We start from the raw sequence: 115,343 nt of genomic DNA, 5'->3' as shown, positions 1-115,343 counted from the left end.
AGGCCCCGGCGGGGATCGCGAGGGTGAGGCCGTAGACCGCGACCTTCGGCCCGAAGGCCTTGGCGAGCCCGGCCAGGTGGAGGGCCGGGGGCGGGCCGGGTGGGAACGGTAGCCCACCGGGGTACGGCGGGCGCGCCGGCTCGGAGCCGGGAGGAGGGAGCGTAGTCATCGCTCCCCACGCTAGCCGCACCACCGTCCGGGCAGGATCGGCCACCCCGCGGGTGGGCAGATGTCCCCACCCGCGGCAGCACCCCGGGACGGTCAGCGGGCGGCTCCGGTGGGGCCGGTGGGGCCGGTGAACTCGGCGAGGTCGAGGGTGGTGGTGGCGCCGTCGGGCCACGCGATGCGCGCCTCGGCGTCGCCGAGGTCGAGGCGGGGGTCCGCGGCCAGTGACGCCCGGGTGAGCGCGAGGGCGAGGGCGTACCAGCCGGGCCGGGCCGGCGCGCCGAGCACGCCGACGGCGGCATGGGCGCCGAGCGGAGAGGCCTCGTCGGGGTGTTCGGTTCGTTGCTCCGTGAAGCCGCTCAGGGTGAGGAGCCGGGCCCGCAGGCCCGCGCTCGTCTCGAGGTCGATCCGTCCGGACCCCTCGGCCACGGTCACGCCGGCATCGTCGGCCAGCGGCCACCCGCCGGCCTCGATCGTCGTCTCCGCCGCAGCCTCGTGCAGGTGGATGAGCCGCACCTCCCACGCTCCGCGCAGCACCGAGATCACCGTCGTGGTGCCGGCCCGGCTCGCCGGTCCCTGGACCCCGCCGTTGCTGCCGCGGAACTGGTCGGCGGGCGCCTCCATCCAGTGGTCCCGCGCACGGGAGGCCGCCAGGGCGACGCATCCGCCCGGGCCGGCGGCGTCGTCCGCGATCTCGCGGCGCAGGAGCCGCATGCCGCAGCGGTGGCTGCGCGCCCCCGCCCCATCGACGATCGCGACGGCCTGGTCGAGCGGGGCGATCCGCGCCTCGGGGTGGCCCAGCGGGGCGGTCGCGGTCGAATAGCCGAGTCGGGCGTAGAGCGGGTCGTCCCCCTCCGCCAGGCCCTCGGCGGCGTAGTCGGTGCCGTGATTCGCGATGCGCACGATGCCGTCGGCGCCCGTCGCGGAGACGGCCCACCCGGGCGCGACGATCGCGCGCACCGTGTCGCCGTCCTCGTGCGGAAGCGGCTCGGCCGGGCTCGACCAGAGCGCGTGATCGGCGGGGAGCAGGAGCCCGGCCAGGCCCTTGCTCGCCCAGTACGGCGAGCCCGGGCCGGAGTACCACTGCGCCATCGGCCGCCACTGCCGATACCACCCGAGGTCGAGCAGGCCGCGCGCATTCGGTACGCCGTGGGCGCGGAAGTGGTTGACGATTCCGAAGGCCGCGCGCCGGAGCCGGCCGAGCGAGACGGACTCTGCGCCGGCGATCGCGCCCGCCCAGAACGGGGCGGCGGCACCGAACCGGTACACGAGGCTGCGCCCCTGCACGAGCGGGGAGCCGTCGGCGCCGACGAGCCCGACCGCGTCGGTCAGGTACTCCTCCAGCCGAGAGCGGTCGCGCGCGCGTCGGGACGGCGCCAGGTCGCCCGCCCCGGCCATGCGCGCCCAGAGCGCGGGGTACAGGTGCATCGCCCACCCGGCGTAGTGGTCGTAGGCGCGCATCTCGCCGTCGCGGTACCAGCCGCCGGCCTCGTAGTAGGAGTCGTGGCGGGCGAGGTCGGCCTCGATGTCGGCAAGGTCGTGCGGTCCGCCGACGCCGCGCAGGAACGTCTCGGTGACGACCCGGAACCACAGCCAGTTGTTCCGCGGGAAGCCGTCGTCGCCGACGACCTCCCCGAGATAGTCCACGAGCCGCTCCCGGGTCACCGCGTCGAGCGCGTCCCAGATCCACGGGCGGGTCAGGTCGAGCACGAGGGCGATCGAGGCCGCCTCGACCTTCGCCTGCGGCGCCTCGCTCGGACGGGGCCAGCGGTCGGCCGCCGAGGGGTCGACCCCGGCCGCGAGCCCGCGGGCGTACCACTCGGCGAACCCGTGCGGATCCGCGCCGGACTCGCCCGCGAGCCGGAAGCCCGCGAGCAGGAAGGTGCGCGCGAAGCCCTCGAGGCCGTCGACCCACGTGCCGGACCCGCCCGGGCGGCCCGGCAGCGTGATGAGCCCGTGCCCGTCGGAGGCGTGCGGCCGCACCGCGGTGAGGAGGCCGTCGGCGTAGCCCGCCAGATCGGCCCGGGTGGCAAGGAGCGGTGCGGCGGCGGTACCCATGCCGTGGAGGCTACCGGTCCGCGCGCGCCGACTCGCCGATCCCGACCACCGGCGGACGATGCGCGACGCTCAGAGGGGCTCGGTGTTCTCGGTGCTCTCGCTCGGGCGCCGACCGAGTTGCTCGTCGATCTTGAGCAGCCCGGCGCCGTCGTCGCCGGCGAGCTCGATGCGGCTGATGATCTCGCGCACCGTGGACTCCTCCTCGATCTGCTCGGAGAAGAACCAGTTGAGGATCGGTCGGGAGTCCAGATCGCCCGCGTCCTCCGCCGAGAGCGCGAGCTTGCGGATCGCCGCCGAGACCTTCTCCTCGTGCGCGAGCGCGGCCTGGAAGATCTCGAGCATGGAGGCCCCGCGCACGTCGGGCGGCTGGGCGATGTCGCCGATCCGGGGGTAGTTCCCGCGGTCGTCGAGGTGATCGATGAACTTGTTCGCGTGCACGATCTCCTCGTCCGCCTGGTGGCGGAGCCAGGCGGATGCACCGCTCAGGTCCATCTCGGACACCCGGATCGCGAGCTGGCGGTACACCATCGATGCCTCGAACTCCAGCGTGATCTGCGCGTTGAACAGTGTTTCCAACTCCGCTGACATCTTCATCGCCTCAGCCTAGTCCTCCGCCCCGGATGCGCACAGGCCTCCGGCACCGCTGCCCTCGCCGCACAGGCCGGATGCGCCACTGCGCGTGCCGGGCGGCCCTGGACGGCCCTGGATGGCCCGGTGAGCGTACGGGTGCGGTCGCGGTGAGGTCACGACCGCACCCGTGCCCAGGGTGCGCACCGGGTGGTCGGAGCGGCGGGGCGGTTCGGGCCCCGAGGCTCGCTACGCCCGCCGGCGCCGCCCGATCAGCACCGCGCCGCAGCACGCGAGCAGCACGGCGATCGCAGTCGCGATGCCGATCGGCGCGCCGGTGCTGGGGAGCGTCTCGGCGGGAACGTCGCCATCCGTCGGCGCGGGATCACCGGTCGGCACTCCCGTGGGCTCACCGGTCGGTTCGCCCGTCGGCTCGCCGGTCGGCTCGCCGGTCGGTTCGTCGGTCGGTTCGCCGGTCGGTTCGCCGGTCGGTTCGTCGGTCGGTTCGTCGGTGGGCTCCTCCGTCGGTTCGTCGGTCGGCTCGTCGGTGGGCTCCTCCGTCGGTTCGTCCGTGGGCTCGTCCGTCGGTTCGTCGGTCGGCTCCTCGGCGTCGCTGAACTCGTGGGTCCACGTGCTCGTGGCCCCGTCCGCGAGCACGTACCCGTCCAGGGCCCGGGCGGTCACCGTGACGGCGCCCGATGCCGGATGCGTGCCGGGGGTGAGCACCTCGCCGTCGACGAGGTAGGCCACGCCCTCGGTGTCGGGGACGGTCATCGTGTCCTCGCCACTGCCCGGTTCGTCGGTGAAGACCACGTCGGCGGGGGTCACCTCGATGAGCTCCACCACCGGCCGCCCATCGTGCGCGAGCGCGAAGATGTGCAACCGATCCGCGTCCGGAAGGGTGATCGAGGTGAGTTCCGACTCCGTGGGAAGGTCGATCGGGGCGGTGGCCCAGAGACCGCAGGAGACGGTGTCGGTGCCGTCGCCGGCGCCCCGGTAGGCGGTCCGCACGGCGAGCGTGTTGTCGCCGGCGGGCTCACCCGAGCACCAGTCGGTCAGCAGCAGGTCGACCGTCCGGGTGCTGCCGTCGTCGAAGCCGAGGACCGCCGAGCCCTGCTGATCCCCGTGCGCACCGGCGCCCACGAACGAGAGCCGGGAGGCGCCCTCGAGGATGCCTGCGACGTCGAGCGTCTGGCCCGTCGCGGCGATGTTGTCGGGCTCCCCGGCGGCCGCGAGCCCGAGGGCGTACGACAGCCCGGTGCCCGGGAGCTCGTGTGTCGCGCCCTGGACGATGCCGGCGTCCGCGAGGGCCTGGCGGGAGTAGTACCAGCCCGAACCGTCGAAGTCCGCGTTCGCCTCGCCGTCGTCACCGATGCCCACGTGGTTGAAGTAGGGCTCCAACCCCGTCGGGGCCACGACGTCGATCCGTACCTCACCGGTCGCGACCAGGCCGCGACCGTCGGTCACCGTGACCGCGACGGGATACCGGCCCGGGGCCGCGTCGGCGGGAACCGTGATGGGCACCGTGACCTCGCTGGTCATGGGCAGGTGATTCGAGACCGCGGACCAGGCCACGGGCTCCGCCGGACCGGTGAGCGCCTCGTCGAGTTCGACCTCGACCGTGCCCTCGATCGTGCCCGCTCCGGTGGCGACCACCGAGACGGTCAGGTCGATCGTCGTCTCCTCGTTCTGAGCGACGGCGCTGCTCGCGGGTGAGACCCCCGCGGTGAGGTGATCGCCCACCGGGGCCGCCTCATCGACGGCGGGCGGCGGGTTGGTCACCGCCCAGTCGGACGGCTCGGAGCCGACCGTGAAGTCGATCGTGGCGCCGGCGCGGATGTCCTCGCCCGTGATGTAGGCGCGGTCCAAGGTCGAGCCGGACAGGTCGACGTCCTGGATGTAGCGATTCGCCGGATCGGTGCCATCGGCCGTGATCCGCAGGTCCCCGCCCGGGTAGTACGTCTCGTCCAGATCGATGCTCACCTCCTCGAACACCGGCGAGGTGAGCCCCCAGTAGTCGGTTCCGGGCATGATCGGGAAGAGCCCCATGGCCGAGAGCACGTGCCAGGACGACATCGTGCCCATGTCGTCGTTCCCGGTGACGCCGTTGGGCGCGTCGGTGTAGAGGGTGAGCGCGGCGTGCACGACATCGGTCGTCTTCCACGGCTGGCCGCTCCACAGGTAGATGTAGGGGGCGTGGAAGTTGGGCTCGTTCTGCGGGTTGTACTTGTCCTGGTTGTAGTAGTCGTACGGCCCGTTGACCCACACGTCGCGGGCGGTCGTCGCCGGATCCTCGAGCACCTGGTCGTACGCGAAGAAGCCGTCGAGACGCTCGTTGGTCGCCGCCGCCCCTCCGAGCAGGTCGATCAGGCCCGGCACGTCCTGCTGCACGAGCCAGGTGTACTGGGAGGCGGTGCCCTCGTGGAACCCGGGCGACTTCGCCGGGTCGGGGTCGCCGATGAACATCCCGTCGGTGCCGCGGGCCCGGAAGGAGCCGGTGCGCGGATCGAAGATGTTGCGGTAGTTCTGGCCGCGCGCGGCATACCGCGCGGCGTCGGCGTCGTGACCGAGGTCGGTCGCCATCGTCGCGAGCATCGCATCCGCGAGGGCGTATTCGAGCGAGGCGGAGCCGCCGTGGTGCAGGTCGAAGTCGCCGGGCTTCTTCGCCGCGGTCGGGTCGTGCGGGACGTACCCGTGCTCGAGGTAGAACTCGTTCGCGGCGCGGCCGTTGAAGGGCGAGTCCGCGGGCGGAACGTTGTCGGCGTTGTTCACCAGCGCCGCGTAGGCCTCCTCCTCGTGCCCGGCGAGCAGGCCCTGGTGGAAGGCGCTCACGAGGAACGGGGTGACCGGGTCGCCCGTCATGATGTTCGTCTCGACGGTCGCGTAGCCCCATCGCGGCAGCCAGCCGCCCTGCTCGGCCACGCGAAGGATCGACAGCGCCATGTCGGCGGACTCCTCGGGCTCGAGGAGCGCGAGCAGCTGCTGCTGGGTGCGGTAGGTGTCCCACAGCGACCAGGTCTGGTAGTAGGTGAAGGCCTCGGCGGTGTGGATCTGCTGATCCCAGCCGGTGTAGCGGCCGTCGACGTCCGAGCCCGTGTTGGGCGACATGAGGGCCCGGTAGAGCGAGGAGTAGAACGTGCGCTGGTCCTCGTCGGAGCCGCCGCGGATCGCGACCTGCGAGAGTCGTTCGTTCCACGTCTCGAAGGCGGCCGCGCGGGTCTCGTCGAAGGTCGGCCCGCCCTCCGCGGCGAGGTTGGCTCGGGCGCCGTCCATGTCGACCCAGGAGATGGCGGTCGTCACCTCGACCGTGTCGTCCGCGCTCGTGTCGAAGGTGAAGAACGCCCCGTTCCTGCCCTCGGTCACGGACTCCGTGCTCCCGTCGCTGAACGAGTCGCCCGCCCACGTGCCGCTCGCCTGGGCGGGGCGGTCGAAGGAGGTCACGGTGTAGAGGGTGTACGGCTCGGTGTCCTGGCAGAACCCCTGACCCACGATGGTCGCCTCGATGGTGGAGTCGTCGACGATCCTCACCTCGGAGGAGAGGACCTGGTGGAGCGCCTGGCCCGCGTTGACGAGCACATGGCCCTCGTCGCCGTCGTAGGTGTAGCGCTGCGTGCCGGTGCGAACCGTCGCCGTCACCTCCGCGGTGACGTCGTAGTCGTCGAGGCGCACGCTGTAATAGCCGGGCTCGGCCGACTCGGAGTCGTGGCTGAAGGACGAGGCGTAGTCCCGATTGTCCGTCGAGTCCAGCGCGCCCGTGGTGCCGAGGATCGGCAGATCACCTCCGAGTCCGCAGCCCACCCCCTGCGGGTGGGTGAGCGAGAAGCCGCGGATCTCGCTCTGGTCCCAGTTGTATCCGACGTAGTGACCCGTGTCGGGGGAGAGCTGCACCATCCCATGGGGCAGGGACGCTCCCGGGAACGTGTTCCCGTCGTCCTTGCTCCCGATGAACGTGTTGACGAGCGAGGCGGGATCGGCCACGTAGTCCCCGGCCGCGGGATCCGCGGCCGGCGCGGCGCTCGCCGCGCCGATCGGGACGGCCACCATGGCGGCGGCGATCAGCCCGGCCCAGACTCCACGCGGACCGGCAGTGGTTCGGCGTCTCATGCGTTCTCTTCTCTCCTCGGCGGCTCTGCCTGCTCGTCGTTCACACCATCGAATCGACAACGTTGTCAGGAACACTAGCACTGCTCACCGCCTCGTCCCGCGCACCACGCCCGAGACTCCCCTCCGGACGACGAAGGCCTCGGTGCCGTCGATCTCTCGACGGCACCGAGGCCCTTCGCCGGCGGTAGCGGTGGGATTTGAACCCACGGTGGCTTGCACCACACGGCATTTCGAGTGCCGCACCTTCGGCCGCTCGGACACGCTACCTTCGCCTTCCGGCCGGGACAGCGTACCGAGACCTGGCCCGTGGAACCAAACCGGGCGGAGTGGCCTCCGCCACGCCCGGCACCGACCTACATTGATTCAGTGACCTCCTCGACCGCCGTCATCGACCTGCTCCGCGGCACCCCCTTCACGGTGCTCACGGGTGCCGGGCTCTCGACGGACTCCGGGATCCCGGACTACCGCGGGCCGTCCGCGCGCCCGCGAACCCCCATGACCTATCAACAGTTCGTCTCCGACGAGGCGTTCCGGCGGCACTACTGGGCGCGCAACCACGTGGGCTACCGGCACATGCGGTCCGTCGAACCGAACGAGGGCCATCGCGTGCTCGCCCGGCTCGAGGCCCGCGGCCTGGCGACCGGGGTCATCACGCAGAACGTCGACCTGCTGCACGAGCGGGCCGGGTCGAACCGCGTGATCGACCTGCACGGCCGGTCCGACACGGTCATCTGCCTCGACTGCGGCACCCGCATCTCCCGCGCGCACATGCAGGTGCGCCTCGACCTCGCCAACCCGGGCTTCGACGTCGCCGTGTCCGATGTCGAGATCGCCCCCGACGCCGACGCCGTGCTCACCCAGACCGAGGACTTCGTGGTGCCGCCGTGCGCGGTGTGCGGCGGCATGCTCAAGCCCGACGTCGTCTACTTCGGCGAGAACGTGCCCAAGCAGCGGGTGGCGGACGCGTATGCGCTCGTCGACCGGGGCGGCGCGTTCCTGGCGCTCGGCACGTCGCTGGCGGTGATGAGCGGCCTGCGGTTCGTGCGCCACGCCGTCCGGCACGGGATTGCGGTGGCCATCGTCAACCGGGGTGAGACCCGGGGCGACGAGCTCGCCACGGTCAAGCTCGAGGCCGGCACGACGCCCACCCTGCTCGAACTCGAGGCCGCCCTGGCCGGCTGAGCCGCCGGCCCCGGCGCGCCTCAGGCGCCGGCGCTGCTGCGCGAGCGGCGCCGGGCGGCGAAGAACTCCCGCAGCATCGCCCCGGTCTCCTCCCCCCGCACCCCGCCGGTCACGGCCACCCGGTGGTTGAGCAGCCCGTCGCCGGTCACGTCCCGCATCGATCCGGCCGCGCCCGTCTTCGGATCCCATGCGCCGAAGACCACCCGGTCGAGCCGGGCGAGCACCATCGCCCCGGCGCACATCGTGCACGGCTCGAGGGTGACCACGAGCGTGCACCCGCCCAGGTGCCACCGGCCGCGCCGCATCCCGGCCGCCCGCAGCGCGAGCAGTTCGGCGTGCGCCGTCGGGTCGCCGTCGAGCTCGCGCCGGTTGTGCCCGGTGGCGATCACCTGCCCGGCCTCGTCGAGCACGACCGCGCCGATCGGCACGTCTCCCCCGGCGGCGGCGAGTCGCGCCTGGGAGATGGCCAGAACCATGGCCGCGTCGTCGTCCATACGCCCAGTGTGCCGCCTCTCGCCCCGGAGCGAGTCCACGATAGGTTGAGCACATGCGCCTGCACGTCGCCGACCACCCGCTCATCGCCCACAAGCTCTCCGTGCTCCGGGACGAGACCACCCCCTCGCCCGTGTTCCGCAACCTCACCGACGAGCTCGTGACCCTGCTCGCCTACGAGGCCACCCGCGGAATCCGCACCGAGACGATCGACGTGCGCACCCCCGTGACCATGACCACCGGCACGAAGCTCGCCGAGCCGCGCCCGATCGTCGTGCCGATCCTGCGCGCCGGCCTCGGGATGCTCGACGGCATGACCCGCCTCCTGCCCACGGCCGAGGTCGGCTTCCTCGGGCTGCAGCGCGACGAGGACACGCTCGAGGCGATCACCTACGCCAACCGGCTCCCCGACGATCTCGCGGGCCGGCAGTGCTTCGTGCTCGACCCGATGCTCGCCACCGGCGGAACGCTCGCCGCCGCGATCGCCTACCTGCTCGAGCGCGGCGCCCGCGACGTCACGTGCGTCACCCTGCTGTGCGCGCCCGAGGGGCTGGCCGCGCTCGAGTCCGCCGTGACCGCCGACGCCGACGTCACGATCGTCACCGCCTCGGTCGACGAGGGTCTCGACGAGAACGCGTACATCGTGCCGGGCCTGGGGGACGCGGGCGACCGGCTGTACGGCATCGTCGATTAGGGACGGCGCAGCTCGCCTCGGGCCTGCACGCCCGCCTCGGGCGGGCGGCTTGCCCGGGCTCAGCCGCGCGCGGGCGGGCGGATCGAGAGGTAGTCGATCTCGCCCGGCTGGGTGAGCACGTGGACGATCGCGGCGGCCACGTCGCTCGCGGAGAGGTAGCTCGCGGCGTCGTAGGTCTCCCCGAGACCGGCGACGAGCTCGTGCTGCATGTCGGTGTCGACCCGGCCGGGCGCGACGGTGGAGACGATGATCCCATGCGGGCGGAACTCGTGCCGCAATGACTCGGCCAGGCCGTTGAGCGCGAATTTCGTGGCCACGTAGATCGGGGTGTTCGGCCCGTTGGCGCGCTTGCCCGAACCGGAGTTGAGCATGACCACCCGCCCGCGGGCCGCCTTGAGCGCGGGCAGGAGTTCGCGGGTGAGCGAGGCGACGGCGGTGACGTTCACGTCGAAGGCCAGCCGGAACTCCTCGGTGGTGGTCCGGGGCAGTTGGCCGGTGTGAACGATCCCGGCGGCGTGCACGAGGGCGTCGACGCGGTCGAGGCCGAGGCCCGCCACGGCCGCCACGAGCGCCCGGTCGTCGGCCAGGTCGACCGCCGCGTGGCGCACCGTGACGCCGCTCGTGGCCAGGTATGCGGCGGACTCGGCGAGCCGGGCCTCGTCGCGGGAGAGCAGCACGAGGTCGTACCCGGCATGCGCGAGTCGCTCACCCGTGGCCCGGCCGATGCCGCGGCTGCCTCCGGTGATGACGGCCGTGGGTCGCTCGCTCGACATGGCCCCACCGTAGCCGCAGCGACCCCCGTTCGGGGCGGCCTCAGTCCTGCAGGCCGGCGGCGGTGAGCGCCTGGTCCAGGTCGGCGATCAGGTCGGCCGGCGCCTCGAGTCCGACCGAGAATCGGATCGTCGTCGCCCCGATGCCGTTCGCGGCGCGGACCTCGGGCCCGAGCTTGCGGTGGGTCGTCGTACTCGGGTGGGTGACGATCGACTTGACGTCGCCGAGGTTGTTGGAGATGTCGATCACCTGCAGTGCGTCCATGAAGGCGAAGGTGCGTTCCGTGGCCACGGCGGGGTCGTCGTCGTCGATACCCAGGTCGAAGGTGACGACCGTGCCCCCGCCGCTCATGAGCCGGCGCGCGAGGTCGTGCTGTGGATGGGAGGGCAGGAACGGGTAGTGCACGGCCCGCACCCCCGGCCGGCCCTCGAGCCACTCGGCGAGTTCGAGCGCCGCATCGGCCATCGCGCGCACGCGCAGCGGCAGCGTCTCCAGCCCCTTGAGGAGCACCCAGCCGTTGAACGCGCTCAGGGTCGGGCCGGTCGTGTGGATGAAGTCCTCGACCGGGCCGTTGATGAAGTCCGCGGTGCCGAGGATCGCGCCGCCGATGACCCGGCCCTGCCCGTCGATGTGCTTGGTGGTGGAGTAGACCACGACGTCGGCGCCGAGCTCGAGGGGGCGCTGCAGGATCGGCGTGGCCATGACGTTGTCGACCACGACCGTCGCCCCGGCCGCGTGGGCGAGTTCCGCCACGGCCGGCAGGTCGACGATCGTGTTCATCGGATTCGAGGGGGTCTCGAGGATGACGACGTCCGCCGGCTCGGCGAGTGCGGTCCGCCATTCGTCGAGGTCGGCGCCGGTGACGTAGTCGGTGCGCACGCCCCAGTCCGCGAAGAGTCCCTCGAGCATCGCGAAGGTGGTGCCGAAGAGCTCCTGGGCGGCGACCACGCGGGATCCGGGCCGCAGGAGCGCGTTGAGGCAGGCGTGGATCGCGCTCATCCCGCTCGCGGTGGCGGTGCACGCGCCGGCCCCCTCGATGAGGCGCAGCCGTTCCTCGAAGGCGGCGACCGTGGGGTTCGCATCGCGGGAGTAGATATAGCGCGGCAGGTCACCGGCGAAGGCCGCGGCCGCGTCGGCCGCACGGTCGTACACGAAGCCCTGGGTCAGGAAGATGGGCTCGGACATCTCGGCGAATCCGGTGCGCTCGAGGCCGCCCCGGGCGGCGTAGGTGGCCGGGTCGAGCCCGCCTGGCAGGGAACATCGGGGGCGTGGTTCGCTCATCTCTCCTCCATCGGTCCTGGCGGTAGCACCTTCGCGCACTCGGGTCGGTGGCGCGGTTGCTGCAGCGTCGACGAGCCAGATCTCTCGGCTGCTCTGGATGGTTCTCCGAAGCGTACGGACTCCCGCGCCCGCGCCCGCCACCCGGCGGCGGCATTCCGCCATCTGAGACGCGGGCAATGGGGGCGAATGCCCGGGCGAGCGCGGTGCGCGTGCCAGGATGAGGCATGGCAGCTGTGCAGGAGGCCCGGCCGGACGTCCTGGGCGAGGACTGGGCGAGGCGCACGATCCGGCTCGCGCCCGACGGCGCCGACGAGCCGCCGGTCGCCACCCTCGTGCACCGGGCCGAACACCGGGCGGGCGACCGGGCCGGTCGGCCGCGGGCATCGTGCGCGGTGCTGTACGTGCACGGGTTCGTCGACTACTTCTTCCAGGTTCATCACGCCCGCACGTGGGAGCGGGCGGGCTATGACTTCTTCGCGCTCGACCTGCGTGACTACGGCCGCTCGATCCGGCCCGGGCGGCGACCGAATTGGATCACCGACCTGGGCGCCTACGACGAGGAGCTCGACGCCGCGCTCGGGTGGATCCGGAGCGCCGGCTACGCCCACGTGCTCCTCGCGGGGCATTCCACCGGTGGCCTCGTCGCGAGCCTGTACGCCCACGATCATCCCCGCGGGGTCGACGGCCTGGTCCTCAACAGCCCGTGGCTCGACCTGAACGAGCCGTGGCCGGTTCGGCACGTGGCCAGTCCGCTCATCTGTGCGATCGCCCCGGTCGCACCGCTCCTGCCGCTGCGCCCGCTCGGCCGGGCCTATGGGGAATCACTCCATATCTCGACCGGCGGCGAATGGGATTACAACCTGAATTGGAAACCCCTCGAGGGTTTCGGGGTGGCGGCCGGCTGGTTCCGGGCGATCCGGCGCGGGCACGCCCGAATCCGGCGGGGTCTGTCGATCGACGTGCCGGTGCTCGTGGCCACCTCGGGTGCGCGGGGCAGCAACACCGATCCGACCCCGGCCGACCTCGACGGCACCGACACCGTGCTCTCGCCGCCGCAGATGTGGCGGCGCGCCCGCGGGCTGGGACGGGACGTGACCGTCGTTCGGATCGCGGGCGGCCGGCACGATCTGACCCTGTCGAGACCCCGCGCCCGGAACAGGTTCGATCGGCAACTCACGGGCTGGCTCGCCGGTCGATTCGCGATCGCGCACGGTCGCCCGCCATTCGTGCCAGAATAGGGCCTCCCCGTCTCAGCGTTATCGGAGCTCTTCTTGGCGACCGTAGAATCCATCACCCTGATCGACGATATCGACGGCAGTGCCGCCGAGCGTACGGTCCACTTCGCCCTCGACGGCATGGAATACGCCATCGATCTCTCGCGCGCGAATCGCAATGCGCTCGTGCGGGACCTGGCACGGTTCATCACGGTCGCCAGGCGCGTGGACGGAGCGGGCCCGCAGCTGCGGGTGGCCGAGACCGACGCCGACCCGCGCGCCGTGCGTGAATGGGCCCGCTCACACGGCATCGCCGTCCCGGAGGGTAGGCGGCTGCCGCGCAGCGTGATCGACCAGTTCGTGGCCGCGGGCAACTGACCCCGCCGACCGTGCCAGCCGCTGCGCCAGCCCGGACGCCCGGCTCGTGTGGTGGGTGATGGCCCGCACGAGCACCTCCTGCTCGCCGACGATCGCGACCGAGCGGCGCGCCCGGGTGAGGGCGGTGTAGAGCAGTTCCCGGGTGAGGATCGCCGAGTCGATCGCGGGTAGGAGCACGCTCACGTCCTGGAACTGCGAACCCTGGGAGCGGTGCACGGTCATGGCGTGGGCGGTGACGACGTCGTTGAGCCGGGCGAGGGCGACGAGCCGCCCCTGCGGGTGGCTGCCGTCGGCGATGACGGCCGCGAGCCCGCCCGCGCCGGTGTCGACCACCACGCCGATGTCGCCGTTGTACAGCCGCAGGCCGTAGTCGTTCGAGGTGACGAGCAGCGGCTGGCCGGGGTACCAGCGCCCGAGCCGGTGCCCGAGCGAGGCCGCGAGCCATTCCTCGAGCCGTCGGTTCCAATGGGCCGCGCCGGTCGGCCCGTCCCGGTGGGCGCATAGCATCCGGTGCTCCTCGAGCACCGTGAGCGCCCCGGCCCGGTCCCCCGCGGCGGCGAGCTCGTGCAGTCGCAGGGCCGCGGGCGTGACGATGCCCTCCAGGTCGTCGATTCCGATGAACCGCCGGCTCGGGTTCCCGCTCGTGAGGGCGGCGAGCGCCGCGTCAGAATCCCCGTCCCGCACGGCCCCCGCGAGGGCGCCGATCCCCTCTCCGAAGCGCCGGTTGCGGGTCAGTTCCGCCACGGGCGCCCCGGGCCGGCTCCGCAGGCCCGCGACGAGGTCGCCCAGCACCGCACCCGCCTCGACCGAGGCCAGCTGGTCGGCATCGCCCACGAGCACGAGCCGTGCCCCCGGCCGCAGCGCCTCGAGGATGCGGGCCATCATCGTGAGGGAGACCATCGAGGTCTCGTCCAGGACGACCATGTCGACCGGGAGCCGGTTCCCGCGATGGTGCCGGAACCGTGTGCCCTGATCGGGGATGGTCCCGAGCAGCCGGTGGATCGTGGTGGCGGGCAGGGCCGCGATCCGGTCGGCGTGCCGGGTCGGGAAGGTGGGATCGGCGGCCGCGGCGCGGATCGCCTCGGCCATCCGCGCGGCCGCCTTCCCGGTCGGCGCCGCGAGGGCGATCCGGGCGTACGGGTCCTGGTCGAGGAGGCTGCCCAGGAGCCGCGCGACGGTCGTGGTCTTGCCGGTGCCGGGACCGCCGGTGATGACGCTCGTGAGGGAGCGGGCCGCCACCTCCGCCGCCGCGCGCTGGTCGGCGAAGCCCTCGCCCGGGAAGTACTCGGCGAGGGAGGCCGCGAGCGCCGCCTCGTCGACCGGCACGCTCCTCGCCCCGCGGGTCTCCAGGTGCGTGAGCACCGCGGTCTCCTCCTGCCAGTAGCGGTCGAGGTAGAGGCGGTCGCCGTCGAGCCGCAGGGGGTGCACGCCGGCCTCACCCGACCCGCCGATCAGGGCGGAGCCGGCCAATTCCGCGACCCACCCGTCCTCGTGCACACGGGGCCAGTCTTCCGGCGGCACCGCGGGCCACAGCTGCGTGCGCTCGTCGTCGGGTCCCACCGGCACCCCACCGAGGTCGAGGCACACCGATCCGCCCCGCACGGCCCGCACGGTCAGTGCCACCGCGAGCGCGTGGGTCTCCCGCTCCTCCCCGGTCAGCCGGGTCAGTCCGCGGGCGATGTGGACGTCGGCGGCGGTGATCTCGCCCGTCTCGTTCAAGGCGGCGAGCAGCCCGCTCAGGCCTCGGACCCGTGCCGGGTCCCACTCCCCCAGCCGGTCGACGCCGGTCGCCTCGAGTGCAAGCGCGCTGCTCATGCGGCTCCTCCGTCCAGCACGTTCGACAGGTCGGTCACGAGCCCGGCGGGCGGCGCCCACGAGAACACCCCGGCCGGATGCCCGGACGTGATCGGGGTGGCCGGGCCGGCCATGCCCCGCACGTACAGGTAGAGGACACCGCCGAGGTGCTCCGCGGGATCGTAGCCCGGCAGCCGCCACCGCAGGTACCGGTGCAGTGCGACCGAGTACAGCAGGGCCTGCAGCGGGTAGGACGAACCGCGCATCGCCGCGTCGAGCTGGGCGGGGCCGTAGTGCGCGCTCGTGAGCGGCTCGTCGAGCGGGCCGAGCCAGTTGGTCTTGTAGTCGGCCACGAAGAACCGCCCGCCGCGCCGGAACACGACGTCGATCGAGCCGGTGAGATAACCGCGCAGGGACGTCGCCCGGTAGCCAGGTCCGTCGAGTTCGCCGGCGTAGGCGGCCAGCGGGTCCTCGGCGCCGAGGTGGCGGCGCAGCGCCGGCGCGAGGTCGCCCAGCGTCACGGGGCCGGCCGCCCCCGCGGTGTCACCGGTGCGCGCGCGTGCCCGGTCGCCGCCGTCGAGGGGGAGCTCGAAGTCGAGCTCGTGGAGCCGCTCCGACCGGGGCACATCGGCGAGCGTGGCCGCCGGATCCACGAGCGGGCCGAGCGGCGTGCGCACGACCGCCTCGAGAGCCGTGACGAGCACCTCCCGGTCGACCTGCTCGGGCCAGTACGTGAGCTGTTCGCCCACGAGTTCGCCGATCCGGCCGCGCAGATCGTCGCCGGCGGCGACCGGATCGAGGTGTTCGAGCACCCCGTGCACGAGCGACCCGAAGCGGGCACCACGGGGCAGGGACGCCATGGGCGAGGGGAGGACGTCGCCCGGTCCGGCCGGATCCGCGACCGCTGTGCCGTCCATGCCGTCGGGGCCGTCGGGGCCGTGGCCGCCGGTTCCCGGCTCGATCTGGATCTCCTGCTCGTCGGCGCGCAGGTCGTACCCCGGTTCACCGCCCGGCTCCGACCAGTCGCGGTCCTCGGCGGCGGCGCTCAGTGCCGTGTAGGAGGTGCGTCGCCATTGCAGGTCGATCCGGCGGTTCCACGAGCGGGCGCCGGTGAGTGCCTGCTCGCTCGGGGTTCCCGGTCTCGGCAGGTCCGCGATCCGGGCCTCCTCGAGGTGCACCTGGGCGCCCCAGCGCTCGGCGGCCTCGGCGAGCGGGTCGGCGGGCAGCGGCGCGGTCGCCGCGATCGGGCCGTCGCCGCTCCCCCGGGCGAAGAGGAGCCGGTGCAGGGGCGAGGCCGGGGTGCGTTCGAGCGAGGGCATCCACCAGGCCACGAGGTGTGAGCGGGCGCGGGTGGCGGCCACATAGAGCAGCCGGAGCGCCTGCCCGGCGTCCTCGGCCCGGGCGAGGTCGCGGTGCTCCGGGCTCGGGGTGCCGCCGACGTCGAGGCAGCGCCGGCCGGTCGCGTCGTGGAAGAGGAGGAGGTCGTTCTCCGCCCCGAACGTCTCCGCGAGCGTGGGCAGGTAGACGAACGGGAACTCCAGGCCCTTGGAACCGTGGACGGTGAGGATGTGCACCGCACTGTCGTCGGTGTCGAGGCGGCGCAGGTCCTCCCCCTCCGGGGCCGCCATGCGCTCGCGCAGCCAGTGCACGAGCGCGATCACCCCGGCCTCGGGCACCCGGCGGGTGCGATCGTGCAGCAGTTCGGCCAGGTGCCGCAGGTCGGTCAGGAGCCGCTGCCCTCCGCTGCGGCGCAGCACCCGGTCGCTCACCCCGCCGCGACCCCATCCCTGGGCGGTCTCGAACACGGCGGCGACGCCGTGGCGTCGGAGGAGGTCGCCCCAGTCCCGCAGCCGTTCGGCGACCTCGTCGGTCAGGTCCTCGCCCCGCCGGTCGAGCTCGGCGGCCGTGTGGCCGAAGAAGGGGGTGAGGGCCACGGCCCGGACCCGCCGCGAACTCGAGGGCAGCTCGATCGACTCGAGGAGGGTGAGCCAGTCGCGGGCGGCGGCGGTGGCGAAGACGGAGCCGGCGGAGGCGATGACCGAATGCACCCCGCCGGCCGCGAGCGCCTCCTGCACCCGCTCGGCCTGGAAGTTCGTGGTGCACAGCACCGCGACGTCGCCGGCGCGCACGGGCCGCTCGATCTCCCGGTCCCGATCCGGATCACGCTCCCGCACCTGGGCGGAGGAGGTGAGCAGCCGCGCGATGTCCGCGGTGAGGTCCTGGTAGATCCGGGCGCGCAGCCCGGAGAGGTAGACTCCGCGCCGGGCGCTGCCGGGCAGGCCGCTCGGGTCGACTATACGCAGCCGCACGGGCGCGGGCGCGGGCACGCCCGAGGTGCGCCCACCCGTGCGGCCGGCGTCGACGGGGGTGACCCGGATCCGGGGATCGCCCAGCTCGGCGCCCCCGAAGAGGCCCTGGAGGGCCTCGTGCAGGTGCTGGTCGCCGCGGTGGTTCCGGGAGAGGGTGAGGCGGCGGTCGGCGTGACCGGCGGCCTCGAGGTAGGTGGCCACGTCGCCGCCGCGGAAGGCGTAGATCGCCTGCTTCGGGTCGCCGATGAGGATCATGTCGGAGGAGCCGTGGAACGCCTCGCGCAGGATGTGCCACTGCAGCGGGTCGGTGTCCTGGAACTCGTCGACGAGCACGACCTTCCACCGGTCCGAGAGCCTCGCCCGCGCCGCGGGTGAGGCGAGCGATCGGGCGGCGTGGGCGAGCATGTCGTCGTAGGTGAGCACGCCCGTACGTTCCTTGCGGCGGGCGAGTTCGGTTCGCACGTGCTCGGCGAACCGCACCCGTTGCCCCGCGGCGGAGCGCGGGTCGCAATCCTGCGGCTCGAGGTGGGCGATGGGGTCCCTCACCACGGCTCGGGCGATCTCCTGGGCCTCGGAGAGGGTGAGCTGGGGTGGATGCGGGAAGTGCGCGTAGGCCGAGACGTACAGGTCGCTGACGGTCTCGGCCAGCAGGTCGTCGACCGATTCGACCGCCGTGAGTCCCGCGGTGGCGTCGCCGGCGACGCCGAGGCCGTCGCGCACGACGAGGGAGAACTGGTGGATCGTGGCGATCGTGGCCGCGTCGATCTCCGACAGGGCGTGACGCAGCCGCCGGTGCCGGAGGCGGAGCTCGGCTCCGGGGAGTCCCGGACCGGCCAGGAGGTGGTCGACCTCGTCCCACGGCCCCTCCGCGCCGGGCGCACTGGCCGCCGCGCCCGCGTCACCCGCCGTGCCGGCGACCGCGGCGGCGAGGAGCCGTTCGGTGCGCACGAGCCGCTCGCGCACCCGGGAGCGGAGTTCCTGGCTGGCCGCGCGGCCGAAGGTGACCACGAGCAGGTCGGCGAGCCGGTGGGTCCCCTCCGTCACGAACCGGGCGACGAGGGCGGCGATCGTCCAGGTCTTCCCAGTCCCCGCGCTCGCCTCGAGCACGGTAGTCCCGCGCGGGATCGGGGCGGTGATCTCGAATCGCTCAGGCATGTCAGCCTCTCCTCTCGGCCAGCAGGAGCGCCTGCCACAGCCGCAGCGCGTATTGGCCCAGCCGGCTGGGCACACCCGAGAACCAGGTCTCGCCCAGGTCGGTTCGCACCTGCTGCTCGAGGAGCGCGCCGGTGGACAGCTCGCCCCAGACGAGCCGGTGATAGGGGTCCTCGTTCTCGCCTGGGACCGGGGACTTGAAGCCGCGTTCCCACTGCTTCTTGGCCGCCTCGCGTTGCCGGTGGCCGTTGCCCCCGGGATCGGCGTGCGCGAGGGCCCAGGCGTGGCTCGTCCTGATCGGCAGCGGGAGCGGCTCGGTCAGGCCGCGGTCGCGGATGTCGACGAGGACGGCGAGTTCCCGGGCCGCGTCCCGCGCGGGCAGGGGGCCGAGGACGACGTGGCGGGCGCCGCGCCCGTAGCGCGCGATGACGTGCGCGCGCCAGGCGCGCTCCGGGTGGGAGACCTGCACCGCGAGGAGGTCGATCCAGGCCGCGAGCCGGTGCTTCGGCCCGAGGGACGAGTAGTGGATGCGCACCAGGTCGCTGCCACGCACGCCCTGCACCTGGCCGATGAGGCGGCGCGCGCCCGGGGTGGCCGGGTCGAGGGGAACGTCGCAGTCGACGGGCTCGGCACCCGCGGCGCGCAGCTGCTCACTCACGCCGAGCAGGCGGCCGACGCGGGCGGCGATCACCTCGAGCTCACGGCGGCCGAGCTCCGCCGGGGGCAGCTCCCCGCGGACCGCTCGGCCGCGAGCAGCACGTCCGGGTCGGCGCCGGCGAGCGCCCGCTGCAGGAGCCGGTCCCCGATCTGCCAGCCCACGAGGCCCCGCGCGTCCAGGGGGATGTCGTCGGCGATCGGCTCGTGGTCGGCCGAGACGCCCACGTCGAGCCGGTCGCGCACGAAGCCGCGCACCGGGTGCACGAAGTAGCCCTGGAGGTCGGCGAGGAGGACGTCGGCCGGTGGCGGCGGCGGGAGCGGATGAGCGAGGAAGGACTCGGCGGTGATGAGGTCGCCCGAGCGGGCGGCGGCGGCAGCGGCGGCCGCCCGGTCGAAGCTGACCAGGGCGGTCCCCGGCGTGAAATAGCGGGCATCGAAGGGTTGCAACGGCTCCTCGACGTGGACGCGCCGGCGGCCCTCTCCCGGCGCCGTCGCCTCGAGCACGTCGAGGAGTTCGGCGACGGGTACCGCCGGTTGCAGCCGCGCACCGCGGTACTGGTCGGCCCCCGAGTAGGTGATCACGAGGGTGTCGGTGGCGGCCATGATGGCGTCGAGGAAGAGTTGGCGGTCCTCGGCGCGGACGTCGCGTTCGCCGATGCGGGGACGCGGGGCGAGCAGGTCGTCGCCGTCGAGGCGGCCGGCGCGCGGGAAGGTGCCGTCGTCCATGCCCAGGAGGCAGACGACGCGGTGGGGTACGCCGCGCAGGGGGCCGAGGGGGGCGACCGTGAGGGATCCGGTGCGGACCCCGCCCGGGCCACCGCGGCTGCGCTGCGGATCCGTCAGGCCGCGCAGGATGCCGCGGACGTCCGCGATTCCGGCCGGGGCATCGGCGAGCCCGTCGCTCCCGGCCAGCCGGGTCAGGTCGGCGTCGGCCTGGGCCGCGAGCCATTCCTCGTCGGGGCCGACCGAACCGAGGCCGTGCGTGGCCTCGAGCAGCGCCGCCGACCAGTCCGCCAGGGTCGTGGCCGCGCGGAGGGCCGCGACCGCGGACCGGAGTCGATGGGTCGCCTCGGCGAACCGGCCCGCGAGGTCGATGGCGCCGCTGGGCACGTTGTCGACCGGGAGCACGTTGCCCAGGGACCGGCCGTCCTCGGCCATGGCGGCACCGAGGAGGAGCGAGCGCAGGCCCATCGTCAGGGTGTTGTGAGGCAGGTCGACGCCGAAGTCGGCGCGGTCGGCGCGATCGAGTCCCCAGCGGATGCCGGCCTCGCCCACCCACGTGGTGAGGGTGGCCAGGTCGTCGTCGGTGAGGCGGAAGCGGCGGCGCACCACATCCCGGCCGAGCAGGTCGAGCAGGTCGCTCGCGCGGATGCGCCCGGCGGTGAGCTCCACGAGGGTCAGCGCGAGCTGCACGAGCGGGTTGACCCGCCCGCGGGTGGCGATGCCGACCCGGAAGCCGTGGGCCGGATGGACCGGGCCGGTCGCCTCGGTCATCCCGAACGCCGCCTGGATGGCCGGGCCGTAGGTGTCGAGGTCGGGGCACATGATCACCACGTCCCGCGGTTCCAGGGTGGGGTCGTCGGCGAACAGGCCCGTGAGGATCTCGCGCAGTGCCTCGACCTGCCGGGTCGGACCGTGGCAGGCGTGCACCTGCACGGACCGGTCGCCGGGCTCGAGCCTGCGGCCGGTGGGCGCGGGCGGGCGGTCGGCGGCCAGGTCGGCCTGGAGCCGGCCGAGCAGGTTCGCCGGGCGGGCCACCGGTGGGGCCACGTCGGTCGCCGCGGGCTCGAGGAGGGGGGCGAGGGTGAGTTGGAGCTCGCGCAGTTCGCGACCCAGGCTCACGAGCAGCGGGTGCCGGGCGATCGTGTCGGAGTCGTCGTCTGCTCGGGCGGGGCGCAGGGCCGGGTCGGCGGCGGGGTCGGCGGGAGCGGCCGCGAGCTCGTTCCACAGCCGCGGCGAGGGGTGGCACAGCCACAGGTGCACCTCGCTCACGTCGGCGACGGCGGCCAGGACCTCGACGTCGGCGGGGCTCAGCCGGGCGGGCCCGACGATATTCAGGCGGCGCGGAATCGCGACGCCCGCGCCCTCGAGGAGGTCCGCTCGGCCGCCGGTGCGCGGATCCGCACCGAGGCGAGCGGTGAGGCGGCGGTACAGCTCGGCCTGCCAGCGTTCGTGGCCTCGGTGTGCGGGCCCCGCGCCCCGCGCCGCCGCCGGCGTGGCCCGCGAGCCACCCCCGGACGAGTTCGGGGCGCTCGTCCGCGTACGACCACAGGAGCCCGGCCACGCGCCGGGCCACCGAATAGCGCCGGTCGCGCCGCGCCGCGGGCGTGAGCACGGGAACTCCCAGCCCACCCAGCCCAGCAATCCCATCGAGCCCAGCCTCGTCGCCGGGATCGGGCCGCCCCGTGGCGGTCCACGGTGTGGGTGGTTCCGCCCGGGCACCGATGTGCCAGGCGACGGGCGCGGCCCAGTCCTCCTCGGCGGCGGCGTCGATCTCCGCGAGCACGTGCCAGGCGAGCCGGTCGGGCCGCCACGGGTCCTCGTCGTCGCGGCCGGTGACCAGCCGGGTGAGCGACCGGGGCGAGGTGAACTCGAGACCCGCGCAGACGCCGTCCCCACGCCGTGACGGGCCCGGGGCGCCCGCCCCCAGCCGGTGCGAGAGCCGCTGCGCCAGCCATCGACCCAGGGCGGGGCTGGGCACCACGACCGGTTCGAGTTCGAACACGTCGCCGGGATCGGCCGCGAGCAGCTCGCCGAGGCCGTCGGCGAGGGCGTCGAGGCGGTCGGCGCGATGAACGGAGATACTCACGTCCACGAATGTATCTGCCGGGGCCGACACCCGAGCCTCCACCCGGGCCGACAGGCCGACATCCGAGCCGACATCCGAGCCGACATCCGGGCGGGCTCCACCGGGCCCCGCGCCGACGCGCCGCCTCAGGAACCGCTGGGTACGTGCTCCCGGGCGGGTGCGGCCATCGGGGTGCGCACCATGAGCACCGTGTTCACGGCCATGCTCAGCCGCCAGATCCCGCCGGCGTTGTCCCCGCCCGCCAGATCGAATCGGCCCGGCTGCTCCGTGAGCACGCGCACGTCGGTGAAGCCGTACCGGCGCCCGATCTGGGCCACCAGGTCCCCCACGCTGCGCCACGCAGGCGGCGGATACGTGCCCTCGAACTGCCGACTCACGAGCCCGACGGCCTCGCGGCCCGATGCGTCGTAGCTGCAGGTCTCGCGGGAGTCGGCGCAGTCGTGCCATTCCTGCGGGCCGAACTGCCGGTCGAGCGCGGCGATCATCTCCGCGCGCATCCGCCGGCAGTGCGCGAGCGCCTCGGGCAGGGTGGGCGTCGACGGGTCCATGGTTGCCCTCACATTCCCAGCGGCACAGCCGGCCGCGGCGCCTGAACATCACCCACGTGGCACTCCTTCGCTGTGACGAGCACCCTAGGCTGGGTGAGGCGGGGCGACCAGAGGCAGAACTACCCATCGACACCCGAGCGCCCGCGGGGGAACGGCCGGAGACCATGACCGAGATCATCGCCCATCGCGGCAATTCGCAGGTGGCGCCGCCGAACACGCTCGCGGCGCTCGAGGCCGCCTGGCGGGTCGGCGCCGACGCCGTCGAGATCGACCTCCAGCAGCTCGCCGACGGCACCGCGGTGGTCATGCACGACGAGACCGTCGACGCGACGACCGACGGCACCGGTCCCCTCGCCGCATTCGATGTCGCGGGCCTGGCCGCCCTCGACGCAGGTTCCTGGTTCGCCCCGGCGTTCGCCGGGCAACGCGTGCCGCTGTTCACCGACGTGCTCGACTTCCTCACCGCGCGGCCCGGCATCGGCCTGCTGCTCGAGATCAAGGGCGACTGGGAGGCGGAGGCGCTGAGCGTCGTCCTCACGGGGATACGGGAGGCGGGCCTGGCGGGCCGGGTGCGGGTGCAGAGCTTCTCGGTGCCTACCCTCACGCGGTGCCGCGAGCTCGCCCCGGACCTGCGGCGCGAGCTGCTCGTGCACGAGCTGCCGGCGGACCTGGGCACGGCCCGGGAGCTCGCGGCCGGTGGGATCAACCCACGCGGCTCGGCGCTCGCGGGCGACCCGGCCTTCGTGGCGCGGGCGCACGCGGCGGGGCTGCGGGTGAGCGTGTGGACCCTCGACGAGCCCGAGCAGTGGCGACGCGCGCTCGCGGCCGGGGTGGACGCGATCATCACGAATCGCCCCGAGCTGCTCGCGGGCCTCCTCGCCGGTCGAGCAGGCTGAGTGGGACGAGTGGGCCGAGTGGGTCGAACAAGCTGAGCCTGGCAACGAACCGCAACCGTTCGCTTCCGGGCGCGGCCTCGGGGGAGGATGACCGCGCCCAGGTCCGGGCCCGATCCCGGGCGGCGCGGCCGGGCTTCACGAGTTCGAGGGAGCAGCGGTGACGGTTCGATCCGGTCCCGGTACGGGAGCGACGAGCACAGGGTCGACGGGGGCGACGGGGCCGAGGCCCGGCGGCGAGTCGCGGACGCGTGGTGTGACGCACGCGATGGGGCCCGGGATCGCGACGGCCGTGGCGATCGTCGCGGTGGGCATGTCGCTGCGCTCGCCGATCACCTCGATCGCCGCGGTGCTGCCGGAGTTGCGGGCCGATATCCAGTTGACGGCCACGATGGCCGGCCTGCTGGCCTCGCTGCCGGTCGTCTGCTTCGGCCTGGCGGCGACATTCGCGGCCGGGGCGGCGCGCCGGTTCGGGATCAACCGGGTGCTCGTGACGAGCCTGCTGCTGTTGGCGGTGCTCGTGGCCGTGCGGCCGTTCGGTCCGGCCTGGTGGGTGCTCGCGACCTCCGCCGGCATCGGGGTCGCGATCACCGCCGGGAACGTGCTCAACCCCACCGTGGTGCGGCGGGACTTCCCGAGGCGGCAGGGACCGATGATCGCCGTGTCCACGGCGGCCCTCACGGCGAGCGCGGCCGTGGCGGCGGCGCTCACCGTGCCGCTGGCGATGTGGATCGGCTGGCGGTGGGCGCTGGCCGTCTGGGCCCTGCCCATCCTCGCCGCCGCCTGCTTCTACCTCCTCAAGGCCGGCCCGGAGGAGGTACTGCCCGATGGCCCACCGCCGCGAGCACATGCATGGCGCATGCCCGCGGCCTGGGTGCTCGCGGTGTTCTTCGGCCTGCACTCGGGGCTGTTCTATGCGAATACCGCCTGGATGCCCACCTATCTTCCGGCCCTCGCCGGCCTGAGCGAGGCCCAGGCCGGGGTGGCGGCCTCGATCTTCCAACTCGTGGGCATCGGCGGCGCACTGAGTCTGCCGGTGCTCACCGCTCGGCTCACGGGAGGTCGACGATTCCTCGCACTCGGGTGCACGCTCACCTGGGTCGTGTTCACGCTCGGGCTGCTGCTCGCGCCCGGCGCGTACATCGCGTGGATGATCATCGGCGGCTTCGGTCAGGGCGGAGTCATGGCGATGCTGCTCGCGCTCATCACGCTCCGTTCCCCCGACGTGAACACCGTGCGGGAGGTCTCCGGGATGACCCAGACCGTGGGCTACCTCATCTCGGCCCTCGCGCCCACGGTCGCCGGGTCGCTCGTCGAGCTCACCGGCGGCTGGACCGCCTCGCTCGTGCTCTTCCTCGGCATGGGCACCGCGATCACGCTGCTCTCGCCGATCGTGGCCTCGCGCCACCGACTCGAGGTGCGCCGGGAGCCGGCCGACCGTGGGGTCCTCCGCGGTAGCTGATCGCCGAAGCTCACGGGGCGCGTCATAGCAGATCCCGGAGTCACGGACGCGCGCGGGCCGATTCGTCTCACGGGCAGGCCGTCGTCTCACCCCGTGATCGTTCCCGATCGCCCCGTCGACGGCCGCGGTGGCCGGCCGTAGCGTCGAATCCGCGACGAGCCGGGCCCCCGCCGATGACCAACGGGAGGACCTCGGCGACGCGAGCTGCGCCGTCCGCACGCTTGTTCCCCCCGACCACGAAAGGCCTCTCGCCATGCCCACCCCGGCCAGCACCGCCAGCCCGACCAATACGGTCCCACCCAAGCGGCGCCTCAGACTGCCCTCCTTCGGCACGCAGATCCTCCTCGGCCTGGCGTTCGGGCTGCTGCTCGGCTGGGCGGCCCTGGCGATCGGCCCGACGGTCGACGCGGCGGGCGAGGCGGCCGACAACTGGCTCCTCGTTGCGCTCAGCACCATCGGTTCGACGTTCGTGACGCTGCTCAAGGCCCTCGTGCCGCCGCTGATCTTCACGGCGATCGTGGCCTCGATCGCGAACCTGGGCAAGCTCACGAACGCCGCCCGACTCGCGGGGCAGACCCTGCTGTGGTTCGGGATCACGGCGGCGGCGTCGGTGGCGATCGGCATCGGGCTCGGCCTCGTGTTCCAGCCGGGTCATCACACGTCGGTGACCGAGGCCGCGGCCGAGGACCCGGGCCGCTCCGGCTCGTGGCTCGACTTCCTGAACGGGCTCGTCCCCTCGAACTTCCTCGGCCTGAGCGTCAACGGCGACCGGGTGAACTTCGCGGCGCTGCAGATCGTGGTCATCGCGCTCGTCGTGGGCATCGCCGCCCTGCGCACGGGGAAGAAGGCCAAGCCGTTCCTCGACTTCAACGCCTCCGCGCTGGCCGTCGTGCAGACCGTGCTGTGGTGGATCATCCGGCTCGCCCCGCTCGGCACGCTCGGCCTCATCGGCAACGCGATCGCCCGCTACGGCTGGGAGCTGCTGCCGCAGCTGGGCACGTTCGCCATCGCGATCTACGTCGGCCTCGCGCTCGTGGTGTTCGTGGTCTACCCGATCGTGCTGCGGGCCAACGGCCTCTCGATCCGTCAGTACTTCAAGGGCGCCTGGCCCGCGATCCAGCTCGGGTTCGTCTCGCGCTCCTCGCTCGGCACCATGCCCGTGACCCAGCGGGTGATCGAGCGGAACTTCGGCGTGCCGCGCGCCTACGCCTCCTTCGCCTCCCCGTTCGGCGCCACGACCAAGATGGACGGCTGCGCCGCCATCTACCCGGCGATCGCGGCGATCTTCGTGGCGCAGTTCTACGGGATCGACCTCGGCGTGACCGACTTCGTGCTCATCGCGTTCGTCTCGGTCGTCGGTTCGGCCGCGACCGCGGGCCTGACCGGCGCGCTCGTCATGCTCACCCTGACGCTCTCGACCCTCGGGCTGCCGCTCGCCGGCGTCGGGCTGCTGCTCGCGATCGACCCGATCCTCGACATGGGCCGCACGGCCGTGAACGTGGCCGGGCAGGCGCTCGTACCCGCCGTCGTGGCCAAGCGCGAGGGCATCCTCGACCAGGCGGTCTACGACAGCCCATCCCAGGCGATCCTCCTGGCCGACGTCACCGCCGAGGAGGAGGCCGAGCTCGAGGCCGCCGAGGCCGACGCGGCCGACGAGCGGGAACTGCAGCAGGTCTGACCCCGCGCCGGTGGCGGCTGCCCGCTCGAGTGGGCAGCCGCTACCGGCGGCGCGCGCGCCGCGCCAGCAGGCCGGCGACCGCGACCGCCCCGGCCCCCGCTGCGACCGCGCGGCGGTTCATCGTCAGCCACAGCCACGGGTCGCGGGCATGCGCGGTGGCATCGAATGCGCCGTGGGAGCCGCGGTCGACCTCGTCGTCCTCGGGCTCGAACACGTTCGATCCCCACCGCGGCAACTCCTCATCGGCCTGCTGGGAGGCGATCCCGGTCCGGCCGAGGTAGCGGTCGAGCAGGCCGGGGATGAGCCGCTCGGCGAGGATCGTGTAGGCGGTGGAGAACCCCACCCACAGGTTGCGGCGCGGATGCCCGGCCAGGAACACGATTCCCCGGCCGGCGAGCTCGGGTTGGAACACCGGCGCCACGGGCATCGGGTGGCCGGCCATCCGGTTGAGGTTCCAGTTGAACTGCGACGTGTTGAGCCCCGGCAACTGCACCATGCACAGCTGCACGCCGCTGCCCTCGGCGAGGAGCTCGGTGCGCACGGACTGCGTGTAGCCCACCACGGCGTGCTTCGCCCCGCAGTAGGCCGATTGCAGCGGGATCGAGCGGTAGGCGAGGGCCGAGCCCACGTTGATGACGACCCCGCGGTCCCGCGGCCGCATGTGCTCGAGCGCCGCCTGGGTGCCGTACACCTGGCCGAAGTAGCTCACCTCGGTCATCCGCCGGAACTCCTCGGGGGAGGTGTCCCACGAGCGTGCGAGCGACCCGGCGAACGCGACGTTGACCCACACGTCGATCTCCCCGAGCTCGTCCTCGACCCGGCGGGCCGCGGACTCGACCGCCCCGTGGTCGGACACGTCGGTGGGCAGGCCGAGCGCCCGCCCGCCCCGGGCCTCGACGTCGGCGACCGCCCCCGCCAGCCCCGCCCGACCGCGGGCGAGCACGGCGACGTCGTAGCCCGCCGCCGCGAACTCCCGGACGGCGGCCCGCCCGACCCCCGCGGTCCCGCCGGTCACCACCGCGATCCTTCGTGCGTCCATGTCATCCTCCTGCTCTGCTGCTCTACCGGTTCGGTCTCCCGTGCCCTGAGGGTCGCTCACCCGGTCCGGAACCGTTCGGCGTCGGCGGATCGCAGCTCCAGCCCGTTGCCCGCCCGCCCCTGGTCGGGCACCAACGCGCCTCCCCGGGGCTCGAGCACGCCGTCGAAGAGCAGGGCCTCGATGCGCACGTGGTCGTGGAAATACTCGAGGTGTCGCAGGTTCACCGCGGCCGCCGCCACGTGCGCGTGCAACTGCGGTGCGCAGTGGCCGGACACCTGCAGGTTGTGCGCCGCCGCGAGCGCCGCGATCCGCAGCCATTCGGTGATCCCGCCGCACCGGGTGACGTCGATCTGCACGCAGTCGACCACGTCCACCAGGGGGCGGAAATACGCCAGGTCGTACCCGTACTCCCCGGCGGCGACGTCCACGTCGACCCGGTCGCGCACGAGCGCCAGGCCCGCGTGGTCGTCGGAGGAGACGGGCTCCTCGAACCAGGTCGCGCGCTCACCCGCGAGGGCCCGGCCGACCCGGATCGCCTGCTTACGCCCGTAGGCGCCGTTCGCGTCGACGTACAACTCCGCCGTCTCCCCGATCGCCGCGCGCGCGAGAGCCACCCGGTGCAGGTCCCGCGCCACGCGCTCCCCGCGCGACTCGCCGATCTTGATCTTCACCCGCGGGATGCCCAGGGCGTGCACCCAGTGGTCGAGCTGGGCACGCGTGCGGTGATCGTCGTAGGTGGTGAAGCCGCCGCTGCCGTAGATCGGCACCGCCTCGTGCGCGCGCCCGAGCAACCGGCTGAGCGAGACCCCGAGGAGCCGGGCCTTGAGGTCCCACAGGGCGGTGTCCACGGCGCTGATCGCACACGAGGCCAGGCCCGGCCGGCCGAGGTTGCGGATCGCCCGCACCATCGCCTCCCAGCTTCCCGGCACGTCGAACGCGTCCCGCCCCGCCAGCGCGGCGGCGAGCGGGCCGTCGACGATTCCCGCGCACGCCCCGGCGGCGTAGGTGTAGCCGGTGCCGACCTGCCCGCCGGCGCTCACCTGCACGAGCACGAGGGTCGTCGAGGACCACGCGAGCGTGCCGTCGGCCTCGGGCCCGTCGGTGGGGATCTCGTAGACCGAGGTCGCGACCTGCCCGATCCGCGGCGCGGCGCGGCCGGTCACGATCCGACCCCGGCGTGTGGACGACGCAGCTCGCCCCGGCGAGCGCCTCGCCGCCCGCTCGCGCCGGGCCGGGTGCCCGTGAGCCGCTCGGCGAGCCGGGAGGCGAGCGCCATGATGGTCAGCGCCGGGTTGGCGGCGCCCTGGGTCGGCATGACCGACCCGTCGCAGACGAACACGTTCGGCACCCCCCAGATCCGGTGGTCGGAATCGATGACGCTCGCCGCCGGCGCCGCGCCCATGCGCGCCCCGCCGACGAGGTGGGCGAAGCGGTGCACCGTGAGCACGTCCTGGGCGCCGGCGGCCTGGAGGATCTCGGTGATGACCCGGGTGGAGTAGGCGTTGTTGCGCCGGTCGTTCTCACCGAGGGAGTGGTCGAATCGGGCCACGGGCAGGCCGCGCCGATCCACCTCCTCGGCCAGGGTGACCCGGTTGTCCGGATGCGGCAGCAGCTCGTTCAACACCCCGATGGTCGCCCAGTGGTTGTAGTCGCGCATGTACTCCCGCAGCGCCCGGCCCCAGTGCCCGTCGGCGAGCACGTGCTCGGCCCAGCCGATCGGCAGCGGGCCCACGGTCTGGATGGAGAAGCCGCGGGCGAAGTCCCGGGCCGGGTCGGTCTCGTAGAACTGCTCGGAGGAGACCTCCGGCGGCGGCGCCTTGTACTGGCGGATCTCGTGGTCGAATCGGCCCGCGGTCTGGGCCGCCCCCTGGACCATGACGTAGCGGCCCACCTGGTCCTCGTTGTTGCCGAGCCCGTTCGGATGACGGCGGGACGTCGAGGCGAGCAGCAGCCGCGGGGTCTCGATCGAGTAGCCGGCCACGGCGACCGTGGCCGCGCGCTGCAGGTGCACGGTGTCGTCGTCGCCCGAGAAGTAGGCGACCCCGATCGCGGCGCCGGTCGAATCGTCGATCTCCACCCGGGCGGCCATCGAGTCGGCGCGGATCTCCACGCCGTGGTCGAGCGCGTCCGGCAGGTGGGTGACGTACGGGCTGGCCTTGGCGTTCACCTTGCAGCCCTGCAGGCAATAGCCGCGGTAGATGCAGTGGGGCCGGTTGCCGAACGTGCCGTTGACGATCCCGACGGGGCCGACCCGCATCTCGATCCCGAGCTTCTCCGCGCCGCGCCAGAGCACGGCGGCCTGCTCGGAGATCGGGTGCGGGGAGGAGGGGTAGGTGTGCGGCTCGCCCCAGGGCCAGTTCTGGCCGGCGACGGGCAGCTCCCGTTCGAGCAGCTCGTAGTGGGCCCGCAGGTCGCCGTAGCCGAGCGGCCAGTCGGCGCCCACACCGTCGGTCGAGTGGGTGCGGAAGTCGGAGGGGTGGAACCGGGGGGTGTAGCCGGCGTAGTGCACCATCGAGCCGCCGACCCCGCGCCCGGAGTTGTTCTTGCCGAGCGCGACGGGATCGGTGCCGCCGATCACGCGCGGCTCGTTCCAGTACAGGTGGTGGGAGCCGGCCTCGTCGGAGACCCAGTCCTCGTCCGGATGCCAGAACGGCCCGGCCTCGAGGACGACCACGCGCCAGCCCGCCCGCGCGAGCCGCTGGGCAAGCACGGAGCCGCCCGCCCCGGCGCCGACGACCACGAGGTCGACCTCGTCCTCGTCGCGGTAGCGGGCCATCGTGTCCTCGCCCGGAAGCCTGCGGGAGTGCACGTCGAGCAGGAAGCGCGAGTCGTTCTCCGCGGGTCCGACCGACCCCTTGAGCAGCGTCACAGCCCCTCCTCCTCACTCGTGCGCACCGGGTCCTCGGCGGTGGCGGCCACCGCCTCGTCGGGCTCGCGCACGCTCATCGGCCCGAGCCGCATGTAGCCGCGCGGGTAGGCCGGCCCGCCGAAGCCGATCTCGTTCCACGCCCAGGGGTGCCCGTAGAAGAGGCCGAGCACGGCGCTCATGCACAGGGTCCACACGTGCGGCACGTCGAGCCTGCCCCAGGGGCCGCCCGTGAGGATCTCGTCCGGGTCGCCGGCCGCGAGCGCGTCGAGCAGCTCTCGCCGGGAGGGCCAGTCGGCGCGGGCGTACTCGCTCACGCCGAACCGCTGCCGGGCGGTGTGGTCGAGGCCGCCGAGCAGGAGCCGCCACGCGAGCCGGTCGCCCGGCATGCCGGCGTAGCGGTAGCCCTCGGTCGTGCCCGCGGCGAGGCGGGCGTCGATCCCCTCGGCCACCGGCACGCGGGGCTCGGTGTCCTGCGCGAGCACGTCGTCGCAGAACCGGCGGAGCGTGCGCTCCTCCGCCTCGTTGAACACCCGCAGCGGACCCGGGTCGGCGAGCCGCGCGAGCACGACCGCGCGCGTGGCCGCATCCCACGTGTCGGCCGACTCGAGCACGTCGTAGTCCGGGTAGCGCCCGATCATCTGCGGAGTGGTGCCGCGGCGCTGCCTGGGCAACCAGTCCGGGTGCGGCGGCTGGCGGCGCGGGCGCAGATTCGGAAGGTGGCCCGGATCGGAGAAGTCGAGCATCTCAGCGTTCCCGCCGGAGCAGGGCCGCGAGCACGCCGAGTCCCCCGACCATGGCCATGAGGCCCGGCGCGGAGATGGGCGGCCCCGTGGGCACGTTGAAGGAGGCGAGCCGCCACCCCCCGGGTTTGCGGGCGACACCGCGGGCGTGGAAGTACTCCCCGAGGAGCCCGTCGATCGCGAAGACCGCGGACGCCACGGGCAGGGCGGTCTTGGCCCAGCGGCGGCTGAACACCCCGGCGATCCCGGCGATCACCACGGGCGGGGTCACGAGGATCGGGCTCCACATCCACTTGTTGCCGAAGCTCGCCTTGTAGTGCTCGAGGTAGATCTCCACGGCCGTGACCACGGCGGCCGCGGCCGTGAGGCCCGCGAGCGAGCGTTCGAACCGGCCGTGTTCGATGTTGACGACCATCCGGTCGAGGAGGTGTTCCACCTCGGGCACCGCGGCCTCGGCGCGGCGCCCGACGGCGCTGCGCCCTACGCCGCTCCCACCCGCGCCCGCCCGGGCGGGCCGCGTCGTCCATACGCTCATCCGACTCACCTCATCGCCTCGGCAGGATGCCCTCGGCGAACTCCCGGGCGGCGTTGACCGCGCCGGCCACGCCCTCCTTCGGGTCGGCGAGCACCGACGTGGTGAGCGCCTCGAACTGCGCGAAGGTGATGTGCGGCGGGATCGGCGGCTCCTCCGGATCGGTCATGACGTCGACGATCACCGGCCGGTCGGCGGCGAAGGCCTCCTCGAACGCGCCCGCGAGCTGGGCGGAGCGGTCGACCGTGATCCCCCGCAGCCCGATGAGCTCGGCGAATGCGGCGTAGGGCACGTACGGCAGGTCCTGGGAGGCGTCGAACTTCGGGTCCCCGGCCATCGCGCGCTGCTCCCACGTGACCTGGTTGAGATCCTCGTTGTTGAGCACCACGACGACCATCCGCGGATCGTCCCAGTCGCGGTAGTACTTCGCGGCCGTGATGAGCTCGGCCATGCCGCCCATCTGCATGGCGCCGTCGCCGATCGTGCCCACGGCGACCCGGTCCGGATAGGCGAACTTGGCGGCGATCGTGTAGGCCATGCCGGGCACCATCGTGGCCAGGCTGCCGGACAGGGTGCCCTTCATCCCGGTCCGCATCCGGATGTGGCGGGCGTACCAGTTCGCGGCCGAGCCGGAGTCGGAGGAGAGCACGGCCCGGTCGGGCAGCTGCCGCGACAGTTCCGCGAAGACCGCCTGCGGGCGCACTCGGGGGCGGTCCCCGTCGCGGTCGACGTCGGCGGGCTCCGCGCGGGAGTCCATCACCTTCCACCAGTCCTCGACGGCGGCGACGATCTTCTCCTGCCAGGACCGATCCTCCTTGCGTTCGAGCAGGGGAAGGAGCTCGGCGAGGGTCTGCTTCGAATCGCCGAGGAGGGCCAGCTCCATCGGGTAGCGGATGGAGAGCATGCGCCCGGAGACGTCGATCTGGATGCCGCGCGCCTGGCCGATCGGCGGGAGGAACTCCGAGTACGGGAAGCCGGAGCCGACCATGAGGAGCGTGTCCGCACCCTGCATGAGATCCCAACTCGGCTTCGTGCCGAGCAGCCCGATCGAGCCGGTGACGTAGGGGACGTCATCGGGCACGACCGCCTTGCCGAGCAGCGCCTTGGCCACCCCCGCGCCGAGGGTGTCGGCGACCTGCATGACCTCCTCGGTTGCGTCGAGGGCCCCGGCGCCGACGAGCATGGCCACCCTGCTGCCGGAGTTGAGGATGTCCGCGGCCGCCTGCAGGTCCTGTTGCCGCGGAATCCGGCGGCCCGGCCAGAACCCGATGCCCGTGTGCACCGTGTGGGTCGCCTGCGGCTGCTCCTCGACGGCGTCCATGTCCTGCACGTCGGCGGGGACGATCATCGCCGTCACGCTCCGCTCCGACTGCGCGGTCCGCATCGCCCGGTCGAGGATGTGCCGGACGCTGGACGGCACCGGTACCTGCTCGCAGTACGCGGAGGCGACGTCGGAGTAGAGCTGGAGCAGCTTGACCTCCTGCTGGAAGCTGCCGCCCATGGCGCGGGCGAACGTCTGCCCCATGATCGCCACGACCGGCTGATGGTCGAGCTTGGCGTCGTAGAGGCCGTTGAGCAGATGGATCGCGCCCGGGCCGGAGGTGGCCATGCAGACCCCGACCTCGCCGGTGTACTTCGCGTGCGCGCAGGCCATGAACGCCGCCTGCTCCTCGTGCCGGACCTGGATGAATCGGAGCTTGTCGGTATGGCGGCCCAGCGCGCCCATGATCCCGTTGATGCCGTCGCCGGGATACCCGTAGATGCGGGTCACGCCCCACTCGATCAGCCGGTCACACAGGAAGTCCGCAGCGGTCTGTGACATCTCAACCTCGCCCATCGCGTGTGGATGAGGGACCGGACGGCGCACACCGAGCGCGTGGATCCGCCGGCTCCTCGAATGCTTTTCACCGTAGGCACCGGCGCGCGCGGTTGGGAAGGGGGAGGAGCGTTCCGGCCTCCGGTCCCCGGCGCGGCCGGCTCAGCCCGCGTGCCGACTGTCCGTGGCGAAGTCCTGGAGCAGCAGCCGGAACTCGGCGGGCGCGTTCGCGACCCGCACGTCGCCGTTGCTCATCCGCAGCTGCTTGCGCACGGTGTCGAGCACGGCGACCCCGGCCTCGTCGAGCACGTCGACGCCCGCGAGATCGACCACGAGGGTCCGTCCCGCGCGGGCGGCGCGGAACAGCGTGTGCAACACGTCGTTGCCGGTCGAGGCATCGACGCACCCGGCCAGGTGGACCCGCTTCTCGGGTACCCGGAACGTGTCGAACCGGAGCCGTCCGGACATCGGGCCGCGCGGGCCGCGTCGCCGCCTCGTCTCGAGCACGATCGGCGGCTCATGCTCGATCTCGGGAGACGGAATGCTCGACTCGGACCCGAGGCCTCGTCGGCGCGCCCGCAGCGCCGTGAGGATCGCCTGTTCCCGCTCGGACGGCTGGACCGAGGCGGGCCGCGGGACGCCGTTGTTGCGTCTGCGCGCCGCCTCCTCGATCCGTGCGAGCTCGGTGAGCAGCTCCCGGATCGTTGCCTTCGCGAGGTCGCCGTGAAAAATCCTCGGGGTCTGGTTCCATGCTTCGGTCATGACTCGTCCCGCCCTTGTCTTCCGCTGTGTCGACCGCGCGGCCTCCCCACCGCTTCCTCACCGGTTCCCCGCGGCTCCATGGTCGACTCTGGTCGACGGCGCGGGCACCGGCCGGTCGTGATCGATGGCACCGACCTTAGGCCGCTCGGGCGCGTCTTTCGCCACCCCTAGGGGTGAGGCAGGGGTCGCGGAACCGTGCCGCGGGGCCCCCTCCCGCCCATGGGACGGCCACCCTATGGTGAGGGGATGAAGCCCTGCCTGAGGGTGGCGATCGTCAACGACTACGAGATCGTGGTCCGGGGCGTCGCCGCGATGCTGCGTCCGTACCGGGACCGGGTGCGCATCGTGCACCTCGACCTGCCCACGGGCACCGGTGGCCCTCTCGTCGCAGCGGGCACAGCGGGCGTTCCGGGCCCCGCCGAGACGGCCGATCTCACCCTCTACGACACCTTCGGCGGCCACCAGGGTGACGTGGCGCGAGTGCGCGCGCTGGCCGCGGATCCGCGGGCGGGAAGGATCGTGGTCTATTCGTGGAACCTCGATCCCGTCCTCGTCTCGACCGCGATGAAGAACGGGGCGTGCGGCTACATCTCCAAGGGGCTTCCGGCGGCCCGGCTCGTGGCGGCGCTCGAGGCCGTGCGCTCCGAGCACGCCGGGTCTTCCGAGGTGCCCGGCCACACGGCGCTCTCCAAACACACCGGGCACGCTGAGCGCACCGGACACGCTGGGCTTCCCGGGCACACCGGGCGGATGAGGCCGCGACCACCGCAACCGCCGGGGGCGCCGGGTGCGCGCACCGCCCGGATCGTCGACGGCGACTGGCCCGGCCGGGGCGACGGCCTGACCCAGCGGGAGGCCGAGGTGCTGGCGCTCATCGCCGAGGGGCTGACGAACGCGCAGATCGCGCAGCGGCTCCACGTCACCCCGAACTCGGTCAAGTCCTTCATCCGCAGCTGCTACCGGCGGATCGGCGCGACGAGTCGCGCGGGCGCGATCCTGTGGGCAATCGAGCACGGCTTCCGGCCCGGCCCGCCCGGGCCCTGAGGCCGACCTCGGCGGCCCCTCGGCGGCCCCTCGGCGGCCCCTCAGCGACGGAGCACGATCGCGGCCGACCTCGGCGGCAGCCGCACGGCCGCACGCGCGCCGTCGACCCATCCCCGGGCGCCCGCCGCCGTCGCGAACACGAGGTCGCACCCCGCGCCCGCGCCCAGGGGAACCGCGCGCGGCGCGGGCCCGAGGTTGGCCACCACGTCGAAGGCGCCCCGCCGGATCCGGATCCAGCGCTCCGCCTCGTCGAACGCCACCTCGACGGCGCGCAGGTCGCCGTCGGCCAGGTCGGGTTCGCGCGCGCGCAGCGCGATGAGGTCCCGGTAGCAGGCGAGCATCGCCGCATGCGCGCCGTCCCCGCCACCCGCACCCTCGCCGGCCTCGGGTTCGGCCTCGGCCCAGTCGAGCACCGCGGAACGGTAGGCGGCCGGATCCTGCGGGTCGATCATCGCCGAGGTGTCCCAGCCGTGCCGGTCGAACTCCGCGAGCCGGCCCGCGCCGGTGGCCCGGGCGAGCTCGGGCTCGGGATGGGAGGTGAAGAACGGCCACCGGGTCGAGGCCGCCCACTCCTGGCCCATCCATAGCATCGGGGTGAACGGGGAGGTGAGCAGCAGCACCGCGCCCACCCGCAGCAGGTCCGGCCCGATGAGCTCGGCCAGCCGGTCCCCCACGGCCCGGTTGCCCACCTGGTCGTGATTCTGCAGGCACACGACGAACCGCCACCCCGGCACGTGGTCGCGGTCGACGGGCCGGCCCCAGTCCCGCCCGCGGAAGGTGGAGTAGGTGCCGTCGTGCAGGAACGCGTGCGTGAGCACCTTCGCGAGCACGGACAGGTCGCCGAAGTCGCAGTAGTAGCCCTGCCGCTCGCCCGTGAGCGCCGAATGGAGGGCGTGGTGCACGTCGTCATCCCACTGCGCCGCGAGCCCGTATCCGCCCGGGGCGCCGCCCTCCCCGCGCGGGGTGATCATGATCGGATCGTTCAGGTCGGACTCGGCGATGAGGGTGAGCGGGCGTCCGACCTCGGCCGCGAGCGCGTCGACCCGCTCCGACAGCTCCGCGAGGATGTGCACGTCGCTGTCGTCGTGGAGCGCGTGCACGGCGTCGAGGCGCAGCCCGTCGACGTGGAAGTCGCGCAGCCACATGAGCGCGTTCGCGCAGATGAACTCCCGCACGTTCGGGTCGGCGAGGTTGACGAGGTCGCCCCAGGTGCTGCGGCCCGTCGTGGTGTAGGGGGCGAACTCGCCCCAGTAGTTCCCGCTCGGGCCGAAGTGGTTGTAGACGACGTCGAGCACGACGGCGAGCCCGCGGCCGTGGCAGGCGTCCACGAAGGCCTTGAAGCCGTCCGGCCCGCCGTACGGCTCGTGCACGGCGTACCAGCCCACGCCGTCGTAGCCCCAGTTCCAGGTGCCGTTGAACGCGTTGACCGGCAGCACCTCGACGTGGGTGATGCCGAGGTCGACCAGGTGGTCGAGCCGGCGGATCGCGGCGGCGAACGTCGCCCCCGGCGTGAACGTTCCGATGTGAAGCTCATAGACGACGCCCCCCGCCAGTCCCGCGCCTCGCCAATCCCGATCGCCCCAGGCGTAGGCCCCCTGGTCGTAGACCCGGCTCGGCCCATGCACCCCCGCCGGCTGCCACCGGGAGGCGGGGTCCGGGCGGGGCTGCTCCGACTCCCCGAGGAGGAAGGCGTAGTCGGTTCCGGGCGGCAGCGCGGGGCCGTGCCACCGGCCGCCCGGCGCGGGGGTCAGCTCCTGCGCGGTCGAGTGGTCGAGGCGGCCGCCGGTGCCCGTGACCAGCCGGACGCCGGCGGCCCGCGGCGCCCAGAGATCGATCCCGGTCGGCTCAGTCATCGCCGCGACCCGGTCGTGGCCGCCGACCCCGTCATAGCCGTCAGAACCGTCAGAGCCATCGGAACCGTCAGAGCCCTCATTACCGTCAGAACCGTCAGAACCGTCACTGCCGTCATTGCCCTCATTGAGCCTCCTCCTCCTCGTCCCGGACCAGGAGCGCCACCGGGTAGCGCGCGAGCAGATCCGCCACGGCGGTGGGGCCACCGTGGCGGGCGCCCGTGAGCACGTCGATCCCGGCGGGCAGGTCGACGCGGGTCTCCCGCCAGCCACCGGCGCGTTCGAGCCCAGCGGGAAGGCGGGTGGCCAGGGTGATCGCCCCGCCCCGGTCGAAGGCGAGCAGGTGGTCGGTCGCCGGTCCCGTGGCGGCGAGCGGGGCGTAGCGGGCGAACAGCTCGGGCCGGTCGCGCCGCAGCCGCAGCGCCCGGGAGACGACCCACGCCTTCGCCGCCCCGGTGCCGTCGATCGGTGGCGTGCGGCCGGCCTCGGCGGCGCGGTCGAGGCGCTCGATCAGGTCGGCGCGGGCGGCGAAGTCCACCGGGCGGCGATTGTCGGGGTCGACGAGGGAGTCATCCCACAGCTCGGTGCCGTGATACACGTCCGGGATGCCGGGCATCGTCAGTTGCACGAGCTTCTGCGCCAGGGAGTTCGAGCGGCCGTGCGGGGTGAGGACCCCGATGAACTCGCCCAGCGGCTCACGGATCTCGGGGTCCTCGTAGGCTCGGTCGATCACGTCGTGCACGGCGGCCTCGAAGCCGGCGTCCGGGTCGATCCAGCCGGTCGAGGTCGCGGCCTCCCGCATCGCCTTCTCGGCGTAGGCGTGCATGCGGTCCGGCTCGATGAAGCCGGCACCGACGAACGTCTGCCACAGCAGGTACGCGACGGGGCGATCGGGCAGCGGTGCGCGCTCCATGAGCAGCCGGGCGAGCGTCGTCCATTCGCCGGGGAGTTCGGCGAGCACGGCGAGCCGGGCGCGCACGTCCTCTCCGCGTTTGGTGTCGTGGGTCGACAGGGTGGTCATCGAGGCGGGCGCCCTCCGCTCGCGCCGGCGCTGGGCGGCGTGGAACTCGGCCGGTTCGGCACCCGGCGAGCCCGGATCGCCGCCCACCTCGTTGGCGGCGACGAAGCGGGTGTAGCGGTAGTAGGCGGTGTCCTCCACGCCCTTGGCCATGACGGCCCCGGAGGTCTGCTGGAACCGGACGCACAGCTCGTCGCCCGGGTCGCGCAGCCGCGGCGCGAGCGCGTCGAGGACGGCGACGAGAGCGGCGTCCTCGGGCGAGGACGCGCGGACGGCGGCCAGCGCCGCCTCGAGCCGGTCCGCGCCCTCGGGCAGGTAGGAGCGGTAGACGTCGAAGGCGACGAGCAGCTCGGTCAGTGCCGCTGCGGCCTCGTCGGCGCGCGCCACCTCGGGCACGAGCCGGGCGAGGCGGAGCACCTCGGCGCGCAGGATCGTCGTGGCGATCATCCGCTTGCCCGCGGCGACGTGCTCGGCGAACGTGCGGGGGTCGCCGGTGAGCTCGCGGTAGGCCGCGTCGAGGGGCGCGATGCCGGCCGGGTCGACGAACGCGCGCGCGACCTCGGTGAGCGCGTCGTAGCCCGTGGTGCCCTCGACCGGCCAGGAGCTCGGCAGCTGTTCGCCGGGTTCGAGGATCTTCTCCACGGTGATCCAGGCGTCGTCGCCGGCGAGCTCGCGCAGCCGCGTGAGGTAGCCGGCCGGGTCGGCCAGCCCGTCGGGGTGGTCGACCCGCAGACCTGCCGCGCCGTCGGCGATCAGGCCGCGGATCCGGCCATGGGTCGCCTCGAAGACCTCCGGATCCTCCACGCGCAGGCCCGCGAGGGACATGACGGCGAAGAACCGCCGGTAGTTCTGGTCGGTGTCGGCGCGGCGGAAGTTCACGAGCCGGTAGTGCTGGCGCTCGTGCACCCGAGCGGCAGTGTCATCGGCGACCGGGCCGGTGCCCGGCGCGATCGGGAACCGATGCTCGAAATACCGCAGCTCGTCGCCCTCGATCCGCAGCTGCCCGGGCTCGACGTCGTCGCCGAGTACCGGCAGGAGCACGACCTGCCCGGCCGGCCCGGACCAGTCCACGTCGAACCACGGGGCGTGCGGGGAGGCGGGGCCGAGCCGAAGGAGGCTCCACCAGGCCGGGTTCTCGGCCGGGTGAGCGACCCCCGTGTGGTTCGGGACGACGTCCACGATCACTCCCAGGCCGCGCCCACGCGCGGCGGCGAGCAGGCGCCGCCAGGCCGACTCCCCGCCGCGGACCGGGTCGACGGTCCCGAACGAGACCGTGTCGTAGCCGTGATCCGAGGTCGAGGGGAGCAGGGGCGAGAGGTAGTAGGCGCCGGCGCCGAGCGCGGCGAGGTAGTCGGCCAGGCCGGCCGCGGCGTTCAGGTCGAGGCCGGCGCTGATCTGCAGCCGGTAGGTGGACGCCGGCGCGGTCATTCGGACGTCTCCCGCAGCACCACGAGGGCGCGGGGCCCCACGGTGACGGTCTCCCCGGGGCCGACCACCCGGTCGGGCTCGGCCGCGGTCAGCGTGTCCACCACGATCTCCCACTCCGCGCCGTATCCGGCCGTGGGCACCCGGAAGTCGATCGGCTCGTGGTGGGCGCTGAAGTAGAGCACGAAGGAGTGGTCGGTGACCGGTTGACCGCGGGTGTCGGTGCCGGGGATACCGCGGCCGTTGAGGTAGACGGCGATCGCGCGGCCGAAGTCGTCGTCCCAGTTCTGCTCGGTCATCGCCGTGCCGTCCGGGGTGAACCATTCGATGTCGGGCACGTCGGAGTCCGGGTGGCTCACGGGCCGGCCGTCGAAGAACCGGCGGCGCCGGAAGATCGGGTGCCCGCGCCGGAGCGTCGCCATCCGGCGGGTGAAGCCGAGCAGCTCGTCGTCCAGGTTCTCCCAGTCGACCCAGGTGAGCTCGTTGTCCTGGCAGTAGCCGTTGTTGTTCCCGCCTTGGGTGCGGCCGACCTCGTCCCCGTGGCTGATCATCGGGATGCCCTGGGAGAGGAACAGGGTCGCGATGAAGTTGCGCTGCTGCTGCGCCCGGAGCGCGCGGATCTCCTCGTCGTCGGTCGGCCCCTCGACGCCGCAGTTCCACGACCTGTTGTCGTCGGCGCCGTCGGTGTTGTCGTCGCCGTTGGCCTCGTTGTGCTTGTCGTTGTAGGAGACGAGGTCGGCGAGGGTGAACCCGTCGTGGGCGGTGACGAAGTTGATCGAGGCGACCGGGCGCCGTCCGGAATGCTCGTACAGGTCGGCGCTGCCCGTGATGCGCGCCGCGAACTCGCCCATCGTGCCGGGCGTGCCCCGCCAGAAGTCGCGGATCGTGTCGCGGTACTGGCCGTTCCACTCCGTCCACTGCGGCGGGAAGTTGCCCACCTGGTACCCGCCGGGGCCGACGTCCCACGGCTCGGCGATGAGCTTGACCTGGGAGACGGTCGGATCCTGCTGCACGAGGTCGAAGAACGCCGAGAGCCGGTCGACGTCGTACAGCTCGCGGGCGAGGGTCGAGGCGAGGTCGAAGCGGAACCCGTCGACGTGCATCTCGGTGACCCAGTAGCGCAGCGAGTCCATGATGAGCTGGAGGGCGTGCGGGTGGCGCACGTTGAGGCTGTTGCCAGTGCCCGTGTAGTCCGTGTAGTACTGCGGGTCATCCGTCACGAGCCGGTAGTAGGCGGCGTTGTCGATGCCCCGGAAGTTGAGCGTGGGCCCGAGATGGTTGCCCTCGCCGGTGTGGTTGTAGACGACGTCGAGGATCACCTCGATGCCCGCCTCGTGCAGGGCGCGCACCATCGACTTGAACTCGGTGACCTGGCTGCCGGGCGTCGAGCCCGCCACGTACGTCACGTCCGGGGCGAGGAACGACAGCGTGTTGTAGCCCCAGTAGTTCGACAGGCCCTTGTCGACCAGCACGGAATCGTTGACGAAGTGGTGCACGGGCATGAGCTCGATCGCGGTGACGCCGAGTTCGAGCAGGTAGTCGATGATGACCGGGTGCCCGATCCCGAGGTAGGTCCCGCGCAGTTCCTCCGGCAGATCCGGGTGTTGCCGGGTCAGGCCCTTGACGTGCGCCTCGTAGATGACCGTGTCGGCGTACGGGGTCTTCGGGGGGCGGTCGGCGCCCCAGTCGAAGAACGGATTGATGACGACGCACTTGGGCATGCGCTCGGCCGAATCGGCGTCGTTGCGGCTGTCCTCGTCTCCGAAATGATACGAGAAGAGCGATTCGTCCCAGGTGATCGTGCCGTCGATCGCCTTCGCGTACGGATCGAGCACGAGCTTGTTCGGGTTGCACCGCTGCCCGCGTTCCGGATCGTAGGGGCCGTGCACGCGGTAGCCGTAGTGCTGGCCGGGGGCGACGCCGGGGAGGAACGCGTGCCAGACGAAACCGTCGACCTCCGGCAGCTCGATGCGCTCCTCGTTGCCGTCGGCGTCGAACAGGCACAATTCCACCTTCTCGGCCGCCTCGGTGAAGAGTGCGAAATTCGTGCCCGAACCGTCGTAGGTGGCACCGAGCGGGTAGGCGCGTCCTGGCCAGATCTCCATGGGCACAGTATGCGTGCCGAGGCGCCGGGCCGTCCCGGGTTCGGGGCGTGCGGGTGCCCGGACCGCTCGGGGCCGGGTGCTCACCGGTGCGGGAGGTCGTCCTCCGTGGTGAACTCCCCGAGCAGGTCCCGGAATCGCTCGGGCACGCCGGCGAGCATGAGCTCCCCGCCGATCATCCGGGCCTGGCGCTGGGCCGCGTAGAGGATCTCGAGGCCGGCCTCGTCGATGCGGTCGACCGCCGTGAGGTCCACCCGCAGGATCTCGCCCGGGCGAGCGGCCCGCATGAGATCGTGCAGGATGCGGTCTCCGGTGGCGGCGTCGATCGAACCCGCCACCTCGGCTCGGTCGCGGCTGAGGATCGGGCTGATCGTGCCGGCCTCGAGCACGGCCTCGGAGATCCCGGCACCGGCCGGAAGCTCCGCCGAATCCGGATCGGCGCTCGGTGCAGCATGGTGATCGTCTCGCTTGATCATCGGTCCACCACTCTCGTCGTCGGGTCGCTCCGCCCTCCCCGGCGGGCCGCTTCGTGCGGGTAGAGAGGACACTATCCCCCGCGTCCAACGCGCGTGTCGTAAGTAGAAGGCGGTGCGATGCGAAAGTCGCGGGTCCGGCCCGCGAGCGCGGGAACTGGGCCCGTCACGCGGCCGTGATTAGGATCGATCGGGTGCCCACCGAATCCGACTTCGTGCCCGATCCGCGCCGGTGGCGCGTGCTCGCGGTGCTCGTGGTGGCGCTGTTCATGTCGCTCGTCGGGGTGAGCATCGTCAACGTGGCGCTGCCGTCGATCCAGGCAGGACTCGAGGCGGATCAGTCCGAGCTGCAGTGGGTGCTCTCCGGGTACGCGCTCACCTTCGGAATCGGGCTCGTGACGGCCGGGCGGGCCGGCGACCTGTACGGGCGCGGGCCCCTGTTCATCGCGGGGGTGGCACTGTTCACCGCGGCGTCGGTCGCCTCGGGGCTCGCCCAGGACGCCCTGACGCTCAACGTGGCCCGCGCCGTGCAGGGGGTCGGATCGGGCCTGCTCAACCCCCAGGCTGTGGGCATGATCCAGGACCATTTCCGCGGCGCGGAGCGGGGGCGGGCCTTCGGGGTCTTCGGCAGCGCGGTCGGCGTGTCGGTCGCCGTGGGCCCGCTGCTCGGCGGGCTGCTCATCGAGGCCGGCGGGATCACGGACGGGTGGCGGTGGACGTTCTTCGTCAACGTGCCGGTCGGAATCCTCGCCATCGCGCTCGCACTGGCCTGGTTCCCGCGCCCCCTGCTCGATCGAGCCGGCCCGGATCGAGGCGATGGGGGCGATGCGGGGAGCAGCGGCGGCCGGCGCAGTCGCGACCTCGACCCGGTCGGGGCGATCTTGCTCGGGCTCGCCGTCCTGGCGGTGCTGCTGCCGTTCGTCGAGGGCGGCACCGCGCCCGCCTGGATCTGGCTCGCGTTGCCGGCCGGGGCGGGCCTGACGGCGGCCTGGCTGCGGTGGGAGCGGCGGCAGAAGCGCCGCGGGCGACATCCGATGGTCAACCTGGCGATCTTCCGCGTGCGCAGCTTCGCCAACGGCTCGTTGCTCATCACCCTGTACTTCATGGGGATCACGAGCGTGTGGGTGCTCGTGGCGTTGTACATGCAGGACGGGCTGGGCCACACGGCGCTCGAGTCCGGGTTCGTGGGGCTGCCGAGCGCGATCTGTTCGGCGGTCGCCGCCGCCTGGGGCGGGCGCAACGTGATGCGGCACGGCCGCAAGGTCGTCATCGGCGGGATGTACTTCGCCCTGGTCGGGCTCGTGGCGAGCATGGCGGTGGTGTGGCTCCAGGGACAGGGCCGGGCGAGCGAATGGTGGCTGCTGCTCACCCTCGCGTTCGTGGGGATCGCCCAGGGCTCGGTCATCAGCCCGAATCAGACCCTCACGCTCGCGGACGTCCCGCTCGAATACGCGGGCAGCTCCGGCGGCATCATGCAGACCGGTCAGCGCATCGGCACCTCGGTCGGGATCGCCGTCATCACGGCGCTCGCGTTCCGGATCCTCGAGATCGGCGACTGGCCCACGGCATTCATCGCCGGATTCCTCGGGATCATCGTGGTGGTCACCCTCGCCCTGGTCGTCGCCCTGGCCGACGAGCGCTACCGCCGCCGTCAGCTGCAGTACGACGCCGGCCGCTGACCGGCCCAAGGCTGGGATGAGAGACTTCTCATCCCCGGCTCATCCGGGTCACCGGGCCGGCATGGAGTATCGGGGAACCGGGCATCGATCGGAGGCCCGGGCCAACGGAGAAGGTAGGTGTCCTCCCATGAAACCCCACAGACTGCGCATCCCCGTCGTCGCCGCGGCGGCGGTCCTCGCCCTCGCCGGCTGCTCCGACCCGAGCGGTGACGGCTCCCCCACGGACACGACGCAGACCGCGTCGGCCACGCCCGGCCAGAGCCCCGAGTCGTCGGACGCCACCGAGCCCGCCACCGGCGCTTCGGACGACGCCACCGGGGACGCCTCGGGCGGGAGTTCTACGGACGCGACCGGGCGGGACGTCGACCTGGCCACGACCGAGTTCTCCGTGTCCGCCCAGACGGCACTCGACACCTCGCGCGAGGAGATCGGTGCCGACGGCATCGTGCACGGGATCGAACTCGACTACTCCAGCTCACGCGGCGCCTGGATCTGGGAGGTCAACACGCTCGTGGACGGCACCGACCATGAGGTCGACATCAACGCCGACACGGGCGAGGTGGTCGACCACGAGCAGGACTCGACCGACGACAAGGAGGAGGCGATCGACCTGAACGACCCGATGACGTTCGAGCAGGCACTCGACCTCGCTCACGGAAAGGTCGAGGGTCCGGTCCGAAGCTGGAAGCTCGAGTGGGACGACGGCGTGCGCGCGTACCAGTTCGACATCGGCGACCTCCACAACGACCAGGAGGTCACCGTGAACGTCGAGACCTCCGCCGTGACGGTCGACCGAGACTGATCGAACCGTGCCGGCAGCCATCGTGGTCGCGATCCCTCGTGAACGCGACCACGATGTCGTCCTGACCTGACTTGCGCAAGGCTAGCGAGCGCCGTCCACACGCCGCCGCAGCAGGAGCACTACTCCCGCGGCGAGCACGGCGATGGTCACTGCGGAGAGGCCGATCGGCAGACCCGCCCCGGTGTCCGGGAGAGCCCCGGGGGACGTCGGGTCATCGGTCGGCTCATCCGTGGGTTCGCCGGTGGGCTGAACCGTGGGCTCGCTGGTCGGCTCCTCCGTCGGCTGACCGGTCGGCTCTTCCGTGGGCTCATGGGTCGGCCCCTCCGTGGGCTCATCGGTCGGCCCCTCCGTGGGCTCATCGGTCGGCTCCTCCGTGGGCTCATCGGTCGGCCCCTCCGTGGGCTCATCGGTCGGACCCTCCGTGGGCTCATCGGTCGGGGTACTGCCGAGTTCACCGAGCGCGATCTCGGTGTGCTCGGCGTCGATCGTGAACGTCTGCGAAGGCGCGTCCGCGTTGTACCCCTCGGCCGGGCCGGTCTGGGTGAGTGTGTACTCCCCCGGATCAAGAGAGCCGACCGAGAAACGTCCCGGTGCCACACCGTCGTCCGTCACGCTCACCGACGAACCGCCCGGACCGTCGAGCTGCCATTGCGTGCCTGCGAGCAGCTCGCCAGTCAGGGCATCGGTCGCCGACCATGTCACGCTCCCAGTGGGCGGAGCAGCCACATAGGCATAGCCGTCGAGCACGCTGTAGGTACCGGAACGCTTGACGATCGTCACAGTGTGCTCGCCGGAAGCGAGTTCCCCCGATTCGTAGACCGGGATGTCTACGCTGCGCGAGGTCGCATGGGTGTCCACCGTGATCGGCTCGCCGCCGTCGATGCTCACCTCGATCTCGCCCTGGTCGCTGTTCGTCTCCCCGTACAGCCGGAACCGCGTGCCTGAGAACGCAATCTCGGCGGTGGCGCCGTTGTTCTTCGCGAACACGATGTCGCGCTGGTAGTCGCCGAAGGGCCTGGTGCCCTGGTACGTCCAGGAGGAGTCCCAGGTCATCGACTCGTCGGTCTCATTCACCCGAAGCCACGGATCGGGCTCGCCGACCGCGATCGTGCGGTCCGCCAGGTCCGCGGGCACGACGAGCTCCGCGAAGGTCGTACCCAACCGGCGAACGTCGAGCTGCGTCGTCCCCGCGTATACGGGCGTGTCGTCGCGAAGGCCTGAGATCGCGAGCAGCACGGTGCCATCCGCGGCACGGCTGGAGGTGTAGCGCAGGGTCGGCGTGCCGATGGCAGACAGGTCCGCGTACCCAGGCTCGAGGCCCGCGTCGGAGACTATGGCCTCCGGTACGTCGGCGAGGGTCGGGAACTTCGGGATCGCCGTGTTGTTGTCAGTCGTAACGTCGAGCGCGGGCGGGCTGCAGCGGTACTGCCCGATGACGCCCGACGCGTAGCTGTTGACGGTGCGCAGGTGGCCGGCGGGCGAACAACCGCCCTGGAACGCGCCGGTCGTCGCGAAAGCGGCATTTCCGTCCCACGTGATGAACTGCGAACCGGCATCGTCGTAATAGGTGTAGTTCGTGTCCGGGCCGTCATTGAACGCCACGTTACCCCGGGCGACCAGACCGTTCGCGAAGGTGGCCTCGACGTCCAACTCGCCGCCGTCGTCGTAGATGTACTCGGCCTGGTGACTCTCGAGGTAGATCGCGCCACCGTCGTGCAGGTACTGCATGTAGTTGTAGAGCAGGTTGTTGCTGATCTCATTCCGGGCGTTGACGTTCTGGTTGTTCTCGGGGTTGTCCGCATCCGTCGCGTGTCCCTGCACGATGCCCCCCGTGATCGCGGTATAGGGCGTGTCGTAGATCTCGTTGTGCACGAGCCGGAGGTCGCGCCCGAAGAGGATCGTGACGCCCGGGGCGGCCTTGTAGTCCAGGCCGACCGAGTGGATCACGTTGTTGCGCACGATCGTGCCCTCGACCACCTCGTTGTCCCGGTCGATCACGTCGCCCGCGACGGCGTCGGCATCGGGTGTGCAGTGCTCCTTGATCCCGGTATGGGTGGAGGCGTCCCAGGGCTGCGGGTCGAACGTGCAGCCGAGGTAGAGGGCGGTGGCGGAGATGTCTGTGAACTCGTTGCCCTCAATGAGGGTGTCCTTGGCGCCGTAGCGCACGCTCAGGGCCGCGCCGCCGAGGTTGCGGAACGAACCGTCGACGAAGGAGATGTTCTCGCTCGCGGTGACGTCGACGTTCGCAAGTGGCTGGCTGAGCGCGCCGTAGGGGCAGGTGCCCGGCGGGTCGGTCACATCGCACTTGCCCTGGTTCGGGGCGCCGGTGATGTGCAGGTTCGACTGCACCTCGGCGAAGCCCGTGACCGAGGGACTGAGCCAGGTCGCGAACGAGAACTGGAGGCCCTCGAAGCGGAGGTCGTGCACCGGCTCGGTCAGCGTGCCCGCCACCGTCATGAGCCGTTCGAGCCGCGGCAGGACGATGTCGAGGTCGGCGATCTCCTCGCCGTCACGCGGTACGTAGAACAGCGTGTGCGCGTCCTCGTCCAGGTACCACTCCCCGGACGAGAGCAGGGCCGGGTCGTTCTCGACCCTGCTGGGGATCGTCGACTGCGACATGTTCGGCAGCCCGCCGCTCTCGATGGCCGCGCGCGGCGGCCGCTTGGTCATGCCGTCCCAGCACGTGGGGAGCATCGTCACCGTCGTCGAGGAGCCACCCCCGCCGATGTCGGTGACGAGACAACGAGACTGGGTCCAGGGCCCGGTCTTACCGTCGTAGACGAACTCGACCTTCGGCGACTGGGAGGGGTCGATGCCCTGGAGGTACTCCTGCGATCCGACATCGGAAACGGTGTACCCGGCCGGACCACCGCTCCAGCCCGTGAACCCGAGTTCCGCGGCCGAGGCCTGCGCGACCGGCGCGAGCTCGCCGTCGACGTAGAGCTGCCGGGTCGCGCTGCCGGCGGGCACGTCGGCGCTCCAGATCCCGAGGTCGGCGTCGTGCAGTCGCCAGCCGGTGACGCTCGTTCCGCCCGAGAGGACGACCGTTCCCGGCGTCTCGGCCCGCCAGACGACCGGGGCCGTCGGAGTGCCGGAGTCGGCCTCCGTGAACTCGAGGGTGTCGGAGAGGTCGTAGCGGCCGGGCTCGAGGACCACCTCGACCTCGTCCCCGCCCTGTGCGTGCACGCGGGCCTGGCCCTTGACCTCGTCGAGCGAGCAGGGCTCCGCCTGCGTGCACGTGGCGCCGACGCCGTTCGTGGCCGCAACGAGACTCACCTGCGCGGCCGGGCCGCTGTCCACCGATGCATCGATCGTGAAGCCGGTGGTGAATTCCTCGCCTCCGGTCGCCGTCACGGTCACGGTGCCGTCGTAGGCCCCGGCGGCCTCGTAGCTGTGCGTGCCGGAGACCGTGAAGAGCGATCCGGCCGTGTTGACGGCGGAGCTCTCACCCGCGATCGTGCCCGTGGAGCTCGCACCATCGCCCCAGTCGATCGTCGCCGCGTACGACCCGGTGCCCCGCACCGGGCTAGCGATCCGCGCGACGGCGCCGTCGAATCCCGCGCCCTCGGCCTGTGTGCCGGGCAGGCCGGCGATCGTGGTCGTCCACGGCACGGCCGGGTCGGCATAGAAATTGACACCGGCGGCAAGCCAGCGCGGCCCCATCGTGCCGAGTCGCTCGGCATAGCTGGGCCACGAGAGGGTCTGCGCGCGCGGTGTCCACGCCTTTTCGATGAGGCCCGCGAGACGCGTCCACAGCATGTAGTCGATGGCGGGCAGGCCGTCGGCGAGGGTCTCCGACCAGAGCGCCCCCTCGACGGCCGTGATCTGGTCGACCGTGAGGCCGAGGGAATTCTGACTGTCGTGCGTGGTCTCGTCGATCACGTTGTCCAGGTCGAGCCGGTAGGAGTGCTCGGTCGTGAAGCCCGTGCCCTTCCACCCCCACTTGAGACCGGAACGGAACCCGTAGTCGAGGTAGGCGAAGTCGGTCGGGGAGATGACGACGTCGGAGCCGCGCTTGTACCAGAGGCCCTCGGTGTCGTTCGCGGCCGCGGGGATCTGGTTCTTCCGGTCGGCCCAGTACTGGTGCACGCTGTCGTCGCGCTGCATGGCGATCGGGCTCGGCGTCCAGCCGATCAGGCGCTTACCGTGTGAGGCGACGATCTCCTCGGCCCGACGGATGAACGACACATACTTGTCGTGGCTCATGAGAGAGGAATCAACCTCGTCGGCGCCGAGGTGGATGAAGTCGCTCGGCGAGATCGCCGACACCTCGCGCACGACGTCGTCGACGAACTCGTACACGATCTCCTTGTCGGCGCACAGTGGAATGAAGGTCGCCGAGCGGGAGTTGTCGCGGATCGGCGTGCCCTTCTGCCGCCGCTTCCATTCGTCCACCTGGTCGTCACAAACGAATTCCGGGTAGGAGGCGGTGGCGGCGTCGGAGTGTCCAGGCATATCGAATTCGGGGATGACCTCGATGAACTTCGAGTTCGCATAGGCTACGATTTCGGCAAATTCCTCCTGCGTGTAGAAGCCCGATTGCTCGGCCCCGGTGATCGACCAGGACGCGCCATACTCGGTGAGGTTCGGCCACGACTTGATCTCGAGCCGCCAGCCCTCGTCGTCGGCGAGATGCATGTGCAGCCGGTTGCCCTTGAGGTCGGCGAGCCTGTCGATCACGGTCTTGACGTCGTCGACCTCGACGAACGTGCGGGCAGAGTCGAGCATGAATCCGCGCTGAGCGATCCGCGGGAAGTCTGCGATGTGCGTCGCATCGACCACCCAGTCGGTCAGCACGGTCTCGGTGCCGTAGGCCCAGGCGGGCAGGAGCTGCAGGATCGTGCGCGTGCCGTTGAAGACACCGTTCGGGGTTGCGCCGAGGATCATCGCGCCGCCCGCCGAGGCCGTGAGTTCATATGCCTGATCGGCTTGATAGCCGGGCTCTGCGCCCGTGTCCGGCGTCCCGAGGGCGAGCACGAGATCGGCGGGCGCGGGGGCGTCGTCCACGATCGGCAACTCGAAGCCCGTGACCGGGCGGAGCCGCTCGGCGAGTTGTTTCGCGACCGCGGCCAAGTCCGTGTCGCCGGTGACGATTCTGCTGGCAGCGGTCAGCTGGAACGCGTCGGCGTCGAGATCCTCCTGCGCGACCGGCGCGGGCACGACCTGACCGGCGGGCGGCGGCGGGGGCGTGGGGCCGTCCCAGATCTCGAAGGCGAAGATCGACAGGCCCCACTTCGAGGCGTTGTTATTCGTCTGCATCCGCACGTACCGGAACGCGTCCTCGGACTCGATCGCGACCGAGTCGGTGCGGGCCCCCTCGCCCGTGACCCGCGCGAGCTCGGTCCAGGTCTCGCCGTCGTTGGAGCCCTGCACGAAGTAGTCGCTCGAGGCGGCCCCCTCCCACACGAGCACCACGTGATCGATCACGACCGGCACAGGCACTGCGACCTGCAACCAGTCGTTCGTCGGATCGTAGGTGTCGTCTGGGTTCGTGCGCGTGTATCGCGAGCCCCACCGGGTCGTCGGATCGCCATCGATCGCGTTCCCCGGCGCATAGCCCGCGGCCTCGCCCATGTGCAGATACGTCGAGGCCGCCGTCGCCGTGCCATCCCGCGCCACATCACGGCCGTACTCCGATGGTGGCGTAGCGTCGACGGAATCCCAGATCTCGAAGGTGAAGATCGACAGGCCCCACTTCGAGGCGTTGTTGTTCGTCTGCATCCGCACGTACCGGAACGCGTCCTCGGACTCGATCGCGACCGAGTCGGTGCGGGCCCCCTCGCCCGTGACCCGCGCGAGCTCGGTCCAGGTCTCGCCGTCGTTGGAGCCCTGCACGAAGTAGTCGCTCGAGGCGGCCCCCTCCCACACGAGCACCACGTGATCGATCACGACCGGCGCAGGCAGTGCGACCTGCAACCAGTCGTTCGTCGGATCGTAGGTGTCGTCTGGGTTCGTGCGCGTGTATCGCGAGCCCCACCGGGTCGTCGGATCGCCATCGATCGCGTTCCCCGGCGCATAGCCCGCGGCCTCGCCCGTGTGCAGATCCGTCGAGGCCGCCGTCGCCGTACCCTCACGTGCCACGTCGCGCCCGGCCGCCGCCTCGGCGGGCTGCGGGGTCGCGATGATCCCGGCGAACGCGAGCGCCAGCGCACCGAGCACCGCCGCGGCCGCCGCGAGGTGTCTCCAGGCCGCGCGCATCCGATGAGTGCGCCGAGGCGGCGTGAGCGCTCCATGCGTGCTCGGCGTGGAACCGGATCTCGCGGTGATGGACATGCACGGCTCCTTCGCCGTCGGACTCAATTCAATGTCGATACATAGGATGGCTCACGCTGATCCGGCACGCAAGGCCTGACTCGGACCTGATCATTTCCGCACATTCATGGGCAACTCCCCCCGAGCGCTGCTCCGAGGGGCGCACAGTCATCGCAGGATCACCATCACTGGTCCGATGTCTGCGCGAGCGTCGACAGGCCAGCTCGTGACTACCGTCACGCTTGCTCTACCGGATCCGGAACGGGGATCCGGCTGCCTGCCTGCGCACACACTCGTTCGGACGCTAGCGCTGCGCCCCAGGCACCCGCGAGCACGCCGAGATCTGCCGCGACGATCGGCGGAAGCTGATGAAACGTTGCCCACCGGCGAGATTTCGCGATGGCGGGATCGAGGATCCATTCACGTGCGTTCGATAGACCACCGCCCACGATGATCGCTGCCGGGTCGATCAAGGTCACGATGCCGAGGAGGCCCCGTGCCAGTGCGGTTGTCGCCTCGTCGAGAAGCCTGCGCGCCACGATGTCGCCTGCGGCGGCAGCGGCGATGACGTCTTTCGCCGTCGCGATCGTCGGGATCTGGCGCTCCTGGGCCCAGCGGGTCGCCAGGGCGCGACCGCCGATACTCACCTCGAGGCAGCCGCGCTGCCCACAGCTGCACAAGCGGCCGTCTCCTGTTGCAACGTGGCCCACCTCCCCAGCGGCACCGTGCGCACCCCGACGCACCTTGCCATCGACGACGTGCGCGCCGGCGATGCCGGTGCCCAGTGCGACCATGAAGACGTCGTCCCATTGCCGGCCCGCCCCGAGAACGGCTTCCGCCGTGGCGGCGGCCTCACCATCGTTCAATGCGAGCCCGGGCGCCCCCAGTGCCTCGGAGAGAACCGCCGCGGGATCCGTCCCGAGCAGCCAGGGCATGTTCGAGCAGACGTCCACGGTTCGCCCATCGGCGTTCAGCAGTCCGGCAATCGTCACGCCCAGCGAACCGATGCCATCGGCCCCGACGAATCGATCTACCAACACGGCGAGTTCCTCCAGTGCGCGGCCACCGGAAGGCGTCTGTACCGTTTCTGTGCGCACGGCCACCCGATCGTGGCGCTCCACGTCCACGAGCAGGAGTTTGGTGAACGTCCCGCCATAGTCGACCCCGAGATGGTTCACGGTCGCCCTCCCCGACGCGCGATGTCGATCAGACGACGAGCCTGCTCACAATCAGTCGTCTCCCAGCGCGCCACACCGGCGCCTGCGGACGAGCCGAGCGTCACGGTCGACGCCCCGGTCACAATCGTCGTGACCGATCCGTGGATGGCGTCGACGCCCGTGGCGAGCACCTTGTGGGCGTTCGCCGCCGTCACTCCCCCTCCCGCCATCACCTGGATCCCGCCCCGAGAGTTCTCGACGAGGAGGGCGAGCCGGTCCAGGGCGTGCTCGGCACGGTCGGCACCGCCGCTGGTGAGGATGCGCGTCACGCCGTGCGAGCGGAGGTCTTCCAGCACGCGCAGCGGCTCGCGGATCGAGTCGAATGCTCGGTGGAAGGTGAGCTCGGCCCGCCCGATGACCTGCCGCACCTCATCGAGGAGGCGCAGGTCAGGTGATCCATTGACGATCCCGCCGGTGACGATGCCCGCGGCGCCCGCCTCGATCGCGCGGCGCGCATCGCGCACGATCACACGCCGCTCCGAGCTGCCATAGGTGAAGTCGCCTGCGCGCGGCCGGATCAGCACATGTACCGGAACCGAGCCGGCCGTGGCCTCCTCGATCAGGCCGAAGGACGGTGAGACGCCTCCGAAGCCGAGGGTCGAGCACAGTTCGATCCGGTCCGGCCGCAGGGCGCCGGCCGTCTCGATGCCATGGACATCCTGAACCGCGAGTTCGACCGCGCTCATCCGACGATCCACCCGGTCGGGTCCTGCTCGGCGTGGAGGCGTCGTCTTTCGTTCGAGGCAGCCTCCTCCTCGCCCGATGAATACCGCGCGCGGCCGTTGCGGCGCCGGCCCGTTCCGACCGGCGCGCATGCCGTCCTGCACGGCTGCACCTCCGTGCCGACCTTGGTGAAGAGCCACGGCGCAAAGTGATCTTGCGCGCCCCTGTTCTTGTGCATTCCTGACCTTTCGAGTCACGTCGTGGCTGCGTGGGATGCGCAGCGCGGCAGGACGAGCACCTGAGTGCCGCCCCAACCGGCCGCGATCCCATGGGATCGGCCCCGCCCACATGATCGAGACGAATCATCTCGAGACTTCAATCGAACAACGACCGACGGCTCGAGCATCGAGCCGAGTCCACCACCGGTGCGAATCCCCTCCTCGATGCCTCCGAGCGCTGCCCGTTGCTCGGAGGATCCATCGCCGGTGGGCTGCGCTAGACCTCCGTGCGGTACCCGCGGGCGGGCGGCATGGGAAGCGCCCGCCCGCGGAAGGCGTACCGGTCGATCAGTCGGGGAACGCCTCGTACGCCACGTTCTTCGTTGCCGTGATCGGCTTGCCGCCGATGCTCCCGGCGAGGGAGACGCCCACCTGGCCCGCGTCCACCGAGGTCGCGCGGGCGTTAAACACGGTCGAGACCGTCCGGCCCGGCTGCACGGCAGAGAAGGTCTTCGATCCGTACGGGGTGGTCAACGTGACATCGACCGGTGCCGCCTCGTTGTTCACCGCGGACACCGACAGGTAGGCATTGTCCGCCAGGGTCCGGAAGGCGGTCGTCACCTCGACATCGAGCGGGTCGTCACACCGCACGTCATCGAATACGCCCACGATCGAGGGCTTCCTCTGGGTGATGTCCGCCGCGAGGGTCCGGTCATAGCACTGGCCCGCGGAGTCGAACGCCACGTACCGCTGCTGCGCGAGGTCGGAGCTCGGAACCGTGGTGTACAGATCGGAGATCTGCACCCAATAGCCCGGGTCGCCGTTGCGTTCCGCCTCGGCGGCGTAGGCCCAGCCGAACGTGTTCAGCCCGTCCGCACGGTGCACTCCGCTCTGATCGATGTACTTCAGGTTGACCGTCGTGGACGACGTGTCCTCGCCATTGGTCACGGTCGTCCTGGCCACGTACTCGGTCAGCTGATTGATGGCCGTGCTCGTCGAATTGGTCACGTTCGTATCGAGCTCGATCTTCTGGTCCAGCGTCGTGACGACCTTCCCGTGGGAGGTGTTCACGTAGCCGCTGATCACGTAGTCGTGTGTCGACACGGCCCGACGCGGCGACGTCGTGTTCACCACCAGATTCGGCACGGGCGTAAGCGTGTTCACCGTGACCTCGCCACTGGTCGTCTCCGACCCATGATCGCGATACATCACGAGATTGCCCGTCAGATACCAGAACGACCCACCGGTCAACACGTAGCCGCGATCACATCCGGGGTCCCCGAACCGGTCCGCGACCTTGGCGAAGACGCACGTGCGTGTGGTGGGGCTGTTGGGCAGGTTGTGCCCGTTCACCGAGACGGTGTGCGGCTGGCCATCAGAGAGCACCCCCGCGAACGGGCTCAGGTCCACCCGGTAGGAGATGAAGTTGAACGCCGACACCGCCGGAACCGGGGCCCAGTTGCGGTTCTGATAGCCCCCGCCGTTGGAATAGGTGTACTTGTACGGATACGCCGGAACAACACCCGCCGGCCGGCCGTCGACCTTCACCTCGAACTCACGCACCCCCATACCGCCGTCAGCACTGTTCCTGGAGGTGTTGTAGAACTCGTCCCCGCGCTGACCCTCACGCTGCACATCGAGATACACGCGCTCGAGATTGCGGGGAAGGTTGTCGAACGTGTAACTGAGCGACTGGTCGTCATTCCAGACCACCTCGCCCTCATCGGTCTCGGGGTCGAGCGAGAGCACCTCGTCCGCCACGACCGGCGCGGCCTCACCCTCGGCCACCGGGTAGAACACCAGCTTCGCATCCATATACAGTCCGGCATCCTTGATGCTGTCGGGCGGGGTGTAATACGAGGTGATATAGGCATCGTTGTCGAGGTGGACCTTGCCGTCCTGCGGCTCGGTGAACAGTGCGGAGTACTCCGTCAGGTCGTTCTCCTCATGCCACTGCGGAGTCACCTTCGGCTCCGATCCCTCATAGACGGGGTAGGGGTAGTTCTGCTCGTACCTACCGGGCCCCATCGTCGTGCCGTAGTAGATCGTGACTCCGCCGAGGAACAGTTGGGCGGTCTTGTCGTAGAGCGCGGCTTCGGGATCGACCCGGAAGTCGGATTCCAGCACCACCTTCGACCACGGCCCCGCACACTCCGCGGACGGCGTGTAGTCGTAATCCTGCGGCGGCGCGCCGTCTTTCGGAACGAACTTGCGGTTGGTGAACAACTGCACCGTGCACGGGGTCGTGTCGGGCCGGTCCACCTTGGGCTCCGCCGTGACGGGCTGGCGCGAGCCCACCGCGGGCTGTTCCCCGTAGGTCCATTGCGGCTTGATCGACGCCGCCCCATCGATCACCGGCGCCGAGCCGTCATCGGTCGGCGACGGCGGCTGGGCGATCGCCTGCGTGAGCGAGGCCGACGCCAGGCCACCGACCATCAGCGTCACGGCCAGAGCCCGCCACGTCTTGTTCCTCGTCTTCATGAATCTCCTCCTTGAAATGACATGAATCTCATCCTCTCGACCCGGCCGGGGTCCATCCCCGGCCCGGAACTCTCGTCGTGCTCACCGCCCCCTCGACCACGGGCGGGCCCGGTTCACGTGTCACTGCCGCGTACCGGATCACGGCCGGTCCCCGGCCGGCGCGTAGGCGTTGAGCGCCTCCCGGGCACCGGCGTCCCTTGCCTCGGCCAGCATCGCCGCGACCTTCTTGCCGGATGCCCTCCTCCTCCACACGAGTGCGATGACGAGGAGCGCCGCGCCGCCGGCGGCGAGCAGCTGCGGCCAGGGGATGGCCACGATCACGATCTGGCGAACGGCATCCGCCGGTGCATCGACGCCGCCCTCCGGCACATCGGCGCCGGCACGCACGGTGAGCGTCACGAGCCCGATCGGCCACACGTTCGCGATCGTTGCATGGACGGTCCGCGATCCACCTGGGAGCAGCTCGACCTCGCCGTCACCCGGGACCACCTCGGGCGGGCCGTTGAAGACTCCAGTGGATTCCTGCTGCGGCGACGTGACCAGGCGGGTGTTTCCGCTGTTCGACACGTCATAGGAGAGGTCGATGGATCCGGGGCTGAGGAAGTTCCAGGACATCCGATAGTTCGCCACCACGTCGCCGATCTCGACGGCGGGTGCGAGCTCCCCTGTGACGCGGGTCATGACCCGGAAGCCGACCCGGCTCTCCACCCCCATGCTCGCTCCGTCCTGCGCCCTCCCGGTCGAGACGACGGACGCGGCGACCCCGGCGGGGTGGTCTCCGGGTGTCGCGTTCGCGGGGATGCGAACGGTGAAGGGGACGACGACGGAACCGCCGGCATCGACGCTCACCACGTCCTCGGCGATCGCGATCCATGCGCCTGCGTCGGTCGACTCCTGGTGCGAGGGGAGCATGGTGAAGTGGCCGGATTCGGTGAGGTACCCGTCCGCGGCCGTCAGCCGGAAGTCGACCGGGTCGTCGCCGAGGTTGGTGACGATGAGGTGGTCGTCGACCACCGCGCCGGGATCGAGGTCGAGCTCGACCCAGGTGCGCCCGTCCGCCACGTTCCCGTCGCTGGGTCGCACAGTCCAGGTGACGGAGTTCGCCGGGTCGGCGGACGCGAGTGCGGGGCCGGGCGCTGTGCCGAGAAGCGCGAGGACCGCGGCCGTGATCGTCACGGCCGAGCTCACTGTGGGATGCCGTCTCATGAAGATCCTCGATGCTGTCGATGTGCGGTGGCGGGTGGCGTGCCGAGGGTCACGCCACCCGCCACCGGTGCGGATTTCAGTCGAAGAGCGACAGCGTGAGCAGCGCCTTGTAGTCACCCGGGGTCACGGTCGCGTCGACCTTGAGCGTGAGATCCGCCGAGGCGCTCCAGCTCCCCTGGCGAGCCTCGGTGGCCGCCTGTGCGTCCCACGCGGCGTAGAGCAGATCGAACCCGTTGTCGAGACCGGGTCCGGCGTCCAGCGTTCCCTCGACGTCGCCACCCGCTTCGACCGTGCCGTCACCGGGATCATCGGTGAGCTTCGGAGACCAGCCGAGGTGGTCGGCACCGATGATCTTCGTCGCATCATCCGTCTTGGTGAAGTCGGTGACGATGCCGGTGACGGCCCACTGTTCTCCGTTCGCGCGCGTGTCCGTGACGGTGACTTCGGGCAGTTCGCCGATGAACTGTCGTTCGAGGGCGGTCGAACCCGACTCGGTGAGCGTCGTCGCGTTCGAGGCGACCGTCAGCGCGAGCACACCCGGATCCCACGTGGCGGGGACCGAGACGTTGACGTCGACGCCTTGGCCGTCGACCTCGTCGTCGGCGAGAGCCACGCCGGCCCCGGCGGAGGCGAGCATCAGCGCGCCGACGGCGATCGCGCCGCCGCGTAGCATTCTTCTCGTATTCATTTCTTGCCTTTCTCAGGGGGTGCGGGCCGGGGGACGACCCGCTTGGTTGTGGACGATGGATCGGTCGATCAGTCGGGGAACGCCTCGAACGCCACGTTCTTCGTTGCCGTGATCGGCTTGCCGCCGATGGTCCCGGCGAGGGAGACGCTCACCTGGCCCGCGTCCACCGAGGTCGCACGGGCGTTGAACACGGCCGAGACCGTCCGGCCCGGCTGCACGGCCGAGAAGGTCTTCGATCCGTACGGGGTGGTCAGCGTGACATCGACCGGTGCGGCCTCGTTGTTCACCGCGGACACCGACAGGTAGGCATTGCCCGCCAGGGTCCGGAAGGCGGTCGTCACCTCCACATCGAGCGGGTTGTCACACATCGCACCGTCGGACACGCCGGTGATGGAAGCCTGCTTGGCGGGAGCGGGCGTCCGCCTGTTCGAGACGTCGGCCTCGAGGGTCCGGTCGTAGCATCGGCCCGCGGAGTCGAACGCCACGTACCGCTGCTGCGCGAGGTCGGAGCTCGGAACCGTGGTGTACAGATCGGAGATCTGCACCCAATAGCCCGGGTCGCCGTTGCGTTCCGCCTCGGCGGCGTAGGTCCAACCGAACGTGTTCAGCCCGTCCGCACGGTGCACTCCGCTCTGATCGATGTACTTCAGGTTGACCGTCGTGGACGACGTGTCCTCGCCATTGGTCACGGTCGTCCTGGCCACGTACTCGGTCAGCTGATTGATGGCCGTGCTCGTCGAATTGGTCACGTTCGTATCGAGCTCGATCTTCTGGTCCAGCGTCGTGACGACCTTCCCGTGGGAGGTGTTCACGTAGCCGCTGATCACGTAGTCGTGTGTCGACACGGCCCGACGCGGCGACGTCGTGTTCACCACCAGATTCGGCACGGGCGTAAGCGTGTTCACCGTGACCTCGCCACTGGTCGTCTCCGACCCATGATCGCGATACATCACGAGATTGCCCGTCAGATACCAGAACGACCCAGCCGTCAACACGTAGCCGGGGCCCGGCAGCGGTGTGCAGAGGCCGGCGGCGGCCGTGGCGCACGAGCCGAAGACCGGTGTGCGGTTGGTGGGGCTGTTGGGCAGGTTGTGCCCGTTCACCGAGACGGTGTGCGGCTCGCCATCGGAGAGCACCCCCGCGAACGGGCTCAGGTCCACCCGGTAGGAGATGAAGTTGAACGCCGACACCGCCGGAACCGGGGCCCAGTTGCGGTTCTGATAGCCCCCGCCGTTGGAATAGGTGTACTTGTACGGATACGCCGGAACAACACCCGCCGGCCGGCCGTCGACCTTCACCTCGAACTCACGCACCCCCATACCGCCGTCAGCACTGTTCCTGGAGGTGTTGTAGAACTCGTCCCCGCGCTGACCCTCACGCTGCACATCGAGATACACGCGCTCGAGATTGCGGGGAAGGTTGTCGAACGTGTAACTGAGCGACTGGTCGTCATTCCAGACCACCTCGCCCTCATCGGTCTCGGGGTCGAGCGAGAGCACCTCGTCCGCCACGACCGGCGCGGCCTCACCCTCGGCCACCGGGTAGAACACCAGCTTCGCATCCATATACACGGCGTTGTCGACCGTGGCGGGCGTGAAATAGCTGCCCTGCCACGCATCGTTGTCGACATGGACCTTGCCGTCCTGCGGCTCGGTGAACAACGCGGAATACTCCGTCAGGTCGTTCTCCTCATGCCACTGCGGAATCACCTTCTCGTTCGGACCGGTATACGTCGGGTAGTCCTCTTGATAGTTGCCGGGGCCCGCTGTCGTGCCGTAGTAGATCGTGACTCCGCCGAGGAACAGTTGGGCGGTCTTGTCGTAGAGCGCGGCGTCGGGATCGACCCGGAAGTCGGATTCCAGCACCACCTTCGACCACGGCCCCGCACACTCCGCGGACGGCGTGTAGTCGTAGTCCTGCGGCGGCGCGCCGTCCTTCGGAACGAACTTGCGGTTGGTGAACAACTGCACCGTGCACGGGGTCGTGTCGGGCCGGTCCACCTTGGGCTCCGCCGTGACGGGCTGGCGGGAGCCGACCTCGGGCTGTTCCCCGTAGGTCCACTGCGGCTTGATCGACGCCGCCCCATCGATCACGGGCACCGAGCCGTCATCGGACGGCGGCTGCGCGATCGCCTGCGTGAGCGAGGCCGACGCCAGGCCACCGACCATCAGCGTCACGGCCAGCGCCCGCCGCGTCTTGTTCTTTGTTTTCATGAATCTCTTCCTTGAAATGGCATGAATCTTCCTCTCGACCCGGCCGGGGCCCATCCCCGGTCCCGATCCGAAACCAACGACGTTCTTTCGTTGAGCCGGCACTCCTTCCTCGGACGCGACACCTGGGCGCGCATCCGGAATCGACGTGCGGTCCGTGGCGGCACCGCGCTACTTGATGCTGCCGGCGGTGAGCCCGCCGACGAGACGTTTCTCGATGATCATGAACAGGATGGCGACGGGGATGATGGCGACGACGGAGACTCCGAATACGTACTGCCATGAGGTCTCGTACTGGCCCACGAACTTCGTCAGGGCGACGGAGAGGGGCTGGTTTCCGGCGGTGGTGAGTACGATGAGGGAGGCGGCGAACTCGTTCCAGCTCGCGACGAAGACGAACACGATCGCGGTGACGATGCCCGGCCAGACGAGGGGCAGTTGAATGCGGAACAGGACGGTGAGGCGTCCGGCGCCGTCGATCTGGGCGGCTTCGTCGATCTCCTTCGGCACGCCGGCGAAGAAGGAGTGCATGATCCACACCGCGAACGACAGGTTGAAGGCCGCATTGACGAAGATCATCGCCACCCAGGTGTCGATGAGGCCGAGGGTGACGAACTGGCGGAACAGGCCCGAGCTGAGCACGGCGGGCTGGACCATCTGCGTCACGATCACGAGGAACAGGAACACCATGCGCCCGGGGAACCGGAATCGTGCCGTGTAGTACGCCGCGGGAAGGGCGACGCCGAGCACGAGCAGCGTTGCGAAGACCGAGATGACGATGGTCGAGATCAGGTTCTGCGGCAGCGGCGTCTCCGGGGTGGACCACATGGTGATGTAGTTCTCCCAGTGCCACTCCAACGGGAAGTAGGTGGGATCGACGGAACGGATCTGCGACTTCGTCTTGACCGAGCCGAAGAACATGATCGTGTACGGGAGGATGAACACGCCGAGCACGATCAGGCCGGCGGACATCCGCAGCATGATGCGCCAGATCGAGACCTGGTCCTCGGTGTATCGGCGTCGCCGACCGGCTGGGGCGGGGGCGTGGATCGTATCGAACTCAGGCGTGGTGACAGCCATGACTCACACCTCCTTCATGGGCTTGACGACCCGCAGGTAGATGGCGACGATCACGATCACGACGAGGAAGGCGACGACGGACAGCGCGCTCGCGACGTCGACCTTGTGTTGGTTCTGGATGTATTTGTAGATCATCGTCATGATCGTGTCGGCGTCGTATCCGGGGATCGACCCGGTCATCACCTTCAGGATCGGCAGCGAGTTGAACACATTGATGATGTTGATGAGCACGGCCACGGCGAGTGCGCTGCGCAGGTGCGGGAGCACCACGCTGACGTACGTGCGGGTAGGTCCGGCGCCGTCCATCTTCGCGGCCTCCACCACGTCGCCGGGCACCGTCGCGAGGCCCGCGAGGATCGTGTAGGTCGTGAACGGCAGCGACACGAACACGGCGACGACGATCGACCAGGCGAACGCGGTCGTGGGGTTGCGGGTCCAGCCGTAACCCTCCGGTGTGTCAATGAATCCGATGTCGACGAGGAACTTGTTGATGATTCCGAAATACGGCTCGAGGCCGTAGTACACGACCATGGTCGTCATGATCACGGAGGCCGCCCACGGCAGGATCACCGCGAGTCGCACGATCCGTCGACCCGGGAAGGCCTTGCTGAGGATCTGCGCGAGCCCGAGCGAGATGATCACCGTCGCCCCGACGACCACGACGACCCAGACGATCGTGCGCACGAAGATGGGCCAGAAGTACGGGAAGGAGAACACCTCGACGTAGTTGTCGAAGCCCGCCGATCCCTTGTCCAGGCCCGAGATCGAGATGTCCCGGGTCGAGTTGTAGAACATGATGACGGCCGGGAACAGCACGACGCCGAAGATGAGGATCAGGGCGGGTCCGATCCACGGCAGGGATGACAGGAGCTCGCCGCCCCGGGGCTTGCGGGCGCGGGCGCGGTCGGCCTTGCCCCCATCGGTGCGGGGGTGACCGTCGGGCTCGGCCCCTCCCCCGCGGGGGCGACCGGCGGCCGCCCCCGCGGGGGACGATGACGTATCGGTCGACGTGCTCATGGTGCGGTGGTCACCGATCCCTTCGGTCGAACGATTCGCAACAGATGTCGCAGACGGATCAGCCGGCATCGACCTGGGCTTGGATCTCGGTCAGCACGTCCTGCGCCGGCTGGGTCTGGATCCGGCCGAAGAGTGCCTTGAACGCGGCGTCCGCCGCCGACCACTTCGCATTCGTGGACGGGTAGAACTGCGCGTCGGGCAGCACCTCGAGGAACGGCTGCAGGGCCTCCTCACCGGACAGCGCGTCGGCACCGGACTTCGTGACGGGCAGGAATCCCTCGGCCTGGACCCAGGGCACGTAGACGTCGGCGGAGTAGAAGTAGTCGAAGAACTTCGTGATCGCGTCCTTCTTGGCCTCGTCGTTCTGGAACGCCATCAACTGGTCGGCGATGCCGAGCGTCAGGGCGCCGCCGTCCTGAGTCGGGATCGGAACGATCGAATAGTCCAGGTCGGGGTTATTCTCCGCGATCTGACCAACCGTCGGGGGAAGACCCACCTGCATCCCGATCTTGCCCTGGATGAAGATGTCCATGAGCGGCGAGCGGTTGGTCGATCCCGGATCGGCCTGGGTCGCCCCGGCATCGATCATCTTCCGGATCTGCTCGGCTCCCGGCAGGTTCGCCGGGTCGTCGATCGCAATCGCGGACTCGTCGCCAAACGTGCCGCCGCCACCCCACAGCCACACCGCCGCTTCCGCCTGCGCCTCCTCCGAGCCCAGCGGCATGCCATAGCCCGCGATCCCGTTGCCCAGCGCGGAGACCTTCACGGCGGCGTTGAGCAACTCCTCCCAGGTCGTCGGTGCGGCACTCACCCCCGCCTGCTCGAGCAGATCGTTGTTCACGAACAGTGCACGGGCCGACGCGATGAACGGCAGTGCATAGGTGACCCCCTCCAACTGCTCGTTCACGATGAACGACTCCTGGAAGTCCGCGAACGTGTCCGGCGACACGACATCCTCCACGTCGTAGAGCAGCCCGTCGACCGCGAATCCCGCGAACGGCCCACCGTTATAGATGTCAGGCGCTTCCCCGCCCTGCACCTTGGTGGCGATGACGCTCTCCAGGTTGTCCCAGGACTGCACCTCCAGATTCACCTTGATATCCGGGTTCGCGTCCTCGAACCCGTCGATCACGCCCTCCCACAGACCCTGAGTGGCATCCGAATAGGATGGTACGAGCATGTCGAGGGTGACCTTGTCACCCCCCTCGTCTGCCGTCGCGCCGCCCCCGAATCCGCATCCCGCGAGCGTGAGCGCCGCGCCGGTCGCGAGCGCGAGCACGGCGCCGAGGTGTTGTGACTTCTTCATCGATGTCTCCTCTTGAGCATGGTGTGATCACACGCGCCGCGACAGCCGCGCCGGTGCGGTGGGTGACGGAGTCTCTCCGCCGGTGTGCATGACGTTGACGCGCGATGTGGGGTAGTGAGCCACCTTTCCCCGCATTGTCGTCAGGTTGCTGCTGTAAGCGTACTATCGCTCTCGTTCAGAGTGCAAGTCTGCATCTAGTTACTCCAATATTGAACGAACTGGCGTACAGTAGTGTCGGACTTGTACTCAGCGTCGAGGACATCGGCGTGTACGTGGAGGAAGGGATCCCCAGGCCATGAAGGGTTCGACCAACCTGTTTCGGCATCAGGCCTCGGCCGGCGCCATGCTCGATCTCATCCGCAGCGGGCAGGCGCGCTCACGCGCCGAGATCGCACGCGTCAGTGGGCTGTCGCCCACGACGGTGGCACAACGAGTGCAGCTGCTCATCGATGCGGGCTACGTGCGCGAGGCGGGCATGGGCGTCTCGCATGCCGGTCGCCGTCCACGGGCACTCGAGGTCGACCCGACGGCCGGCGTCGTGTGTGCCGTGGATCTCGGCTCGCAGCACGCGACCTTCGGGCTCGTCGACCTCTCGGGCCGACTCATTGCCACGCGGAGTGAGCGCATCGATATCGCCGAGGGTGTCGAGCCGATCCTCACGTGGATGGTCGGCATCGCCGACGGCCTCGTTGCGGAGCACGCCGAGCCGGGCCAGCGTCTGCGCGGATACGGCATCGGCGTACCTGGACCGGTCGACTCCCGCACCGGGAGAATGGTCTCCCCCTCGCGCATGCCGGGATGGAACGGCGTCGACGTCGGCGCCGCGGTGTCCGATCTCACCGGCCTCCCCGCCGTGATCGACAACGACGCGAACCTCATGGCGCTCGGCGAACACAGGCTCGATCGACATGTGGCCGACCTCGTGTTCGTGAAGGTCGGCTCGAGCATCGGCTGCGGGGTCATCGCGTCGGGCTCGCTGCACCGCGGCCACCACGGCATGGCGGGCGACGTCAGCCACGTCACCGTCCCCGACGCACCGCCCGTGCTGTGCTCGTGCGGCCGCACCGGATGCCTCGACTCCGTCGCGGGCGGCCGGGCAATCGTCGTCGCGCTCCGCGACGCCGAAGTGCAGGTGGAGAACGTCGACGACGTCCTCGCGCTCGCGAGGGACGCACATCCCCTCGCGACCCGGATGCTCCGCGAGGCCGGCACTCGAGTCGGGCGGGTTCTCGCGACGATCATGAACTTCTTCAACCCGCAGCGTCTCGTCCTCGGCGGGACCCTCGGCGAGGCCGAGGCGTTCGTCGCGGGCGTGCGTTCGGCGATCTACCTGGAGTGCCTCCCGATGATCACCGACGAGCTCGACATCGTGGTGAGTCAGGCGAAGGAGCACGCCGGCATCTTCGGCGCCGGGGCGGTCGTGCTCGATCGTGTCCTCGACCTGCAGGACCTCGAGCCGGCGCATGACCGCGCACCGCATCGCCGGTGCGCGCCGCCGAAAAACGCGAACGGCCCCACCCCGGAGGGTGGAGCCGTAGTTTCCGCTGTCTCAAGCGAAGCGCGCCCGGAGGGACTCGAACCCCCAACCTTCTGATCCGTAGTCAGATGCTCTATCCATTGAGCTACGGGCGCCGGTCGAACCGCGTTTGAGCCTACCCGGTTCGACGGCCCGACACCAAACTGCCCGGCACCGCTTCACCATGGCGCTCGTCACACCCGCCACGAGTGCGCATCGGGTCGGCCCCCGGCGGGCGCCGGAACCGTGCCGGAACGCCCGGAGACGCAGCGTGCTCCCCCGGCCAGACCGTAGTGGCCCGATCCGGCAGGGCGGCACTTCCCGAACGGGTCACATTCGCGACTCGGAGAGGATTCCCAGCCGACTCCGGGCTACCGCTCAGCTAGGCTCCGGGCCATGAGCCCACGAACCGACGACCGCAAGCGGCGCCTTTTGGCCCTCCTCGCCCTCCCCCTCATGTTCCTTCTCGCGAGCTGCATCACGATGGACGCCGAGTTCACGGTGCACTCCGACCAGACCGTCGATATGACCATGACGGTCCAGGACAAGACGGGTATGGCCACGGCCGAGGACATGGACTGCTCCGAGTTCTCGCCGGACGTGGACACCGGCGTCGACATCGCGGTCGAGCAGACCGAGGTCGCCGGCAAGTTCGGCTGCGAGATCAGCGCCTCGGGCGTGCCCTTCAGCGACCTCGAGACGGACGGCCAGTACGCCTTCACGGTCGAGGGCGACCAGGTGACCTTCCGCATGGACGGCGACCCGTCGCTCACAGATATGGGCGACATGGGTGACATGGGGGATCTCGGAGGCATGGGCGACCTCGGGGACCTCGGCGGCCTCCTCGGCGGGATGGAGCCCGAACTGTCCATGACGGTGAACTTCCCCGGTGCGATCGTCGACTCCGGCGGCAGCGTGGAGATCTCCGGCAACTCCGCCACGTTCTCGGGCATGGAGGCCTTCACCTCCGGCGGGTTCGTGACCGCGGAGCTGAGCGGGAGCTCGCTGCCCGGCTGGCTGCTCTGGGTCCTCATCGGCGTGGCGGTCGTGATCGTCATCGCGATCATCGCGCTCATCTTCGGGCTCCGCAAGGGTCGCTCCGACAAGCAGCCCCCCGCGCCGCAGTACCCGGGCGGCCCGGTACCCGCGCAGCAGTTCCAGCCGCAGCAATTCCAGCAGCCGCAGTTCCCGCAGCAGGGCCCACCCCAGCAGCAGGGCCCCTACCAGCCCTGATCGGGCGCGGCTGCGACTCATACGTCGTCTGCAGGCGGCGGGCTACGACCCGGGCATGACGAGCGGCCCCGACCACGGGCGGGGATCCGCGCGCGGCGGTCCCACCGCCGGTCCGATGCGCGCGGGTGCCCCCGGGCCGGATCGTGGAGGCATGACCTCTTCCCCCGACCTCCAGGCCCACGGCCTCACGAAGGTCTATCCGGGCTCGACCGAAGCCACCGGCAGTACGGCGCTCGACGGCGTCTCCCTCGCGATCGCGCCGCGAGAGTCGGTCGCGATCATGGGCCCGTCCGGGTCCGGCAAGACCACCCTTCTGCACTGCCTCGCCGGCATCCTGGTGCCCACGAGCGGCGAGGTGCGCTGGCGGGGCCGGGACCTGGCCACGCTGACGGACGGCGCCCGGTCGGCTCTGCGTCGAAGCGACTTCGGGTTCGTGTTCCAGTCGGGTCAGCTCCTGCCGGAGCTGCCGGCAGACGAGAACGCCGCGTTGCCGCTCATGCTCGGCGGTGTGCCGCGCGCCCAGGCCACCGGCGCCGCCCGCCGCTGGCTCGCCTATCTCGGCCTGGCCGGCATGGAGGGCCGCCGCCCCGGGGAGCTCTCGGGCGGGCAGGCCCAGCGGGTCGCGATCGCGCGCGCCCTCGTCGGCTCCCCCGGCGTCGTCTTCGCCGACGAACCCACCGGCGCGCTCGATCAGCACACCGGCGCCGAGGTGCTGGCGATCCTCGCCCGGGCGAGCGCCGCTACGGGGGCGAGCCTCGTCGTCGTCACGCATGATCCCGCGGTGGCGCGCACGTGCGAACGCACGGTGCACATGCGCGACGGCCGGATCGTCGGCGAGCATCGGCGCCGTCCGGGCGATGACCTGGGCGATGACCCGGCCGGCAGCACGATCGGCGCCCGGGTCGAGGGCGTGACGTCGTGACCACGCTGCGGTTGTGGCGGCTGCTCCGGCGCCGCTCGGCGGGCGGGTCGGATCCCCAGCGTCTTCCCGGCATCCTGGCGGTCGTGGCGTTCGCGGTGGCGACGGCGATCTCCCTCGTCGTGCTCGGTGGCTGGAGTGCGTTCGCGATGCGCGCCGAGGGGAACGAGGCCGACCTCGGCTTCTACGTGACGCTCGCGGCGACGGCGAGCGGGCTGCTGCTCATCCCGCTGGCCACCCTCGGCGGCGCGGCCGCGCGGCTGACGGTCGCCCGCCGCGACGAGCGACTGGCGGCCCTGCGCCTGGCCGGGGCGACCACCCGCCAGGTCACCGGGCTCACGCTGCTCGAATCGGCCGCGCAGGCCCTCAGCGGCGGACTCGCCGGGGTCGCGGGCTATTTCGCGCTCATCCCGATCGTGCAGCTGGTGGTGTTCCAGCAGGATCCGTTCGCCTACGGCGAGCTCGTGGTGCCGCCGTGGATGCTTCCCGCGGTGGTCGGTGCGGTCGTCCTCATCGCGACCGGCTCGGCCGCGATGAGCCTGCGCAAGGTCGCGATCACGCCACTCGGGGTGGCGGCGCGGGTGAGCCCGCGCGGGCTGCACTGGACGAGGATCGTTCCGATCGCGCTCGCCGCACTCGCGTTCTCGTTCGTGTTCAGGTCCCCGGTCGCGATCGGGATCGCGGTCCTCGTGGCGTTCGTGCTCGCGGGGTTGGCGGCGCTCAACCTCGTCGGCCCGTTCGTGGTCTGGCTCATCGGGAGGGCCTGGGCCGCCCGGGCCCGCGGGGCCGCGTCGCTCATCGCCGCCCGGCGGCTGGTCGACTCCCCCAAGAGCGCCTGGCGCAGCGTCGGCGGGGTCGGCCTGGCCACGTTCATCGCCGGCCTGTGCGCCGCGCTGGCGATGTTCACCGGCACCGCCGAGGTGGATCCGCAGGTCCGCGACATGGCGACCGGCGGCTTCCTCACCCTGGCGATCGCCGCGATCGTGGCGGCGGTCTCCACCGGGGTGATGCAGGCCGGCCGGATCATCGATCAGCGCGGCGAGTACCGGGCGCTGGCGATGGCCGGGATGGAGACCGCGGTGATGAACCGTGCCCGCATGCGGGAGATCGAGGTCCCGCTCGTGGCCGCGGTCGGGGTGGCCACCCTCGCCTCGGCCCTGTTCCTCGTGCCCGCCCTGACCACGGGCGTGCTCACGTCGATTCCCGTGCTCGTCCAGTTCGCATCGAGCGTCCTCGGCGCCATGGCCCTCGTGCTGCTCGGGGCGGCCGCCGCGGGCCGGGTACTGCGCACGGTCGTCGGGCAGGCGGGCTGACCGTACCCCGGGCGAGGCGCTATACGGAGACGAGCGGGGCGTCGTCCTCACGCCGTGCGAGCCGGCGCGCGAGCCACGCGCAGATCATCAGCTGAAGCTGGTGGAAGATGATGAGCGGCACCGCGATCGGCCCGGCCACCGCCGGGGTGAACAGCACCGACGCCATCGGCAGCCCGGTCGCCATCGACTTCTTCGACCCGCACATGAGCAGCGCGATCCGGTCGGGGATGTCGAGCCCGAGGAGCTTCCCGCCCCACCACGTGAGGGCGAGCATGAGCGCCACGAACACGATCGAGATCCCGCCCACGGCCACGATCGACCAGCCCGACACGCTCGTCCACACGCCGGCCGCGGTCGCCGTGACCACGGCCACGAACACGATGAGCAGGATCGTGAGCTTGTCCCACATCCCGGTGAGCCTCTTGTGGCGCCGGACCCACGGTCCCACCCAGCGCTGGGCGACCTGGCCGATGACGAACGGCAGCAGCAGGAGCACGAGGACCTCGGTGATGCCGCCGGCGCCCACCGAGCCCGAGGCGCCCATGAGCCAGAGCACGAGCAGCGGCGTGAGCACCATTCCCGCCACGTTCGAGACCGTCGCGGCGCAGATCGCCCCCGCGATGTTGCCACGCGCCACCGACACGAACGCGACCGAGGACTGCACGGTCGAGGGCAGCAGCGACACGTACAGCAGCCCGGCGGCGAGCCCGGGGCCGAGCAGGGAGGTCGTGGCATGGTGCAGGGCCCAGCCGAACAGCGGGAACACGACGAACGTCGCGGCGAGGATCGACCCCTGCAGCCGGATGTTGCGCATGCCGTCGATGACCTCGCGGGTCGACAGCCGCGCCCCGTACAGGAGGAACAGGATGAAGATCCCGACGTCGCTCACGCGCTGGATCGGCCCGACCGCGCCATCGGGGATCGGCAGCACGAGGCCGAGGATCATCATGCCGACGATCCCCACCATGAACGGGTCGGCCCAGCGCCGCAGAATGCTCATTGCCGCCACGCTAGCGACCTCCGCTCCAGGTTCTCCAATCGGGCTTCCGTGGTGTGGAAGTCGCCCGTGTCACGGCGTATGGACGGCGATGCCCACCTTCCCGAATGCCTCGCCGCCCGCGAGGCGTGCGAAGGCGTCGTGGGCGCGATCGAGCGGATGGGTGGAGTCGATCAGGGGGCGGGTCCCGGTGGCCTCGAGGAGGCCGAGGAGGCGGGCGAACTCGCCGGTCGTGCCCATGGTCGTGCCCTGGATGCGGACGCTCCGGAAGAAGACGCGGCTCAGGTCTGCGGGCGGGTTCGCGCCGGAGGTGCTGCCCGCGACGGCGATCGTGCCGCCGGGCTTGACGGACTTGAGGGAGTGGTCCCAGGTGGCCTCCCCCACGGTCTCGAGCACGGCGTCGACCCGGGCCGGGAGCCGGGCGCCGGCCGCGAAGGCCTCGTGGGCGCCGAGGTCGACGGCGCGCTGCCCGCGGCCCTCGTCACGGCTCGTGACCCAGACCCGCAGGCCGGCCGCCCGGGCCAGCAGGATCGCCGCGGTGGCCACGCCGCCGCCCGCACCCTGGACGAGCACGCTCTGGCCCGGGCGCAGGTCCGCCGCGGTGAAGAGGAGCCGATACGCGGTGAGGTAGGCGGTCGGCAGGGCGGCGGCCTCGACGGTTGTGAGGAAGTCGGGCTTGGGGATGAGGTTGCCCCGGGGCACCCAGACGGTCTCCGCGAGCGTGCCCGGGTAGACCTCGGAGAGGAGGGAGCGGGCCGGATCGAGGGTCTCGTCGCCGCGCCAGTCCGGGCTGGAGATGACCGAGTGCACGATCACGGCGTGACCGTCCGGATCGGTGCCGGCGGCGTCGGTGCCGAGGATCATCGGGAGCCGGTCGGGCGGCAGGCCGACCCCGCGCAGGCTCCACAGGTCGTGGTGGTTGAGGCAGGTCGCACTCACGCGGACCGGCACCCAGTCCGGGAACGGCGCGCTCACCTCCAGGTCGCCGACGACGAGCCCGGCGAGTGGATCGGCCGGATCCTGGCTTTCGGCGTAGACGCATCGCATGGTGGGAACGCTACTGGGCCTGAGCGGCTGCCGCCCAGGATTGGCGAACCGTACCCGGCTGCCGTCGTCGAACGTGGCGTACCTGGACGATGACCCCGACGACAGCGAGCACGAGCTGCCCGACGTACCACAGGGGCTGGTCGGCGACCCGGATCTGGGTGTCGGTGAGGGAGTCGAGGCTGAAGGCGTGGAGCAGCAGCATCAGCCCCGCGACGGCGACGCCGGCCCCGGCGAAGGCGCTGACCACGATGAGCACGAGGGCGGGCAGATTCGTCGCGACCGCGAGCAGCCCGAGCACGATGCCGCCGATGACCCCGATGCCGATGAGCAGCCAGGGCGCCGAGGCGCCGAGGGCGGCCGCGATCGTCTGGCCGAGCACGAACCCCATCGAGGCGAATGCGAGCACGACGGCGAGGGCGAAGAACAGGTACGCGAGCGCCGCGAACACGACTGCCAGCACGAGGGCGGCGACCCACCCCAGGGCCGTGGCCAGGTACCCCTGATCCGTCAGCGCGGCCGCCAGCGCAGCACCCAAGCCGAAGCCGGAGAACCCGCCCCACACAGCGAGCAGCACCCGCATCGCGCCGCTCCCGCGTAGGCAGAGCAGCAGGCCGATCACCAGCGCGATCACGCCCACGACGACGTCGGTCATGGTGGTCTCCCTCCCTTGTCTGCGGACACAGGTCCGAGCAGTGCCGGTCCAGGCCTGCGTCGGATCCTACGGCTGCAGCCAATCGTACGGGTGTCACGGACCGGGTCGATCGGCGTAGCCGGCCGGCGTACCCATCCGGCCAGTGACGCTCGAGGTCGTCAGAGACGTGCCGAGAACTCCGCGAATCGCTCGGCCAAGAACTCACGATCGGGATGATCCTTGCGCCGTTCGGGCAGCGCGAGTTCCCGACGGTCCATCTCCTGCAGGCCGTGCTTGAGCAGCAGTACCCCTTAGAGTGGTGTAGCGCGGTCGCCGCTGACTAGTGGAGGCTCAACAACGCCTACGCACGGCGGTCGTGACACTGGCATCGCCGGTCGGCGAACCACCCAGCATGCATCGCACGAACGATCTCGAACCGGACTCACGGCGTCCATTGGCGCCTCGACGGAACCCAGACGGAACGGTCGCCCAGCCCTGCGAGGACTGGGTCCACGAAAGCGACGGCCGCGCTGATGGTCTCCTGGAACGACTCAGGCAGGTCCGTCGCCGAGGCGCCGAGACCGCGCCGGTAAGCCTGGTACGTGGAGACGCGCAGAGCGGCCAAGCCCTGGACTGCGTCGTGCAGTGGCCGCAGGCTGACACCGCGGAATGCTGCAGTAGCCTCGAGCGCTTCACGAAATGCGACGCTGCGGACCGTTTGGGTCCCGGTCAGAACGTAGACGTCAGCGAAGTCCCGCACTCGCGTGTTGGCGACACCGAGGTCGATAGCTGTGACGAGCTTCTCGGCCAGCACGGTCTCAACTGGATAGCCCAAGACTCGGATCGGATCACCACCGGGCCGCAGCGCGGGCAGTTCGACGAGCCGCGGAGCTGGTGTCACTGGATCACCGAAATTGATGTCCAGCCGGAGCTTGACCGCAGCAGTCGCAAGTCGGGCAACCACAGTGACCCGCACTCCTGAGTAGAGCGTGCCCTCACGGATCGGAGCGGTCGCGGTACTGCTGGTGTCGAACTCGACGCCGTCGTCCGGATCGGGCAGCGCTGCGATCTCGGCAACGCGCTCAGCGACCGCATCTGCGTCGGAGACCATGTTCCGTGCAAGCGCGTCGGCATCCACGGTCGGGCGTCGGGTTCCGAACGAGGCCAGTAGCATCCCGCCTTTCAGCACGAAGTCCTCGACATACGGTGAACGAGCAAGACGCGCCAGCCACCGTTCGACGACGTACATCGTCAACAGTTCTTGGGTCCCCCGCTTCTCCCGGCGCGCGCGGTTCTGCAGGTCCAGATATGCGCGCCCGGCAGAACTCGCTCGTGTCGGTCGGCTCATCGGGCACTCGCAACATCGAGGGCTGCGCGCATCGGTCCGAGAGCGCCGAGAGTCTGCGCGTACTCGAGTAGCAGCGCCGGGCGACCACCTGAGGCGAGGTAACGGTGAAGCGCGGCGTGCGCCACCGGCTCGCCAAACCGGCGCCGGAAACGCATCAGATCCGTCACGGTCCTGGCAGCATCGTAAACCCGCACCCATTCATCCGGGGCTGCCTCGAACGAGGACAACCCCACCGCGAAGGTCCGCCCCTCGAAGCGAAAGACCGTCACCGGCGGGTAGTCGATCTGCGGGGCATGAGATCGCGTCGGGACCGCGATCTGCGTGGTAGCCGGCATCTCGTCGGTCAGTTCATGCACCACTGCCGCCGACACGCAACACACGATCGCGCGAGGGGTCCTGTGGGCCACGGCCAGGGCGTCGGGATAGGACGCCGGTAGGGCATCCGCCCGGCGGAACACTCCCCGGGACAGTTCGACGATGCTGCCCTCGTCGCGCCAGGCATAGAGGTCCCGCGGATGCACCCCATGCGTCAGCGCCACCTCCGTGCTGAAGGTGGGAGGCAGATCAGCCAACTCCCTCATGGATAGAATCCTTACAGGTTGATCGCTTGAGTGCAAGGGTTCTATCCAGTCCGGCCACGCGCCTATCCGGGTCTAGCCGAGTGCGGCCGTCAGCCTCTTCGTCAGCGCCCGGTCGCGCTCCGCCGTGGCGTGCTATGGCGGAGCGCGACGGAGACATCGGTGTGGCCGCCGCGATGGAGCAGCTCGGCGAGCGTTGCGCCCTGCTGGACGTACATCGTCAGGCCGGTGTGCCGCAGGTCGTGGAACCGGAACGTCGGGCGGCCGGCCGCGGCGCGGGCGGCGCGCCAGTGGCGGTCGAACGTCGTCTGTGAGACGCGCTCGCGGTTGCGCCTGGGTGCGCCAGCACCGGTGCGGCGCGCCCCTCGCCGACACGCTCGCCGAGGCGTTCCCCGAGAGCCTCGAGCATGAACGACGGGATCGCGATGCTTCGCACACTGTCCGCCTTCGGCGGCGTCAGCGGTGCGCCCGGCGCCTTCGAGTTGACCTGCCGCCGCACGTGCAGCACCGCGCGGTCAGGATCACCAAGGTCCTGCAGGTCGCCGCGCTGCAGACCCAGCACCTCCCCCAGCCGCAGCGAGCACCACGCCGCCAGCGGGATCGCGATCCGCAGGTGCTCCGGCATCGCCTGGGTCATCGCCTCGATCTCCTCCGGCGTCGCGACGTCGCCATCGGGCTCGGCCGGGCGCACTCGGCGAGCAGGCACCTCCGCGCGCACCGGCGACACCGTGAGCAGCCCGCGCTTGACCGCCACGTTCAGACACGCGCGCAGCGTCCGCAACACGTTTGGCGCCACGCCGTTCGCCTTCGCTTTCGGGTTGCGCTTGGAGGGTCGGGCCCGCACGCCAGCGATCAGCTCGTCGACGCCCTCCGGGCTGTTGTCGACCAGGCGCGCCTCGCCGAGCACCGGCAGCACGTGCGCCCGCAGCACCGACCGGTGCGTGACGATCGAGGACTCCGCACCGCCCTTCTCGTCCAGATGCTCCAGCCACTCCTCGGCCCACTGTGCGAGCGTCACCGCGTCGCGCTCAGCCTGCTCGATCATCGCGCGCCGCTCCGCACGCGCTTGCGCCGGCGGCGAGTGTGCCGCGCACCTTCTCGGCCGCGCGAGCGTGAGCGCCGCACGGGCGTCGGTGAGGATGCCGTAGACGCCGAGCGAGTGGATCACACCATCCGCGGAGAGCCTGACGCGACCGATCACCCTGCAGACTGATCCCACGAGGCATCTTCGCCGATCTCGCCAACGAGTTCTCCACCCCCTCGACTCTCGCGGATTTCCGTGACGGCTGCGTGACCGCTTCCCGCCACGCCCTGCCATCCGGCGCCCACTCCCGCCCGCGTGCAAGCCCACCGTCACATTGCACGATGGCAACAGAAAGCCCCGATCCCTCGAGGGAATCGGGGCTTCGCGGCGGAGACGGTGGGATTTGAACCCACGGAGGGCGTGAACCCTCACATCCTTAGCAGGGATGCGCACTCGACCAGGCTATGCGACGTCTCCTTGTGCTCCCACAGGGTACCCGGCCCGATGCGGGCTCGCAAAACCGGTGGAGCGCGCCCGGCGCGCGCCCTGTCCACCCCCCCACACAGGCAGCCTACGGACGGCGCCCGGTCGCCCGGCCCCTCATCGCGCCTACTCGCACCTACTCGCACCGACCGCCGCAGGACGCCCGGTGGACCGGGTCGGCTCCATCGGCTCGGTCGGCTCGGTCGGGTCAGTCGGCTCGGTCGGCTCGGTCGGCTCGGTCGGGTCAGTCGGCTCGGTCGGGTCAGTCGGCTCGGTCGGGTCAGTCGGCTCGGTCGGCTCGGTCGGGTCAGTCGGCTCGGTCAGCTCGGTCGACCCGGTCACACGTCGCGCATCGCGCATCGACCGGATCTCGACTGAGGGTTGCACCTCGAACATACGTTCTATAGAATGGTAGAACGCGGACGATGGAGACGAAGGGAGGCGGTCACAGTGTCGATGGAGTCCATGGAGTCGTTGGAGCCACCCGATCCCGCCTCGCCCGAGCATTCGGCCCGCGAGACGACCTCCCCCGATGGCACGCCCGGTGTACCGAGCACTCCCGCCACAGCCAGCACAACCGGCACAGCCAGCACGCCGAGCACAGCTGGCACGCCCGGCACGGTGACCGACCCGAGTGAGGCAGCGACCGGTCTCGAGGTGGCAACGACCCGCTTCGGCGACGCAGCGGTGGTCCGCGGCGGCACAACGGTGGCCGGCGGCGGCACATCGGCCCGCCCCCTCGACGACACGACTGTGCCCGACGATGTGGCGGTCGATGCGCGAGCGGTGGCACGACTCGGACGGGTCACCGCGGAGCTCGAGTCGCTGGCGCGGTTGGAGTGGTCCGGCGCCTCCGGCGACGCCGTGCTCGACACCTTGGAGGAGGTCGAGCAGGCCCGGCGTCGCCTCGAGGCCGTGCGCGCCCGCGCCACCGCGGCGGCGGAGGCCGACGGCAGGTGGGCTCTCGACGGGTCGCGCGCGTTGGCGACCTGGCTGCAGTTCCACACCGGGGCCCAGCGCGGCGCGTGCCTCCAGCAGGTGCGAAACGCCCGCCGCTTGAACCTCGACCTGCCCGGCGCTCTCGAGGCCCTGACCGACGGGCGCATCGGGGCCGACCACGTGGCCGTGCTCGTGCGCGAGTGCACCCGCACCCAACGGATGCGCAGGCAACTCGCCGACCCCGATATCGGCGAGACGTTCCTCGTGACCTCGGCCTCCCGACTCGACGCCGGCACGTTCACCTCCGTCGCAAAGGAGTGGGCGATCGCCGCCGACCCGGACGCCGCCGACCGCGCATGGCGCGAGGACGGCGCGAAGGAGGACGTCACCCTCGCCCACACGATCGACGGCTACCACCTTCAGGGCTGGCTCGATGAAGCCTCCGGGCGCATCCTGGACACCGCCCTGACCGCGCACATGGGGCGTGCCGGCGAGGCCGACGACCGCACGCCGGGGCAACGGCGTGCCGCGGCCCTGACCGAACTCGCCCAGGCGGATCTCGACTCGGGGCGCCTGCAGCCCTCGGCGCGGATCCGTCCCCAGATCACGCTGCACGTCCCCTGGGAGACGCTCCAGGCCCTCATCGCCGCCACCGCGAGCGCACGGCCCCGTTCAGGCGGTTGCACCGGGGCGCTCGGGGAGCGCCCCGACGACACCGAGTGGGCCCGGCAGTGGGGCCGCGACACCGACGACGAGCACCTCATCACCACCCGCCTCGACCACCGGAGGATGCGCGGGGTCGACCCGGCGACCTTCTCCGACGGAACTCCGCTCACGCCCGGACAACTCTCCCGGCTCGCGTGCGACTCCCAGATCTCCAGGGTCGTGTTCGGGCCCGCCTCGACCGTTCTCGACGTGGGCCGGGAGCAGCGGATCTTCCCCGCGAACCAGGCCCGAGCGGTCATCGCCCGAGATCGACATTGCCAGTTCCCCGGCTGTCACGAGCCACCCGAATACGGCGAGATCCACCACTCGCTCTGGTGGGCCAAACACAACGGCCCCACCTCGGTCGGCCACGGGATACTGCTGTGCTGGAGCCATCACGACCTCGTGCACCAGCGCGAGATCACGATCGCCCGCCGCGACGGCCGATGGCACTTCACCCGTCACGGCCTGGTGATCACCGCACCCGAGCACTCACGCCGCGTGGACGACGCGCGCGCCGCCACCTGACACGCGCCACCCAGCACCTGGCGCCTGCTAACTGGCGCCCGACGGCCGACGGCCGACGGCCGACGGCTGAGGGCTGACGGCTGAGGGCTGACGGCCGTCGGCTGAGAGCTGAGAGCTGAGAGCTGAGGGCTGAGGGCTGAGGGCTCCGGAGCATCCTCCGCAGCGCGCAACCGTGCCCGTGCAGCAGCGCAACAGTGACCGTGCAGCCCTGCCGCGGTGAACTCGACTCAGCTCAGCTTGCCGCTCATGCGGGTGTGCATGTACTCGCTCGCCTTGTTCAGGCCGACGATCTCGACGTCGATGCCGCGCTCGAGGTACTTCGTCGAGACGGCGTCGAGGGCGGCGACGGTCGAGGCGTCCCAGATATGGGAGCGGCGCATGTCGATGACCACCCGCTCCGGATCGCCCCCATAGTCGAACTGGGAGTAGAGGTCGTTGGACGAGGCGAAGAACAACTCCCCGGTGACCACGTACCGGGCGAGCCGGGCGCCCGGGCGAGCTACGTCGTCCTCGATCGTGCGCTCGAGCGTGACGAGGTGGGCGACCCGGCGGGCGAAGAGCACCGTGGCCGTGAGCACGCCGGCGGCCACGCCGATGGCCAGGTTGCTCGTGGCCACGGTGAACACGACTGTCACCACCATGACCGCGGTCTCGCTCTTCGGCAGCGCGCGCAGAGTCGAGGGCCGGATGCTGTGCCAGTCGAACGTCGCCACCGAGACGAAGATCATCGTGGCCACGAGCGCGGCCATGGGGATGAGCGCCACGAGGTCGCCGAGCGCCACGACGAGCAGGAGCAGGAACACCCCGGCGAGGAGGGTGGAGATCCGCGAGCGCGCACCCGAGGCCTTGACGTTGATCGTGGTCTGGCCGATCATCGCGCAGCCGCCCATGCCGCCGAAAAGGCCGGTGACCAGATTCGCCACGCCCTGGCCCCACGCCTCGCGGGTCTTGTTCGAACGGGTGTCGGTGACGTCGTCGACGAGCTTGGCGGTCATGAGCGACTCGAGCAGGCCCACGACGGCGACCGCGATCGCGTACGGGAAGATCACCCGCAGGGTCTCCAGGCTCACCGGCACGTCGGGCACCACGAGCGAGGGCAGCGAGTCGGGGAGCGCGCCCTTGTCCCCGACGGTGGGCACGGCCAGGCCTGCCGCCACGGTCACGGCCGTGAGCACGAGGATCGCCACGAGCGGGGCGGGCACGGCCCTCGTCAGCCGGGGCAGGCCGAAGATGATGAGCAGGGCGAGGGCCGTGAGGGGATACACGAGCCACGGCACCCCGAGCAGCTCGGGCACCTGGGCGAGGAAGATGAGGATCGCCAGGGCGTTGACGAAGCCGACCATCACCTGCCGCGGCACGAACCGCATGAGCTTGGCCACCCCGACCGCGGCGAGCACGATCTGCAGCACCCCGGCGAGCAGGATCGTCGCGATGAGGTAGTCGAGCCCGTGGCTCGCCACGAGCGGGGCGATGACGAGCGCGACGGCGCCCGTGGCCGCCGAGATCATCGCCGGGCGACCGCCGACGAACGCGATCGTCACGGCCATCGTGAACGAGGCGAACAGTCCGATGCGCGGGTCCACCCCGGCGATGATCGAGAACGCGATCGCCTCGGGGATGAGCGCGAGCGCGACCACCAGACCACCGAGCACCTCGGTCCTGAGCAGCCGGGGCGTACGGAGCACGTGCCGCACGGAGCGGCGCTGAGCCGGGGTGTCGGCGGCGATGGTCGCGGCGGGCATGCGTCTCCAGATCGCGGGAGGCGCGAGCGCGCGCCGGGTCGCGGGCAGGATACGACACGGGCATCCCGGCGGCGAATCCCTCAGCCCGGCCGGCGGCGAAACCGTCAGCCCGGCCGGCGGCGAAACCCTCAGCTCGGCCGGCGGCGCCGGATCAGAGTCAGTCCGGCCGGCGGCGCCGAATCAGCGTCGTGCCGGCCGTCGCCACGAGCAACCCGCCGAGCACGAGGCCGGTGAGGAGCACCCCCCCGGGGCCGGGTCTCCCGTGCCCCGGCGCCCGTGGGCGAGACGGCCCCGGCCGCGTCCGCGCCCGCAGCATCGGCCGCATCCGCCACATCGGCCGCACCGGCCAGATCGGCCACATCCGCGGGATCGGCGACGCCCTCACCGCCCGCCGTGCCCGGCTCCCCGGCCGTGCCCGCGGCCGGCTCCACCACCGGATCACCGGTCACCTCCCGGGCGGGCCCGGCGGGCGGGGTCGGCAGCGGGTCAGCGAGTGCCTCGAGCGTGAGCAGGGTGAGCGCCGCCGTCCACGCGAGCGTCGCGGCATCTGCCGGGTCCCCCTCCGCCGTCACCTTCTCGGGGAACGCCCCGACGGCGGTGCGGTGGGAATCGAGCCAGTCCACGAGCTGCGCGGCCCGCTCCGGAGTCTTTCCGTGGGCCCAGGCGAGCGCGAAGAACATCGTCTCCGGGGTCCAGCTCTCGCTCCGTGGCCACTGCGCCCCGGGGGTCACCCCGCCCGTGGGCTCGAGGAGCACGCGCCAGGTCGCGTCGATCGCCTCCCACATCGACTCGTCGGCCGGATTGAACGGCGGCGCGAGCCACGCGATCGCCGAATCGCTCCCGCTGCCCTCGACGATGGTGCGCTGGTAGCCGATCCGCCCGAACGTGGCCTCGATCCCGGCCGCGAGCCGGTCGGCGGCGGCGAACCAGCGGTCCGCATCGGCGAACCGGCCCGTGGTCTCGGCGATCGCGGCCGCCGCGCGCAGCCCGGCGAGCAGGGGCGCCGCCGTGCCGAGGTTCGGCGCCGGGTAGCTCGTCTCCCAATAGTCCGGCCGCGCCGGCGGCAACCCCGCCTCGCTCAGGGACGACGCAGCGACGTCCGCAGCGAGCCGCACCATGTCGTAGAACTCGGCCGCCGCCGCGGCCCGCTCGGATGTGGGCAGCGCCTGCAGGTACTGCCACACCGCCCAGGGAACGAAGCCGTTCGCGTCGAGCTGCCAGGGCCGATCGTCGGGTGGACCGGAGCCGTCGAGCCGGGTGCGCGCATCCCAGGTTCCCACGAGGCAGTTCGCCTGCCCGGTGCAGTCCCGGCGGAGCGTGGCGTCCTGATAGGCGAGGATCCGCCGAGCCTCCTCCGGGTGCCCGGCCCGGGCGAGGGCGACGGCCACGAACGCCGAGTCCCGCGGCCACGAGTACTTCCACGCGCTCCGCCAGGCGGCGGCGACGGCACCGCTGTCCTGCAACAGCAGCCGCAGGTCGAGGAGTGCGCGCTCGGCGAGCTCTCGGTCACCGGGGGTGCGCCCCGGCACCGAACCGCTCGCGAGCCACGCCCGGCTCTCCTCGATCTGAGCGAGCGCCCCCGGGTCGCCCGCGGCCACGACGACCGGGTCCCCGCCCTCGCCCGGCGCGTACAGCCACGGGCCGCCGGGAAGTGCGAGCACGCTCGAGCCCGGCACATACGACGCACCGGTCGCCGCGTACGCCGTGAGCGCGTGCGGGCGACCCGGCGCGCCGATCAGCCCCGCCGGGTACACGTGCCGCTCGGCCGCCGGCACGTGCCGCCAGCACTCGTTCAGGCCGGCGCATCCGTGCTCGCTCAGCGCGTCGTCGACGTAGAAGGCGAGGTTCCAGTTCGTCAGGTGCGCGGCCCGGCCGCGGCCGTACTGGACCCAGCCACCCCAGTGCTCAAGGTCGTAGTTCCAGCTCGGGATCGCGCCGGGTACCCGCGACCGATTCCCGTGCCAGATCACCTCGCCGTCGGTGCCGCGCGCCTCGAGCACGATCGTGTACTCGTGGCCCGGCGCGAGTGCGGCTCCGAGGTCGAACTCGAGCCAGCCCGCGCCGGTGCCGCCGCGCTCCCCCAGGTCGACGCGCGCGCGGGCGATCTGGGTGCCCGGGTCCGTCACGTCGGTGCGCACGGAGGCGACGACCTCACCCCGGCTCGACTCGCTCGCGATCCACGCCCCGAACGTCTCGAGCACCGCCGCGTCGGTCGCGATCGTCACCGCGCCCGCCCGCCCGCCGGTGAGCGCGAAGTTCTCGCTCGCATGCCCCGGCTGCACCTCGTAGGCGCTCGCCGCGACCGCCTGCGGCGCGACACCTGCGAGCAGGGCGAGGGAGGCTACGGCGGCGAGGAGTCGTCGTCTCATGGTTTCCGAATTCGGGGGCGTGTGGACGGCGCACGCGCGGGTGGGCGCGGGCAGCTCACCTCGGGTCCGCACCTCGCCGTGCGGGCCCGGGACTCGCGGCTGCGGCACCGCGCGTGTTCCACCTCACACGGTAACAGTCCCGGCCGACGCCGCAGCGCCGGGCAGGCCGGGCAGGCCGAGCACGGCGGCCCGCGCGCGGGCCAACGCCTCGAGATTCTCGGCGGGGTGGTCGATGCTGCCCACGAAGTGGCCGAACAGCTCGAAGGAGATCGCGCCGAAGAGTTCCGACCATGCCCGCACCACGTCGATGGCGTCCTCGGCGGACACCTCGGCGGGGTCGAGGCCGAGGCGGGGCAGGCTCGCGCGGATCCGGTCGGCGTCCTCGCGCAGCCCGGCGCCCGGGGGATCCGCGGCCTCGGGCGGATCGGTGCGCAGACCGAGCCGATGGGCATCGGCGACGATCGCCCCGAGGCGGGCGACCACGCGGGTCGCGGGGAGCACCGTGTCCTGCGGGGCGGCGTAGCCGAGCACGGGGGTTCCGTAGAGCAGGGCGTACTCGTGCGGATGTGCGACGCCCCAGTCGCGGGCGGCGAGCCACACCGTGACCCAGCGCCGGGTGACGTCCTCGACCGGCACCGCCTCGTCGGCCGCGATCACGAACGCGCCGAGGCGCTCGTAGGCGTCGACGATGAGCGCGGTGAGGAGATGGTCCCGGCTCGAGAAGTAGCGATAGACCGCCGAGGCGGAGATCCCGAGCTCGCGGGTGACGGAGCGGACCGACAGGCCCGCCGCGCCGACCCGGCCGAGCTGGCGGCGGGCCACGGCGATGACGTCCTCGATCATCGCGGCCCGGGCGCGGTCGCGCGCACTGGGCACCGGCTGCGACATCGCTTCTCCTCTCGACCGGCTCCTCGCCGGCCCGACGGTGCAGGCCTGCGACGGCTCGGCGGAAACGTGAACAGTGTTCTTGACAGCGACACTAGCGCGGGTGAACACTGTTCACAACAGAGATCACCGTTCACATCCTGGGAGTCGTCATGTCGGAAATCGTCGTTCTCGGGGCCGGACCCATCGGATCCGCCACCGCCACCCTGTTCGCCGAGCGGGGTGAGACCGTCCGGCTCCTCAGCCGGTCCGGCCGGGGCCCCACCGGGCCCCGGCTCACGACGGGCACCGTCGATGCCGCGGACACGGACGCGCTGCGCGCGGCGACCGCGGGCGCCGACGTCATCGTCAACGCGATCAACCTGCCCTATCACCAGTGGTCGAGCGGATGGCCGCCGATCCATCGGGCGATCCTCACGGCCGCCGAGAGCAGCGGCGCCGTGCTCGCCGTCGCGGGCAGCTTCTACGGCTACGCCCCGGGGCGCAGCCCGATGACGCCCGACCTGCCGCTCGAGCCGGCCACCCGCAAGGGCGCGATCCGGGCCCGCATGTGGACGGAGATCCTCCGCGCCCACGAGGCCGGTCGGGTCCGCGCGCTCGAGGTCCGCGCCTCCGACTACGTCGGCCCGCAGGTCACCTCGCCGCTGGGCGCCCACGCCGGACCGCGCCTGCTCGACCCGGTGCTCCGGGGCCGGCGTGCCTGGGTGGTCGGGGATCCGGATGCCCCGCACACGTGGACCTCGATCGACGACATCGCCCGCACGATCGTCACCCTCGCCGCCGACGAGCGCGCCTGGGGCCGGGCGTGGCACGTGCCGAGCGCTCCGGCCCGCTCGATCCGCGACGTCGCGGGCGACTACGCCCGCGCCGCCGGGCTCGACTCCGCGACGGTCTCCCGCATCCCCCGCGCCGCCCTCCGGGCGATCGGGATCGCCCAGCCGCAGCTGCGCGAGGTGCTCGAGATGCTCTACCAGTTCGACGCGCCGTTCGTGGCCGACCACGAGGAGACCACCCGCGTCTTCGGCCTCGACCCCACCCCCTGGAAGGAGACGGTCGCGGCCGTCGTCGCGGCGCGCGTCCCGGCCCGGGCGATGTGACCCACCCGCGGGCCTCGCTGGCGCGAGAGGGCGAGCCCGTCGCCGCCCGGGCTCCGTCGGCCCCTCGGCCCCGTCGCCGCCTCGGCCCCGCGGCTCCATCACCGCGGCCGACGTCGACGCGCTGTGGCAGGCACGGCTGGCACAGCCAGCACAGGCGGCACGGCCGGCACGGACACGACGTCCTACTGGCGGAGGGTAAGGGATTCGAACCCTTGGTGGGTCGCCCCACAACGGTTTTCAAGACCGTCACATTCGGCCGCTCTGTCAACCCTCCCGGCCCATATTGTGGCCCATCGCGGGCTCCACGCGCACATCCGCGTAGGCTGGGCGGATGCGGGCGATGATCATCGACGAATCGGCACCGGGCACGCTCATCGAGGCGGATGTGCCCGCCCCCGACCCCGGGCCGGGGCAGGTCCTCGTCGAGGTGGCGGCCGCCGGGGTCAACCGGGCGGACCTGCTCCAGCTCGCCGGCCTGCACCCGCCGCCCGCCGGGGCGCCGTCCTGGCCCGGCCTCGAGGTCTCCGGGCGCGTCGTGGCCGCCGGCGAGGGCGTCGACCCCGCGCTCATGGGGGCGGCCGTGGCCGCGCTCGTGGACGGCGGCGGGTACGCCGAGCTGTGCCTCGCCCATGCCGACGACCTCGTCGTGCTGCCGGACGGCTACGACGTCGTGGCGGCCGGCGGTCTGCCCGAGGCGGTGGCCACCGCATACTCCAACCTGACCGGGCCCGGCGGCCTCGACCCGCGGGACAACACGGGCCGCACCGTGCTCGTGCACGGCGGCTCCGGCGGCGTGGGGTCGATCGCGATCCAGTGGCTGCGGGCGACCGGCGCGGTCGTCTTCGCCACGGCGGGCGGGCCGGACCGCGCCGCCCGCTGTGACGCGCTCGGGGCCTACGGCATCGACCACCGCAGCGAGGACTTCGTCCGGCTCGTGCGTGAGGCCACGGGGGAGCGCGGGGTCGACGTCATCCTCGACGTCGTCGGCGCCGCCTACCTCGAACGGAACGTCAGTGCGCTGGCCGAACACGGCCGGCTCGTGATCATCGGGATGCAGAAGGGCACGACCGGCGAGGTGAACCTCGCCCCGCTGCTGTTCGGCTGGCGCTCGATCCACGGCACGGTGCTGCGGAACCGGACCCGCGACGAGAAGGCGGGCATCCTCGCCGACGTGCGCCGCGACGTCCTCCCGCTCATCGAACGCGGGCAGGTGCGAGTGATCGAACACGAGCGCCTCCCCCTCGCCGAGGCCGCGCGGGCGCACGCGGCGATGGCGGCCGGGGAGGTCTTCGGCAAGGTGCTGCTCCTGCCCTGAGCCCGAGCTGTGGCTCGGGTACCGGCGGCGCGGGCACCGGCGACCTGGGTACCGGCGGTACCTGCAACCGGGGCACCGGTGGCTCGGGGCAGGAGCGCGGGCTCAGGTGTCGAGGAGTCCCCGCTCGATCGCGGAGGCGAGCACGGGCGCGAGCGGCAGTCGGCCGAACAGGGTGGCCTGCGCGGCGTGATAGATGTCGGGCTTGCCGTCCCACACCGTCGCGCTCGGCCCGTTCTCCGGTGACAGCTCGTGGATCCACGAGCCGTGCTCGGCGTCGATGAGGTGAACGGCGGTGTACTCCCACCACAGCTGGTACCACGCGTCGTAGCGGTCGTCGCCGGTGAGGCGGAAGAGCGCCGCGGCGGCCCCGAGGGCCTCGGCCACCACCCAGTGCATCCGCTCGCGCACGAGCGGCGCCCCGGAGAAGTCGACCGTGTAGATGAAGCCGTCGTCGCCGTCGACACTCCATCCCTGCTCGACCCCGGCCTCGAACAGGGCGGTCGCGGCCTCGAGCAGGAAGTCGGGGCAGTCGCGCCCGCGCGCCTCGAGCGCGGCGCGCACGTCCAGGGCGAGGCGGGCCCACTCGAACCAGTGCCCGATCGTGGCCCCGGCCGGACGGAACGGGTGCGCGGGCGTGTCGGCGTTGTAGTCGAGCAGCGGGTTCCAGTCGGCGTCGAAGTGCTCGGGGATGCGCCAGTCGGTGCGGCGCGCGAAGTCGTCGAGCACGCGGGTCGTGATCGCGAGCGCCCGGTCGAGCCATACGTCGTGGCCGGTGGCGTCGGCGGCCGCGAGGTAGGCCTCGACCGTGTGCATGTTGGCGTTGACGCCGCGGTAGTCCTCGAGCTCGGTGAAGGCCCGATCCCAGCATTCGACGACCATCCGGTCCTCCTCCCGCCAGAACCGCTGTTCGGAGACGGTCAGGGCGCGCGCGAGCAGCTCGGACGCGCCCGGGCGGCCGGCGACGGTGGCGCTCGCGGCGGCGAGGATCACGAAGGCGTGGGCGTAGGCGGGCTTGGAGTCGTCGAGCGGGCCGTCCGGGCCGATGGCGGCGAACCAGCCGCCGTGGTCGCCGTCCGCGAACGGGCCCGCCAGTGCCCGCAGCCCGTGGTCGACCTGCGTGGCGGCGCCGGGGCGGCCGAGGAGGGCCGCGAGCGCGAAGGTGTGCACCATCCGGCACGTCACGTACAGCTCGCTGCCGCGTTCGGCGACCACCTCGCCGTCGGAGTCGAGGTAGCCGAAGCCCTCCGGGGTGGCCGCATCGGCGGCGAAGCCGACGAGCGCATCGAATTCGGATTCCAGCCACCGGGCATGGGCGGGCGATCTCAACCAAGTCATGCCTCACAGCGTAGCGGCGAGAACGGATGGGGCATGATGGAGGAATGACTGAGCACGCGGATGTCGGCAGCGGGCGGGAACACGGTCAGGGGCGCGGCCAGAGTCGCGGGCAGGGAAGCGGACAGAGTCGCGGGCGGGGGCGCGAGCCGGACGCGCAGGCGAGTCCCGCCGGCGCGCCCGGCGAGGGGGCCGAGGACCGCACGGAGAACACGGAGAACACAGAGCACCCTGAGAACACAGAGCACACAGAGCACCCTGAGAACACAGAGCACACGGGGAACCCTGAGAACACAGAGGACACAGGGCACCCGGAGAACACGGGGAACACGGGGCACCGCCCGAAGGTCGTCATCGCCTCGGCTGAGGGCGTGAGCATGGCCGATCCGGACGAGGATCCGACGGCCGCCGTCGAGGAGCCGGCGAAGGTCATGCGGATCGGCATGATGCTCAAGCAGCTGCTCGAGGAGGTCAAGGCCGCCCCGCTCGACGAGGCCGCCCGCGACCGGCTCGCGGAGGTGCACGCCCGATCGGTCGCCGAGCTGCGCACCGGGCTCTCGGAGGACCTCGCCGCCGAGCTCGACCGCATCACGCTGCCGTTCTCGGACGACGCCGCCCCGTCCGACGCCGAGCTGCGGGTCGCGCAGGCGCAGCTGGTGGGCTGGCTCGAGGGCCTCTTCCACGGCATCCAGACCGCGCTCGTGGCCCAGCAGATGATGGCTCAGAATCAGCTCGCGACGATGCGCCGGGCGCTCCCGCCCGGGATGACCCTGCCCGTCCACGGTCGCCTCGGCCAGCAGAGCGGGCAGGGTGGACAGGGTGGGCAGGCTGAGCAGAGCGGGCAGGGGCAGGATCGGCCGGGTCAGTACCTCTGACGGGCCCCTGAAGGAGCACTGTCGGGCCCCTGAAGGAGCACTGTCGAGCCCTGGCGGGCCCTTGGCGAGCCCTGGCGAGCACTGGCGAGCCCTGACAAGCACTGGCGGGCCCTGGCGAGCCCTGCGGGGCCACGGCGCCCCGAGAATGACCTCTCTGCGCCGCTCTGGGCCGTTGCGTGACCGCTCACTGGGCCGCTCTGGGCCGTTGCGTGACCGCTCTCTGGGCTGCTCTGGGCTGCTCTGGGCCGTTGCGTGACCGCTCACTGGGCCGCTCGGGGCCGCTCTGGGCCGCTCTGGGCCGTTACGTGCGCATGGACGACGCCCGGTCGCCCCGCGCGGGCGCCGTCGCCGGATCGGACGGGCGGCTCAGTAGATCAGAGGTGCGGCTCAGCGCGGGTCCGGCAGCGGGTCCGAGGAACGCCGGCTGCCCAGTGAATCCGGGTAGAGGCCGCTGAGCACGGGCACGAGGCCGTTCTCGGCGACGCTGCCGGTGGTGTAGTCGGCGGCGGCCCGGGTGATCTCGTCGGCGTCGCCCATCGCGATGCCGTAGCCGGCCCAGCCGAGCATGTCGATGTCGTTGCGGCCGTCGCCGGCCGCGAGCGTCGAGGCGCCGTCGACCCCGAGCCGCTGCCGCACGACCTCGAGGGCGGAGGCCTTGGAGACGCCCGCCGGGCTCAGGTCGAGCCACGCGGTCCAGCCCACGGCGTAGGAGACGCCGTGCAGGCCGGTGCGGTCCACGAGCTCGTGGAAGTCCGCGGCGGTCAGGTCGGGCGCCCGCACGGTCACGCGCGAGGCTGCCGATCGGCTCAGCTCGTCGAAGGGGACGACGTCCTGACGGCCGGTGAGCTCCCCGAGCGGGAACGGCTCGGTGACCATGAACCCCTCACCGAGGACCTCCACGGCATAGAGGGCGTCCGGCACGTGTTCGCGCAGCTTGCGCAACGCGGGCTCCGGGTCGAAGGTGACGAGGTCCTCGACCGTGTACGGGATCGACGAGATCGAGCCACGCGCCGCCCCGTGCGCACCGTCCCGGTCGGCACCGTCCCGGTCGGCACCGTCCGTCCCGGCCCCGTGAGCACCATCCGATCCGACCCCGTCGGCCCCCGGGGCCCGATCCGATCCTCCGCCGCGAGTGCGATCGCCGTAGCGGATCGTCACGGCCCCGTTCGAGCAGACGGCCCAGCCGGAGGAGAGGCCGAGCTGCTCGATCACCGGCAGCACGGCGGTGAGCGAACGGCCGCTGGCGAGCACGAGGTGAGTGCCGTCGTCCACAAGCTGATCGATCACGGCGGTGACCTCGGGGGCGAGGGAGCCGTCGTGGCCGAGGATCGTGCCGTCGATGTCGAGGGCGACGAGGGTCCCGGCGCCGGGAGTGAGGGTGAGCAGGGCACCGGGGAAGTACGGGGGCGTCACGTGAGCGGCTCCAAGATCTCGCGGCCGCCGAGGTAGGGGCGCAGCGCGTCCGGCACGGCGACCGAACCGTCGGCGTTCTGATGGTTCTCCAGCAGCGCGACGATCCACCGGGTGGTGGCGAGGGTGCCGTTGACGGTGGCGACCGGCGCGGTGCCGTCCTCGCCGCGCTCCCGCACCCCGAGCCGGCGGGCCTGGAAGGTGGTGCAGTTCGAGGTCGAGGTGAGTTCGAGGTAGCGGGACTGGGTGGGCAGCCAGGCCTCGCAGTCGTACTTGCGGGCGGCCGAGGTGCCGAGATCGCCGGCGGCCGTGTCGATCACCCGGTACGGCAGGCCCATCGCGGTGAGCATCTCCTCCTCGTACGAGAGGAAGGCCGCGTGCTCGGCGGCCGCCTCCTGCGCGCGCACGTAGGAGAACATCTCCACCTTGTGGAACTGGTGCACCCGGATGATTCCGCGGGTGTCCTTGCCGTGGGAGCCGGCCTCGCGGCGATAGCACGCGGACCAGCCGGCGTACCGGCGCGGCCCGGCGCTCAGGTCGATGATCTCCCCGCTGTGATAGCCGGCGAGCGCGACCTCGGAGGTGCCCACGAGGTAGAGGTCGTCGGCCTCGAGCCGGTAGATCTCCTCGGAGTGCTCACCGAGGAAGCCGGTGCCGGCCATGATGTCGGGGCGCACGAGGGTGGGGGTGATCATCGGGGTGAACCCGTGCTCGAGCGCCGTGTCCATCGCGAGGTTGAGCAGCGCGAGCTCGAGTCGCGCCCCGATGCCGGTGAGGAAGTAGAACCGCGATCCGGACACCTTCGCGCCGCGTTCGGTGTCGATCGCGCCGAGCCGCTCCCCCAGGTCGAGGTGGTCGCGCGCGGGGAAGCCCTCGGCCTCGAAGTCGCGCGGGCTCCCCACGTGGCGGAGCACCACGAAGTCGTCCTCGCCGCCGGCGGGAACCCCGTCGAGCACGAGGTTCGGAAGCGAACGCAGGAGCGCCCCGGCCTCCTCCCCGGCGGCGTCGGCCTCGGACTCGGCGGCCTTGACCCGCTCGGTGAAGCGCTTCGCCTCGGCCAGCAGCGCCGGGCGGTCCTCCGCGCTCGCCTTGCCGACCGCGCGGGAGGCCGCCTTCTGCTCCGCGCGGAGCGACTCGAACATGGTGAGCAGGCTGCGGCGGCGTTCGTCCGCGGCGAGCACCTCGTCCACGAGTTCGGGGTCGGCGCCGCGGGCGAGCTGGCTCCGGCGGGCTCGGTCGGGGTTGTCACGAAGTGCCTTGAGGTCGATCACCTTCCCGAGGGTATCGTCCCCGGGCGCGGTACCGTCGAAGGCCGGGCGCGGCAACGCCCGAGGCCGGGTGCGGCACCGTGAGGGTTCCCGCGTGGTCCCGGATGGATCGGGGCGGCGGGCGCTAGCGTGAGCGCATGGCGTGGGAACAATGGGTGAGCATCGCCGCACTGGTGGCCGCGACCATCGCGGTGATCGTCGGTGTGCTCGTGCTCAGGCGGATCAGTTCGCGGGCGAGCGCCGCCCGCCCGCTCGAGGGTGAGGAGTCCGCCGACCGGGCAGGCGGGCCGCCGGCGTTCGTCGTCAATCCGACCAAGGTCTCCTCCCTCGAGGCGTTCCGCGACCTGGGGGCGCGCACGGCGGCCGAGGCCGGCCTGGGCGAGCCGCTGTGGTTCACCACGACCCCGGAATCCTCCGGATCCGAGCAGGCGAGCGAGGCGGTCCGGGCCGGCGCGAGCGTCGTCATCGCGGTCGGCGGCGACGGCACGGTGCGCGAGGTCGCGGCGGGCCTGTCGGGCTCCGGCGTGCCGATGGGTCTGATCCCGATGGGCACCGGAAACCTGTTCGCCCGCAACCTGGACCTGCCGGTCAACGGACTCGAGCAGCTCATGCTCACGGCCCTGACCGGTGCCGATCACCGGATCGACCTGGGGTGGGTGCGCCCCGAGCTGGCCCGCGCCCCCACGGACGGCGTTCCCTCGGACGACGCCCCCACGGACGGCGTTCCCTCGGACAATTCCCTCACGGACGACGCCCCCGCCGCCGAGCGGGGAGGGTCGACCACCCGGGACGGCGGCAATCGCCCCCACCCGGGCGACGAGGCGTTCCTCGTCATGTCGGGGGTCGGGTTCGATGCCGCGATGGTCGCCGGGGCGGACGACGAACTCAAGTCCCGGCTCGGCTGGCTCGCCTACTTCCTCGTCGGCGCCCGGCACCTGCACGGACGCAAGGTACAGATCGGGGTGCAGATCGGCTCCGGTCCGGTCCACAACCGCAAGCTCCGCTCGCTGCTCGTGGCGAACGTCGGGAAGCTGCCCGGCGGGTTCGTGCTCTTCCCCGACGCCGCCCCGGACGACGGCCGACTCGACGTCGCCGCCCTCGACACCCGCGGTGGCCTGTTCGGCTGGGCTTCGCTGTTCGGCACCGTGATCATGCAGGGCATCGGCATCCGCTCCACCCGTCCGACCATCGCGTCGAATATCGAGTTCTGGCGCGGCAGCCGGGTGGCGGTGCGGCTCGAGGAACCCGAGCCGCTCCAGGTCGACGGCGACCTCGTGGGTCGGGTGACCGGGGCCGAGTTCTGGCTCGAGGAGGGCGCGCTCGTCGTGCGCACCCGCCGCACGAGCGCGGCCGGCTGACCCCCGGCCCAGATCGGCCCAGATCAGCCCGGGTCGATCCGGGTCAGCCCGGAACAGCCCAGATCAGCCCGGGTCGATCCGGGGTCGATCCGGGGGATCGGGTCAGTCTGGGTGGACGCCCTCGCGCAGGCTCGCCACCCAGTCCCGGCCGCGCCGGAAGGCCTCGTCCGTGAAGCCCGGCCGGGGAACGGATCCGGGCCCGTCCACCCGCGGATAGGAGCCGAGGAACTGCACGCGGGGGCACACCCGGTGCAGCCCCACGAGCGCGGCGGCGACCCGCTCGTCGTCGATGTGGCCCTCGGCGTCGATCGAGAACATGTACCGGCCGAGCACGTCGCCGGCGGGCCGGGACTCGATGCGGCTCAGGTTCACCCCACGCGCCGCGAACTGCTCGAGCATCGTGAGCAGCGCCCCGGCCTCGTTGTCGGCGAGCTGGACCATGAGGGTCGTCTTGTCCTGCCCGGTTCGCTCCAGGATCGGACCCGGGCGGGAGGCGACCACGAATCGGGTGACCGCGCTGGAGTTGTCGCCGATGTCCTCCGCGAGCACGTCGAGTCCGTAGTCGATCGCGGTGAGCGGGGCGGTGATCGCGGCGTCGTAGCCGGCCGCCTCGTCGCCGATGAGGCCGGCGCCCCCCGCCGCGGTCGAGGTGGCGGGCACGTGCACGGCTCCGGGCAGGTGCGCGCCCACCCAGCGGCGGCACTGGGCCCACGCGTGCGGGTGGGTGGCGATCCGGCGCACCTGCCCGAGCGTGGTGCCCGGGAGCGCGGCGAGCACGAACTGCACCCGCACGAGGGCCTCGCCCACGATCACGAGCGGCAGCCCGGAGGCGAGGGTGTCGAGGGTGGCGCTCACCCCGCCCTCGATGGAGTTCTCGATCGGCACGACCGCGCGATCGGCCGCGCCGGTGCGCACGGCCTCGAGCGCGCCGGGCACATCGGTCATCGGGAGGGCCTCGTCGGCGTGAGGGTCCCACACCTGCCGGAGCGCCGCCTCGGTGAACGTCCCCGCCGGCCCCAGATAGGCGTACCGCAGTCCCATGTCGGCCTCCCGGCGAATCGTGCGGGCACTCCTGCCGGTGCACCGCGGTCCCACGTACTCCAAGCGCTCCGAATACTCTCAGCACTCTCGGCACTCCGACTACTTGTCTGCACTGTAGCGCGGGCGCGCGGGCGTCCCGCGCACCGCCTGCCGCCCCGTCACCTCGCCCCGCCGATCGGGCTACGCGGCCGGAACGGCGTACGGACGGCGGGAGGCGCCGTCCGTACGCCTCTCACCAGCCGTTGACGATGGTGTTCTCGGTGGTGGTGTAGTCGGAGTTGCCGGTGGCGATCGTCAGGGCGATCGTGTTGAGGGTCCCGGCCATGTCGGCGAGGCCCCGGCGCCACTCCAGCATGCGCTGCTGGTAGTTGAGCGAGGCCTGCCCGGTCCAGTCCTGCTCGAGGTGGGTGAGGTCGGCCTCCATCACCTCGAGGATGTCGGTGACGTTGCGGAAGCACAGGTCGACATCCGCCTCCACCCCCGCGAGGTGGTCGGTCGAGACCGCGATCGCCTCGATGTTCATCGCTGGGCTCCGTTCTGTCCGTGGGGTCGCAGGATCCGCTCGTAGGCGGCGTCGAGGCCGGCGAAGCTCTCGTTGACCCCCTCGAACCGGGACCCTTGGGTGCGCTGGTCCTGCTCCCGCAGCCCCATGGTCACGGCGGCGAGCCGCTGCGCGCCCTCGTCGCGGATGCGGGCCGCGAGCGGGGTCTCGTCGGTCCCGGAGAGCACGTCGGCCAGGGTGGTCATCCCGGCGTCGATGCGTTGCTGCAGGGTGCGCCAGTCGGCACCGAACTCCCCGTCGCGGGCCTTCTGGGCGTACTCGGCGTCCTTGCCCGCGTTCTTGCGGGCCATCTCCTCACGGTCGCGCTGGATCTCGGCCGCGGATTCGCGCAATTGACTCGTGGCGGCACGCATGTCGGCGAGCAGGTCGTCGATGCGGCGTCGGTCCAGGGGGTCCATCAGGCGACTCCGAAGGCGTTGGCGGTGGCACCACGGGCGGTGTTGGCCGCGCGGATGTTGTGGGCGGCCGTGGCGACCGTGGCCGCGGTCTTGATGGCGGCGGCCACCTTGGTGAGGATCTCGATCACGTGCGAGAACCGCTCGATGAAGTTGACGACCTTGGTGATGGCGTCGATGCCCTTGCGGAACTTGTCGAGCGCGACCACCGTGTTGATCGCCCCGTCGATCGCGCCGGCGATCCACCCGAACACGGGCACCGCGGCCTCGATCGCGATCCGGGTGGCCCAGTCGCCGAGCCATCCGAGGATGCCGTAGAGCAGTTCCACGGACGTCGTGAGCAGGTCCCGCAGGGCGTTGCTCGTCTCGACCATCGCCGCGCAGCCCTCCTCGTAGCTCGAGAAGTTCTCGGCCACCGATCGCAGCCGCGAGCTGTAGGCCTCGGCCGCGTCACCGGTCCAGAACGACGAGCGGTCCGAGGCCATCCGGTTGTAGTTCTCGCCCACGGTGTTCACCGCGAGGCCGACCTGGGTCCAGGCCATGGCGGAGGACTCGAACAGGCCCCAGTCGCCGATGAGATCCTTGGTCAGTTCGATCAGGGGCGAGAATCCGAGCAGTTGCTCGCAGACCCAGTCGACCCCGCCGATGAGCGGGCCCGCCGCCCATCGCAGCTCGGTGCCGTAGTCCGTCCCGAGCACGGGCGGCGGCATGAGGAACCCCTCGGCATCAGTGATGGTGATGCTCATCAATTCGCCCAATCCACGTTGTCTCGGCCGGTGGCCGGGCCGTCGGCCAGGTCGCTCATGCGATCGGCCCGGTCGTCGGCGGTGTTCGCCTCCTGCACGGCACCGTAGGCGCCGGTGGCGGAGTTATAGAGGCCGTAGACGTCTCCGGCGGCCCGGGTCGTGCGCGAGGTCATGTTGTTGTTCACCCAATCGGACGTGGCGGGCGGGGCGTCGATCCCGGCGTAGTTGTAGACGGCCCGCTCGCCGCCGGCGTGCCAGGAGTCGGTCCGCTCACTCCACCGGTCACGGAGCTGGTCGGCACCGGTCGGCGCCGCCGGGAGCCGGTTCGGGTCGTCACCGAGCAGCCAGGCCTCATAGCGGTCCCGCAACGGGTGTCCGCCGGATGCATCGGCCCAGCTCGCCAGCGTCCTGTCGGCGGCGGTGGCCTGCGAGTGTCGGCTGCCGGAGAACGGATCGCCGAGCTCGCGCTCGGCCCACCTGCTGGCGACGTCGCGGCCGTAGCCTCCCGTCGCGTCCATCAGCGGGGTGCCGGGATCGGGCGCGGCCAACGGGTCGAGCTCCACGGCCGACGACGACGCCCCGCCCCCCTGCCCGTAGGACATGGTGGGCGTCTCGTAGTCGTCGCTCATCTCCTGGCCGATGCCGTTGAAGCCGGTGCCGAGCCCCTCGTCCACGTCCTTGTAGGCCTGCAGGGTCTCCGCGGACTTGGTCTCGATCGCCTGCGCGACGGTCTCACCGTCCGCCAGGCCGGCCACGGCGTTGTCCCGCGCGCTGTTGTACAGGCCCGAGAGGCACATCATCGCCAGTCCCGTGGCATCGCCCAGATTCGTGTGCTCGGCCACATAGGAGCGAATGCCGCTCATGTATCCGGCCTGCCGACCCGCGGCGTCCACGGCGCTGTCGAATATCGACGGCACCACTGCGAAATCGCCCATTGTCTTCCTCATCTCGCCGAACGTCTCTGCTGGATACCCTAACGGGAGCTCGAGACGGCGGGAATGGTCAGGACTGTCCACGGATAGTTCTGCCCATCGCGCACTGGGCACCGCCGGCCGGCCCGCGCGGGCCGGACGGTGCGGGCGAATCGACACAATGGCCCGGGGATGAGCACGGTTCCCCCATATCCGGCCCCTAGGCTGTGGGGAATGATCTCCCGACGCCTGCTCCAGCGCGCGGCCGCGGCCCTTCTGGGCATCGTCGCCGTGGTGGTGCCGTCGTTGCCGGCCCCCGCCGCGGCCGCGCCGACCCCGGACCCCGTCGTGGTCATCGGCGCCGCCGGGTTGAGCTGGGAGGACATCGATCCGGAGACCACCCCGGCGCTGTGGTCGCTCGCCGAGGAGGGCGTCGGGTCCCTCGTGGTGCGGTCGGTGCGGCGCACCACGTGCCCGCTGGACGGCTGGCTCGCCCTCAACGCCGGTGACCGGGCGGCCGATGTGAGCTCCCGCTGCCGCGGGCTCACCGAGCCCGTCGACGGACGGATATCGGACTGGCCGGAGATCGCCGGTGCGGTCGCCGACCAGAAGTTCACCGCGACGCTCGGAAGGTTCTCGACCCTGCTCGACCGGGCCGGTGTCACCGCCACCTCGATCGGGCCGGGGGCGGCCGTGGCGCTGGCCGACGCCGATGGCACGGTCACGAATCACCTCGACCGGGTCGCAGCCGGGTTCGGGCTTACCGCTCAGGTCTCCAGGGCGGCGAGTTCGGCGGACCTGCTCGTCATCGACGCGGGCAGCATCCGCCCGGCCACCGAGGCCACCTACGGCGGCGCGGACCAGCACCATGCGGACCAGGTGCGCACCCTGAACCGGCGGGTCGGGGCCATCCTCGAGGGCATCGCGGCCGCGGGCACCGATCCGGTCATCCTGCTCGCCGGGATCGCCGACACCGACTCTCCGGGTCTGCGCACGCTCGCGATCTCCGGACCGGGGTGGGGCACGGGAGAGCTCGTCTCCGCCTCCACCCGGCAGCCCGGCTTCGTGCTCGCGACCGACCTGCAGCCGACGATCTTCGAACTCCTCGGGGTGCGCTCGACGTTGCCGGCCGAGCTCCCCGGGGCGCCCGCCACGCTTCTTCCGTCCGACGAGCCGAGCACCGAGCTCGTGGCCGCCGCGATCGACCGCAACATGCATGCGCAGGCCGCCTCCCCCCTGACGAGCACCTTCTTCCTCGTCATGGTGGTCATCAACCTGGCCCTGTTCGCGGTCGTCGCCCTCGGGCTCAAACGGCCGACCATCGCCCGCATGACCAAGTGGTGGCGCAAGCGCTTCTCCCGCTCCCACGGCCCCGCCGGCGGCGCACACCATGGGGCACAGGGCCCCCAGGGAGCACAGGGCGCACAGGATGCAGGCGGTTCAGTCGAATCAGCCGGATCAGGCGGTTCAGCCGGATCAGGCGGATCAGCCGGATCAGCCGGATCAGGCGGTTCAGCCGGATCAGTCGGCTCAGGCAGTTCAGTCGGATCAGCTGATGCCGACGATTCGGTGGATGCCTGGCTGCCCCCGCGCACCTGGGTGCTGCGGGTGCTGCGGACCGCCGCGATCTCCATCAGCGCCCTGCCCGTGGCCTCGTTCCTCGCCGATCTGCTGCCCTGGTGGCGCGCGAGCGCACCCGGGCTGGCCCTCGCCGCCGCGACCCTCGGCTGGATGGCACTCCTCGCCGTCATCGCGCTCGCGGGCCCGTGGCGCAGGCACGTGCTCGGCTCGGCGACCGTGATCGCCGCCGTGACCGCGGGGGTACTGGCGATCGACATCTACTTCGGTGCGGCCCTCCAGATCGGGGCGATCATGGGCAGTCCGGCCCTCGTGGCCGGCCGCTTCTACGGCATGAACAACACGGCCTTCGCGCTGTTCACCGCCTCGATCCTCATCGTGACGATCTCCCTCGCGCAGCCCTTTGCGCGCCGCGGACGGCGGTGGGCGGCCGTGGGCGTCATCGCCGTCGTCGGCCTCGTGGCCACGATCATCGACGGCGCCCCGGCGTTGGGTGCCGATTTCGGCGGCCCGCCCGCCCTGCTGCCCGCGTTCGCGATCATGGCGCTCATCACCCTCGGCGTGCGGCTCACGTGGAGGCGGGTGATCGGGGTGCTCGTCGTGGCCGGCGTGGTCACGCTCGCGATCTCCTTCATGGACTGGCTCCGCCCGCCCTCGGAGCGCACCCACCTGGGCATGTTCTTCGAGACCCTCCTCAGTGGGGACGTCTTCCCGGTGATCTGGCGCAAGCTGGATCAGAACCTGACGATCCTGTTCGGGAATCGGCCCCTCACTCTGCTCGCAATCTGCGGGGTGCTCACGGTCGTGTTCGTGCTCGCCCGGCCGATCCGCGGGGCGATCATCGATCCGCACGGCGGGCGCTTCGCCTGGCTCTCCCAGGGCACGCCGATCAGCCGCATGGGCGAGCGCAGCCCGCTGCTCGGCGCGGGGATCGTGGCCTCGGGGGTCGCCGGCGCGATCGGGATGGCGGTGAACGACTCCGGCGTCGCGATCCCCGCGAACATGGTCGCCATCACGGTGCCGCTGCTGCTCGCGGCCTGCGCGACGTGGATGCTCACCCTCGAGTCGCCGGACGCCGGGGGGACAGCGAGCACACCGGGCCACCCGAATCACTCAGGCAACTCAGAGCACCCAGAGCACCCAGACGACTCAGAGCACTCAGAGCACCCAGACGACTCAGAGCACCCAGTCCACCCAGAGCCTTCGGAGCACTCGGAGCCTTCGGAGCACTCAGGCCCCTCGGGTCCCTCCACCTCGCGCTGAATTCGCCCGGGCTCGCGCGGACGCGCACCGGGTTGCCCCGACTCCCCCGCCCCGAGGACCCTCCGCAGGCCTCGGTCGCCGAGCGGGCCTCGGCTCGCGGGGCGCTCAGCTCGGCTGCGCGCGGGAGGCGGTGAGTTCGTACCGCCGGAACTTGCGGGCGGTCACGGCCGCCATGACGGAACGCAGCTGCGCGGCCCGGTGGAGGTTGCCAGCGAGGTCGTTCCCGGAGGGGCGGTGCCGCAGGTCGCAGGGCACCTCGACCACGCCGTAGCCCTGCATGAGCAGGTCGATCGTCATGCCCGTCTCGACCCCCCAGCCGTGCGCGAGCGGGGTCGCCGCGTCGAACGCCTCGCGGGTGAGGCAGCGCTGACCGCTGAGCGGCTGATCCGGCGACCAGCCGGTCGCGTTGTGAATGGACCTCCGGGCGAATCCGGTCACGATGCCGCGGCCCCCGGCGCCCTGCTGGGGCGGCAGGGTCGCGATCGACAGGTCCGCGCTCCCCGAGAGCACCGGCGGCACGAGCGGGGCGGCGTTGACGGCCGTCTCCCCGAGGTCGGCGTCGAGGAAGAGCAGCATCCGCGGCGAGGCGCCCGGATTGTCGCGCATCGCGACGACCGAGGCGCCGGTCTCCATCGCGGAGGCCTTGCCGCGGTTGACCGAGTGCCGCACCACGACCGCCCCCGCGGCGCGGGCCCGGTGCTGGGTGTCGTCGCTCGATCCGTCGTCGACGACGAGCACGAGGTCCACGTGCGGGATCGCCCGGGCGGCACGAACGGTCGCGGCCACCCGGTCCTGTTCGTCCTTGGCCGGGATGATCGCGGCCACGCGCTGGCCGGCGTCCGCGGCATGGCCGGCACGAGCATGCACGGGTCCACGGCGGACGACGCGGAGGGGTTGCGATTCGGGCCGGTCCTGCGTGCTCACGCCGTCAAGCCTAGTACGCCGTCCGGCGTGTCCGTGCGCCGTCCACGGCGTTTCCGGCCCGCCGGCCGCCGCGCGGAGCGCCCCGACCCGCCAGAACCCGCGAGATCGAGCCGAAACCTCCGCTAGAGTTTTATTTAGATCACTCTTTACCGGAGCGTTACCTGGCGGGAGACGAGTCCCGCCCGGGCGCGACGCTCGTCGGCATCGAGCGGGTCGGTCACCGCGACGGCGTCCGCGAGCCTCGGTTCGAAGGCACCGAGATCGAGCTCGTCGGCCTCGGTCCCCTGAGCCAGCTCCCACACTGGCATGACGATGCCGTTCGACCGGAACGTGCCGATGAGCCGGGCGGCGTCGGAGACCGCGGACTCGCGCCGTGCGTGCAATCGGGCGAGCCCGTCGAGCAGGGCCTCCTCCGGCTCGGGGCGCGCCCAGCGCAGGAACTCGCGCTCACCCATCCGGCACCAGTAGGCACCGTCCACGCCCGCGACCTTGACGGTCGGAACGATCGATCCGGCGGACTCCTCGAGGGCGGCCTTGACCTGGGGGTCGGACGCCTCGGTCGTGGCGTAGCCGAAGTCGTCGTGCACGGTGACCTCGAACGGCCGATCGAGCTCGAGCACGTCCTGGAGTCGCGGCCCAGGCCCGGGCAGGCCGGGCAGGTGGAGCGACTCGCCGGGGTCGAGGTCGAGGGCGGCGATGAGCGCCGCGGCCGCGTCGCGCGACGGATCCTGTGAGGAGGTGACGACCTGGAGCGCGACGAGCACCTCGCCGTCCTCACGCTTCATCGCCGGCCAGATCATCGGCAACAGCGTGACGATCGTGACGTCCTGGCCGCCATAGGCGGCCGTCGTGCGCACGCGGGCGCTCGCCGCGGGCACGACCTCGCGCAGCGCGACCCAGTCGACCTCCCCGGGCAGGCCCTCGAACGGACGGGACGGCGCGGCGACCGCGGCCTTGCGGGCGGCCCGCCGCGCGGCGACCTTCTCGTTGGGGGCGCTCTTCTTGCTCCGTTTTGCCATGGTTGCACTGTAATGCAGGCGGTCGGCGACCGGATCCGCCCCACGACCGCGCCACAGGTGGCAGGATCGGGGGCATGCATGAGCGAGCCGGAAGCCCCGCGCGTCCCGAGGACCTGATCGATGCAGACGCCGTGATCGGCGCCTATTACGACCGCGCCCCGGACCTGGACGATCCGGGCCAGCGGGTCAGTTTCGGCACGTCCGGGCACCGCGGCTCCTCCCTCGACGGGGCCTTCAACGAGGCGCACATCCTCGCCACCACCGCCGCGATCGTGGAGTACCGGCGCACCCAGGGCATCGACGGCCCCCTCTACCTGGGCCGCGACACGCACGCGCTCTCCGGGCCGGCGACCACGACCGCGCTCGAGGTGCTCGTGGCCGCCGGGGTCGAGGTGTTCATCGACGCCCGCGACGGCTACACCCCCACCCCGGCCCTCTCCCACTCGATCCTGCGTCACAACGGCGCCGGCAGCGGCGCCGGGGTGCGCACGCAGGGGCCGGGGCGGGCGGACGGCATCGTGGTCACCCCCTCGCACAACCCGCCCCGCGACGGCGGATTCAAGTACAACCCGCCCGACGGCGGCCCCGCCGGTTCGGACGCCACGAGCTGGATCGCCGACCGCGCGAACGAGCTGCTGCGCGCCGGCGTCGCGAGTATCCCCCGGCACGCCGACCCCCGGGCCGAGGCGCACAAGCACGACTTCCTGCTCACCTACGTCGACGACCTGGGCCAGGTGCTCGACCTGGCCGCGATCCGCGAGGCGGGGGTGCGGATCGGTGCCGACCCGCTCGGCGGGGCGTCCGTGGCGTACTGGGCCGAGATCGCCGACCGGCACCGGCTCGACCTGACCGTGGTGAACGAGCGGGTCGACCCCACATGGTCGTTCATGACCCTCGACTGGGACGGCAAGATCCGGATGGACTGCTCGAGCCCGTACGCGATGGCCTCGCTCGTGCAGGCGATGCACTCCGCCGGGCCCGAGGCCGCCGCACCCTACGACATCGCCACCGGCAACGACGCGGATGCGGACCGGCACGGCATCGTGACCGCCGACGGTCTGATGAACCCGAACCACTACCTCGCGGTGGCGATCGACTACCTGTTCACCCACCGCCCCGGCTGGGGCGAGGGCTCCGCCGTGGGCAAGACCCTCGTGTCCTCGGCGCTCATCGACCGGGTCGCGGCCGCCCTGGGGCGCCGCCTCGTCGAGGTGCCCGTCGGCTTCAAGTGGTTCGTGCCGGGGCTCCTCACCGGCGAGATCGGCTTCGGCGGGGAGGAGTCGGCCGGCGCCTCGTTCCTGCGCACGGACGGCACCGTGTGGACCACCGACAAGGACGGCATCCTGCTCGCCCTGCTCGCGGCCGAGATCACCGCGGTCACCGGCCAGACGCCGTCGCGCCGGCACGCCGAGCTCACCGCCGCCCACGGCGAGAGCTGGTACGCCCGGATCGACGCCGCGGCCACCCGGGAGGAGAAGGCGGCCCTCGGCCGGCTCAGCCCCGAGGACGTGGCGGCGACCTCGCTGGCGGGGGACCCGATCACCGGCCGGCTCGTGCGCGCCCCCGGCAACGACGCCCCGATCGGCGGGCTCAAGGTGACGACCGACGCCGCCTGGTTCGCCGCCCGCCCCTCGGGCACCGAGGACGTGTACAAGATCTACGCCGAGTCCTTCACCTCCGCCGATCACCTGACCCAGGTGCAGGAGGCCGCCCGCTCGCTCGTGAGCGACTCCCTCTCCTGACGCCGCCCGCCTCGGGTAAACCGGCCGCGCCGCTCCGCTCGGGGCGCCGGGCCGGCGGTCAGGTGCGGTCGGTGGCGGCCCGGCGAGCGTGTGGACGACGTCGCGTGCGTCGCGCGGGCCGGTCGCCGTCGAGCACCACGCCGTCGAACGTCGCCGTGAGGGCGGCCGGGTCGTACTCGCGCCGCACCCATTCCCGGGCGAGGCGGGTCGCCTCGCTCCGAGCGGGGGTGGGCGCGGCGGTGAGGATTCGTTCGGCGGCGAGCTGCGGCGTCCCGACGACCCATTCGGCCGGGTAGACGGCCGCGGCCCCGCCCCAGGCGGCCAGGTCCGGCCAGTCGCGCACGACGGGCAGCGCGCCCGAGGCGACGCCCTGGATGAGGGAGTCGTGCTGGCCCTCGACCCGGCTCGAGGAGAGGATGACCCCGACCCGGGTGAGGGTGGCGGCGAGGTCGTCGGTGAAGCCGGTGACCTCGACGGCGTCCTTGAAGCCCAGGATGCGCCGGGTCAGCGCCTCGTAGTACGGGTCCGCCCCGGAATCGGCGGGGACGGTCTCGCCGACGAGCAGCAGCCGCCAGGTCGGGTCCTCCTCGCGCAGGAGCCGGAGCACCTCGAGCGCCCACGCCGGATCCTTGCTCACCTTGTTCCAGCCGACGAGTGCGATCGTTCGATCCGCCTCGGCGCGCTTGCCGCGGTCCCAGCGGGGCAGGTCCACGGCGTCCGGCACGACGTGCACGTCCGAGCCGAAGCCGGGGGCGGTGGCGGCCACGAGGTCGCGGATCGGGGTGGCCACGAACACCGAGCGGCCCACGTGCTGCCAGGCGGTGAGCAGCGGCATCGGGGTCATCGCCTCGTATTTGCGCACGCGGGTGACGATGGGCAGGCGGGTGTCGAGCAGGCTGGCCCACACGAGGGCGCGGTGCCCCCACTCCACGAAGATCGTGTCGGCCCAGGCGAGGGAGTCCGCCAGGGCCGCGGGGACCGGGATGCGGGCGCCGGTGAGGCTGTGGTCGAGCCGGGCCGCCACGAGCGCCGCGAGGGTGAGGTCGGCCTCCTCGATCGCGCCCAGGTCGATGAGGCGCACCTCCCGCCCGGCCGCGCGATGGCGCTCCACCATGGGCCGGACCATCGAGGGCTGGTCCGCGACGAGCACGAGCAGCCGCGCGGTCGGCTCGGGTCGTTCCCGCGCGCCGGCGCGCTCCGTGGCGGGGCCGGGTGCGTCCGAGGTGAGGGTGGTGAGTGCGACGCTGTCGTGCAGGGGACGCAGGAACGCCTCGGTGTCCACGAGCAGCGGGGAGGGCTCGGTGAGCAGGTGCCGGGTGGGGTGGAAGGCGATGGCGAGGGCGCTGGTGAGGCGGCGGGCCGTCACGTCGACGTCACCGCCCGCGAGCGCCGCGTCGGCCGCCCCGAGCACGCGCCGCTGCACCGCCGGGAGATCGGCCGGCACGAGGCCGGCGTCGAGTTCGGCGAGCACGCGGCCGGCCTCGAGCTGGGTTCGGCTCGCCGAGTCCCCGGCCCGGGCCGCGGCGAGCCCGTAGATGCGGGCGGCGTCGCCGTGATAGCCGTGGTCGGCGTAGAGCTGGGCGAAGTGGCGGGAGGCCTCGACGCGGTCGGCCGCCCGGGCCGGTATCCACGTGTGGCCCTGCCACGCGAGCCGGCCCGCGCCGCGCACGGCGCGCAGCTTGAACGCACTGGCGATAAGATCTGCGATGCGCACCGCTCCTCCTCGTTCCGGGTCGGGTCGCCGCCGATGAGATGGGGTTCCCGCCGCCGGCCTGATCCATCATGACGTCGGGAGTGACACCGTGCTTCGACCGTACCGGACCATTCTGCGCCATCCGGGCGCCGCGGGCTTCTCGGCGGCCGGGGTGCTGGCGCGGCTGCCGATCTCGATGGTCACGATCGCGATCGTGCTGCTCATCTCCTCCGCCTACGATCGCTACGCGGTGGCCGGCGGGGTGGCCGCCGTGTACACGATCGCCCAGGCGCTGTGCGCCCCGCGGCTCGCGGTCCTCGTGGACCGGCACGGTCAGGCGCGCGTCATGCGGCCGGCGATCACGCTCGCGCTCCTCGGCCTCACGGCGCTGACCTACCTCGCGGCGATCCGCGCGCCCGCGGCGTGGCTCTTCGTGACGGCCGCCCTCGCCGGGGCGGCCGTGGGCTCGGTGCCCGCGCTCGTGCGGGCACGCTGGAACGCACTCGTGTCGGATCCGCGGGAACTGCACACCGCGTACTCGCTCGAGTCCGTGTTCGACGAGTTGACGTTCGCGCTCGGGCCGGTCGTGGCCACGTTCCTCGCGACCGAGGTCTCGCCCGTGTTCGGGCTGGTCACCGGGATCGTCGCCGCCGGGATCGGCAGCTACTGGTTCCTCGCCCAGCGCGGCACCGAGCCACCGGCCGGCGGCGGCGAATCGGGCGGATCGGGCGGATCGGGCAAAGCAGACGCGGACCCGGCGGACACGGCAGACACGGCAGGCACTGCGGACACTGCGGACACGGCAGACACGCGGGGCATGGCGGCTCCGGGGTCTGCGGGCCGGAGCGTCATCCGGTCGGCGCCGATCCTGCTCGTGAGCGTCGTGTTCGTCTTCCTCGGGGTGGTCTTCGGTGCGGCGGACGTCGCCACCGTGGGCTACACCGAGGAACTGGGGAAGAAGTCGTGGGCCGGGGTGGTCTTGGGGGCGCTGGCGACGGGCTCGCTCGTCGCGGGACTGCTCTACGGCACGCACGCCTTCGTGACCCCGGTGTGGAAGCGCTTCGTGATCAGCCTCGGCGCGCTCGCGCTCGGCAGCGGACTGCTCATCGTGACCCATCACCTCGTGGCGGTGTTCGCGGTCATGCTCGTGACGGGGCTGGCGATCGCCCCCACGATCATCGCGGGCAATTCGCTCGTGCAGGAGCTCGTTCCGCGGGCACGGTTGACCGAGGGCCTCACGTGGGTCTCGACCGCGATCGGCGTGGGGGTCGCGGCGGGGAGTTCGATGTCCGGGCTGATCGTCGACCGGGTCGGTGCCCACTCGGGCTACCTCGTGGTCGTGGCCGCGGCGGTCCTCGGCGCGCTCCTCGCCCTCGCCGGCGCGCCGACCCTCCGGCGGCACTACGAGGCCCGCCCGGCCGCGGACTGAGTTGGCGCGCCCGCCGGCGCAGCGGCCATCCCCTGGGCGACCGGGCCCCGGAGCGCCTATCCTCACACCATGAAGGTCCCGCGCTGGCTGTCGACCGTCCGGACCGCCTCAGCGGGAGCGGTCGAGGGAGCCCGATCGAACCTGCGGCACCGCCACGACCACCGGCGCGTCCTCGGTCTCGCGCTCTCGGGCGGCGGCGCGCGCGCCAGCTTCCAGCTCGGGGCCCTGCGCTACCTCTACGACGTCGAGGGCATCACCCCGGACGTCGTCTCGGGCACCTCGGCCGGCTCGATCCTCGCGGCGGCCCTGGCCCAGCATGGCACCCACGAAGGGCAGCGCCGGGCGCTGGCGGAGGTCGACCGGATCTGGTCGGGGATGACCTCCTCCTCCGACATCTTCACGGAACTGGCCTGGTACGCCCGGCTGCGTGCCCACCTGCCCACGTGGATGCGGGTGATCGCGCTGCGGCAGGCCAGGCCTGGACGGGCGAGCCTGACCCAGACGCTTTCCTCCGCCCTGAGCCACGCTTTCGGCCGCGGCCCCACCGACAACGACATCGCCGCCACTGCCGGCACCGCCCGCACGGCCGGTACGCCCGCGGCCGAGGTGGCCGTGAAGAACCACACGATCTCCCCGGTCGAGACGCTCACGGCGCTGTGGGAGGGCGCCCGGGCCACATCCGACCTGGAGATGATCATCCGCGGGGTGGGCCGGGAGCGCTCGGCCTTCCGGCCCGGACCGATCGTCGAGGCGTTGCTCGAGCCGCAGGTGTTCGACCCGGTCCGGCTCGCGGCCTCCCGGGTCAAGCTGCGGATCACCGCGGTGAGCCTGGAGAGCGGCGAGCTGCACTACATCACGGGCCGAGGGGAGTTGCACGACCGCGACGACCGGCCGCTCGCCGGCCTCGGCCCGGTCGACATCGTCGACGCCCTGACGGCCTCCTGCGCGATCCCGGGGATCTTCCCTCCGATCAAGCTCGGCCGGGAGCACTACGTCGACGGCGGCATGCGTGAGAACCTGCCGGTCGCGATCGCCTACGAGATGGGCGCGGACGAGGTGATCGCGATCGTCTCCAGCCCGCCGGGGCCCGCACCCGAGGAGTCCTATGCGGAGCGGGACATCCTCTCGATCATCATGCGCACCGCCAGCGGGATCCTGCCCGATGAGCTCCAGCGGCTGCAGGTCGACGCCGCCCGCGCCCGCGGCGCGACCGTCATCGCCCCGCTCATCGAGGTGCACGACATGCTCACCGTCGATCCGGGCCTCATCCGCATTGCGACCGACTACGGGTACCTGCGCGCCCGGGACGTCATGACCGGGGCCGGTGCGCATCGACAGAGCACGACGCACGACGTGATCGAGTTGCGGCGCCAGCTGTGGGCGCTCGAGGATCGACTGTTCGCCCCACCCGAGGACGACGACGAGGTGGTCCTCGACCCGGAGGAACTGGACGACGACCTGCTCCGCATCGGCGAGCTCAAGCTGCACCTACGTACGCTCCTCGAGAGTGCCCCGGCCAGCGAGCTGCCGCACGACGCCGACCGCTGGTGGCGGGAATGGGAGCGTCACCCGTACCCGATCGAGCTCGCCCCGACGTGGCCGACCGGCTCGGCCACGACCTAGGCTGAGCCCATGCCCGAGATCACGATCCGCGATGAGTCCATCCGCCTGGGGCAACTCCTCAAGCTCGCCGGCGCCGCCCAGGACGGCGCGCACGCCCGCCATCTCGTCGAGTCCGGTCACGTGCTCGTCAACGGCGCGGTGGAGGTCCGCCGGGGAGCGCAGGTCCGCTCCGGCGCACGGGTGAGCGTCGAGGGCGAGACGTACTCGGTGCGCACCGAGGGCTGATCCGCAGCGCCATTCGACGCCCCGACCCACCGTCACACAGCGGGCAGGGCCCCGGCGGCGATCCATCGGGGCCCTGCCTGTTGCCGCCTACGCCGGGTCAGCGGCCCATCGAGCGCGCGCGTCGCACCCGCGCGAGGGTCATCGCCGCGGCCCCGCCGAGTAGGAGCGTGCCGGCCGCGATGAGCGCCGCGTCGGGCGAGGTGCCCGTGTCGGGCATCGGCGTTCCGGATGTCCCAGCCGTGCCGGAGGCGTGTGTGCCGGACGAGGTGCCGGAGGCGCCAGTCGACGTGCCCTCCGTGCCACCCGTGCCGGACCCGCCGCCCGTCGAGGTCGGCGATTCCGTCGGCGATTCGGACTGCGTGGGCGTCTCGGTCCCGGTCGGCGATTCCGTCGGCGACTCCGTCTCCGTGGGCGGCTCGGTCGGCGACTCGGTCTCCGTCGGCGTCTCGGTGGGCGACTCGGTCGGTTCGCCCGCGACGGTGATCGTGATCGGCGCGGTTCCGTCGGCCGCGATGACGGTCACGCCCTCGCCCGTGCCGCCGACGGAGTTCGTGTAGGTGCCCGCGACGGTCGGCAGGGTCACGCCGAAGTGCAGGGTGAGCGTGCCCGGCCCGGCCTCGGTGGCGGCCGGGACCGTGAACGTGCCGGTCCACGTGATCTCCTGTCCGGAGACCGCCGGATCCGTCGTCGTGGCCCCGGTGGTCGATCCCGGGTCGTAGGCGAAGCCGGCCGGCAGGGTGTCGGTGATGCTCGTGAGGGTCCGCTCGACGGCGCCCTCGTTTGACATGGTGATCGTGTAGCCGCTCGTCGCCTGGTCGGGCACGGTCACGGCGTCGTCGTCGGCCGTCTTCGCGAACCGGACCGGGGTGGCCCCGAGCGGGGAGAAGATCGTCAGGCTCGACAGGGTCGTCGCGGTCCCGGAGGCCGCGAGCTCGACGGGCCAGCTGATCGCGACCGCATTGTCGTGCTCTCCGGTGCACACGCACGTGTCGGGCAGGTTCGTCATGGCACCGACCGCGGCCCACATGTCGTCGTAGAACGCCTCGATGTAGTTGCTGCCGGCGGTGAGCGGATAAAACGCCTCGATCCGGTCGGGGTTGTCCGACCCTGCCCGCGCCTGGCACACCGGCACGCCGCCGGAGTCGATCCGGCCCCGGCCCACGTCGTCGTTCTGGAGGTAGCAGTCCCCGGCCCGGTAGACGATCGCGGAGTAGGCGCTTCCGTTCGTGCTCGCGAGCGAGACGTCGGTGCGGTAGGTCTCCTCGCCCACGACGTACCTGTCGGTCTGGGTCAGGCGGATCCCGGTCTCCCCCAGATCGACGACCGTGGTGACTGCATACGGGGAGGCCGCGCTCCCGGAGCCGGTCGGTCCGGACTGGCTCACGGGCGTGAACGCCACGTACCCCGCCACGCCCGTGGCCGACCCGCCCGCCGGGATGGCGGCGGGACCGTACAGGTGGCCGTCGACCGCGACGAGCGTGCCGCACGCGGTGGCCTCATACCACTCCGGACGGGTGTCGGCCGCGTGGTTGACCGCGCAGTTGAGGTCGTCCGTGATCGTGATGGTCGTGAGCGGGCCGGCGCTCGTGATGTCCGACGAGGCGGCTGTCGCCGTCGATGCCCCGGCGAGCACGAACAGCATGGAGAGGAGAGAGAGCGTGGCCAGCACGCCCGTCGCGCGCGGCGGTCGGCGCCGCAACTGCGTGCCGAGTTCCGGGCCGAGTTCCGGGCCGAGTTCCGGGCCGACTGGGCCGAGCTGCGTGTCGATCATGCCGCGGCCGCGACCACTCGCGGGGTTCCTCCAGGTGAGCGCCATCGTCGGCCCCTTCCACCATCGCAAGGCTGATGAAGGCGCTCACGCTACCTTCGTCTATCCGGCTCGGCCAGAGGTTCCGGCGAGCACTGCCCGATCGGGCACGCGATCCGTGCCGGCGATCTCCGCCTCCGCCACGAGCCGGGCGTAGGCGCCGGCGGCGGCGAGGAGTTCGTCGTGGGTCCCCCGCTCGAGGATTCGACCGTGATCGAACACGAGGATCTGATCGGCCGCGCGGATCGTCGAGAGCCGGTGGGCGATGACCACCGTCGTGCGGCCGGCGCTCACGACGTCGAGCGCGCGTTGGACGGCCCGTTCGGTCACGGTGTCGAGGGCGCTCGTGGCCTCGTCGAGCACGAGCACGCGCGGGTCGCGCAGGATCGTGCGGGCGAGGGCGATCCGCTGGCGCTCCCCGCCGGAGAAGCGGTAGCCCCGCGAGCCGACCACCGTGTCGTACCCCTCGGGCAGGGAGACGATGAGGTCGTGGATCTGGGCCGCCCGCGCGGCCGCCACGAGGTCCGCGTCGCTCGCGTCCGGCCGGGCGTAGCGGAGGTTCTCCGCGATCGAGGTGTGCAACAGGTAGGTGTCCTGGGAGACGACCCCGACGAGGCTCGCCACGTCGGCCAGGCGCAGGTCGCGCAGGTCGGCCCCGTCGATGCTCACGGCTCCCCGGTCCGGGTCGTGCAGGCGCGACAGCAGCGCCGCGAGGGTCGACTTGCCCGAGCCGGTGGCCCCGACGATCCCGACCGTGGCGCCCGCCGGCACGTCCATGCCCACCTGATCCAGCGCGTCGGTGAGCGCACCCGGATAACGGAACCGGACGTCGTCCAAGCGCAGCCGGCCGCGGCCGGGCGGCACGGGCACGGGGTGGGCCGGGTCGGTCAGCTCGATCGGCAGGTCGAGGTACTCGAACACGCGCGAGAACAGCGCCATCGAGGTGGTGACCTGCACGCCGACGCCGAGCACGCCCATGAGGGGGCGGAACAGGCTCTGCTGCAGTCCGGCGAAGGCGACGAGCGTGCCGATCGTCATGCCGCCCGACGTCGCCGGCAGCCCGGCGATGAGGTAGATGAGCGCGGGGATCGCGCCGAAGATCATCGACAGGCTCGCCATCCGCCAGCGGCCGGCGACCTGGGACTGCACCTCGAGTTCGGTCAGGCCTTGGGACGTCGCAGCGAACCTCTCCGAGAGCTGCTCGCCCGAGGCGAGGGTCTTCGACAGCTGGACGCCGCCGGCGGAGAGGGACTCCTCGATCTGGGTCTGCAGGTCGGCGAGCGAGCGCTGGGCCGCGCCGGCGACGCGGCGACGCATGCGGGCGACCCGGCGGGTGATGAGGATCGCGGGCGGGAGCACGACGAGGCTGAGCAGGGAGAGGCGCCACGAGAGCGCGGCCATGGCGATCGCCGTGCCGACCGCGGTGGTCACGTTCGAGGCGATCGAGGTGGCGGAGTTGGTCACCACCGACTGCATGCCGTTGATGTCGTTCGTCAGGCGGGACTGGACCTCGCCGCCGCGGGTGCGGGTGAAGAAGCCGAGCGGCATCCGCTGCAGGTGGGTGAACACGTCGGTGCGCAGGGCGTGCATGATCCGCTGGCCGATGTCGGTCGCGATCCAGGTCTGCAGGATCCCGAAGACGGCGGCGACGACCGTGACGCCGATCATCCCGGCGACGAGGCCGACGAGCAGGGGAACGTCCTGGCCGGGGATCGCCTCGTCGATGGCCCGCTTGATGAGGAACGGGGTGGCGAGGCCGACGAGCGAGGTGAGCGCGATGAGCACGGTGACGAGGGCGACGCGCCCGCGGTAGGGCCGGAAGAGTGCGGTGACGCGGCGCAGCGAGACCGGGTGCTCGGCGAGCTGCTCGCGGTCGGCCGCACTCACCCGCGCGGCGCCGTGGGACCTGTGGCCGGGGCCGGCATCCGGCGGAGCCGCGGGCGCGTCGGGGCGACCGGCTCGTCGATCTGTGGTGCTGGGCATGCGCGTGCTCCCTTCCTGGAACATTGGTGAGGCTACCTCACTATGAGGCGACCAGGCAATGGGCTAGGGTGAGCGTGACACGTGCGACATCAGGCGGGAGGAGCCGGGCATGAGCGAGCCGAGCCGCACATCGGACGAGGCCGATCGGCCGGACGCACACAGCGAACCCGGTCGGTCCGCCGCACACAGTGAGGCCGGGCGCTCCGACGCACACGGCGAGGCCGGTCGGTCCGACGCACGCAGCGAGGCCGGGCGGTCCGATCACGCCAGCGAGGCCGGCGGGCCCGATCACGCCGGTGAGGCGCGCTCCGACCTGGCCGGGCTCGTCATGGCGACCGCCCGCCGGCTCCGGCGGGCGCGGATGGCCGCGCTCAAGCCGTACGGGCTCACGCCGCACCAGGCGGGGGCGTTCCTCATGATCGCCCGCCACGGCGGCGGGCCCGGACATCATGGCGGCGGGCCTGGGCATCAGGGCGGCGGGCCCGGGCATCAGGGGCGCGGCTATGGGCTCGGCCGGGCACGCGGGGACGGCGCCGACGCGGGCCCAGGCGGCGACTGTCGCGAGCACGGGCGCGGCACGGGTGAGTTGCGGCTCTCGGACCTGGCGGCCCGGTTGCGGATCGCCGCCCGCTCCGTCACGGAGGTCGTCGACGCGCTGTGCGAGAAGGGGCTCGTGCAGCGCCGCCCCTCACCGACCGACCGGCGGGCGACCGCGGTCGAGCTCACCGAGGCGGGCGCGCGGCTGCACGAGGATCTGGCCGCGCGCCGCCCGAACGCCGCGGACTTGTTCGCCCCGCTGAGCGAGCGCGAACGGGAGCAGTTGCACGCCCTGCTGAGCAAGCTCCACGCCGACGACGAGGAGTGCTGAGGGCGGGGCCGGGTGGGCCCGGCCGGGGCTCGAGTCGGCGGGCTACCCCTCGCCGCGGACCCGCTGCGCGATCTTCCACGCCCCGGGCAGCACGATCGCGGCGGCGGCCATCTTCACGGCGTCGCCGATGAGGAAGGGGGTGACTCCGAGGGCGAGCCCGGTGCCGAGGTCGACCCCGAGGAACGCCATGAGCCACGGGAGACCGAGCGCGTACACGGCCAGGGAGGCGAGCGCCGTCAGCAGGATCGTGCGCCCGACGCTGCGGTCGGCGCGGCGCCGCGCGAGCATTCCGGCGAGCACGACGGCGGGGATGTAACCGAGGATGTAGCCGAACGAGGCGAACGCCCAGCCGGAGGCCTGATCGGCGAACAGCGGGGCGCCCGCGAGGCCGGCCACGAGGTAGAGCAGCACGCTGCTCGCCCCGAGCGCCGGACCCATTGCCGCGCCGATGAGCACCACGGCGCCGGTGGCCAGCGAGACCGGCACGGGCGTGAACGGAAGCGGAACGGCGACCTGGCCCGCGATCGTCAGCAGGATCGTGCCGGTCAGCACGAGCGCGACCGCGCGGACCCTGCGGCCGGGGATGTATTCGGCCAGGACGGGGGCGCTCAACGTCGGTGTGGTCATCGTGATCCTCGTTTCCATCGGTGCCTTAGGTATACAGCGTGGCACGGACATCCCGCGACCACCCACGACATCCCGCGACCGCCCGCGACCGCCCGCGACCACAAGGTGAGATCACGCGGGTGGAACCGAGGAAGAACGCGGGAAGTGCGGCCGGGCAATTAAGATGTCCGGAGCCTTCCGAATACCCTCGGATGACGATCGAAGGATTGAAGCATGACGAACGTACTTCCCCGCCGCCGAGCACTGGCGCTCACGGGTGTCCTCGGAGCCGCCGCCCTGGCGCTCGCCGCCTGCGGTTCCTCCGGCGAGGCCGCCGGCACGCCCGACGGCGACGCCGCCGGCGGGGACGGACTCACCCCGATCACCGTGGGCATCAGCCAGTTCGTGCAGCACCCCGCCCTGGACGCGGCCACCACCGGCTTCAAGCAGGCGTTCCTCGACGCCGGCTACGTCGAGGGTGAGACCGTCACCTTCGACGAACAGAACGCCGCGGGCGATGTGGCGAACACCACGACGATCGCCTCGACCTTCGCCGGAGACGACCTCGACCTCGTGCTCGCCGTCGCGACCCCGTCGGCCCAGGCCGCCGCGCAGGCGCTCACGGACGTGCCCGTGCTTTTCACGGCCGTGACCGACCCGGTCGCCGCCGGCCTCGTCGCCTCGAACGAGGCACCGGGCGCGAACGTGACCGGCACCTCCGACCTCAACCCGGTCGCCGACCAGCTCGCACTCCTCAAGGAGATCCTGCCGGATGCCACCAAGGTCGGCATCGTCTACTCCTCCGGCGAGGTGAACTCCGAGGTCCAGGTGGAGCTCGCGAAGGAGGCCGCCGGCGGCCTCGGCCTGGAGATCGTCGAGGCCACGATCACGAACGCCTCCGAGATCCAGCAGAGCGCCGAGTCCCTCGGCGACGTCGACGCGATCTACGTGCCCACCGACAACGCCGTGGTCTCGGGCATCGCCGCGCTCGTGCAGCTGGCCGAGTCCAAGGGCATCGCGCTCATCGGCGCCGAGGCCGGAACGGTCGAGGGCGGGGCCATCGCCACCGTCGGCATCGACTACGAGGCGCTCGGTCTGCAGACCGGTGAGATGGGCGTGGCGATCGTCGACGGCGCCGACCCCGCCACGATGCCGGTCGAGACCCTCAAGACGCTCCAGCTCGTGATCAACCCGGCCGCGGCGGAGCGGATGGGCGTCACCCTGCCCGATTCCGTGGTCGACCGGGCCGATAAGGTCATCGAGTAATCGTCCCGGGCGGCCGCGACCTGTTCGCGGCCGCCCGCACCGACCGGCACAGCCACCGGCCGGGCCCCCACCCGAAGGATCGGTCATGATCGGAGCACTCGAGCTCGGTTTCATCTACGGCGTCATGGCACTGGGCGTGTACCTGACGTTCCGAGTTCTCAACTTCCCCGACCTGACCGTCGACGGAAGCTTCACCACCGGCGCCGCCACGGCGGCCGCTCTGATCACGTCGGGGCAGAGCCCCGTGCTCGCCACCCTCGCGGGCGGCGGCGCGGGCCTGCTCGCGGGCGCGTTCACCGGGGTGCTGCACACGAAGGGCAAGATCGACGGCCTGCTCGCCGGGATCCTCACGATGATCGCCCTGTGGTCGATCAACCTGCGGATCATGGACAAGGCCAACCTGCCGCTGTTGCGCGAGCAGACCCTCATCTCCCCGCTGCGCGACGGCGGCTACCTGGGCCACGGCGTCGTGGGCATCGCCATCTTCGCCGGCGTGGGCATCGCGCTCGCCGTCATCGTCACGTGGTTCCTCCGCACGGACCTCGGGCTCGCCATCCAGGCCACCGGCAACAACGGGCAGATGATCCGCTCGTTCGGCGTCAACACCGACCGCACCTCGATCCTCACCCTCGCGCTGTCGAACATGCTCGTGGCGCTCTGCGGGGCGATCGTGGCGCAGTACCAGGGCTACGCCGACATCTCGATGGGGATCGGGCTCATCCTCATCGGCCTCGCCTCGGTCATCCTCGGCCAGGCCGTGTTCGGGCAGCGGACCATCCTCATCGCCGCGCTCGCCGTCGTGGCCGGCGCCGCGCTCTACCGGATCATCATCTTCCTCGCGCTCGAGGTCGGGCTCAATCCGAACGACATGAAACTGGTGACGGCGCTGCTCGTCATCGCGGCGCTGCTGCTGCCCCGCTGGGGCTTCCTCAAGCGTCTTCCCGCGCTGCGGAGCCGGGGTGGGCGGGTCGTCTTCGCCGGACCCGGGTCGCCGGCGCCGGACGGTCCGGGCACCGATGCGGTGACGGGCCCGAAGACCGGTTCGGCGACCGGTTCCGGGATCGGTTCGGCGACCGATTCGGACGCGCGCGCGTCGCACGTCGCCGCCACGGACTCGAAGCACTGAGGGGACGCCATGCTCACCATCGACTCGATCTCCAAGACCTTCTTCCCCGGCACGATCAACGAGCGCCGGGCCCTGCGCGAGCTGAGCCTGGACCTGGCCGAGGGCGACTTCGTCACGATCATCGGCTCCAACGGCGCCGGCAAGTCCACGCTCCTCAACTCGATCTCGGGCCGGCTGCCGATCGACTCGGGCACGATCGAGATCGACGGCACGAACGTGCGCAGGCTCCGGGAGTACCAGCGGGCCCGCTTCCTGGGGCGGGTGTTCCAGGACCCGCTGGCCGGTACCGCCCCCGACCTGACGATCGAGGAGAACCTCGCGCTCGCGCTGCGCCGCGGCCGGCCCCGCACGCTCCGCTGGGGCGTGACGGCGGCCCGCCGCGCCCAATTCCGCGAGGAGCTGCGCACGCTCGACCTCGGGCTGGAGGATCGGCTCAAGGCGCGGGTCGGGCTCCTCTCGGGCGGGCAGCGGCAGGCGCTCTCGCTGCTCATGGCGGGGTTCACCCATCCGCGGATCCTGCTCCTCGACGAGCACACCGCGGCCCTCGACCCCCAGCGCGCCAAGCTCGTGACGGAGCTGACGGCCCGGATCGTCGCCGCCGAGGGCCTCACCACCCTCATGGTCACCCACAACATGGAGCAGGCCCTTGAGCTCGGCAACCGGCTCGTCATGATGCACGAGGGCCGGATCGTGTTCTCCGCGGGCGACGAGGCGAAGAAGAAGCTCACGGTGGCCGGGCTGCTGGCCGAATTCGGCAAGGTCAAGGGCGCCGCCCTGGACGACCGGGCGCTCCTCGCCTGACGGCCCGCGGGGCCGGTAGGGTCGGGTCGTCTCCGAACGAAGGGTGGGGCCGATGACGACGTCCGGCGCGGGCACCGAGGACCGGCCCGACGATCGACTCGCGGCGCTTCGACGGGCGCTGCCGGGCGTCACGGTGCTGGGCGATCTCGCCGCCCGCGAGGCCCACCGATGGGATCGCGCCCTCGACCCGAATGCGGGCATGCCGGCGGCCGTGCTGCTGCCCCGCTCCACCGAGCAGGTGCAGCAGATCGTGCGCCACGCGGCCGGTGCGGGGATTGCGATCGTCCCGCGCGGCGCGGGTTCGGGCCTGTCCGGGGGCGCGTCCGCCGTCGACGGCGCCCTCGTGGTGTCGATGGCGGAGATGACGGGGCTCGAGATCGACCCGGTCACCCGGATGGCGTTCGTGGAACCCGGCGTGATCAACGCCGACCTGAAGCGGGCCTGCGCCGAGGTCGGACTCTGGTACCCGCCGGATCCGGCGAGCGTGGAATTCTCCACGATCGGCGGCAACGTGGCCACGAACGCCGGCGGCCTGTGCTGCGTCAAGTACGGCGTGACCACCGACTACGTGCTCGGCCTGACCGTCGTGCTCGCCGACGGCACGGCGGTCGACCTGGGCGGGCCGCGGCTCAAGGAGGCCGCCGGGCTGTCCCTGACGAAGCTGTTCGTGGGCAGCGAGGGCACCCTCGGGATCATCACCGGGATCGTGCTGCGGCTCGTGCCCCCGCCCCCGCCGGCGTGCACGGCGGTGGCCACCTTCGCCGACCTCGAGGCCGCATGCGCGGCGGTCCTGCGGGTCGCCGGGGCGGTTCGGGCCTCGATGCTCGAGTTCATGGACCACGCGGCGATCGAGGCCGTCGAGGACGTCCACGCCTACGGGCTCGACCGCGCGGCACAGGCGATGCTCATCGCCCAGTCCGACCAGCCCGGCGAGGCCGGGACCCGCGAGATCGAGCAGATCGCCGCGATATTCCGGGAGTTCGGGGCCACGGAGGTACTCGTGACCGACGACGCCGAGACCGGCGAGGCGTACACGGCCGCGCGACGGGCGGCGATCCCGGCGGTCGAGCGGACGGGCCGGCTGCTGCTCGGCGACGTGGGCGTGCCGCTGCCGCAGCTGGGAGCCCTCGTCACCGGCATCGACGCGATCGCGACCCGGAACGGGGTGACGATCAGCGTCATCGCGCACGCCGGCGACGGCAACACCCACCCACTCGTCGTGTTCGATCCGGCCGACTCCTCCCAGGCCGCGCGCGCCGAGGCGGCCTACGGCGAGGTGATGGACCTGGCGATCGGGCTCGGCGGCACGATCACGGGCGAGCACGGCGTGGGCCGCACGAAGAAGGCGTGGCTGCCCGGCTACGTCGGCCCCGACGTCATGCGCCTGAACAAGACGGTCAAGGACGCCCTCGACCCGCACGGGCTCCTCAACCCGGGCGCGATCCTGTGATCGGGACGGGCCCTACGAGCCGCTCACGCTGAACGTCGGCGGCGCCTGATGCTGGCTGGCGAAGGCGGCGCTCAGTCCGATCTCGATCATCGCCGAGAAGGACTGCTCGCGCTCGGCGGAGGTGGTCTCCGCCCCCGTGACGAGGTGGTCGGACACGGTGCACACGGCCAGCGCCCGGGCCCCGTGCCCGGCGGCGATCGTGTAGAGGGCGCTCGCCTCCATCTCCACCCCGAGCACGCCGTAGTCGGCGAGCCGCTTCGGCAGCTCCGGGCGGGCCGGGTAGAAGGAGTCGGAGGAGTAGATGAGCCCGACGTGGGAACGCACCTCCGCCATCGCGTCGGCGGCGTCGGCGGCCGCACGCAGGAGGGAGAAGTCGGCCACGGGCGCGTAGTCGAGGCCGGAGAAGCGCAGCCGGTTCATCGCCGAATCCGTGCAGGCCCCGCTGGCGAGGACGACGTCGCGGATCTGCACGTCCTCGACCATCGAGCCGCAGGACCCGACCCGCACGAGGGTGCTCGCGCCGTAGTGCTCGATGAGCTCGGTGATGTAGATCGCCGCGGAGGGCTGGCCCATGCCGGTGCCCTGCACGGAGACCCGCCGCCCGTTCCACGTGCCGGTGAAGCCGTACATGCCGCGCACCTCGTTGTAGCAGGTGGCGTCGGTGAGGAAGGTCTCG

85 protein-coding genes, 4 tRNA genes, 3 pseudogenes and 1 riboswitch (2 of these 93 only partly in view) are annotated in these 115,343 nt (G+C 71.7%); of the genes and pseudogenes, 29 read left to right on the top strand and 63 right to left on the bottom strand.

Annotated features, from left to right (window positions below; all coding sequences use genetic code 11):
- From GCE65_RS01485 to GCE65_RS01465, 5 genes are all read right to left on the bottom strand, one after another.
- Positions 1–169, bottom strand: the 5' end (the start) of a protein-coding gene (locus GCE65_RS01485; RefSeq protein ID WP_153877127.1) for an ABC transporter ATP-binding protein. It extends 668 nt beyond the left edge of the window; only the first 169 of its 837 coding nucleotides appear in the window; it begins with the start codon at positions 167–169; its stop codon lies off the left edge, out of view.
- A 92-nt stretch (positions 170–261) separates the two neighbouring features.
- Complete coding sequence (locus GCE65_RS01480) at positions 262–2,223, bottom strand: DUF2264 domain-containing protein (RefSeq protein WP_153877126.1); 1,962 nt, start codon at positions 2,221–2,223, stop codon at positions 262–264.
- A 69-nt stretch (positions 2,224–2,292) separates the two neighbouring features.
- Complete coding sequence (locus tag GCE65_RS01475; protein ID WP_152817802.1) at positions 2,293–2,817, bottom strand: ferritin; 525 nt, start codon at positions 2,815–2,817, stop codon at positions 2,293–2,295.
- Positions 2,818–3,039: 222 nt separating this feature from the next.
- Positions 3,040–6,894: a GH92 family glycosyl hydrolase gene (locus GCE65_RS01470; protein WP_153877125.1), complete on the bottom strand. Its 3,855-nt coding sequence runs from the start codon at positions 6,892–6,894 to the stop codon at positions 3,040–3,042.
- A 182-nt stretch (positions 6,895–7,076) separates the two neighbouring features.
- Positions 7,077–7,161 (bottom strand) — tRNA-Ser (locus tag GCE65_RS01465).
- Positions 7,162–7,251: 90 nt separating this feature from the next.
- Between GCE65_RS01465 and GCE65_RS01460 the strand changes: the two genes are divergently transcribed.
- Entirely contained in the window at positions 7,252–8,076 is an 825-nt protein-coding gene (locus tag GCE65_RS01460; RefSeq protein ID WP_153879117.1) for a Sir2 family NAD-dependent protein deacetylase, read from the top strand.
- Between the two features lie 20 nt (positions 8,077–8,096).
- Here the strand turns inward: GCE65_RS01460 and tadA are convergent, their stop codons facing one another.
- Entirely contained in the window at positions 8,097–8,570 is a 474-nt protein-coding gene (gene tadA, locus GCE65_RS01455; protein WP_152817803.1) for a tRNA adenosine(34) deaminase TadA, read from the bottom strand.
- A gap of 53 nt (positions 8,571–8,623) precedes the next feature.
- On the opposite strand from tadA, the gene upp reads away from it, so the two are divergent.
- Entirely contained in the window at positions 8,624–9,262 is a 639-nt protein-coding gene (gene upp, locus GCE65_RS01450) for a uracil phosphoribosyltransferase (protein WP_153877124.1), read from the top strand.
- 59 nt (positions 9,263–9,321) lie between these two features.
- On the opposite strand, the gene GCE65_RS01445 is transcribed toward upp, so the two are convergent.
- Together GCE65_RS01445 and GCE65_RS01440 are read right to left on the bottom strand one after the other, a co-directional pair.
- Positions 9,322–10,035, bottom strand: a complete 714-nt coding sequence (locus GCE65_RS01445; RefSeq protein WP_152817806.1) for an SDR family NAD(P)-dependent oxidoreductase — start codon at positions 10,033–10,035, stop codon at positions 9,322–9,324.
- 40 nt (positions 10,036–10,075) lie between these two features.
- Complete coding sequence (locus GCE65_RS01440; RefSeq protein WP_152817807.1) at positions 10,076–11,314, bottom strand: O-succinylhomoserine sulfhydrylase; 1,239 nt, start codon at positions 11,312–11,314, stop codon at positions 10,076–10,078.
- A gap of 4 nt (positions 11,315–11,318) precedes the next feature.
- Positions 11,319–11,418: riboswitch (SAM riboswitch) on the bottom strand.
- A gap of 120 nt (positions 11,419–11,538) precedes the next feature.
- Between GCE65_RS01440 and GCE65_RS01435 the strand changes: the two genes are divergently transcribed.
- Together GCE65_RS01435 and GCE65_RS01430 are read left to right on the top strand one after the other, a co-directional pair.
- The gene (locus GCE65_RS01435) at positions 11,539–12,552 is read left to right on the top strand and encodes an alpha/beta hydrolase (RefSeq protein WP_153877123.1); all 1,014 of its coding nucleotides are present in this window, start codon (positions 11,539–11,541) and stop codon (positions 12,550–12,552) included.
- A gap of 33 nt (positions 12,553–12,585) precedes the next feature.
- Positions 12,586–12,906 (top strand): Lsr2 family protein, encoded by a 321-nt coding sequence (locus GCE65_RS01430; protein WP_152817809.1) that lies wholly within the window; start codon positions 12,586–12,588, stop codon positions 12,904–12,906.
- Here GCE65_RS01430 and recD read toward each other — a convergent pair.
- The 5 genes and pseudogenes from recD to GCE65_RS01405 form a co-directional block, all read right to left on the bottom strand.
- Positions 12,829–14,721: an exodeoxyribonuclease V subunit alpha gene (gene recD / locus GCE65_RS01425; protein ID WP_153877122.1), complete on the bottom strand. Its 1,893-nt coding sequence runs from the start codon at positions 14,719–14,721 to the stop codon at positions 12,829–12,831. The two genes, GCE65_RS01430 and recD, sit on opposite strands and share 78 nt — an antisense overlap.
- On the bottom strand, positions 14,718–18,164 hold the full coding sequence (locus GCE65_RS01420) for a UvrD-helicase domain-containing protein (protein ID WP_153877121.1): 3,447 nt from the start codon (positions 18,162–18,164) through the stop codon (positions 14,718–14,720). The genes recD and GCE65_RS01420 overlap by 4 nt, the downstream gene beginning before the upstream one ends.
- Position 18,165: 1 nt before the next feature.
- Positions 18,166–21,188, bottom strand: a pseudogene (gene recC, locus GCE65_RS01415) (exodeoxyribonuclease V subunit gamma).
- A pseudogene (locus GCE65_RS16945) lies at positions 21,094–21,627 on the bottom strand (exodeoxyribonuclease V subunit gamma); the annotation flags it as partial. The pseudogenes GCE65_RS16945 and recC, both read right to left, overlap by 95 nt.
- 125 nt (positions 21,628–21,752) lie before the next feature.
- Positions 21,753–22,175, bottom strand: coding sequence for an LppA family lipoprotein (locus GCE65_RS01405; RefSeq protein WP_153877119.1), 423 nt, complete (start codon positions 22,173–22,175; stop codon positions 21,753–21,755).
- 164 nt (positions 22,176–22,339) lie between these two features.
- Here GCE65_RS01405 and GCE65_RS01400 point away from each other — a divergent pair, with 164 nt between their 5' ends.
- The 3 genes from GCE65_RS01400 to GCE65_RS01390 all read left to right on the top strand — a co-directional run bounded on the left by GCE65_RS01400 (position 22,340) and on the right by GCE65_RS01390 (position 26,208).
- Positions 22,340–23,071, top strand: a complete 732-nt coding sequence (locus GCE65_RS01400; protein ID WP_153877118.1) for a glycerophosphodiester phosphodiesterase family protein — start codon at positions 22,340–22,342, stop codon at positions 23,069–23,071.
- Positions 23,072–23,324: 253 nt separating this feature from the next.
- A complete protein-coding gene (locus GCE65_RS01395; protein WP_153877117.1) occupies positions 23,325–24,530 on the top strand; it encodes an MFS transporter in 1,206 nt (401 codons plus the stop codon).
- A gap of 253 nt (positions 24,531–24,783) precedes the next feature.
- Complete coding sequence (locus tag GCE65_RS01390; protein ID WP_153877116.1) at positions 24,784–26,208, top strand: dicarboxylate/amino acid:cation symporter; 1,425 nt, start codon at positions 24,784–24,786, stop codon at positions 26,206–26,208.
- Between the two features lie 40 nt (positions 26,209–26,248).
- Here GCE65_RS01390 and GCE65_RS01385 read toward each other — a convergent pair whose 3' ends face one another.
- The 7 genes from GCE65_RS01385 to GCE65_RS01355 all read right to left on the bottom strand — a co-directional run bounded on the left by GCE65_RS01385 (position 26,249) and on the right by GCE65_RS01355 (position 33,966).
- A complete protein-coding gene (locus GCE65_RS01385) occupies positions 26,249–27,247 on the bottom strand; it encodes an SDR family oxidoreductase (RefSeq protein ID WP_152817817.1) in 999 nt (332 codons plus the stop codon).
- A 56-nt stretch (positions 27,248–27,303) separates the two neighbouring features.
- Positions 27,304–28,410, bottom strand: coding sequence for an enolase C-terminal domain-like protein (locus GCE65_RS01380; protein WP_228760055.1), 1,107 nt, complete (start codon positions 28,408–28,410; stop codon positions 27,304–27,306).
- The gene (locus GCE65_RS01375; RefSeq protein WP_153877114.1) at positions 28,407–30,116 is read right to left on the bottom strand and encodes a GMC family oxidoreductase; all 1,710 of its coding nucleotides are present in this window, start codon (positions 30,114–30,116) and stop codon (positions 28,407–28,409) included. The genes GCE65_RS01380 and GCE65_RS01375 overlap by 4 nt, the downstream gene beginning before the upstream one ends.
- Positions 30,113–30,859: a gluconate 2-dehydrogenase subunit 3 family protein gene (locus GCE65_RS01370; protein ID WP_153877113.1), complete on the bottom strand. Its 747-nt coding sequence runs from the start codon at positions 30,857–30,859 to the stop codon at positions 30,113–30,115. Before GCE65_RS01370 ends, GCE65_RS01375 begins: the two co-directional genes overlap by 4 nt.
- A gap of 1 nt (position 30,860) precedes the next feature.
- Positions 30,861–31,391 (bottom strand): hypothetical protein, encoded by a 531-nt coding sequence (locus tag GCE65_RS01365; protein ID WP_228760054.1) that lies wholly within the window; start codon positions 31,389–31,391, stop codon positions 30,861–30,863.
- Positions 31,392–31,401: 10 nt separating this feature from the next.
- Complete coding sequence (locus GCE65_RS01360; RefSeq protein ID WP_153877112.1) at positions 31,402–33,210, bottom strand: thiamine pyrophosphate-requiring protein; 1,809 nt, start codon at positions 33,208–33,210, stop codon at positions 31,402–31,404.
- Positions 33,211–33,366: 156 nt separating this feature from the next.
- Positions 33,367–33,966, bottom strand: coding sequence for an STAS domain-containing protein (locus tag GCE65_RS01355; RefSeq protein WP_153877111.1), 600 nt, complete (start codon positions 33,964–33,966; stop codon positions 33,367–33,369).
- 246 nt (positions 33,967–34,212) lie between these two features.
- On the opposite strand from GCE65_RS01355, the gene GCE65_RS01350 reads away from it, so the two are divergent.
- The gene (locus GCE65_RS01350; protein WP_228760053.1) at positions 34,213–35,010 is read left to right on the top strand and encodes a response regulator transcription factor; all 798 of its coding nucleotides are present in this window, start codon (positions 34,213–34,215) and stop codon (positions 35,008–35,010) included.
- 41 nt (positions 35,011–35,051) lie between these two features.
- On the opposite strand, the gene treZ is transcribed toward GCE65_RS01350, so the two are convergent.
- From treZ to GCE65_RS01330, 4 genes are all read right to left on the bottom strand, one after another.
- The gene (gene treZ / locus GCE65_RS01345; protein WP_153877110.1) at positions 35,052–36,863 is read right to left on the bottom strand and encodes a malto-oligosyltrehalose trehalohydrolase; all 1,812 of its coding nucleotides are present in this window, start codon (positions 36,861–36,863) and stop codon (positions 35,052–35,054) included.
- Positions 36,864–36,984: 121 nt separating this feature from the next.
- Positions 36,985–39,306, bottom strand: coding sequence for a malto-oligosyltrehalose synthase (treY, locus tag GCE65_RS01340; RefSeq protein ID WP_153877109.1), 2,322 nt, complete (start codon positions 39,304–39,306; stop codon positions 36,985–36,987).
- The gene (glgX, locus tag GCE65_RS01335; protein ID WP_153877108.1) at positions 39,303–41,408 is read right to left on the bottom strand and encodes a glycogen debranching protein GlgX; all 2,106 of its coding nucleotides are present in this window, start codon (positions 41,406–41,408) and stop codon (positions 39,303–39,305) included. The genes treY and glgX overlap by 4 nt, the downstream gene beginning before the upstream one ends.
- Positions 41,409–41,488: 80 nt before the next feature.
- Positions 41,489–41,881 (bottom strand): STAS domain-containing protein, encoded by a 393-nt coding sequence (locus GCE65_RS01330; protein ID WP_153877107.1) that lies wholly within the window; start codon positions 41,879–41,881, stop codon positions 41,489–41,491.
- A 191-nt stretch (positions 41,882–42,072) separates the two neighbouring features.
- Here GCE65_RS01330 and GCE65_RS01325 point away from each other — a divergent pair, with 191 nt between their 5' ends.
- Positions 42,073–43,557, top strand: a complete 1,485-nt coding sequence (locus GCE65_RS01325) for an MFS transporter (protein WP_228760052.1) — start codon at positions 42,073–42,075, stop codon at positions 43,555–43,557.
- Positions 43,558–43,684: 127 nt separating this feature from the next.
- A complete protein-coding gene (locus GCE65_RS01320) occupies positions 43,685–44,359 on the top strand; it encodes a PepSY domain-containing protein (RefSeq protein WP_194928770.1) in 675 nt (224 codons plus the stop codon).
- Between the two features lie 81 nt (positions 44,360–44,440).
- Here GCE65_RS01320 and GCE65_RS01315 read toward each other — a convergent pair whose 3' ends face one another.
- The 10 genes from GCE65_RS01315 to GCE65_RS01270 all read right to left on the bottom strand — a co-directional run bounded on the left by GCE65_RS01315 (position 44,441) and on the right by GCE65_RS01270 (position 62,697).
- The gene (locus GCE65_RS01315; protein WP_153877105.1) at positions 44,441–50,632 is read right to left on the bottom strand and encodes a family 20 glycosylhydrolase; all 6,192 of its coding nucleotides are present in this window, start codon (positions 50,630–50,632) and stop codon (positions 44,441–44,443) included.
- 215 nt (positions 50,633–50,847) lie between these two features.
- The gene (locus tag GCE65_RS01310) at positions 50,848–51,789 is read right to left on the bottom strand and encodes an ROK family protein (protein ID WP_153877104.1); all 942 of its coding nucleotides are present in this window, start codon (positions 51,787–51,789) and stop codon (positions 50,848–50,850) included.
- On the bottom strand, positions 51,786–52,748 hold the full coding sequence (locus GCE65_RS01305; protein WP_194928769.1) for a copper homeostasis protein CutC: 963 nt from the start codon (positions 52,746–52,748) through the stop codon (positions 51,786–51,788). The genes GCE65_RS01310 and GCE65_RS01305 overlap by 4 nt, the downstream gene beginning before the upstream one ends.
- Before the next feature lie 309 nt (positions 52,749–53,057).
- Positions 53,058–55,190: a peptide-N4-asparagine amidase gene (locus GCE65_RS01300; RefSeq protein WP_153877102.1), complete on the bottom strand. Its 2,133-nt coding sequence runs from the start codon at positions 55,188–55,190 to the stop codon at positions 53,058–53,060.
- A gap of 138 nt (positions 55,191–55,328) precedes the next feature.
- A complete protein-coding gene (locus GCE65_RS01295) occupies positions 55,329–56,396 on the bottom strand; it encodes a hypothetical protein (RefSeq protein ID WP_153877101.1) in 1,068 nt (355 codons plus the stop codon).
- A 76-nt stretch (positions 56,397–56,472) separates the two neighbouring features.
- A complete protein-coding gene (locus tag GCE65_RS01290; RefSeq protein ID WP_228760051.1) occupies positions 56,473–57,069 on the bottom strand; it encodes a hypothetical protein in 597 nt (198 codons plus the stop codon).
- An 83-nt stretch (positions 57,070–57,152) separates the two neighbouring features.
- Entirely contained in the window at positions 57,153–59,399 is a 2,247-nt protein-coding gene (locus GCE65_RS01285) for a peptide-N4-asparagine amidase (RefSeq protein WP_153877099.1), read from the bottom strand.
- Between the two features lie 66 nt (positions 59,400–59,465).
- Positions 59,466–60,374: a carbohydrate ABC transporter permease gene (locus GCE65_RS01280; protein WP_228760050.1), complete on the bottom strand. Its 909-nt coding sequence runs from the start codon at positions 60,372–60,374 to the stop codon at positions 59,466–59,468.
- Positions 60,375–60,377: 3 nt separating this feature from the next.
- Entirely contained in the window at positions 60,378–61,391 is a 1,014-nt protein-coding gene (locus tag GCE65_RS01275; RefSeq protein WP_153877098.1) for a carbohydrate ABC transporter permease, read from the bottom strand.
- A 58-nt stretch (positions 61,392–61,449) separates the two neighbouring features.
- On the bottom strand, positions 61,450–62,697 hold the full coding sequence (locus tag GCE65_RS01270; protein WP_153877097.1) for an extracellular solute-binding protein: 1,248 nt from the start codon (positions 62,695–62,697) through the stop codon (positions 61,450–61,452).
- A 295-nt stretch (positions 62,698–62,992) separates the two neighbouring features.
- Here GCE65_RS01270 and GCE65_RS01265 point away from each other — a divergent pair, with 295 nt between their 5' ends.
- Positions 62,993–64,291: an ROK family transcriptional regulator gene (locus GCE65_RS01265; protein ID WP_153877096.1), complete on the top strand. Its 1,299-nt coding sequence runs from the start codon at positions 62,993–62,995 to the stop codon at positions 64,289–64,291.
- Here GCE65_RS01265 and GCE65_RS01260 read toward each other — a convergent pair.
- Positions 64,257–64,329: transfer RNA gene (locus GCE65_RS01260), tRNA-Arg, on the bottom strand. The genes GCE65_RS01265 and GCE65_RS01260 overlap by 35 nt on opposite strands.
- A 280-nt stretch (positions 64,330–64,609) precedes the next feature.
- Between GCE65_RS01260 and GCE65_RS01255 the strand changes: the two genes are divergently transcribed.
- From GCE65_RS01255 to GCE65_RS01245, 3 genes are all read left to right on the top strand, one after another.
- Positions 64,610–65,446, top strand: a complete 837-nt coding sequence (locus GCE65_RS01255) for a hypothetical protein (protein WP_153877095.1) — start codon at positions 64,610–64,612, stop codon at positions 65,444–65,446.
- A 151-nt stretch (positions 65,447–65,597) separates the two neighbouring features.
- On the top strand, positions 65,598–66,368 hold the full coding sequence (locus GCE65_RS01250) for an ABC transporter ATP-binding protein (RefSeq protein WP_153877094.1): 771 nt from the start codon (positions 65,598–65,600) through the stop codon (positions 66,366–66,368).
- Positions 66,365–67,678: an FtsX-like permease family protein gene (locus GCE65_RS01245; RefSeq protein ID WP_153877093.1), complete on the top strand. Its 1,314-nt coding sequence runs from the start codon at positions 66,365–66,367 to the stop codon at positions 67,676–67,678. The genes GCE65_RS01250 and GCE65_RS01245 overlap by 4 nt, the downstream gene beginning before the upstream one ends.
- Before the next feature lie 19 nt (positions 67,679–67,697).
- Here the strand turns inward: GCE65_RS01245 and GCE65_RS01240 are convergent, their stop codons facing one another.
- From GCE65_RS01240 to GCE65_RS16410, 9 genes and pseudogenes are all read right to left on the bottom strand, one after another.
- Positions 67,698–68,678: a bile acid:sodium symporter family protein gene (locus GCE65_RS01240; RefSeq protein WP_153877092.1), complete on the bottom strand. Its 981-nt coding sequence runs from the start codon at positions 68,676–68,678 to the stop codon at positions 67,698–67,700.
- A gap of 69 nt (positions 68,679–68,747) precedes the next feature.
- Positions 68,748–69,722, bottom strand: a complete 975-nt coding sequence (locus GCE65_RS01235; RefSeq protein WP_153877091.1) for a zinc-binding dehydrogenase — start codon at positions 69,720–69,722, stop codon at positions 68,748–68,750.
- Between the two features lie 10 nt (positions 69,723–69,732).
- Positions 69,733–70,374 carry a DUF4203 domain-containing protein gene (locus GCE65_RS01230; RefSeq protein WP_153877090.1) on the bottom strand — a complete coding sequence of 214 codons (642 nt, stop codon included), beginning with the start codon at positions 70,372–70,374 and terminating at the stop codon, positions 69,733–69,735.
- A gap of 421 nt (positions 70,375–70,795) precedes the next feature.
- Entirely contained in the window at positions 70,796–71,602 is an 807-nt protein-coding gene (locus GCE65_RS01225) for a nucleotidyl transferase AbiEii/AbiGii toxin family protein (RefSeq protein WP_228760173.1), read from the bottom strand.
- A gap of 95 nt (positions 71,603–71,697) precedes the next feature.
- On the bottom strand, positions 71,698–72,282 hold the full coding sequence (locus tag GCE65_RS01220) for a type IV toxin-antitoxin system AbiEi family antitoxin domain-containing protein (RefSeq protein ID WP_153877088.1): 585 nt from the start codon (positions 72,280–72,282) through the stop codon (positions 71,698–71,700).
- Positions 72,283–72,383: 101 nt separating this feature from the next.
- Positions 72,384–72,557, bottom strand: a pseudogene (locus GCE65_RS16940) (site-specific integrase); the annotation flags it as partial.
- Positions 72,500–73,480: a hypothetical protein gene (locus tag GCE65_RS01210; protein ID WP_153877087.1), complete on the bottom strand. Its 981-nt coding sequence runs from the start codon at positions 73,478–73,480 to the stop codon at positions 72,500–72,502. The gene GCE65_RS01210 and the pseudogene GCE65_RS16940, both read right to left, overlap by 58 nt.
- 211 nt (positions 73,481–73,691) lie before the next feature.
- Positions 73,692–73,780: transfer RNA gene (locus GCE65_RS01205), tRNA-Ser, on the bottom strand.
- 132 nt (positions 73,781–73,912) lie between these two features.
- Positions 73,913–74,182: a hypothetical protein gene (locus GCE65_RS16410; protein WP_228760049.1), complete on the bottom strand. Its 270-nt coding sequence runs from the start codon at positions 74,180–74,182 to the stop codon at positions 73,913–73,915.
- Positions 74,183–74,407: 225 nt separating this feature from the next.
- Between GCE65_RS16410 and GCE65_RS01195 the strand changes: the two genes are divergently transcribed.
- On the top strand, positions 74,408–75,958 hold the full coding sequence (locus GCE65_RS01195) for an HNH endonuclease signature motif containing protein (RefSeq protein ID WP_194928766.1): 1,551 nt from the start codon (positions 74,408–74,410) through the stop codon (positions 75,956–75,958).
- A gap of 227 nt (positions 75,959–76,185) precedes the next feature.
- Here the strand turns inward: GCE65_RS01195 and GCE65_RS01190 are convergent, their stop codons facing one another.
- The 3 genes from GCE65_RS01190 to GCE65_RS01180 all read right to left on the bottom strand — a co-directional run bounded on the left by GCE65_RS01190 (position 76,186) and on the right by GCE65_RS01180 (position 80,957).
- Positions 76,186–77,700, bottom strand: a complete 1,515-nt coding sequence (locus GCE65_RS01190; protein WP_153877085.1) for a SulP family inorganic anion transporter — start codon at positions 77,698–77,700, stop codon at positions 76,186–76,188.
- Between the two features lie 128 nt (positions 77,701–77,828).
- Positions 77,829–80,069 carry a glycoside hydrolase family 15 protein gene (locus tag GCE65_RS01185; protein ID WP_153877084.1) on the bottom strand — a complete coding sequence of 747 codons (2,241 nt, stop codon included), beginning with the start codon at positions 80,067–80,069 and terminating at the stop codon, positions 77,829–77,831.
- A 123-nt stretch (positions 80,070–80,192) separates the two neighbouring features.
- On the bottom strand, positions 80,193–80,957 hold the full coding sequence (locus tag GCE65_RS01180; protein ID WP_153877083.1) for a TetR/AcrR family transcriptional regulator: 765 nt from the start codon (positions 80,955–80,957) through the stop codon (positions 80,193–80,195).
- A gap of 149 nt (positions 80,958–81,106) precedes the next feature.
- On the opposite strand from GCE65_RS01180, the gene GCE65_RS01175 reads away from it, so the two are divergent.
- Positions 81,107–82,051: an NAD-dependent epimerase/dehydratase family protein gene (locus GCE65_RS01175; protein ID WP_153877082.1), complete on the top strand. Its 945-nt coding sequence runs from the start codon at positions 81,107–81,109 to the stop codon at positions 82,049–82,051.
- Between the two features lie 186 nt (positions 82,052–82,237).
- Here the strand turns inward: GCE65_RS01175 and GCE65_RS01170 are convergent.
- Positions 82,238–82,325: transfer RNA gene (locus tag GCE65_RS01170), tRNA-Ser, on the bottom strand.
- A gap of 57 nt (positions 82,326–82,382) precedes the next feature.
- Between GCE65_RS01170 and GCE65_RS01165 the strand changes: the two genes are divergently transcribed.
- The gene (locus GCE65_RS01165; RefSeq protein ID WP_153877081.1) at positions 82,383–83,366 is read left to right on the top strand and encodes a zinc-binding dehydrogenase; all 984 of its coding nucleotides are present in this window, start codon (positions 82,383–82,385) and stop codon (positions 83,364–83,366) included.
- Positions 83,367–83,468: 102 nt separating this feature from the next.
- On the opposite strand, the gene GCE65_RS01160 is transcribed toward GCE65_RS01165, so the two are convergent.
- Positions 83,469–84,701, bottom strand: a complete 1,233-nt coding sequence (locus GCE65_RS01160; protein WP_153877080.1) for an AGE family epimerase/isomerase — start codon at positions 84,699–84,701, stop codon at positions 83,469–83,471.
- Positions 84,702–84,745: 44 nt separating this feature from the next.
- On the opposite strand from GCE65_RS01160, the gene GCE65_RS16935 reads away from it, so the two are divergent.
- Positions 84,746–85,573 (top strand): bacterial proteasome activator family protein, encoded by an 828-nt coding sequence (locus GCE65_RS16935; protein WP_370460164.1) that lies wholly within the window; start codon positions 84,746–84,748, stop codon positions 85,571–85,573.
- Between the two features lie 387 nt (positions 85,574–85,960).
- Here the strand turns inward: GCE65_RS16935 and GCE65_RS16405 are convergent, their stop codons facing one another.
- Positions 85,961–86,986: an HAD family hydrolase gene (locus tag GCE65_RS16405; protein WP_228760048.1), complete on the bottom strand. Its 1,026-nt coding sequence runs from the start codon at positions 86,984–86,986 to the stop codon at positions 85,961–85,963.
- Positions 86,983–88,254 carry a serine--tRNA ligase gene (gene serS, locus GCE65_RS01140; protein ID WP_153877079.1) on the bottom strand — a complete coding sequence of 424 codons (1,272 nt, stop codon included), beginning with the start codon at positions 88,252–88,254 and terminating at the stop codon, positions 86,983–86,985. Before serS ends, GCE65_RS16405 begins: the two co-directional genes overlap by 4 nt.
- A 134-nt stretch (positions 88,255–88,388) precedes the next feature.
- Here serS and GCE65_RS01135 point away from each other — a divergent pair, with 134 nt between their 5' ends.
- Positions 88,389–89,609, top strand: coding sequence for a diacylglycerol kinase family protein (locus GCE65_RS01135; protein ID WP_153877078.1), 1,221 nt, complete (start codon positions 88,389–88,391; stop codon positions 89,607–89,609).
- Between the two features lie 102 nt (positions 89,610–89,711).
- Here the strand turns inward: GCE65_RS01135 and pheA are convergent, their stop codons facing one another.
- The 5 genes from pheA to GCE65_RS01110 all read right to left on the bottom strand — a co-directional run bounded on the left by pheA (position 89,712) and on the right by GCE65_RS01110 (position 93,288).
- Positions 89,712–90,650 (bottom strand): prephenate dehydratase, encoded by a 939-nt coding sequence (gene pheA / locus GCE65_RS01130; RefSeq protein WP_152817842.1) that lies wholly within the window; start codon positions 90,648–90,650, stop codon positions 89,712–89,714.
- Positions 90,651–90,882: 232 nt separating this feature from the next.
- Positions 90,883–91,173, bottom strand: coding sequence for a WXG100 family type VII secretion target (locus GCE65_RS01125; protein ID WP_152817843.1), 291 nt, complete (start codon positions 91,171–91,173; stop codon positions 90,883–90,885).
- Positions 91,170–91,610 carry a hypothetical protein gene (locus GCE65_RS01120; RefSeq protein WP_152817844.1) on the bottom strand — a complete coding sequence of 147 codons (441 nt, stop codon included), beginning with the start codon at positions 91,608–91,610 and terminating at the stop codon, positions 91,170–91,172. Before GCE65_RS01120 ends, GCE65_RS01125 begins: the two co-directional genes overlap by 4 nt.
- The gene (locus GCE65_RS01115) at positions 91,610–92,353 is read right to left on the bottom strand and encodes a hypothetical protein (RefSeq protein WP_153877077.1); all 744 of its coding nucleotides are present in this window, start codon (positions 92,351–92,353) and stop codon (positions 91,610–91,612) included. The genes GCE65_RS01120 and GCE65_RS01115 overlap by 1 nt, the downstream gene beginning before the upstream one ends.
- On the bottom strand, positions 92,353–93,288 hold the full coding sequence (locus tag GCE65_RS01110; protein ID WP_152817846.1) for a hypothetical protein: 936 nt from the start codon (positions 93,286–93,288) through the stop codon (positions 92,353–92,355). Before GCE65_RS01110 ends, GCE65_RS01115 begins: the two co-directional genes overlap by 1 nt.
- 210 nt (positions 93,289–93,498) lie before the next feature.
- Between GCE65_RS01110 and GCE65_RS01105 the strand changes: the two genes are divergently transcribed.
- Positions 93,499–96,105: a hypothetical protein gene (locus tag GCE65_RS01105; RefSeq protein ID WP_153877076.1), complete on the top strand. Its 2,607-nt coding sequence runs from the start codon at positions 93,499–93,501 to the stop codon at positions 96,103–96,105.
- 105 nt (positions 96,106–96,210) lie between these two features.
- On the opposite strand, the gene GCE65_RS01100 is transcribed toward GCE65_RS01105, so the two are convergent.
- A complete protein-coding gene (locus GCE65_RS01100) occupies positions 96,211–97,029 on the bottom strand; it encodes a glycosyltransferase (RefSeq protein ID WP_370460163.1) in 819 nt (272 codons plus the stop codon).
- A gap of 146 nt (positions 97,030–97,175) precedes the next feature.
- Positions 97,176–98,048, bottom strand: a complete 873-nt coding sequence (locus GCE65_RS01095) for a DUF5926 family protein (RefSeq protein WP_228760047.1) — start codon at positions 98,046–98,048, stop codon at positions 97,176–97,178.
- A 74-nt stretch (positions 98,049–98,122) separates the two neighbouring features.
- Between GCE65_RS01095 and pgm the strand changes: the two genes are divergently transcribed.
- The gene (pgm, locus tag GCE65_RS01090; RefSeq protein WP_152817849.1) at positions 98,123–99,790 is read left to right on the top strand and encodes a phosphoglucomutase (alpha-D-glucose-1,6-bisphosphate-dependent); all 1,668 of its coding nucleotides are present in this window, start codon (positions 98,123–98,125) and stop codon (positions 99,788–99,790) included.
- A 58-nt stretch (positions 99,791–99,848) separates the two neighbouring features.
- Here the strand turns inward: pgm and GCE65_RS01085 are convergent, their stop codons facing one another.
- A complete protein-coding gene (locus GCE65_RS01085) occupies positions 99,849–101,504 on the bottom strand; it encodes a glycosyltransferase (protein WP_153877075.1) in 1,656 nt (551 codons plus the stop codon).
- A gap of 88 nt (positions 101,505–101,592) precedes the next feature.
- On the opposite strand from GCE65_RS01085, the gene GCE65_RS01080 reads away from it, so the two are divergent.
- From GCE65_RS01080 to GCE65_RS01070, 3 genes are all read left to right on the top strand, one after another.
- A complete protein-coding gene (locus GCE65_RS01080; RefSeq protein ID WP_228760046.1) occupies positions 101,593–102,912 on the top strand; it encodes an MFS transporter in 1,320 nt (439 codons plus the stop codon).
- A 69-nt stretch (positions 102,913–102,981) separates the two neighbouring features.
- Positions 102,982–104,535 (top strand): patatin-like phospholipase family protein, encoded by a 1,554-nt coding sequence (locus GCE65_RS01075; protein ID WP_152817851.1) that lies wholly within the window; start codon positions 102,982–102,984, stop codon positions 104,533–104,535.
- Positions 104,536–104,544: 9 nt separating this feature from the next.
- Complete coding sequence (locus tag GCE65_RS01070; protein WP_152817852.1) at positions 104,545–104,760, top strand: RNA-binding S4 domain-containing protein; 216 nt, start codon at positions 104,545–104,547, stop codon at positions 104,758–104,760.
- A gap of 97 nt (positions 104,761–104,857) precedes the next feature.
- Here the strand turns inward: GCE65_RS01070 and GCE65_RS01065 are convergent, their stop codons facing one another.
- Positions 104,858–106,576: a DUF11 domain-containing protein gene (locus GCE65_RS01065; protein ID WP_153877074.1), complete on the bottom strand. Its 1,719-nt coding sequence runs from the start codon at positions 106,574–106,576 to the stop codon at positions 104,858–104,860.
- Positions 106,577–106,630: 54 nt separating this feature from the next.
- Positions 106,631–108,550, bottom strand: a complete 1,920-nt coding sequence (locus GCE65_RS01060; RefSeq protein WP_153877073.1) for an ABC transporter ATP-binding protein — start codon at positions 108,548–108,550, stop codon at positions 106,631–106,633.
- A 109-nt stretch (positions 108,551–108,659) separates the two neighbouring features.
- On the opposite strand from GCE65_RS01060, the gene GCE65_RS01055 reads away from it, so the two are divergent.
- Positions 108,660–109,418 (top strand): MarR family winged helix-turn-helix transcriptional regulator, encoded by a 759-nt coding sequence (locus GCE65_RS01055; protein ID WP_228760045.1) that lies wholly within the window; start codon positions 108,660–108,662, stop codon positions 109,416–109,418.
- Positions 109,419–109,460: 42 nt separating this feature from the next.
- Here the strand turns inward: GCE65_RS01055 and GCE65_RS01050 are convergent, their stop codons facing one another.
- On the bottom strand, positions 109,461–110,045 hold the full coding sequence (locus tag GCE65_RS01050; protein WP_152817855.1) for a biotin transporter BioY: 585 nt from the start codon (positions 110,043–110,045) through the stop codon (positions 109,461–109,463).
- A gap of 213 nt (positions 110,046–110,258) precedes the next feature.
- On the opposite strand from GCE65_RS01050, the gene GCE65_RS01045 reads away from it, so the two are divergent.
- The 4 genes from GCE65_RS01045 (at position 110,259) to GCE65_RS01030 (ending at position 114,667) form a co-directional block, all read left to right on the top strand.
- Positions 110,259–111,290 carry an ABC transporter substrate-binding protein gene (locus tag GCE65_RS01045; RefSeq protein ID WP_152817856.1) on the top strand — a complete coding sequence of 344 codons (1,032 nt, stop codon included), beginning with the start codon at positions 110,259–110,261 and terminating at the stop codon, positions 111,288–111,290.
- An 85-nt stretch (positions 111,291–111,375) separates the two neighbouring features.
- Positions 111,376–112,416 carry an ABC transporter permease gene (locus GCE65_RS01040; protein ID WP_153877072.1) on the top strand — a complete coding sequence of 347 codons (1,041 nt, stop codon included), beginning with the start codon at positions 111,376–111,378 and terminating at the stop codon, positions 112,414–112,416.
- 9 nt (positions 112,417–112,425) lie between these two features.
- Positions 112,426–113,217 (top strand): ABC transporter ATP-binding protein, encoded by a 792-nt coding sequence (locus tag GCE65_RS01035; RefSeq protein ID WP_152817858.1) that lies wholly within the window; start codon positions 112,426–112,428, stop codon positions 113,215–113,217.
- 52 nt (positions 113,218–113,269) lie between these two features.
- The gene (locus tag GCE65_RS01030) at positions 113,270–114,667 is read left to right on the top strand and encodes an FAD-binding oxidoreductase (protein WP_153877071.1); all 1,398 of its coding nucleotides are present in this window, start codon (positions 113,270–113,272) and stop codon (positions 114,665–114,667) included.
- A gap of 12 nt (positions 114,668–114,679) precedes the next feature.
- Here the strand turns inward: GCE65_RS01030 and deoD are convergent, their stop codons facing one another.
- Positions 114,680–115,343, bottom strand: the 3' portion of a protein-coding gene (deoD, locus tag GCE65_RS01025) for a purine-nucleoside phosphorylase (RefSeq protein ID WP_153877070.1). Its footprint extends 86 nt past the window's final position; only the last 664 of its 750 coding nucleotides appear in the window; its start codon lies off the right edge, out of view; it ends in the stop codon at positions 114,680–114,682.

Origin of the sequence: Pseudactinotalea sp. HY158 (genome assembly GCF_009660225.1) — a bacterium.
In the GTDB taxonomy this organism is placed as follows: domain Bacteria; phylum Actinomycetota; class Actinomycetes; order Actinomycetales; family Beutenbergiaceae; genus HY158.
Note: the sequence above shows the minus strand (reverse complement) of the source record. Positions and strands in the feature narration are given on the sequence as shown.

What these genes read in the sequence shown, in the direction of transcription:
- GCE65_RS01220 (WP_153877088.1), bottom strand. Translation starts at nt 72,282, where the DNA reads ATGAGGGAGTTGGCTGATCTGCCTCCCACCTTCAGCACGGAGGTGGCG.
- GCE65_RS01370 (WP_153877113.1), bottom strand. Translation starts at nt 30,859, where the DNA reads ATGCTCGACTTCTCCGATCCGGGCCACCTTCCGAATCTGCGCCCGCGC.
- GCE65_RS01075 (WP_152817851.1), top strand. Translation starts at nt 102,982, where the DNA reads ATGAAGGTCCCGCGCTGGCTGTCGACCGTCCGGACCGCCTCAGCGGGA.
- treY (WP_153877109.1), bottom strand. Translation starts at nt 39,306, where the DNA reads ATGACCGCGCCGGCGTCCACCTACCGGCTGCAGATCAGCGCCGGCCTC.
- GCE65_RS01160 (WP_153877080.1), bottom strand. Translation starts at nt 84,701, where the DNA reads ATGACTTGGTTGAGATCGCCCGCCCATGCCCGGTGGCTGGAATCCGAA.
- GCE65_RS01330 (WP_153877107.1), bottom strand. Translation starts at nt 41,881, where the DNA reads ATGATCAAGCGAGACGATCACCATGCTGCACCGAGCGCCGATCCGGAT.
- GCE65_RS01405 (WP_153877119.1), bottom strand. Translation starts at nt 22,175, where the DNA reads ATGGACCCGTCGACGCCCACCCTGCCCGAGGCGCTCGCGCACTGCCGG.
- GCE65_RS01265 (WP_153877096.1), top strand. Translation starts at nt 62,993, where the DNA reads ATGAAGGGTTCGACCAACCTGTTTCGGCATCAGGCCTCGGCCGGCGCC.
- GCE65_RS01235 (WP_153877091.1), bottom strand. Translation starts at nt 69,722, where the DNA reads ATGCGATGCGTCTACGCCGAAAGCCAGGATCCGGCCGATCCACTCGCC.
- GCE65_RS01435 (WP_153877123.1), top strand. Translation starts at nt 11,539, where the DNA reads ATGGCAGCTGTGCAGGAGGCCCGGCCGGACGTCCTGGGCGAGGACTGG.
- GCE65_RS01185 (WP_153877084.1), bottom strand. Translation starts at nt 80,069, where the DNA reads ATGAGACGACGACTCCTCGCCGCCGTAGCCTCCCTCGCCCTGCTCGCA.
- GCE65_RS01250 (WP_153877094.1), top strand. Translation starts at nt 65,598, where the DNA reads ATGACCTCTTCCCCCGACCTCCAGGCCCACGGCCTCACGAAGGTCTAT.
- GCE65_RS01275 (WP_153877098.1), bottom strand. Translation starts at nt 61,391, where the DNA reads ATGAGCACGTCGACCGATACGTCATCGTCCCCCGCGGGGGCGGCCGCC.
- GCE65_RS01190 (WP_153877085.1), bottom strand. Translation starts at nt 77,700, where the DNA reads ATGCCCGCCGCGACCATCGCCGCCGACACCCCGGCTCAGCGCCGCTCC.
- GCE65_RS01060 (WP_153877073.1), bottom strand. Translation starts at nt 108,550, where the DNA reads ATGCCCAGCACCACAGATCGACGAGCCGGTCGCCCCGACGCGCCCGCG.
- GCE65_RS01030 (WP_153877071.1), top strand. Translation starts at nt 113,270, where the DNA reads ATGACGACGTCCGGCGCGGGCACCGAGGACCGGCCCGACGATCGACTC.
- GCE65_RS01470 (WP_153877125.1), bottom strand. Translation starts at nt 6,894, where the DNA reads ATGAGACGCCGAACCACTGCCGGTCCGCGTGGAGTCTGGGCCGGGCTG.
- GCE65_RS01480 (WP_153877126.1), bottom strand. Translation starts at nt 2,223, where the DNA reads ATGGGTACCGCCGCCGCACCGCTCCTTGCCACCCGGGCCGATCTGGCG.
- GCE65_RS01315 (WP_153877105.1), bottom strand. Translation starts at nt 50,632, where the DNA reads ATGTCCATCACCGCGAGATCCGGTTCCACGCCGAGCACGCATGGAGCG.
- GCE65_RS01055 (WP_228760045.1), top strand. Translation starts at nt 108,660, where the DNA reads ATGAGCGAGCCGAGCCGCACATCGGACGAGGCCGATCGGCCGGACGCA.
- GCE65_RS01240 (WP_153877092.1), bottom strand. Translation starts at nt 68,678, where the DNA reads ATGAGCATTCTGCGGCGCTGGGCCGACCCGTTCATGGTGGGGATCGTC.
- GCE65_RS01280 (WP_228760050.1), bottom strand. Translation starts at nt 60,374, where the DNA reads ATGGCTGTCACCACGCCTGAGTTCGATACGATCCACGCCCCCGCCCCA.
- GCE65_RS01095 (WP_228760047.1), bottom strand. Translation starts at nt 98,048, where the DNA reads ATGGCAAAACGGAGCAAGAAGAGCGCCCCCAACGAGAAGGTCGCCGCG.
- GCE65_RS01390 (WP_153877116.1), top strand. Translation starts at nt 24,784, where the DNA reads ATGCCCACCCCGGCCAGCACCGCCAGCCCGACCAATACGGTCCCACCC.
- GCE65_RS01110 (WP_152817846.1), bottom strand. Translation starts at nt 93,288, where the DNA reads ATGGGCGATTTCGCAGTGGTGCCGTCGATATTCGACAGCGCCGTGGAC.
- GCE65_RS16410 (WP_228760049.1), bottom strand. Translation starts at nt 74,182, where the DNA reads ATGTTCGAGGTGCAACCCTCAGTCGAGATCCGGTCGATGCGCGATGCG.
- GCE65_RS01365 (WP_228760054.1), bottom strand. Translation starts at nt 31,391, where the DNA reads ATGAGCGTATGGACGACGCGGCCCGCCCGGGCGGGCGCGGGTGGGAGC.
- GCE65_RS16935 (WP_370460164.1), top strand. Translation starts at nt 84,746, where the DNA reads ATGACTGAGCACGCGGATGTCGGCAGCGGGCGGGAACACGGTCAGGGG.
- GCE65_RS01120 (WP_152817844.1), bottom strand. Translation starts at nt 91,610, where the DNA reads ATGGACCCCCTGGACCGACGCCGCATCGACGACCTGCTCGCCGACATG.
- GCE65_RS01440 (WP_152817807.1), bottom strand. Translation starts at nt 11,314, where the DNA reads ATGAGCGAACCACGCCCCCGATGTTCCCTGCCAGGCGGGCTCGACCCG.
- GCE65_RS01050 (WP_152817855.1), bottom strand. Translation starts at nt 110,045, where the DNA reads ATGACCACACCGACGTTGAGCGCCCCCGTCCTGGCCGAATACATCCCC.
- recD (WP_153877122.1), bottom strand. Translation starts at nt 14,721, where the DNA reads ATGAGCAGCGCGCTTGCACTCGAGGCGACCGGCGTCGACCGGCTGGGG.
- GCE65_RS01355 (WP_153877111.1), bottom strand. Translation starts at nt 33,966, where the DNA reads ATGACCGAAGCATGGAACCAGACCCCGAGGATTTTTCACGGCGACCTC.
- GCE65_RS01270 (WP_153877097.1), bottom strand. Translation starts at nt 62,697, where the DNA reads ATGAAGAAGTCACAACACCTCGGCGCCGTGCTCGCGCTCGCGACCGGC.
- treZ (WP_153877110.1), bottom strand. Translation starts at nt 36,863, where the DNA reads ATGACTGAGCCGACCGGGATCGATCTCTGGGCGCCGCGGGCCGCCGGC.
- GCE65_RS01295 (WP_153877101.1), bottom strand. Translation starts at nt 56,396, where the DNA reads ATGAGACGGCATCCCACAGTGAGCTCGGCCGTGACGATCACGGCCGCG.
- GCE65_RS01360 (WP_153877112.1), bottom strand. Translation starts at nt 33,210, where the DNA reads ATGTCACAGACCGCTGCGGACTTCCTGTGTGACCGGCTGATCGAGTGG.
- GCE65_RS01105 (WP_153877076.1), top strand. Translation starts at nt 93,499, where the DNA reads ATGATCTCCCGACGCCTGCTCCAGCGCGCGGCCGCGGCCCTTCTGGGC.
- glgX (WP_153877108.1), bottom strand. Translation starts at nt 41,408, where the DNA reads ATGGAGATCTGGCCAGGACGCGCCTACCCGCTCGGTGCCACCTACGAC.
- pheA (WP_152817842.1), bottom strand. Translation starts at nt 90,650, where the DNA reads ATGGGACTGCGGTACGCCTATCTGGGGCCGGCGGGGACGTTCACCGAG.
- GCE65_RS01035 (WP_152817858.1), top strand. Translation starts at nt 112,426, where the DNA reads ATGCTCACCATCGACTCGATCTCCAAGACCTTCTTCCCCGGCACGATC.
- GCE65_RS01400 (WP_153877118.1), top strand. Translation starts at nt 22,340, where the DNA reads ATGACCGAGATCATCGCCCATCGCGGCAATTCGCAGGTGGCGCCGCCG.
- GCE65_RS01255 (WP_153877095.1), top strand. Translation starts at nt 64,610, where the DNA reads ATGAGCCCACGAACCGACGACCGCAAGCGGCGCCTTTTGGCCCTCCTC.
- GCE65_RS01230 (WP_153877090.1), bottom strand. Translation starts at nt 70,374, where the DNA reads ATGACCGACGTCGTCGTGGGCGTGATCGCGCTGGTGATCGGCCTGCTG.
- GCE65_RS01420 (WP_153877121.1), bottom strand. Translation starts at nt 18,164, where the DNA reads ATGCCTGAGCGATTCGAGATCACCGCCCCGATCCCGCGCGGGACTACC.
- GCE65_RS01225 (WP_228760173.1), bottom strand. Translation starts at nt 71,602, where the DNA reads ATGTACGTCGTCGAACGGTGGCTGGCGCGTCTTGCTCGTTCACCGTAT.
- GCE65_RS01320 (WP_194928770.1), top strand. Translation starts at nt 43,685, where the DNA reads ATGAAACCCCACAGACTGCGCATCCCCGTCGTCGCCGCGGCGGCGGTC.
- GCE65_RS01290 (WP_228760051.1), bottom strand. Translation starts at nt 57,069, where the DNA reads ATGCTACGCGGCGGCGCGATCGCCGTCGGCGCGCTGATGCTCGCCTCC.
- GCE65_RS01445 (WP_152817806.1), bottom strand. Translation starts at nt 10,035, where the DNA reads ATGTCGAGCGAGCGACCCACGGCCGTCATCACCGGAGGCAGCCGCGGC.
- GCE65_RS01065 (WP_153877074.1), bottom strand. Translation starts at nt 106,576, where the DNA reads ATGGCGCTCACCTGGAGGAACCCCGCGAGTGGTCGCGGCCGCGGCATG.
- GCE65_RS01385 (WP_152817817.1), bottom strand. Translation starts at nt 27,247, where the DNA reads ATGGACGCACGAAGGATCGCGGTGGTGACCGGCGGGACCGCGGGGGTC.
- GCE65_RS01475 (WP_152817802.1), bottom strand. Translation starts at nt 2,817, where the DNA reads ATGAAGATGTCAGCGGAGTTGGAAACACTGTTCAACGCGCAGATCACG.
- GCE65_RS01045 (WP_152817856.1), top strand. Translation starts at nt 110,259, where the DNA reads ATGACGAACGTACTTCCCCGCCGCCGAGCACTGGCGCTCACGGGTGTC.
- GCE65_RS01125 (WP_152817843.1), bottom strand. Translation starts at nt 91,173, where the DNA reads ATGAACATCGAGGCGATCGCGGTCTCGACCGACCACCTCGCGGGGGTG.
- upp (WP_153877124.1), top strand. Translation starts at nt 8,624, where the DNA reads ATGCGCCTGCACGTCGCCGACCACCCGCTCATCGCCCACAAGCTCTCC.
- GCE65_RS01070 (WP_152817852.1), top strand. Translation starts at nt 104,545, where the DNA reads ATGCCCGAGATCACGATCCGCGATGAGTCCATCCGCCTGGGGCAACTC.
- tadA (WP_152817803.1), bottom strand. Translation starts at nt 8,570, where the DNA reads ATGGACGACGACGCGGCCATGGTTCTGGCCATCTCCCAGGCGCGACTC.
- GCE65_RS01300 (WP_153877102.1), bottom strand. Translation starts at nt 55,190, where the DNA reads ATGAAGACGAGGAACAAGACGTGGCGGGCTCTGGCCGTGACGCTGATG.
- GCE65_RS01115 (WP_153877077.1), bottom strand. Translation starts at nt 92,353, where the DNA reads ATGAGCATCACCATCACTGATGCCGAGGGGTTCCTCATGCCGCCGCCC.
- GCE65_RS01175 (WP_153877082.1), top strand. Translation starts at nt 81,107, where the DNA reads ATGTCGGAAATCGTCGTTCTCGGGGCCGGACCCATCGGATCCGCCACC.
- pgm (WP_152817849.1), top strand. Translation starts at nt 98,123, where the DNA reads ATGCATGAGCGAGCCGGAAGCCCCGCGCGTCCCGAGGACCTGATCGAT.
- GCE65_RS01350 (WP_228760053.1), top strand. Translation starts at nt 34,213, where the DNA reads ATGAAGCCCTGCCTGAGGGTGGCGATCGTCAACGACTACGAGATCGTG.
- GCE65_RS01180 (WP_153877083.1), bottom strand. Translation starts at nt 80,957, where the DNA reads ATGTCGCAGCCGGTGCCCAGTGCGCGCGACCGCGCCCGGGCCGCGATG.
- GCE65_RS01135 (WP_153877078.1), top strand. Translation starts at nt 88,389, where the DNA reads ATGGCGTGGGAACAATGGGTGAGCATCGCCGCACTGGTGGCCGCGACC.
- GCE65_RS01040 (WP_153877072.1), top strand. Translation starts at nt 111,376, where the DNA reads ATGATCGGAGCACTCGAGCTCGGTTTCATCTACGGCGTCATGGCACTG.
- GCE65_RS01165 (WP_153877081.1), top strand. Translation starts at nt 82,383, where the DNA reads ATGCGGGCGATGATCATCGACGAATCGGCACCGGGCACGCTCATCGAG.